Genomic DNA, 88841 nt, shown 5'->3' on the forward strand with positions numbered 1-88841 from the left:
CACGAGACGATTCGGGTCCGTCGTCGCCACGACGACTCTTGCCACCTTCTCGGCGATAAGCCTGTCGCAGCAAGGCGGCGTCCTGCCGTGATGGCTGCACGGCTCAAGCGTCACATAGGCTGTCGCGCCTTCGGCATCCTTGCCTGCCATATTAAGCGCATGGACTTCGGCATGCGCCTCACCTCTTTTAGATGCGCCCCCATGCCTAGAATGCGGCCGGTCTTTGACGACGACGCACCCCGACGACGGGGTTTGACGCCGGTTTGACCGGAAGCCCATTCGCCAACTGCAAGGCGAGACGCATGTAATACTCATCGTTTTAGCAGTTCCATGCTTCGCCTCCTTCCTTCTTATCGACTCTTCGGAAAACAACAAAAAGTCCCGCAAGCGCAAGACGCTAACGGGGACATGTAGGCACAGCGATAAAAAAGCCTCTACATTCGCGGCACGAACGGCATCGCTAACAGAACCGGAGTCTAGTCGTAAATCGACCGAACAGCCGAGTCCTGGGCGCAATCCGACGTTGTGAAAAAAAGAACAAATCAAAGCGTTCTACTTCTCGTCTAGGGTATGCGCCAAGATGCGTACGTGACGCGGCAAGGCCGCGCTGCGCTTCCTTCTCCCATCCAGACTGTCACTGTCGGTCCCGGAATTGCACCGGGTCCACCGCCGTCTCCGCGATTCGATCGAAGGAGACAGACGGGTCACGGACTGACGGCGGCACGCGAACGATTGTCGTCCGCGCCGCGCCGATCACCGCCGGGGGGAATTACACCCCGCCCGAAAGTAAGCTGCTAATTGAAAGTTAGTTTACCACCCGACGAGGAAAATTGCAATTCCGACCGTCGAATCAATGGGCCCAGAAAACGAGCGATTTCATGTCGCGTTCGGCGCCAAGCTCTAGCAGCGATTCCCTGTATCGGTCTCAAGCACGGGAGAACCGTTCCATTCGTCGATGACGATTTTGGCCTTTTTTTGCCTGCGAAGCATGACGTAGAGCACATTTTTCAATAATGCCGCTCCCGAGTCTTCGGCATTCTCCGCATCGTCGGCGGCTGCCCGAAAAAATCCTTTTTCCGTTATTTTCGATCCAGTAAAGCCATCGTCCCGCCGTACAAAACCAAATAGTTGCCTGGTTTTCTCGAATACTTTTCCTTGTGTGCGGAATGAGGCCAGTCGGCTGCCAATCCATAGGGATTCGCAGGATCGACCGAGCTCAAGACGGTAAGCGCCACCTGCCAAGTTCCGGCAGCGGCTGCCGCATCGAATCCGCCGATTCCTTCGTCGAGAATTGAAGGGACGCTTCTCCGCGCAAATAGGCGCCTCGGGTTAATGTCCCCCACTCCTCCAGCCTGATGAGAACGGGGTATATCGCATCCCATGAGAACGGAGTCAGCTTGACGAGCTCTTTATTGATCATGCCGAAGCTTTTCATAAGATGGCCCGCCCATTGAACGGCCGACCGGCCAAGTACGTCCTCTTGCTTTCCTCCACCGGATCCGGATGAACGGGGCTCGTCAAGCTCGCCGATCCAGTACCATCTTCCGAAGCCCGACCCGAATTTCGAGGAGCTCTTGCCGCCTTTGGCATGCAACGAGAGACGAAGAGGCGCGAATTGATCGTTGGACGCTCTTCCTTCCCATACGAGATCGAGCAAATCGGCCAGAACCTCGGAAGGAGGCTTGCCTTCTTCCCTGCTAAGCTTGGTGAGGAAGCTCGCTCCCTCTTCCTTCAGCTTGCGCAGCAAGCCCGGATGCTTGGTCGGAGTATCCGCCTTATGAATCGCTTGAATGAACGGAGCGAGCAGTTCCTTGGACTCCGCCAGGAAAAAGGCGACTTTCCCTTCCTTGTCGCCATCTTCCTTGCGACCGATCCAGATCACTTCTCCGGAACCGCACAGCAAGTCCAGATCCTCTTTGCGATAGGCGGATAAACGGGAAGGAAACAGAATCGTCTCCCACTGGGACAATGGTGCGAACAACCCCTGCAGCGCAGCGATAACCGTGCGCAGTCCGTCATAGCCTTGCTGCTGGCTGCCTTGCAGCGCGTGCTGCAACAGAGCGATATGGCCGCACCATCGTACCGGATCGACCGGCTCGGTCTGCCGCCGGGCTTGTCCGACGGAGAGCCGAATCAACCGCGATGCTACCTTCGAGCTCGTCCAGATGCGCTCTTGATCGTCGGCGGCGTGAGGCGATCTTTGCAGCCGATCCTGCGAAATCAGCTCGTTGGCTATCCGAGTGGCCTCGGCCAAGGTTAAGACCGGATAACGTTCGCACAGCTCAGGTTCGGTAAAAGAGAGACGATTGTCCGCGTAGCGGCCGACGATGAACGATACGGAGTCCGCCGAACTCGGAAAATGCTCGTAAAGCTCTCTTTCATCGGCGCAAATCCAGCGAAGCTCGCCATCTCCCGCAATATCGAGAGGAGTGAGGCGGCCTCGTTCATGCATAAGCTCCAGCCATTCCAGAGCGCCGGCTCCCGCCAGCTTGCTTATTTCGGCTGCGGTCATGTCGCCACGACCTTTCAGCAGCGGCACCAAATCTTCCGCGCGCTCAAGCGCCCTATCCGGCTCGGCGAGCCGGCGGCTTTCCTCGTCGACGATCGTCGACGGCACGGCGCTCCGGGCGGAGTCGGCCCCGAAAAGCTGCTGTGCCAGCTCCTTGCTGACGCTCATCAATTGAAGCTTGAGCGTTTCGTCGATGCCGTCTCCTCGTAAATCCGCATATTCACGTAATCCGCCAAAAATTTGGATGCGAACGGAGAAGGATGTCCGGTTTCCCGCACGACGACCTCTATCTCGCCGTCGCGAATGTTTTCCAGCACTCGCTTGAGACGATCGCAGTCCAAATATTCGTACAGACATACCTTCATCGCTTCCCGCAAATAGGGGAACCGTTCCGCGTACGGCATCGCGTCGCGCAGCAGCTCTTCGCTTCGAAGGCGCTGCTGCCAGAGAGGAGTTCGAGTAAAGCTGCGAGAAAGGAGCAGCGCCGTCTCGGCGATTCGTCGGAACGCGACCGCGAGAAACGGGGAACCTGCGATCGCCTCCGTCAGCAGACTCTCCACGTTCGAAGGCGTCACCTGGCTGATCGTCCGCAGCCACGACGCATCCCATTCCGGCAGCACGAATTCGATGCCGTCGTCCTTGGCGTTCCCATACATCCGGTACGGCAGCAGCTGCTCGAACTGGCGCTCGATCGCAAGCTGCCAAGCCCGATTGACCCGGCGGCCAAAATGATTCAGCACGATAACGTGCGTCTGGTTCGTCAAGTCCTTGTACGTCTCGATTACGATGCGACGGTCCGTCGGCAGCTCGCTGGCTTGACTCTGCGAACGGATCGTCCCGATGAGCAGATCCGCGGAGTCGGCGTCCATCCCGTACCGTTCCGCAAGAAAGCTCATGATCTCCTCTTCGACAGAGCGGGTATTATCCTCCGTCACCGAATGGCCGGACGCCAGCCGATCCGTCATTTCCCGTAAAAATGCGCCGATCCTTGCGCCCAATTCATAAGAACGCGATCCCGATTCATTGCGCCAAAAAGGAACCTCGCTGAACCGGTTCGCCGCTTCGCTGACGTAGACGCGGTCCTTTCGGATGTCGCGAATTATCCATGAGCTCGTCCCAAGCTGGAACACATCGCCAACCCGGCTCTCCTGAATAAACTCTTCGTCGAGCTCTCCGAGGTGGACTCGGCTGTCAAGATGATGTACCGGATAGCCGCCGCTTTGCGGAATCGTACCCGCGCCCACGATCGCAGCCATCGCGGAAGCGCCGCCTTTCCTGCGGACCGTCCCATCCTCTCGATCCCATTCGAGCAGCGGGCGCGCAAACGGATAAAAGCCGGACAGCACTTGCAGAAGCTCTTCCAGCCTTTCGCGAGGCAAGTCGAAATAGCTGTCGCTCCGCACAATCAGACCATACAGCTCGGCAAGGCTCCAATCGTTCATTGCCGCCATCGCCACGATTTGCTGGGAGAGCACGTCCATCGCCTGGCGAGGGACGCGTATTTCCTCGATATCCCGCGCGGCGATTTGCCGGCTTAGCACGGCGATTTCCGGCAAGTTTCCTTTTTGCCGCGACAAAATAACGCCTCGGCTCGTTTCCCCGACCGCGTGACCGGCGCGGCCGATTCGCTGAATGCCGGAAGCGGCCGAAATCGGGGAATCGATCTGAATGACGAGATCGACGTGTCCGACATCGATGCCGAGCTCCAGCGACGAGGTGGCGACAATGCAGCGCAGCTCTCCGGCTTTCAGCAGCCGTTCGACCTCCAGCCGTCTTTCCCGGGACATGCTGCCGTGATGGGTGCGGGACATCTCGTAGCCGACATGATCGTTCAGCCGCAAGCAAAGCCGCTCGCAAAGCCTGCGGCTGCCTACGAACAACAGAACGGAACGGCATCCCTCCATAAGCTCCACGATTCGGTCAAGCAGCGGGAGCCACACTTGCTCGCGGGACGATGCGACTCTGCTCGGGTCGGGCATCGTTACGGATACGCTCAGCGCCTTTTCCATCGCGCTCTCGACAACGGTTACCGCACGCGGAAAATAACCGAGCGGGTGTTCCGTGCCTCCCCGCTCGCCGGAAGGCTCCCAGCCTCCCAGAAATCGGGCGACTCGTTCCAAGGGCTTTTTGCGTCGCAGACACGCCGATTCTTTGAACAGGCCGCCTGCACACCCATTCGAGCCTCTCGAGCGACAGCGTGAGATGGGAGCCGCGCTTATCCGCAGCCATGTCGTGAATTTCATCGACGATTACATGCCGGACGGTGCCGAGCATGGCGCTCCCTTTTTGCGACGTCAGCAAAATATACAACGACTCGGGGGTCGTCACGAGCACGTCCGGCGGCCGCTTCAGCATCGAAGCGCGAGCGGCGGAGCTCGTGTCGCCCGTCCGCACGGCGCAGCGAACGCCCGGCCAAGGCCGGCCGCTTCTCGCCGCCCTGCCGTCCAGCTCTTCGGTAAAGCGGGCAACATGGTGGAGAATGTCGTTGTTTAGAGCTCTAAGAGGCGTAATATATAAAATTCGAACGCCCGGATGCCATCCTGCGGCAGCTCCCGCTTCATCGGACTTCTCCAGCTTCGCCCGTACAAGCTTGTCCAGACACGGAAGAAGCGCGGCGAGCGTCTTGCCCGACCCCGTCGGTGCGGCAATGAGCGTATGCCGTCCGTCCATGGCCGCACTCCAGGCTTGAAGCTGAACGTCCGTCGGTTCTCCGAACGATTCCGAGAACCATTCGCTTACAACGGGATGAAACGACAGGCTCTTCAACGTCGTCAAAGCACCGGCTCCCTCTCGTTTTGATGCCTAAAGCATACCACAACTTGACTTTTGCCCCAATCCGAGTAAAACGGTCTCTTTTTTTATCGTCAACTTACCGATAATCATATATGATAAAGAAAATATCCCTAACGCCGAAAGGTGGACTAATGACGAACTATGAACGAATCAACCGCCGTCCTCGTCAAGCGTAACAAATTGTTTGCCCGCATTTTGTGGGCGATGCTCGCGCTCGGCATCGCGTCCGACCTGATGATCGGAGCAAGCTTCAACATTATTATGACGTTGGCCGTCGTCGGAGCCGTCACCTGCGCGATCGCGACAATCATGGCGTACAAGGAAATCGGCAGCGGGTACGTCATGTACGTCGTGCCGACCATTATCTCGGTTGTCACCTTTCTGCTCATTAACGGAGACACCGATCCCGTTCCCGGCACTTATTTTCTCGTGTACATGAACCTCGCCGTCATGACGCTGTACATGAATTACCGTCCGATTCTCTTTTCAGGCTTGCAAGGCATACTCATCACCACGTATTTCTACTCCGATCCCTTTTTCCGCGAGCATGTGTTTCCCAGACAGGATCTCTCTTACTTGTACTTGTACCTCATTCTCGTCATCGCGGCGCTGTTCTTTTCCACCCGATTCGCCGAGCAATTGCAGCAAAGCGTGCTAAAGAACGAAAAGCTCGCGCTGCAAGCGAAAGAAAAGACCGAAGCGCTCCTGCACAACATCGGCGACTCCATCGGCACTCTCCAGGAAGTGAGCGGACGGCTGAAGAGCAACATGACCGGAACGGAAGCGATCTCCCGCGAAATGACGCAATCGTTCGGAGAAATCGCCGCCACGATCGAGAGCCAGACGTCGACGATCGAGAGCATCAACGATTCGATCCAATCGGTCGACGAGGTCGTAACGGACGTCTACGCAGGTTACGACAAGCTGCAGCATAAGGCGAACCGGACATCGGAGCTGACCGACTCGAGCAAATCGGACATGCATTCGCTGTCGGAAGAGATGAAGCGGATGGACGATATGATGGCCGGGACGGTTAAGCTCATGGGCGAATTAACCGAGCAAAATCGGCATATCGGCACCATCGTCTCCACGATCGGCGACATTTCCAATCAGACCAACCTGCTCGCTCTCAACGCCAGCATAGAAGCCGCGCGCGCAGGCGAGCACGGCAAAGGATTCGCGGTCGTATCCGGCGAAGTCCGGAAGCTGGCCGAGCATGCGAAGCAAGCGACCGAAGCGATTTCGCGCATTCTCGGCTCCATCAACGTCAAGGTCAAGGAGCTTGCCTTGCAGATCGATGCCGGGCAAGCGACCGTCTCCTCGGGAATCGGCATGACGCACCATCTGGCACGCACGCTTGCCGTCATCGGGGAAAACAACGTCATCGTCAGCGAGCAATCCGAATTCGTGCGCGCATCGGTCGACCGCCTGCGTTCGGAGTACGCGCACATCGCCGATGAAGTAATGATGATCGCCTCCCAGACGCGGCAGAACTTATCTTCCGTTGCCGAAGTAAGCGCCAGTCTTGGCAATCAGGACTCGCACATCCGCGACATCGTCGGCCATTACGAGAGGCTCGATCTGCTGATCGGCGAATTGAACAAGCTGCGCAAGGAAAGTGCATAACGAAGCTTGCCGGCTATACCCGCCGAAACCGAATCGCCGACCGCGCAAAAAAACCGTCAGGGCTTTAGGCAGCCCCGGCGGTTTTTTCTGCGAACAGGATTATTCTCATGAAATACGTGTCCTTTTTACAACTCATACCACTATCCCTTTCGTTCAGAAACGCACGAAAAAAGAAGCGAGATGGAGTTTCTGAGGCAAGGGGATAGTGGTACCGCGAAGAGAAATCCCCTATTAAATCGCAACCTTCTCCGTTTGTCCGAACTCATGCGACGGCACCAGCCAAGGATACCGCTCTTTGTTGCCATAGACATCGTGGACATGCAAAATAGCCGGAACGACGCGAGCCCCTTTGTAATATGGACGATCCTCCGAAACGCAGTCGATCGGAATGCGGAACGATACCTTGAGCGCACGATAGAACACCGGGTCGAGCAGAGATACGAAATAGCGTATGCCCTCCTGCTCCGCGAACAGCGTCATTGCGGTCAGCATTTTGCCGATGTGCTTTCCTCTATGCGCCTTCAAGATCGCCACCTTGTCGACTTCCATGACGGCGTCGGGTGATTCGCGTAACAAAATCGAAGCTTGAAAAGGAGCTACCTGATCAATCGAGGCGTAACCCGGAATATAGCGCTTGAACTCGACCGTTCCGACCGCCGTCTCATCGTCGAGAATGAGCAATCGATGCGATTCCTCGTTCGATGGTTCGAGCTCAAATCCTTTTTCGAGCCATGCCTCTTGCCAGATGCTGTCAAATTGAGATTGATCCTGCGGGCCAATCACCCTCTTGTACATTAAAAATCCCTCCCTTCGCATGATAGTCGGGACCGTTCGCCCCATTACTATCATACGAATGAAAGGGATTTTCCGAAAGTCATTGTCGAGCAATTGATTCTTAAGAATCACCTTGAAAGGGGATTCAATATACCTATATTCCTACCTCTATACTCGCATTTGTCGAACCGCACTAACAAAAACAGCTTCTAGAGGGGACGAGGTCATTGAATTACACCGTTTCCGATACTTTGATCGATTCGAATTTGTCGCCGCCTTTGAATTGGTCGACATGCTCCATACCGGAGACGACTTTGCCGAATACGGTATGAACGCCGTCCAGATGCGGCTGAGGCGCGTACACGATGTAAAACTGGCTGCCGCCCGTGTTTTTGCCGCGATGAGCCATGGCAAGCGCGCCGCGCTCATGCTTGTTCGGATTGATTTCGCAATCGATCTCGTAGCCGGGGCCTCCCGTGCCGTTGCCGTTCGGGCAACCGCCTTGCGCGACGAAGCCCGGAATGACGCGATGGAACGACAGGTTGTCGTAAAAACCGGTGTTGGCCAGCTTCTCGAAGTTGGCTACCGTGTTAGGAGCGTCTTTATCGAACAGCTCCACAACGACCTCGTTGCCGTTCGCTAATTTGATTACCGCTTGCTTGCTCATAGTTATCCCTCTTTCTTTGGCATATGTACGTGAAAAAGCGAGCACGCGTAAACATGCTCGCTTTCCAGTTTACTTCGAAACGGGTTCCTTACGCAAACGAGCGGGCAACAAGTCGTTGCCGACGATGTTGTCGTACGATTCGCGAGCTACGACCAGATCGGCCTGGCCATCCTTCACGAAGACGACAGCAGGGCGGCGGATCCGGTTGTAGTTGCTGGCCATTGCGTAATTGTATGCGCCGGTGCAGAACACGGCGAGCAGATCTCCGGACTCTACTTTAGGCAGATTCAAATCCCAGATCAGCATGTCGCCGCTTTCGCAGCATTTGCCGGCGACGGAGACGACTTCCTCGAGGGAATCGTTCGCACGGTTGGCGAGCACCGCTTCGTACTTCGATTCGTACAGCGCCGGGCGCGGGTTGTCGGTCATGCCGCCGTCAACGGCGATATATTTGCGCACGCCGGGAATGTCTTTGCTCGTGCCTACCGTGTACAAGGTCGTACCGGCGTCGCCTACGATGCTGCGGCCCGGCTCGATCCATACTTCCGGCAACGGGAAGTTCGCGTCGGCGCAGACGGACTTGACGGCGTCGGCGATGGCGTTCACGTAGACGCCCAGCGGAAGCGGCTTGTCGCCCTCAACGTAACGAATGCCGTAACCGCCGCCCAAGTTGAGGACGGTAAACGTGCGGCCGAGCTTCTCGCGGATTTCGACGGCGAAAGCGGCCACTTTTTCAACGGCCATGCGGAACCCTTCCACTTCGAAAATTTGCGAGCCGATATGGGAATGAACGCCGAGAATGTTCAAGTTCGCAAGACCGAGCGTCGTCTCGACGGCGCGGAACGCCGTGCCGTTGCCCAGGTCGAAGCCGAACTTGGAATCCTGTTGGCCGGTGGAGATGTAATCGTGCGTATGAGCCTCGACTCCCGGCGTGATGCGAAGCAGGACGTTAACGGTTTTGCCTTTGTCGGCGGCCAGCGCGTTCAGAAGGTGCAGCTCGTTGAAGTTGTCGACGACGAAGCAGCCGATGTTGGCGTCGAGCGCCATGTTGATTTCCTCCGGCGTCTTGTTGTTGCCGTGGAAGTGAATACGGTCGGCCGGGAAGCCGGCTTTCAGAGCCGTGTAAAGCTCGCCGTCGGAAACGACGTCAAGGCTCATGCCTTCCTCTTCGGCAACGCGGCACATCGCCATGACGCAGAATGCCTTGGAGGCGTAAGCGACCTGGAAGCGCAAGCCCGTCTGGCGGAATGCGCTCATGAATTCCTGAGCGCGTCCGCGAACGAGCGCCTCGTCGACGATATATAGAGGAGTTCCGAATTCCTTGGCGAGATCGGTAACGTCGCATCCTCCGATTTCCAAATGACCTTTAGCGTTAATTTTGCTTGTTCCATGCAAATACATTGGCTAGTTCCCCTTTTGCGCATTTTAGACTGAGTATAGCCGATATCGGCGCTCACGGAAATGGAGGAAATGCCAAAACTTTTGCATTCGTCGTCTTTTTAAGATCGATTTGGCTGCTTGTCGTCGATTTGCGGACGGTTAATGGATGGCCTCGATTTGTTGGTAGGCATCGGTTTGCGCAAGATGATGGACAGCAGCGCTTTTCCGTTAAAAGGAATGAAGGGCCACAAATACGGAGCGTTGAAGGAGCGCTCCAGAGCAAGGAACAGCACGATGAAAGTCGACCCGATGACAATGCCCGGCACCTGAAAAAACCACGCGGCCAGCAACAGAACGAGCCGAACGATCCGGTTGGCCAATCCAAGCTCATAGCTTGGCGTCGCGAACATTCCGATGGCCGATACGGACATGTACAGGATGACCTCGTTGACGAACAATCCCGTCTTGACGGCGATATCTCCGATCAAAATGGCGGACAGCAGCGTCATGGCCGTTACGAGCGGCGCAGGCGTGTGAACGGCGGCTAGCCGCAGCAGATCGACGCCGATTTCGGCGATCAGAAACTGTACGATCATCGGCAATTGGCCGGTTTTCTGCGCTCCGACGAACCAGAGCCAGGGCGGACGCAATTCCGGATTTTGCGCATATAGAAACCATATGGGCATGAGGAACATGGATGCCGCAATGCCTAGAAACCGAACCCAGCGCAAATAAGTTCCCATGAACGGATTTTGCCGATTTTCTTCCGCATGCTGTACCAAATCGAAATACGTCGTCGGAAGCAGAATCGCGCTGGGCGAAGTATCGACAATAACCGTAATGCTTCCATCCAGCAGCTGCGCCGCCACGACGTCCGGTCGTTCGGTATATCGGACGAGCGGGAACGGGCTCCATTGGCTCATTCCTTTGTGAACGGTCAGCTCCTCAAGCTGCTTGTCGGCAAGCGGTATGCCGTCCACTTGAATCGCCTTGATCTTGTCGCGGACGGATTCGACCAGCTTCGGATCGGCAATATCTTCGATGTAGCCGATCGTCACGTCGGTCTGGGTTCGCTCGCCTACCTTCATCATTTCGAACCGGACCTTCGGATCCCGAAGCCTTCTGCGAATGAGAGCTACGTTCATAAGCAGCGTCTCGACGAATCCGTCGCGGCTCCCTCGGACGACTTTCTCCAATGTCGGCTGATCCGGCATGCGCGCCGGATAAGTTTTGGCGTCGATCAGCAGCACGGCCGGCACCCCGTCGACATACAACGCCGTATTGCCCATCAGAACTTCGTCGATCATCTCTTTGAACGAAGAGGATCGCTTAATCTGAATCGCGGGAACGTATTCTTCGAAAAAAGCTTCAAGCGCATCGTGCGACAAGTTGTCCGGCTGCAAATAAGTAAGCCGCTTCAAAATTTCGGTCAGAGCGCTGTCTTTGGCGAAAACGCTAAAAAACAGTATCGCGGTGCGCCTCTCTCCGAACGTCATTTCCCGGACCTGCACATCGAAGCTGGCATCCAGACCAAGCGCGGGCTTCAGCCGCTTTTTCCATTCGTCGATTTCGTCGGGAATTTCGTCGCTTTCGCTGATCTTCGCAGACCGCTTCCGCTCCTCCCCCCGCTTCCCTTCGCCGGAAGAACGGAACTTCTCCTCGTCGTCGCCTTTGTCCAAGGACGATAAGAAATCGTCGCGTCGGTTCAAATCCATGCTGCCGTGTTCGGTCGTTTCCATGTTGTCCCTCCCAAGCTAGTGATGTACCCATAGCCAATCGAAAAGCGAGCCGACCACCTTCCCGAGCACCATTGCGACGAGCAGCGTGAACAAGTAAGGCTGCAGCTTCAGCCGCTTCGATACGATCGGAATGACGTTCAGCACTTCCGTCAACGCCGCGGCGAACATGCCGACGAACAAGCCGTGAAAGACAGCGGGAGCGAGCAGCACGAACGCCGGAAGAGCCGCTTTCCAATCGAACAAATCCGCCGAGCTCCAGAAGAGCGTCCCGAGCAGGATGCTCGATTCGAAGACGACGGATTTCCGGTAAGCTCTTGTAAGCTGCACGAGCCTCGGGATCAGGTCGAGCATGATGAGCAGCGCAATAAACGCGCTTCCGACCGTGAATCCCCCGGCAATACCGATGACGGCGAGCAATCCGCCCGACAACCACTCATGCACGAGGCTTGTTCGCCTCCTCTTCATGCTTTTTGCGGTATTCCTCGGTAATGACGTAATGATTGACGTTTTCCTGATACATGAACATTTCGACTTCAAGCGGATTAGGCTCGTCGTTCAGCCGCTTTCGCAGGAGACGGTTGAAAAAAAGCAGCATGCCGAGCCCGACGCCGAACGAATACGGAATTTGAAACAGCCACGGATGAACCGCCTTTTTTCCCGTAATGAGCTCCGCGATCCGCTGCTGCACGACTGCCATATCGACGTCGGCGTGAAAGTTCATGATTGCCATTCCCGAGCCGAAGAACAGCAAAACCCACGCCAGCGCCAGGAGCGCCAGACGGGGTTTGACTTCGTCGCCCGAAGGCGTAATTTCGAGCAGCACGTGGGGCTCCCCGAACACTTCGATCGTAATGCCAGGCTCCGCTTCGCGAATGGCCTTCACGACCTGCAGCATGTCGATTAGCAGCAAGCTGCCGTCCTTGCTTGCGATTTGATGAATGGGAAGTCCCTTGAGGCGTCGTTCCGCCGCTTCGTCCGTCACCAGCCTTGCAACGTCTCCGAGCGTGACGAGCGATTCGGGACGGGCGACGACTCTTCGGCGCAGACGAACGTAAACAACGGATGGCATCGGGCGAAGCTTGCCTCCCTCCGCGCGATTGGCCGCGCTGTGCGCTTTCCGGTTATTATGGGACGGAATGGGGTTGAATAGTCGGGGTTTGAGGAAAATGGCGGGAGGCTTCTGCCGAACGAGGCAAATTGCCGAAACCGATCCAAGCGAACGGAACGAAACGGGCCGCAAGCTCAACCGTCGCCCAGGACGCTCCGAGCATGACAAGCCAGCTGCCCAAATAGCGGAAATGGGACGGCCAGGAGATGCCGAAACCAGGCATGTACCGGTCGTAGAAGAGGAGGAAGAGCAAATGAATCAAGTAAATGCCGAAGGAGTACTGGCCGAGACGGTGGAGGGGCCTCGATACGAAGCCGGGCCAATATTTTTGAATAAAAAACGCAGCCTGAAACAGCGCCAAAGCGGCAAAGACGCACTGAAAATTCCACAATAGCTCGTACCATAACGAATCGTACCTCGTTCCGTATGAACGGGCATTGAAGTAGATCGTCACGTGAGCCATCGACAACATAAGCCAGACCGACCAAATGACCGACCATCCGATGCGATAGGCTCGAACTTTTCTTTTTTGATTATTGCGGTTCAAAAGCCCGTTCTTTATTTTCGGATAATAGATGCCCATCGCGGCCCCCAGCATGAAGAAGGAGAAATAGGACAAAGACCAGCTGCCCTTGTCAGGAACCTGCCATGCATACTTGTTCAGAAGCACGAACCCCCATTGGACGGCGAAGCCGAGCGGAACAAGCCACCTAGCGATAGCTTTCCAGCGCTGGACGGCCGCCAGCAGCAGAGGAAACAGCAGGTAGAATTGAATGCTGATGAATACAAAATAAAGGTGAGCGAACGCCTTCCCCGCAATGAGCTTCTGTCCGAACAATAGCAGGGACTCGCGCGAAAGGATGGGATGATGGCCGTATCTCTGGGTCAATAGAAAATAAACGGCTGAGAAAACGACGTACGGGATCATAATGTAAAGCAGCCTTTTCTTGTAAAAGCCCGCGATAAGCTTGATATCGATCGGACGGGAATAGTAGGAATAGAACAAGACAAAGCTGCTTAACAGAATGAACGTCGGCGTTCCGATTTTCATGAAAATGTTAATGAAATTGTAAAAATAGTAGTAGCCCGACTCCTTCATCGCTACCGTAGCGGAAGCGCTCGCATGAACGCTTAGCACACATATGATCGCCATAGCCCGCACAAGCTGAAGCTCCGGAATTTTCCCATTCTCGTCTTTCGGTATCGTTGCCATGGCCGCTCCTCTCTTCGTCTCTATTCTCCTTCGTTAACTCCATTATTTTCATACTGTGTTAACGGAGAATAAAAAAACATCCGCCATTATGTAAACAAACCCCCGGCCTATGAAAGGCAACGGAGGTTTGTCGAGGAACATCCTGCTATAGACCGCTATTGGGCGATCTGATCTTTAATATTTTGCAATATTTTTTTCTCCAGCCGGCTGACTTGCACTTGCGAAATTCCGAGACGGCCGGCGACCTCCGACTGCGTCTGATCCCGAAAGTAGCGCAAATAGACGATGAGCCGCTCGCGCTCGCTAAGCCCTTGGATCGCTTCGGTAAGCGCAAGCTTGTCGAACCACCGCTCCTGCGAATCGTCCGCGATTTGATCCATCAGCGTGATCGGATCGCCGTCGTTCTCGAAGACGGTCTCGTGGATGGAAGCCGGAGGCTTGTTCGCCTCTTGGGCGAAGACGATTTCCTCGGGTGTAACGCCGAGCTCCTCCGCCACTTCCCCAATCGTCGGCAGCCGGCCTAGCCGCTTCGATAGCTCGTCCTTTACCTTCCGTACCCGGTTAGCCATTTCCTTCAATGAACGGCTGACCTTGAGCGTCCCGTCGTCGCGCAAAAACCGCTGAATTTCCCCGATGATCATGGGAACCGCATAGGTGGAAAATTTGACATCGTAGGACAGATCGAATTTGTCGACCGACTTGAGCAAGCCGATGCAGCCGATCTGAAACAGATCGTCGCTGTCGTAGCCCCGGTTCGCGAACCGTCCGACGACGGACCAGACGAGCCGTATATTGCTGTTCACGAGCGAATCGCGCGCCGTCGTGTCTCCGGATTGGCTAAGCGCAATGAGCCGCTTCACCTCCGAATCGTCCAGAAAAGCGGGCGGCGACGTTCGTTTCCATTCCAGGTCCATTCCTTCAACCCCTGCCGCGAGGTAATTTTAGTTGAACAACGCTTTTTTGGACTCGATTCGCTTTTTCATCCGAAGACGCGTACCTCCGCCGGGCGCGCTGTCCACCTCGAATTCATCCATGAAATTTTCCATAATCGTAAAGCCCATGCCGGAACGCTCCAGCTCCGGACGCGATGTAAAGAGCGGCTGGCGCGCCAAGTCCAAATCCTCGATTCCGCGGCCTTGATCGGAAATCGACAGCGATACCGTATCCCCGTCGATTTCCGCTTCCAGCGTCACGACGCCGTTCGCGGAGCCGTCGTAGCCATGAATAATCGCGTTCGTCACCGCTTCGGAGACGACCGTCTTCATCTCGTCGAGCTGATCGAGCGTCGGATCGAGCTGAGAGACGAAGGAAGCGACGACGATACGGGCGAAGCTCTCGTTCTCCGAGCGCGCCGCGAAAGAAAGCTTCATGAAATTGGATCCGCTCACGAGACCACCTCCAGACTGGCGATTGCCGTTCGCTCCGTTTCGTAGAGAGACAAAATTTTGAACAAGCCCGACAGCTCGAACAGCCGTTTCACGCTCGCGTGCGCGTCGCAGACGACCATTTTGCCGCCGCGGCTCTTGACGAGCTTGTACCGCCCCAATATGACTCCAAGGCCCGAGCTGTCCATGAACTGAAGGTCCTTCAGGCTGAGGACGACGTGGTCGCATCTTCCTCTCAGAATCGCATCTTCCATCTTGAACCGGACGACATCCGCGGAGTGGTGATCCAATTCTCCTTTCAGACGAACGATCAATACATTCCGATGCTGCTCCAACTCGACTTGCAAGCTCATGCTACTTTCCCCCTCGTCGATCGCTCACGACTGCAGTTCGTCGTTCCCATGATTTCTACGGGCGACCGGAGCTTTCCTGCCCTCCGACAAAACTAGAAGCTAGACGATTGTCCCCGACAAAATACGGCAAACAGGCGGCGACGAGAATACGTCGGGCCGCCTGAAGATTGCGTTAATCGGCGAGGAACAGCTTGCCTGCCGATCTCTTGAACAGCTTCCACCAGCCCGCGCGCGCGACGTCCGCCGGAGCTTCGAGAGCGAATTCCGTCAGAACCTCGTTGCCGCGATATACGATCAGCTTGCCGATCGGCTGACCGGCCCGGATAGGCGCTTTCAGATCGGAAATCGCCAGCTCGTGGCGAATGCCCTTGCCCGCGTCTCCTTTGCGCAGCAGCACGCTGTAAGGATGCTTCGCGACGAGCTCCACCTTGTTCGTCTTGCCTTTTTCAACGTTAAGCGTGCCGATTGTTTCGCCTTTTTTGAAAATCGGCACATTCGTGAATTGCGAGAATGCATAATCGAACAAATGCGACACTTCCGCATTGCGCGTCTTCGTGTTCGGTTCGCCCATGACGACTGCGATCAAGCGCAGATTGTCGCGGCGGGCAGTCGCCGACAAACAAAATTTCGCTTCGCTAGTAAAGCCGGTCTTCAAGCCGTCCGCCCCGGTATAAAACCGGACGAGCTTGTTCGTGTTCACAAGCCAGAACGGCTTCGGGCTGTCCTTGCGCAAATAGTCCTGGTACAGCCCCGTATATTTGGTCGTTCGGTCGTACTTGAGCAGTTCTCGGGACATGATTGCGATATCCTTCGCAGAGGAGACGTGGCCTGCCGCCGGGAGTCCGTTGCAGTTCGCGAATTTCGTGTTCTTCATGCCTAGCTGCTCCGCCTTGGCGTTCATCATCTTGACGAACTCGTCCTCGCTTCCGGCCAGCTTCTCGGCGAGCGCGACCGAAGCATCGTTGCCCGAAGCCATCGCGACTCCCTTGAGCATATCGTCGACGGTCATTTCTTCGCCTGTCTCCAGAAAGATTTGCGAGCCTCCCATGGATGCCGCGTATTCGCTTGTCTGCACTTTATCCGTCAGCTTGAGGCGACCCTGGTCCAGCGCTTCCATGACGAGCAGCATCGTCATAATCTTCGTAATGCTGGCGGGCGGCAGCGCTTCGGTACTGTTCTTCTCGTAGATCACCGTTCCGCTGTCCGCGTCCATGAGAATCGCGGATCGGGCGTTGGCGGCCATATCGGTAGCCGGCTTGACCGATTTCTTCTCTTCGGCGGCCGTTGCGGCTGCCGGCATCCATACGAGCGCTGCGGCCATGGCCGCAGCGATGCAGCCTAGCGACAGCCTGCGGTAGTGCGATGTCATCGTCAAATCGTTCCCTCCAAAAAAAGCCGCTGCGCGGCACAATGGTTTCTTCTTCCGATCAGTGTGCCCTTATGAAAAACAAATTATTCCAGACTCCTAATCCGATGCATGACACCGTTCAGAAAATGGATAGTTTACCGCATTAATATTTTAGGTGGTAGAAAGTCTGTTTTTTGCGGCAAAGGAGAGTGATAGAGAAGCTTGCGAGGTTCATTGGCATTGCTGAAAAGCAGAAAAACGTTGATCGTCATTTGGTTCATGCTGGCGGCGGGAGCGGTGCTCGCACTGTATCCCCGCGCAAACGAAATCGCCCAGGATCGCCGGGAGCTGAAGCTGCTAGCCGAGTGGGCCGACACGGTCGGCAATCGGCCTCGCCCGATCCAACCGGCAGACGCTTCGACGGCGGCTTCCGCGAATGACAGCCGCCGTCTCGATCGGCCCGAATGGACCGTCGTCGACGGCTTGCAGCTCCTAGGCACCCTTCGCATCGACAAGATCGGACTGGAGGAGCCGATCGTCCGAGGCTCGGATGCCAAGGCGCTCAAGCGAGGAGCTGGCACAGTCGTCGAAGGCCCTTTGCCGGGAGAGCCGGGCAATTTCGTGCTCGCCGGCCACCGCAGCTTGACGTTCGGACGGCATTTCAATCGGCTGGCGGAGCTGAAGGCTGGCGACGAAATCGTCGTCGAGACGTCGGCGGGACCCGCCCGGTACAAGGTGTCAACCACGTCGATCGTCAGCCCTGACGACTTGACGGTGCTGGACAACGACGGCGCGACTTCCGAACTGACGCTTATTACGTGTCACCCCCGGAAAAATCCGACCCATCGTCTGATCGTGAAAGCAATTCTTGTGAATTCGATAGAGAAAGAGGAGAAACCATCTGTATGAAACTATTGAAATCATTGGGTATTGTTATCCTTAGCGTCGCCCTGCTATGGAATTTTTCATGGCTGCCAAAGCCGGTCGCTAATGCGGACGGCACGAACGGCGTTATCCTGGAGCCGTTCACCGTATCGAAAACGACGGTCAAAGCCGGCGAAGTGTTCACTTACCGGATCGCTTTCAGCTTTTCCGCCTTGCTGGACGGAGCGGATTTCACCAAGCTGAAGGTTGAGCTGACGCTGCCGGACGGGGTCGAATTCGACGATTATTTGGCATCCTCCGTCGTGGCCGGCTATACGAAGACCGGTCGGACTTACTCCTTTAACTTCAAGACGGGAGCGGATGCTCCGCGCTCGGGCAGCAGCTATACGATCGAGCTGAACGCTCATTTCCCGAATCACGATACTCCCAACAACACGACAACGACGCCAACCCATTTTGCTGTCGTCCAATATGACGGCGCTCCGGTAACGCTCGAAACGTCCAATGACGTAACGGTAACGTCGGAAGCGATAGCCAAGTGGGCGCTGACCAAAAAGCACGTGTCGCCGGAACCGACGCCAATGATCGGCGACAAGGTGCAATACGAGATTTTCTTCAACAACGAGCAATCGAGCGACACGCGCGGCGTCGTCGATATCGAGAACGTCGTTCTGACCGACGTTCTTCCCGCCGAAGCCGTATTTATATCTGCCAGTGCCGGAGGCGTTCATTCGGGCGAGCCGACCGGAGGCACGGTCACCTGGTCTCCCGGCAAGCTGAGCGACGATCAGCGTTATTACGTAACGGTCGCTTATCCGCTCGGCAGCGTGGTCGATCCGGATCACGACGAGGTAACCAACCTCGCGGCGGCGGTCTTCAATCCTCTAGGCACGGATCCAATCGCCGATAAAGTCTCTCTGGCTGCCGTCTACAAGCACGGCTTTACGACGCTCCCTCAGGATTTAGGACCCGGCGGCATGATGAACAAATGGGTTCACGAGCGGGAACGCGAAATATCGCCCGATCAGGATGTTCATTTTTATATTGGCGGACTTCGCAATCGCTCGAACGGAGAATTGACCGGCGCCAGCATCGTCGATATGACTCCGCCGGATTTAATCTTGAAATCGATTGACACGGCCAAGTTCGAGTACGAAGGACACTCCTACGAGGTTTATTACGAATCGGCTTCCGATCCCGGCAACTGGCAGCTGTGGGACGGCAACGTTTCCTCCGATACCTCCAAGCTGCTGGAAGTATCGGACTTGCCTGGAGGAACGGTGGTCTCGGGCGTCAAGTTCGTTTTTCCGGACCCTCTTCTTATCTCGTTCCGGCAATCTTCGAACTTTCAGCTTACTTACAAGCTGCGTCCCGACTTTCCCGACGCCATGTCCGGTCAAGTGCGAACGAACACGGCTACGTTGGAATATACGTTCGATGGAACGACCGTCTCCCACCCTTATACCGCCAACGTAAGGCTGTGGGGAATACGTCCGCTCGTGCGCATCGACAAAAGCGTCGTAAGCGATGGCCCCTATCAGCCGATGAAGGACAAAAACATCGTCGAATATGAGATTGCCGTCTCGAATTCCGACTACACGACGATGCCGTTCTACGATCCGATCGTCGTCGACGTTCTGCCGAAGGAGCTTGAATACGTCGATACGTCGTGGACGGTTTCTTCTAATACCGGATTTTCCGGCAATGACAAATTGATTATGGATCCGCCCGTCGTTCAAGGCGACGGCACGACGAAGCTGCTCTGGAAATTCAGCTCGCTGGCCACGCTCAACAAGAACGACAAGTTCGTCATTCGATTCAAAGCGAAGCTCAAGGATTACACGGCCCCAACCGCCGACAACCATGAGCTGGAGAACGTCGCCTACCTGACGACGAATAACGCGCTTAATCCGTACATCAACGATTATTATTTCGATCCGTTAATTGCGGACGCCGACGACTTGGACGGCGACGGTCAATTCAACGACAAGATGATCGATTCGAAAGCGTACGTGAAAGTCAACAAAGTCGCCCAGCTCGACTCGGTCAAGCAAGTTCGCGGCGAGTTGGACAACGACTGGCAAGTCGGCGATTTGGCCCATCTCGCCAACACGACCGAAGGCGGACGCGTCGATTATAAGCTGACTGTCAGGAACGGAAGCAACATTCCCGTCAAAAACATCTCGGTCGTGGACGTTCTGCCGCGCGTAGGCGATCAAGGCGTTCTCGTATCCGACGCGCGCCAATCGACCTGGAGCACGGTGCTGACGGCTCCGATTCCCGATGTTGCCGGCGTATATACGGTGTATTACAATACAGGCGCTTCCGTCAAGATGACGACGCCGGGCGGCTGGACCGCGACTCCTCCAGCCGATTTAACGACGGTTACGGCGATTAAATTTTTATTCGATGCCGCCTATCAATTGAGCCCCGGAGCCTCCTACGACATCATATGGACGATGATTGCTCCGGTAGGGACGGATCAAGACGAAATCGCCTGGAACTCCTTCGCGCATCAGGCGACGGAGATCGACGGAAGCTCGATCGCCGCCGCCGAGCCGCCAAAGGTCGGGGTGCACGTTCAAAACATTCCCGCGAACAAGGGCTCCTTGGGCAACTACGTCTGGGTAGATTTGGATAAGGACGGCACGCAAAACGAAGGCGCCGAATGGGGATTGAACGGAGTTAGAGCCGAGCTTTATGAGGCGGACGGCGTAACCCCGGTGCAAAAATTCGGAATTAACGTCTTCACGGTAACGGGTGATGACATCGACGGAAATCCGGGCTACTACATGTTCCCGAACCTTGATTTCCCGCACTCGTACAAGGTAAAGCTTATCGTACCGACCTCCTTGCCGAGCGGCTATACCGCCAATACCTTTACGGGATGGACGGACAAGAGCAAAGCCGGAAGCACGCCGATCAACGATTCCGACGTCGTTCCGGCAAGCGGGTTGACCGACGTCATCGCGCTTAACTCCCACACTCCCGACTTGAAGTGGGATGCCGGGCTGCTGCCCCCGCTGGGCTCTATCGGCGATTATGTCTGGCACGATGTCAACGGCAACGGACTGCAAAGCGACGATGCCGCAGACAAAGGCATTAACGGAGTGCAGGTCAAGCTGGAAAAAGAGATTGCCGGAAGCTGGGTTTACCAGACTACGCAGACGACTGCCGACAAGGGCGGAAATCCGGGCTATTACGAATTCGCCGGATTGTTGCCCGGCAAGTACAGAGTGTTGTTTCCCGACAAGCTTGCCGACGGCAAAATACTGACGAAGAAGCAGCAAGGCGGCAACGCGGCAATCGATTCGAATCCGTATAACAATACGAGCAGCTCCCATGGGTACACGGACGCGATCACGCTGCGTCTCGGCGAGATCGTCGATACGATCGACGCCGGTTACGCCGCTCCGGCCTCCATCGGCAATTACGCATGGAGCGACCTGAACGACAATGGCTTGCAGGATGCGGGAGAGCCGGGGATAGCTTCGGTCAAAGCAAGCTTGCTCGACTCCTCCAACAATCCGATAAAAAGAAACGGCATCAACTACGAATTGTCGACGGACGCGAGCGGCAGCTATTTGTTCGAAGATTTGCTGCCGGGAACGTATAAGGTCAAGTTCGACCTGCCGACCGGCGGCTATGCTTACGCCAGGCAGGATGCCGCCGGCGGAACGGATGCCGTAGACTCCGACGCGAGCAGAACGAACGGGCGCACCGGATCGTATACGCTGGCCGCAGGGGACTCCAATCTGACCGTCGACGCCGGCTACGTCAAGCTCGTTAAGCTGGGCGACTACGTCTGGATGGACAAGAACCGCAACGGCCAGCAGGATGCGGGCGAAAGCGGCGTCCCGAATGTCACGGTCAACCTTTATAACGACGAAGTATCTACGACGACAGCAGCGGCAACGACTGCGACGGATGCGAACGGCAACTACGAATTCGCGAATCTGGTACCCGGCAAATACTCGGTCGAATTCGTCAGACCGAACGGTTATCTCTTCACCTCGAAGGGCACTGTTCCCGCGGCGACGAACGATTCGAACGCCAACGTTCCCGCCGCTGCATCGACGGCTAAGGCGAAGACGGATCAAATTACTCTTTTGCCTGCCATCGACAACCTGAGCATCGACGCGGGATTAATCGAATTAGCTTCGGTCGGTGATTTCGTCTGGCACGATTCGAATGACAATGGCTTGCGAGATGTCGGAGAAACCGGAATTGCCGGAGCGACTGTCCAACTGCTCGACAGCGACGGCGACCCGGTAGCGGCAGACGCATACGGCCAGGCGATCTCTATCCTATCGACCGGCGCGGACGGCAAGTACTTGTTCGACCACTTGCTGCCCGGCGATTACCAGGTAAAATTCACGCTTCCGACCGGCTACTGGTTCGCCAAGCTTAACGAGGGCGCCGACGATTCGATCGACTCCGACGCCGTTAAGCAGCCCTCCGGCGATCCCGGCGATCCTGCCGAAGGCGTTGCGGCTGTCACATTGGCTGCAGGCGATCATAATATGACGGTTGACGCAGGCGCTTTATCGCTTGCGAGATTAGGCGATTTCGTCTGGCACGATAAGGATGGCAACGGTATTCAGAATGCCGGCGAATCCGGCGTTGCCAGCGTGAAAGTCGAGCTTTTGAAAGCCGACGGCACTCCGGTGACGATTGACGCTTACGGCAACGGGATTTCTCCCGTGCTGACGGCTGCGAACGGTTCGTATGCCTTCATCAATTTGCTGCCCGGCGATTACAAAGTGAAGTTCAGCGAGCTTCCGGCCGGTTACGTCTTTACGACATCAGGCCAAGGAACGTCCGCGACTGACTCCGATGCCAATCCGGCGGCCGGAGCGAATCTCGGCGTCACAAGCCCGGTCCATCTCGACTGGGGCGAGACGAACAATACGATTGATGCTGGTATCGTCAACCGGGCGGCGCTTGGAGATTTCGTCTGGTACGACAGCGACGGCGACGGCGTGCAGGATGCGGGAGAGCCCGGCATCGTGAACGTCAACATCAGTCTTTACAAGTCCAGCGACTTGACGACGGCTCTTGCATCCACACTGACGGGCGCGGACGGCAAATACTCGTTCACGAATTTGTGGCCGGGAGACTATATCGTGAAATTCTCGCTGCCTAGCGATTACTACATCTTCTCCCCTCGCCTCTCGGGAGGAAACGTAGCTCTCGACTCCGACGCCAATCCGGCTAGCGGAAATTCGGGAGTCGTCACGCTCCAGTCGGGCGACAACGACATCGGCGTCGACGCCGGTATCGTCGAGCTCGTCTCGATCGGCGATCTGCTGTGGGACGATACGGACGACGACGGCGTGCAGGACGCGGGAGAAATCGGCTACGGCGGAGTCAAGGTTCATTTGCTGAACGGGACGGGCACCCCCATCTTGAACGGCGGTGCAGCCGTTACAGCAACGACGGACGCGAACGGCAACTACTTGTTCGACAAGCTGAATCCGGGCAGCTATCAAGTTCGATTCGAGCTTCCGGCAGGGTATATGTTCGCGAAGAAAAATTCGGCTGGCGGAACGGCGGCGACCGATTCAGACGTCAACCCGGCGACGGGAACGACCGATACGCTTGTCCTTGCTCCCGGCGCGCATCGAATCGACGTTGACGCCGGTATCGTCAAGCTGGCTTCTCTGGGCGATCATGTATGGATGGATCGCAATCTGAACGGAATACAAGACGGCGGCGAGTCCGGAGTTGGCGGCGTTACCATACGCCTGCTCGACGCAGCGGGCAATCCGGTTCAATCCGGAGGCGCGGATGTCACAACGACGACTAACGGCGACGGCGACTATACGTTCGCCAATCTTGTACCTGCCGCCTACAAAGTAAAGTTCAACCTGCCTGCAGGCTATGTATTTACGCAGAAAGGCGCCGGAACTTCGGCGACCGATTCAGACGCCGATCCGACGACTGGCGCCAATCAAGGCGTCTCCAGCGCTGTCACGCTTGCCCCAGGCGACAATGACGCAAATACCGATGCAGGACTTATCAAGCTGGTCAATCTCGGCGATGTACTGTGGGTCGATACCGGTATTATCGGAGCGCAAGAAGGCGAAGCAACGAACGCGGCAGCCTCCGGCGTGCTTGTCAGTCTGTACGACGGCAGCGGCAGCCCTGTGCTTAGCGGCGGCATTCCGGTTACAACGACGACTGCGGCCGACGGCAGTTATTTGTTTACCGGCTTGTTCCCGGGAGCATACAAAGTGAAATTCGATCTTCCGTCCGGCTATCTATTCACCCGGAAACACGTAACCGGAGCCGGCATAACGACAGCATCCGATTCCGACGTTGACGCAAGCGGCTGGACGGACGCAGTTACGCTTACGGCCGGAGACGACAACTTGACGGTCGACGCGGGAATCGTGCTGCCGGCTGCCTTGGGCGATTACGTATGGAACGATTCGAACCAAAACGGCATTCAGGATGCGGGCGAGAGCGGCCGCAACGGAGTAAAGGTTGAGCTGTATGACGCGAACGGCGCTTTGCTGCAGACGGCTACGACTGCCGACAACGCAGGGGCTCCCGGCTACTATTCATTCGCGAACCTCCTTCCGGGAACGTACAAAGTGAAGTTCAAGGCACCTTCGGGCTATATGTTCACGGTGAAACGGGCTGGCGCGAACCAGGCGATCGATTCGGACGCCGGATACACAGGAGAATCCGATCCGGTCACGCTATCGCCCGGCGAGAACAACCTGAACATCGATGCGGGTGTCCATCTCGTTCCGCCGATTCCGCCCGCGACGCTCGGCAACTATGTGTGGATCGACTCCAATGCGGACGGCATCCAGGACAGCGGCGAAAAAGGACTTAACGGAGTTACCATCGAGCTGTACAACCGATTCGGGGCTCTCGTGCTAACGAAGACGACCGCTAACGACAAGGACGGCCGCCCCGGCTACTACTTGTTCGAATCCATCCAAGCGGACGATTATTCGGTGAAATTCATCCTGCCGTCGGGCTACGTCTTCTCGCCGTCGAAGAAAGGTGCCGACGGTGAAACAGATTCCGACGCCGGAGAGAACGGAGCAACCGGTACAATTACGCTTCAACCGGGACAAGTGAACTTGTCGGTCGACGCGGGACTGACTCCTCTCTCCTCCATCGGCAACTTTGTATGGATCGACGCCGACAATAACGGCAAGCAGGATGTCGGAGAGAAAGGCCAGAACGGCATCTCCGTTTCCCTTCTCGACGAATCGGGAGCGCGGATCGCATCCGTTCTGACTGACAACGACAGCAACGGACAACCTGGCTACTACGAATTCAAAAACTTGCTGCCGGGCAACTATCGGATCGAGTTCGAGCTGCCGATCGGCTACGTTTTCTCAAAGCTTAATGCAGCAGGCACGAATTCGGATAACGATTCGAACGCCGGCGAGAACGGGTTGACCGGACTCGTTACGCTTGCACCGGGCGCGCGCGACCTGACGATTGACGCCGGACTCGTGTTTGAGAAAGTCGAGCCGGTCGAGCCTCCGGTTAAAGAAGTCGACGGCAACAATGGTACCGGCGGCGGCAAGCCTGCCGGCTCCGGAGGCAGTAAGGGCGGCAACAGCGGCAGTAAAGGCAACGCTAACGGCGCAGCGACGGGCGGCCAATCCGAAGGGAAAGCCAATGTCGCAGGCGATTCGGACAGCAATGAAGGCAGAAGCAATGTCAAAGGCGTCGGAGACGGCAAATCGCTGCCGCAAACCGGCGAGGAAGCGCCGATTTATCCGTACTTCGGCTACGGCCTAATTCTGAGCGCGCTCGCGCTTCTCATCGCCCGCAAGAAAATCAAAGCTTAGCATGAAGCATAACCGCCACCCCTCAACCAACTAATGGGAACTGCCGAGACGATAAGGTCTCGGCAGTTTTTCGTTTGCGCCCCAGTACTTGTCTACTCCGTTCTTAGACGAATTCGACGGTTACCGATTCCCATCCATCCTCTCGCGCCGGCACATGCACTATTGTTTAAGTACCGCTGTCCCGTAGCTCGTGCTGCCTTACATTCCGTTCCGGACTCGACCCGTCCGTAACCTGGGGAATGCAGGGGGTAACAGTCTCTAGCGGGCTACTTGGTTCGGGGCGCTTCCATCAGCGCGGGTTAGCCTGCCCTGAGCGGGCTACTTGGCACGGGGCGCTCCCATCGGCGGAATAGCACGCTCTGAGCGGGCTACTTGGTACGGCGCGCCTCCCATCGGCGGAGTAGCCTGCTCTGAGCGGGCTACTTGGTACGGCGCACTTCCCATCGGCGAAATAGCCTGCTCTGAGCGGGCTATTTGGTCCGGGGCGCTACCATCGGCGCGGATTAGCCTGCTCTGAGCGGGCTACTTGGTTCGGGGCGCTTCCCATCGGCGGATTAGCCTGTTCTGGGCGGGCTACTTGGTTCGGGGCGCTTCCCATCGGCGGAATAGCACGCTCTGAGCGGGCTACTGGTACGGCGCGCGCCTCCCATCGGCGGATTAGCCTACTCTGAGCGGGCTACTTGGTTCGGGGCGCTTCCCATCGGCGAATTAGCCTGTTCTGGGCGGGCTACTTGGTTCGGGGCGCTTCCCATCGGCGAAATAGCCCGCTCTGAGCGGGCTACTTGGTTCGGGGCGCTTCCCATCGGCGGATTAGCCCGTTCTGAGCGGGCTACTTGGTACGGGGCGCTTCCCATCGGCGGAATAGCACGCTCTGAGCGGGCTACTCGGTACGGGGCGCTTCCCATCGGCGAAATAGCCCGCTCCGAGCGGGCTACTTGGCACGGGGCGCCTCCCATCGGCGGATTAGCCTACTCTGAGCGGGCTAATTGGTTCGGGGCGCTTCCCATCGGCGAATTAGCCTGTTCTGGGCGGGCTACTTGGTTCGGGGTGCTTCCCATCGGCGGAATAGCCCGCTCTGAGCGGGCTACTTGGTACGGCGCGCTTCCCATCGGCGGAATAGCACGCTCTGAGCGGGCTACTTGGTTCGGGGTGCTTCCCATCGATGGATTAGCCTGCTCCGAGCGGGCTACTTGGCACGGGGCGCCTCCCATCGGCGGATTAGCCTACTCTTAGCGGGCTACTTGGTTCGGGGCGCTTCCATCGGCGCGGATTAGCCTGTTCTGGGCGGGCTACTTGGTTCGGGGCGCTTCCATCGGCGCGGATTAGCCTGTTCTGAGCGGGCTACTTGGTCCGGCGCGCTTCCCATCGGCGGATTAGCCTGTTCTGGGCGGGCTACTTGGTTCGGGACGCTTCCCATCGGCGGAATAACACGCTCTGAGCGGGCTACTTGGTTCGGGGCGCTTCCCATCGGCGGAATAGCACGCTCTGAGCGGGCTACTTGGTTCGGGGCGCTTCCCATCGGCGAAATAGCCCGCTCTGAGCGGGCTACTTGGTACGGGGCGCTTCCCTTCGGCGGATTAGCCTACTCTTAGCGGGCTAAGTTACAAGATAAGGCCATAACAATCAGCCTGCGCTAATTGTTATGGCCTTATCATTAAGGTGCTGCGAGCGATTCGTCCATCGTCCATTCAAGAACGAATGCGCGAGTATATCTTTTTCGCTTCCTCCGAGGGCTCGGAATCGTATTCCGATCGCATCATGTCGGACAGAAGCTCGTATTGCCGCTGAGCCAGCGAATAGTGGCCTTCATTCGCATACAGTTCGATCAAAGCTTCGTAAATTTCCTCCGCGAACGGAAATTGCCGCTGCAATCTCTCGTACGTATCGGCCGCTTTTTTGCCGAAGCCTTGGCTTGTCCAGAAGCGGCCAAGCTGCACTGCCTGCCGATAGCACAAGCTTCGCAGACGTTGGCGCTCCCCTTCCGACCATACGTAATCGTGCTCATCCAAATAATCGCCCGGATAATAGTCGAGCTGCCACTGATAAGCATCAGCCGATTCGGCCGATAGTGCCGGAAGTTGGGCGATGGCCTCCTCCCATTCCAGCAGATCGACGGCGAGATCCTCGATTCTCAGCCAATACCCGTCCCCGCTGTTGAGCAGACGTATGCTGAGGCCGGCCGCATCGAACGTTTTGCGCAGCCTGTATATCGTCGTGTACATTTGCGTGAAGCCTTTTTTCTCGTCCGTATCGGGCCACAGTAATTCAAGCAGCGTTTCCTTCCGTACCGGCTGTCCGCGCTTGAAGACGAGATAAGCGAACAATTCGCGCGATTTGGCCGTTCGCCAAGGCAGCGGTTCTCCGTCCCGGCCGATGACGTTCATGCTCCCGGCGCAATGGACGATTACCCGCTCCGCTTTCGTATCTTCTTTGACTGCCCGGGATTCCTTATGAAGCCTGTTGTCTTCGAGCAGCCTCTGCACCGTTCGTTCCAGCCGAGAAGGCTGTACCGGCTTAAGCACGTAATCGAGGGCATTCAATTCGAACGCCTTGACTGCATATTCCTCGTAAGCGGTAACGAATACGATAACCATCGAATCGTCGATGTCTTGAAGCTTCTCCGCGACTTGAATGCCGTTCATGTCAGGCATGTCGATATCGATAAAAGCGACGTCAGGCCGCAGCTTCTCAGCGGCAACAATCGCGTCCGCCGGAAAAGAGAACGTGCCAAGTATGTTCATATCCTCGAACCGGTTTAACTGAAAAGCCAAGCTTCTAAGCGCCAAAGGCTCATCGTCGAGCAATATCGCATTCATCCCCGCACCTCCTTCACTCGCCATCCAGACGCGAAACCGACACCGTTTTTCGAATGAGAAAAGATACGGTTGTGCCTTGACCCGGACGGCTCATTATGCGCAACCCTTTACCGTAAATTTGTTTCAGCCTTCGATCTGCATTGCGCAGGCCGATTCCGGCGCCCGGCACCGGACGCCCCTCAAGCAATTGCTTGGCGGTATCCGGGTCCATGCCAACCCCATCGTCGAAAATCGCAATTTCGGCGCCTTCTTCTATACACGCAATTCGGATCCGCACCTCGCCGCCATGAGAGCGCCTCAATATGCCGTGCCTGACCGCATTCTCTACTAAGGGCTGGATCGTAAGGGGCGGTATGGACAACCTCAGATTGTCGTCAACCTCCCAACGGACGTGCAGCCTGTCCTGGAAACGCTCCTTCTCGATATACAGATAGGAACGCACAAGTTGAAGCTCTTGATCGAGAGGAACGAGCCGTTCGGAATTGCGGAAATCGAAGCTCGCCTTCAAATATCGGCCGAACGCATCTAGCAAGCTTCGCATCCGCGTCGTATCGAAATCTCCCAGAGCGGCAACCGAGTTCAGCGTGTTGAACAAAAAGTGCGGCTTGATCTGCGCTTGCAGCCACGCGGCTTCCATCCGCAGCCGATCCTGAACCGAATGCTTCAGCTCGGTCAACGCACGCACTCGCGAACGCAGCTCCTTTGCCTCCATCGGCTTCGTAATATGATCGTTCGCTCCGGACAAAAAGCCCGTCTGAACATCTTCCGGCCGGCTGCGCGCCGTCAACAGCAAAATCGGCAGCTCCGATACCGAAAATCTCTCCCGAATAATTCGAGTAAGCTCGTAACCGGACATTATCGGCATCATTACGTCGGCGATAATCAAATCCCATTCCCGCGAATCGAGGACGGCCAGCGCTTCCTTGCCGCTGCTGACCGTAGCGATCTCGCAGCCTTCCGCAGCGAGAATATTCGATAGAACGATTCGATTAACCGAATCGTCGTCTACGATCAAAATTTTCGGCCCGCTGCCGACGGCAGCGAACATAGGCTTCCATGCCGGATCGCGATGCTCTCCGTCAGCAGCCGCGAGCAGCTTCTGAGCGTCTTCCTCCGCGTCCGTCCGCCCCGTTCGAACGTGCGTATCCTCGTGCTCCAGCTGTTCGCCGGACAGCTCCAATGTGAAGAAAAAGGAGGAACCTTCGCCCACGACGGAATAAACGTTTATCGTCCCGCCGTGAAGCTCCACAAGCTGCTTGCAAATGCTTAGTCCGAGTCCGATGCCGTTGCCGACCGCCGTTAGTCCCGAGGCGACCTGCTCGTAAGGCTCGAATATTTTTTCCTGTTGCCCGTCCGTCATCCCGACGCCGGTATCCTCGACGAAAAAGGTCGCTTTACCGCCTTCCGAGAGCGCCCTGACGGTAATGACTCCTTCGTTCGTATACTTCACCGCGTTGTGCAGAAGATTGAACAAAATTTGAATAAGCCTGCTTTCGTCGGCCTTCACCATCGGGAACGTGCTCGGAATGCGATTTTCGAACCGGATCGGCTTGCCCTCTGTCATGAAACGGAGCATGTCAATGACGCCTGTAGCCACCGTCTGAACCTGCAGCGATTTCAAATGCAGCCGGATTCCTTGCTCCTTAAGCAGCGTCAAATCGAGCAAATCGTTCAGCATGAACGTCATTCGGCGGCCTACCGTCATAAGGAGCTCCAGCTTCTGAGCGTTCTTCTCCCCGATCACGCTTTGCTCGCTCTCCAAAACCGTCTGGGCGATATTAAGAATGCCGTGAAGCGGATTGCGCAGCTCATGAGAAACGTTCGCCAAAAAATCGTCTTTGCGCTTGTCTTCCATTTGCAGCTTCTCGGATAGCACGGCTGTTTGCGCAGCTGCTTGGATATAACGCCTGAACCAGAACGATGCGGCTGCGAGAAAAGCGACGAGCAAATCGACCGGGTAAAAGCCCGCTTCGAACCATCCGAAGCTCTTGACCAATCCTCCGATGCAGCTTAATTGGACGGCGAAAGCTCCGCACAATAAAAAGACGGCATTCTCCACTCCGGACAGCATCATTCGAATCGCAAGCGCAACAAAGAGCGATATGGACAGCAGTAAAATGCAAAACACACCGATTCCCGCCGACAGCGCGAAGGATTCCGACGAAAACAACAGCAACGTCGCTGCTACTGCGTTCACCGTCTGCATAATGCGGTACGCCCGCACAAACATGAATTCGGGAATGAGCTCCTTCGCAAACCTCAGGATGAAAAATCCGACCCCGACCAGGGACAGAAACTGAAGCTTGATCATCCATTCCCGGCTCACGCTAAACCAGTTTTGCAGCAATTTGTCGTCGTCGGTCAGCACCATAACCATAGCGCTGAACACGAGCAAACCGAACGAAAGCAGCACCCTCTGCCGCGTCCCGACCGTGTAAATGATCAAAGCGTACAGCGCATGCATCGCCAGCACGACGAACACCAGAAATTGCATGGCGATTGAAAAGCGCTCATCCTTCAAAATTGCGCTCTCCGTACCGAACTTGACGGTTTTCACAATGCCGCCGGACTGACTGTTGTCAAAATTGGCGGCTTGAATAACGATTTCGATTTCGCCGTTCACGGGCGAGAAAGTTGCGGAATACGTCGAGTTAACGGCTTTGTACTGCTGCTTCGTCTCGGCCGGCCGGCCTGAGCCTGCGGCAAAATGTCCGTTCACGTAAAGTCCGGACGAAGCCGCGATTCCCAGAATCCGTATCCCATATTGGCGCGCGTCGTCCCGGTCAACTAGAATCTTTAACCGGTAGGAGCCGTAGCCTAGATTCGATTTGCTGTTCGGCGACAAGGACGATCCCCAATTGCCCGGCACTTGAATAAAACCGTTGCCTTCGCCCGATTCGTAAGAGCGATCGGTTGTCTGCATGAGGAGACGGTTCGGATAAAACTCCCATTCGCCCTTCAACGATATCGTTTTGTTGCCGAAATTCCCCATTCCGCGCAAATCCAATTGACCTCGAACGGCGGAAGGATAGCCTGCCGGCGGCTGCTCAAAGACGATCCAGGCGACCCGAATACCGACAAGAACAATGAAAAAAACAGCTGCGTAAAGAAAAAGCGTTCGTGTTGACTTCATAGTGTATTTTTATTCGACATAAACCGTCAATTTCCTCTACCTCAGATCATCAGCAGCTCGCGAATATCGTCCTCGTCCATGGAAGCAAGCGTTTCCTCGCCCGGCTTGATGACCGCGTCGATCAAATTCCGTTTGCGCTCCTGCAGCTCGTACATCTTCTCCTCGATCGTCCCTTGCGTCACCATCCGGATCACTTGCACGACATTTTTTTGTCCGATCCGGTGCGCCCGGTCTGCCGCCTGCTGCTCGACGGCGGGATTCCACCATAAATCGAACAACACGACGGTGTCCGCCCCCGTCAAGTTAAGGCCGGTCCCCCCCGCCTTCAGCGAGATAAGGAACAAATCCTGCTCTCCCTCGTTAAACCGGGCGCAAAGCTCAACCCGCTCGCGGGCAGGAGTCTGGCCGTCCAAGTAGAAAAAGGGAACGTCCCTTTTCTCCAGCTCGCCGCGAATAATTCCGAGCATTTGGGTGAACTGGGAGAACACGAGCATCCGCTTGCCTGCGCTCCGGCACTCGTCGACGATTTCGAGCAATTGCTCCAGCTTGCCGGACTCGCCGTCGTAGTTCTCAAGAAACATCGCGGGATGACAGCACAGCTGCCTCAGACGAGTCATCCCCGCGAGAATGTGCATCCGGCTCTTGTGCAGTCCTTCCTCCCGAAGACGCCGGACGGTATCCTCCTGCAGCTTCGCCAAGTAAGCCAAATAAAGCTTTTTCTGCTCGGGAAGCAGCTCCGACGATTGAACCGTCTCGATCTTGTCCGGAAGCTCGGTCAGCACGTCGGATTTCAGCCTGCGCAAAATAAACGGTCCCGCCTTGCGGGCGACCTGCTCGGGCGTAAGCTCGTTGAAGCGCCGCTTGCTCCAGAACAGCTCCGGAAATACCGCGTCAAATATCGCCCACAGCTCTTCCAGCCTATTTTCGACCGGAGTTCCTGTAAGCGCGAATCTTATTTTCGCTTTCAGCTCCTGAACCGACTGCGCCGTTAGCGTGGAATGATTTTTGATCGCCTGCGCCTCGTCAAGAATGAGAACGCCGAACCGGCGGTCCGCATATTCCGACGCGTCCCGGCGAAGCAGCGGGTAGGACGTAATGAGCACATCGGTATCGGCCAGTTCCGCCAGCAGCCCTTCACGCGTAGACTTGTCGCCGGACATAACGGAGCTGCGTATGCCGGGCGCGAACTTTTTCAGCTCGTTCTGCCAGTTGTAGGTGAGCGAAGCCGGGCATACGATGAGGGCGGGAGTGCCGGCTTCACGGCTCGCTTCAAGCTCCGACAGGATGAAGGCAATTCCTTGAAGCGTCTTCCCGAGCCCCATGTCGTCCGCCAATATGCCGCCAAACCGATAGTTCGCCAACGTCTTCATCCACTGGAAGCCGAGCTTTTGATAATCCCGCATAATCGGATCGAGAGATTCGGGCACGTCGAATTGCAGCTGGTCCGGATGGCGAATATTCGCGAGAAATTCGCGGAACCGCTGTCCCAGCCTCAGCCCTTGCTGCCTTTCGTCCGCATCGAGGAAGGTCAAGCCGCGGGCGATGGAAAGCTGCAAATAGCGGTCCTTCACGTCGGACGCTTGAAGATTCATATCCGCCAGCAGCTGGCCTATGCGCGAGAACCCTTCATCCTCCAAAGATAGAAACCGTCCGTCCGACAGACGAAAATACGACTTCTTCTCGACGAGCGACTTCAGAACGTCGCGGATGTCGCCGTCATCAATGCCGTCCATATCGAAGCGAACTTCAAGCCAGTCGGTTCTCGAATCGAGATCGACCGTCATTTTCGGAGGGCGAACCGATTCCCGCATCATGCTCCGGGCTTCCGGCGTCGCGTATATTTCGGTCCAACGCTCCAATTGGGGCAACGTATGGAACAGAAAATGGTAAATATCTTCTTCGTCGTCCAGATGAAGCACTTTGCCGTTGTATTGAAACGGAATTTGCTCCATGAGCGACATGATCCGGTTCTCCTTGTCGCCGTCGCGCAGCAAAATGCGGTCGGCGCGTACGGGCTTGCCGTTCTTCGTGGCGAACGGGTCCAGCTTGACTTCTCCGTAAGCGTATTCGAGCGTCGCCCATAGCTGATCCCCGTTACGGTCCAAGTAGAGCTTGGCTTGAAGCGGCGACGTGACGATCCGATCGGACAGCTCCGGAGAAAAGTCGACCTCGCCGAGCTGCTTGAGTCCGGGCACGACACGCGACAGAAATAGCTCGAGATGCGCCGGAGAAATGAGCACATGATGCTCGTTGGAACGGAAAAACATGCTTTTCAGCTCACCGAGCTGCTTGACTGTCGAAGGATGGATGCGGTAAAGCGAGCTGCCGATCAGAACGCAAGAATACGTGTCCATAACGGTTACATGCTCCAATCCGGTGACGGACAGCTCATAGACGTCCGGAGTCGGATGGCCGAATCGAAATGAAAGCGGCACCTGCTCGTCCTTAAGCTCCAATGCTTCGTAGGTCATTTTGCCGTGGACGAATTTCGCTTTTGCCGCAATAAGCTTGGGAAGAAGCTTGCTCCATGCGTACGGGGGGATGAACAGCACCCTGTCCTCGTTAAGCGTTCGGGAATAAGAATAGGTCATATAGGCGTCGCGAAACGCCGTCTCGTTGCGGGCGATGTCCGACAGCAGCTCGATGACCTCCCGATCCTCTTCGGAAAAAGTCTGTGCCGACGGATCGAACGTGAACAATTTCGCCAGCTCCATCTGCGTCCCGTTGTCCCAATGACGGAGGAGGTCTTTTATTTTATTTATAATGTAAAGGCGTTTGACGCCCAGCTTCATCTCTACCGCGAACGACGTTTTGCGGCCAAGCTCCAGCGCGCTGCACGTGAACTCGACGGTCAAACGCTCCGGCTCGTCGAAGCGAATGTCGGAAACGTCTTCGTCGCCGCCGCTAACCGGCAGGGGACGATCGAATATCGAAATCAGATTGCGGGCGCGAAACAAGTGCTCGTTCGTAATGAACGGGCCGTCCGCCCGATCGGCCTGCCCGCGGTGCATGCCTTGAATATGGCAGAGAACGGCGGCGATATGCTTGCAGGCGGTTCCGCTCTCCGCGAAATCCGCGCATTCGCACGACATGTGGGTAACGTCTCCGTCGTCGAGCTCCAGGTGAACCTTGAATCTGGCTTCGGCTATGACGACGGCGTCGAACAGCCTGCTGTCCGGGTCCCGCTCCACGCGGGTTACGCGTTTTTGCTTGTAATAGGATTGGCCTCGCTTGAAAGCAAGGTCCCCGCACAACGACCGTATGGCGTCGAGCGTAAGCGGTTCGGTCATCGCATTTCCACCCTTTGCGCGCAAATAACAGATAACCTCCATTATACCATAACGGATCATAACAGCCGCTTTCCCGTCCGTTATGCTATGATATTCATACGTTCAAAAGTTCGAAAATGAAGGAGCCCTCATCTTTGAAACACGATATCCAGCAATTCAAAGCCGACTTCTTCAAAGCATTGGCGCATCCGATGAGAATTCGTATTCTCGAAGCGCTAAGCGAAGGAGACAAAAATGTAAACGAGCTGCAATCGATTGTTGGATCCGAAGGATCCGCCGTCTCGCAGCAGCTGGCCGTGCTGAGAAATAAAAACGTGGTATACGGCATTAAAGACGGAACCTCGGTCATCTATTCGTTGCGGGATCCATTGATTAAAGAATTATTGACCGTTGCCAAGCAAATATTCGATAACCACCTGGTAGATGCCATTTCTCTGCTGGAAACGATCCGAAACGAACCCTAGGAAGCGTTGACAGTTCCCCGATAACGGGAGTATTATTTCGTATATATTCAAATAATCAAATATATGAATAAAAGAAGGTCAAGCTGGATGAAGTGGACGGGAAGGTTCGAAGGATATACGCCTTCAGCGATTCGGAAAGATATGGTCTCCGGCCTAATCGTCGGCATTATCGCCATTCCTCTTGGAATGGCGTTCGCTATTGCCTCCGGTGTAAAGCCCGAGTATGGCATTTATACGACCATCATAGCCGGTATTCTTATCTCGATGTGCGGAGGCTCCAAATTCCAAATCGGCGGTCCCACTGGCGCCTTTATCCCCATCCTGCTTGCCATCGTCATTCAGTATGGATACGAGAATCTGTTGATTGCCGGTTTTATGGCCGGATTTCTCCTTATTCTGATGGGGATGTTAAAGGTTGGAACGCTGATCAAGTACATTCCCCGTCCGGTTACGATCGGTTTTACCTCAGGCATTTCCGTCATCATTTTTACCGGGCAAATCGGTAACTTCCTAGGTCTCCGCGATATCGAGAAGCATGAAAGCTTTTTGCTCAATATGAAAGAAATCGGGATGCGTCTGGCAACCGCGAACATCTACAGTATCGTGACGGGCGGCATATGCCTGGCGATTATCCTGTACGCGTCGAAACGGTGGCCGAAGGTGCCTGGAACGTTGGCCGGGCTCATCGTCTCCACTGTCGCTGCATCCTTGCTGTTCGATGGGCAAGTTGCAACGATCGGCTCATCCTTCGGCTCCATTTCGAGCTCTTTGCCCGGCTTTCATTTTCCGGAACTGACCTGGGATCGCATCCTTGCGCTTCTCCGACCCGCAGTCATAATCGCCTTGCTAGGCGGTATCGAATCGTTGCTGTCGGCTCTAGTGGCCGACGGAATGTCCGGAACCCGCCATAACAGCAACCGGGAACTCGTCGGTCAAGGCATCGCGAATGTAATTGCGCCATTATTCGGAGGAATACCGGCAACGGGCGCCATTGCGCGTACCGCTGCCAACATCAAAAGCGGCGCGGTATCCCCCTTATCCGGAATTGTTCATGGGATCGTCGTTTTATTGGTGCTCCTTCTGTTCGCTCCGCTCGCTTCCGATATTCCTCTTGCCAGTATGGCGCCCATCTTAATGGCGGTCGCATGGAACATGAGCGAACGAAAGCTGTTTATGCATATTCTCAACACAAAAACGGGCGATTCCGTCGTTCTTGTTCTGACCTTCGCGCTAACCGTTTTTACGAACTTGACCGTTGCGGTCGAAGCGGGACTCGTTCTGTCCGTCCTTTTATTCGTATGGCGCATGAGCCAAAGCGTAACCGTAGCGAAAGTGTTGCCCGACCGGAGTGCCAGACATGAGAAAGTTAAGTCCTATATGGTAACCGAAGGACGCGATTGCCCCCAAATCAGCATCTATACGATTGAAGGTTCGCTGTTTTTCGGCACGACGAATCGGTTTGAGCACGCGGTCCTCGATGCGATCCGGAAAAAACCGGGGATCTTGCTGCTGCGAATGTCGAAAGTACCGTTCATGGATGCGTCGGGAGAAGCCATTATGGCCAGCTTGGTCGAAGAGCTCGAAAAGTCCGGCGGACAAATTCTCCTCTCTGGAGTCCAACCTCAACCGCTAGACATTATGAAAAAAACCGGGTTGCTGGAAAAAATCGGAGAACGTTGGTTTTTCGAGCATACCGGAGATGCGATTCAATGCGCGATCGCTCATTTGGACGTTAACGCATGCCTAGGCTGCCAACGATTCGCTTTTCGTGAATGCGCCCATTTATCCGCTGTCAAAGATGGCGGCATTCCCCCTTTGCAAACACAGCTCCAAAAATAGAAAAGGCGTCCCCATTCAAGCTATTGCGAGCTTGAATGGGGACGCCTTATTTTTTGAATGAGATAGAACGGCTACAGCTGCGGAAGAAGAGCCAACACGAGCGAAATGAAGCGGTCTTTCACTTTCTCCGAAGTCTCCATCACTTCTTCGTGAGACAGCGGCTGGTCGAGAATGCCGGCGGCCATGTTGCTGATACAGGAGATGCCGATGACTTCAAGGCCGGAGTGGCGGGCGACGATGACTTCGGATACGGTCGACATGCCGACTGCGTCAATGCCAAGCGTGCGCAGCATGCGGATTTCGGCCGGCGTCTCGTAGTTCGGTCCGAGCAAGCCGACGTATACGCCTTCGCGCAATTCAAAGCCGAGCGAAGCCGCTGTCTCCTTCGCGATGGCGCGAAGACGCTTGCTGTACGCCTCCGACATATCGGGGAAGCGCACGCCCAGCGCGTTGTCGTTCGGGCCTACGAGAGGATTCCGTCCGGTCAGGTTGATGTGGTCGGAGATGACCATAAGATCGCCCGGCTCATAGCCGAGATTGACGCCGCCGGCCGCGTTCGTGACGAGCAGAGTGCCGACGCCGAGCGCCTTCATGACGCGAACCGGCAGCGCGGTCCGCTCGGGCTCGTAGCCTTCGTACATATGAAACCGGCCGCGCATGAGCGCTACGCTGCGTCCTTGCAGCTTGCCGAGCACGAGCTCCCCCGCGTGTCCTTCGACGGTCGATACCGGAAAATGCGGAATTTCTTCGTAAGGCAGCGTTACGGCATCTTCCAGCTCGTCGCCGATTACGCCCAGGCCGGAGCCGAGAATGAGTCCGATCTCCGGTTTCACTTTCGTTCGCGACGCGATGTACGCCGCCGCCTCGTCGATAATTGCTTTCGTAATGACAGCCATTAGTTACTCTCTCCCTGTAAGGTTAATTAGTTTAGTTGGTCCAAAAAGCTGCGGCCGTGCGTCCGGAAAGCCGCTCCGAAATTGTCCGCAATCGTCGCCGCCAGATCGGCGAATGTCGCTTTCGTGCCGATGTCGCCGGGCTCGCGAAAAGCCGGACTGTATAGAAGCAGCGGAACGTATTCGCGAGTATGGTCCGTTCCCGGATGGGTCGGATCGTTGCCGTGATCGGCCGTTACGACGAGCAGATCCCTTTCGCCGAGAGTGTCCATGAGCTTCGGCAGCGCTTGATCGAATTCGACGAGCGCCCCGGCATACCCTTCCGGATCGCGGCGGTGCCCGAACAGCGAGTCGAAATCGACGAGGTTCGTGAACAGGAAGCCGCGAAACGGCGTCTTCAGCGCCGCAATCGTCTCTTCTATGCCGTGGGCATTGCTCTTCGTCGGAACAGCCTTCGTAATGCCTTCCCCGCTGAAAATATCGTTGATTTTCCCGATGGCAACGACATCGAGCCCTTCGTTCTTCAGCTCGTTCATGACGGTAGGAAGCGGCGGCTTGACTGCGTAGTCGTGCCGGTTCGGCGTTCTCTTGAAGGAGCCGGGCTTGCCGACGAACGGGCGGGCAATTACCCGGCCGACCGACCATTCCTCCTTCATTGTCAGACGACGGGCGATGCGGCAGGCGTCGTACAGCTCCTCCAGCGGAATAATATCTTCGTTGGCTGCGATTTGAAACACGCTGTCGGCCGACGTGTAGACGATCCACGCACCGCTGTTCAACTGCTCTTCCCCGAGCTCGTCCAATATTTCCGTGCCGGAAGCGACCTTGTTCCCGATGACGGAACGTCCCGTCTCTTCTTCGAACGCGGCGATCAGTTCGGCCGGGAATCCGTTCTCGAACGTACGGAACGGCGTCTCGATGCGCAAGCCCATCAGCTCCCAGTGGCCGGTCATCGTATCTTTGCCTGCGGACACTTCCGCCATTTTGCCATAGTGCCCGATTGGCGCCGCTTCCGGCTCCCAAGAGCCGAGTTTTGCGATATTGGCGAGGCCGAGCCGCCGCATATTCGGGAGCTCGACAGCGGACACGCGCTCGACGATATGGCCGAGCGTGTGAGAGCCCGCGTCTCCGTAATCCGCCGCATCCGGAAGCTCGCCGATGCCGACGCTGTCGAGCACGATAACCGCTATTCGATCAAATGTCATGTCCATTCCCCTTTTTTGTCATGATCGCGCCCGCGGATGAGCCCGGTCGTATACGTCCTTTACCTTCAAGCCGGAAGGAGTCTGGTAAATTTGCGTCGACGCCGAAGCCGTATGGCCGAGCATTTCCTGCACCGCGCGCAAATCAGCGCCGTTCTCGACAAGATGAGCGGCGAACGAGTGGCGCAGCGTATGGGGAGTAATCTCCGCTCCAATTCCGGCGGCCCCGGCCGCTTTTTTGACCGTTTTCCAAAAGCCCTGACGCGTCATGCGCTCTCCGAAAACGTTCAAAAACAACGCTTGCTCCGGCTTGTCCTCTCTCGAAAGCTGAGGTCGGGCTTCGGCTGCGTACCGCTCGACCCATGATGCCGCATAAGAGCCGACGGGCACCATTCTCTCGCGCCCTCCGGGAGACGTGCAAGTGAGAAAGCCCATGTCCAGCCGGACGTGATCGATATTCAGAGCGATCAACTCGGATACGCGCAAGCCGGTCGCATACAGAAGCTCCAGCATCGCGCGATCGCGAAGCCCTTGCCGATTGGCCGGATCGATGCTTTCCAGCAGCCGATCCATCTCGGTCTGCTTCAGCGCGAGCGGAGCTTTTCGTTCCGGCTTCGGCGACTCGATCTGCAAGGTCGGGTCGTATTCGATCGCCCGTTCAATCGTCAAAAAGCGGAACCATTTCTTAAGCGATACGACGCGGCGGGCAATCGTAGCGGTCTTGCGCCCCTCCTGCTTCAGACGGCTCAAGTAGGCTTGAATATGGTTCGAACGAAGCTCTCTGACTTCCTTCACGCCTTGCTCTTCGGCATAAGCGATAAAATCGTTCAAATCCGAAACATAGCTCCGCACCGTAGCCGCCGAACGATTCCGCTCGTCCTCCAGCCGTTTCGAATACGCTTGAAGCCATTTTTTCATATCCGGTCGCGATCCTCTCCGTGCCGCCTCCAAGCCGCAACTCTACCTAATTCCACAGCAGCCCCGGAGATTCCTTCCCTCGGTTTCATTCTCCATACCAAAAAAACAATCGCAGCCGATCGCCCGGAGAACCGTTCAATTCTCCCGGCTCTCCCGTCATGAACACTTTGGCGGCGCGGCCTTGCGGCACTCTGTAAGGATCGGCCGGCTTCAGCCAAACTTGGAACCACCCAAGCAGCGAATGGAGCACAATCGTAAGTACGAGAAAAAGGAGCGTGAACTGCAGACGCTCCCACCATTTGCCCCGTTGCTCTTCCATCCTTCGTCTCCTCCGTCCTGTCCGGTTTGTACAACCGTATGAGACGAAGCCCGGAAAGATGCCTCAAAGCAAGCCGTCGAGAGGCGTATAAGGAAAGCCTACCGCTTCCGCCACCTGCCGATGGGTAACGGCTCCGCGATGGACGTTCACTCCGAGCCCGAGCATCGGGCTCGCCTCGACCGCTTTTCGAAAGCCGTTAGCCGCAAGCAGAAGCACAAAGTCAATCGTAACATTCGTAAGCGCAAGAGTGGAAGTGCGCGGAACCGCGCCCGGCATGTTGGCTACGGCGTAATGAATGACTCCGTGCTTCTCGTATACCGGATTTTCGTGCGTCGTGACCCGGTCGATCGTCTCGATCGAGCCGCCTTGGTCGATGGCGACGTCGACGATGACGGCGCCTTTCTTCATCGTCTTCACCATCTCTTCCGTGACGAGACGGGGAGCTCTCGCTCCGGGAACGAGGACGGCTCCGATGAGCAGATCGGCCTTCCTGACGGCGCTGGCGATATTGTGGGGATTGCTGGTAAGGGTCCGAAGCCTTCCTTGAAAAACGTCGTCGAGATAACGCATCCGATCCCCGTTTTTTTCAAGCACGACGACGTTAGCCCCGAGTCCGATCGCCATCTTGGCCGCGTTCGTTCCGACAATTCCCCCGCCGATAATAATGACGTCCGCCGGAGGTACGCCGGGGACGCCTCCGAGCAGGACGCCCCTGCCGCCATGGAACGCCTCCAAATATTTGGCGCCCTCCTGCACAGACATCCGGCCCGCCACCTCGCTCATCGGCGTCAGCAGCGGGAGCGTTCCGTTCGGAGCCTGCATCGTCTCATACGCGATCGCGGTCACCTGCCGCTCCGTCAGCGCTTTCGCTAACGGCACCGCAGCGGCCAAATGCAAATAAGTGAAAAGGAGCTGTCCGGCGCGAAAAAAACCGAACTCCTCCGGCAACGGTTCTTTTACTTTAACGATCAGCTCAGCTTTTTCCCATACGGCTTCCGGCCCGGCAACGAGCGTCGCGCCCGCTTGCGCGTACTCCTCGTCCGCGAAGCCGCTTCCGACGCCGGCTCCCTCCTGCACGATAACCTCATGTCCTTGCCGTGCAAGCATTCCGGCTCCGGCAGGCGTAAGGGCGACCCGGTATTCCTGTTTTTTGATTTCTTTAGGCAATCCCACGATCACGCTAACGTTCCCCTTTCCAGCCGTCGATCGGACAGCATCAGGCTTACGGTATCCCCCGGTTCGAAAAATATGTGCGCCTCCATGCCCGCATGCACCCTCTTACCCGGATACCCATACTTTACAACATAATAACGGGCGTTGACCCGCTCGCGCAAGGAGGAGAATACCCGTGAAACCGTTGGAGCATTTGCTGCGCGGCTCGTTCAGGCGAAAGCCTCGGAGCGGCAAGCCGCAAAGACGAATCGTCGTATTGCGCGGAACAGCGATTACCGCAAATGTTTGGCCGATCTCGCCAAAGCGGGCATCCGGCCGGTTCGAAAATCGGACGCTCTGCGGATGATTTGCTGCCATAGCAAGCGGAGCGGGCACTGGAAGCATTTGCGGCGGCATCCCGGAATCGCTTACGTCGAGAAGGACTCGCGCGTGAAGGCGCACGGGTTAAGATTGTGCGGTTCGAGTTCGGGCAGCGCAGCGATTGTCCGGAGAAAATTCGGAAAACGGCTGCCGACGAGGAAAGCCAAATACGCCGCCGTCGCGTCATGCCCGCCGAAAGCTCCGTGGAACGTATGCCGCGTCAAAAGTCCTCCCGTTTGGAGCGCTACCCGCGGCTCCGGCGTTCGAGTGGGCATTATCGATACGGGAATCGCGAAGCATCCGGATCTATCCATAGCGGGCGGCGTGAACACGATCGCACGAGGCCGCTCGTACGCCGACGACAACGGTCACGGCACGCACGTAGCGGGAATCGTAGCCGCGACGGGACGAGCGCGGCTGCTCGGCAACGCACCGGCCGTCCGGCTCTATGCGATCAAAGCGCTGGACAAAAACGGCGAAGGGTATATATCCGATATCGTGGAAGGAATCGAGTGGGGGTTGAAGCGTGGCATACGGGTCATGAATATGAGCTTCGGAATGACGGAAAACAATCGTTTGCTCCGGGATGCGATCAAGCGGGCAAGACGGCGCGGGACGATCATCTCCGCCTCGGCCGGAAATTCCGGCAAAGGAGCGGGCACGCTGGACGTTCCGGCACGCTACCCGGAGACGTTGGCCGTAGCTGCGCTTACGCGCAAAAACCGCGTCGCTTCCTTCTCCAGCCGCGGCCGCGGAATCGACTTGTCGGCGCCCGGCGTGTCCATCCTTTCGACATGGAAAAACGGGAAATACCGCCGCGAGTCGGGCACCTCGATGGCCACTCCCCATGTGACCGGCTGCGCCGCTCTTCTTCGCGCCGTTTCCCCCGCTATTACCGCAACAGTAGCAGGACGCTTGATGAAAGCGTCCGCGCGTCGTATTTCGGGAGGCTCCAGAGCCGTCGGCGCAGGACTTCTGCAAGCTTCTCCCGCCGTCCGGGCTCTGAGCAGGAACGGGTAACGTCTACAAGAAGCGATTCCGGTATTCCGTCGGGGTTACGCCGAACTGCTTTTTAAAGCTTTCGCGAAAATGATCCTGATCCGCATAGCCGATTCGGTCGCACACCTCGTACACTTTGGCGTAAGGCTCCTTCAGCAGCTCCGCCGCCTCGTCCATCCGCAGCCGGATCAGGCACGCATATACGGTCACGCCTGTCGCTTCCTTGAACAGCTGATTCAAATACTTTTCGCTCAGCCCAACGTTCGCCGCGACGTCCGCCAGCGAAAAGTCCCTTGAACGAAAGCCTGCGATCATCGTCGAGAGCGCCTGCTCGACAAGCTTGCTTTTCTTGACGTTGCCGCTTATAGCCAAATCGGGAAGCCGTTCGCTTAAGATGGGGAGCCGCTCGCGTACTTTTTGCTCTGCGGCGCGCAGCTCCTCCTGCTTCGAGCGCTCCCGCTTCAATTGCTCCGCGATCCGCCCGATCGTATGCTGAATTTCCTCGGGATCGATCGGCTTCAGAATATAATCGTGGACCTTAAGCCGAATCGCTTGACGCGCATGCTCGAATTCGTTCAAGCCCGACAAAATGACGCATTTGACGTTCGGGTACTTCTCGGTTACGGAAGCGATCAGCTCCAGACCGTTCGTCTTCGGCATTCCTATATCGGTAAGAAGGATATCGGGAACGTTCCGCTCCATGAGCTCCAACGCTTCCTCGCCGCTCTCCGCAGCTCCTGTCAAATCAACGCCGAGCGAAGGCCAATCGATCATCTTGCATAACGCCTCCCGCACCGTCGCTACGTCCTCGGCAATTAACAGCTTACACTTCTCCACCTGTATGCACCGCCTTCGTACCTTGCTCTGCGAATGGGTCTGCGACCGGCTTACGGAGAAGGAAGCACGGCCTCCGCGCGGGTTCCTTCCGGAACCTCCACGTACCGGAGGCCGTAGCCTTCGCCGCAATGCAGCCGAATTCTGCGATGAACGTTTAATGTGCCGTAGCCGCCGGATAAACCTGGTGACGAGGGGTCCGCATAGTCCTTCTCCGCTTCGAGCAGCCGCCGGTTAAGCTCGGCTGCATCCGCCCCGCCGCCGTTATCCTCCACGCACAAAATCAGCTTGCCGTCCTCCTCTCTGCACGAGAGACGAATGCGGCAGCGTTCCGTGCGATTCGCGAAGCCGTGCACGATGCAATTTTCCGCGAGCGGCTGCACAATCAAGTGAATAACCGGAGCGTCCGCCAAGGAAGGCGGGACTTCGATCGAATAAGCCAGATCGGCAAGCATCATCGTCTGTATGTCCAAATAAGCTGTCGCCTGACGGATTTCGTCCGCAAGAGGTATCCATGTTTTTCCTTTGTTCAAGCCGAATCGAAATACGTTGGCAAGCGATCGGACGAGCTTGCTCGTATCCCGATCGCCCGCCAGAATAGCTCTGCAATTGATCAAATCAAGCGAGTTATACAAAAAATGAGGGTTGATCTGGGATTGAAGAAGCTCCAGATGCAGCTGCTTCTTCGCGATTTCGTCCCGGTACGCCTTGACGGCGAGCTCCCGATTGACGACGAGCATCGAGGCAAATTGGCGATATAGCTCGTCGACTTCGCGGATTCCTCCGATCGGAGTCGGCAGAGGCTCCTTACCTTCCAGAACGTCGGGGCGCTGCATGGCTCCGACCAGTCGAATGACCGGAACCGTTACTTTGACGATAATTCGGCGGAGCAAGAACCCGGTGACGGCGACACCCAGAATGCCGATCAGGACGCCGACGAGCGAGATGAGCAGAGTATCGCTGCCGATATGGCTCGCCGGCATGAACGAGATCACCTTCCAGCCGTTGTCGAGCGTCTCGTACAGCTCGATGTGACGCTCACCGTTCACGGATACTTTGGCCGATCCGCGGCTGCCGTCCATTGCCCGGACGATGCTTGAACCGCTCAAATCCTCCAGGAACGGATACTTGTCGCTGTAGATAACCCGATCGGCTTCATCCAGCAATAGATGATACCCCTTCTCGATCGGCGCCATCGCCATAACGCCCTGAATAGCCGACATGTCGGCACCGACAAGGACGGTACCGATCTCGTGTCCGTCGCGAAAGCTCGTTTTACTCCGGGCTACGAAGACGGATGGCTTGACACCGGCTTGCTCCCCCCACCAAGCCGTCTGCTTTCCCCGGTCGTGAAGCTCCGAATACCACTCTGTTTGCCGCAGCCGATCGCTTTTGTAAAGGCCAGTCGCCGGATAATATTCGTCGGTAGCCACTTCGTACAAGCCGCTTGAAGGCTCCAGTGCGACAGCGATCACATAAGTCGTCTTCGTTCGGCCCGCCGGCCCGTATTCGTTAAGCAAGGAGACGAGCGACAAGTTTTCCAGATGGGATTGCAGCTCGAAAAAATCGCCGATCGCTTCGTAAGGCCGCTCATGTCCCGTATCGAGTAATTTTTCGAAGGAAGGGTTCGATAAAACGAATGCGGCGGTATTGTTCATCGTCGCCAGCTGATACCCGACGCTCCGATAGACGAACGTCAGCGACTGCTCCGCCATCCGGTAAGCGTGATCGTTCTGGGCGCGAATGAGAATGTAGCTGGAAACGGCGCTGAACAGTCCGATCACGCACAGTAGAAGGATGAACATCGGAATGCTCAGCTTGTAGAAAAGTCGACCCGGCTTCGCCAGCTTCCGCCGCAACGTTCTCCCCCGTTCCTCCGACACCTATTTTTTTCTATACAAATTCTCTAGAAACACTAAGTCTTCCTTCAACATGACGGCAAAGGCGGCATCGATTTTTTTGGCGGCGGCGAGCAGCTCGACTTGAAGGCGCAAGCTCTTCAAATTGTCGGCTCGGTTTTTTTCCGTTCGCTGGATAACGGCTGCTTGCGCCAGCAATAGTATCGTCACCGCATCGCCTTTGATCCATCCCTTCGCCGCCCCCATGCCGATGACGTCGTCCAGCAAGCCGAGCGAGATCGTAACGGTGAAGACGGCGGTCTGTACGGCTTCGTTGCCCGCCGCATCCTTGGCCCGCACCTCCAGCGTATGCGTTCCGATTCTGAGCGACAGCGGCGTAATCTTCACCGGCACGCTGATCGGCTTCCCGTCGATTGTCGCCTTCACTTGGCTGATTCCGCTCTGCAAATCGGTCGCCGCAACATTCACGAGCAGCGTCTGAGTTTGCGCGATCGAGCCTATCGGCGTTATAACGATTGCCGGAGGCGTTTCGTCCGGAAGCGCGAATGGGACGTCGACGAATGTGAACGTGTCGTAGAGACCCGGATTTTTGCTTTCTGCGATTCCCTTGGTCCAGCCGATATAATTTTGCCTGCCGTCCTGCAAATCGGAATCGGGCACGACCGCGTTGAAGCCAATCTCTCCGCCGAGGTGAAGCCGGCTTCCAAGCGCCTTCACGATGGAATCTCCCGGAATTTTCGCCTCGTAGTACGTCTTATGATGCGCTTCGTCCCGGACGATCCGATACGGGATCGCACTCGAAATATCGCCCGTGGCGTTCGGCGGTTGAGCCTGGAACACAAACCCGAGCTGCTGCCCGAAGTCGTTGAGCGCCAAGCCGAAGTCGATGTCGTCGTCGCGGTACGTTCCGCCCTTGTCGTTCAGCGGATCGATAGCGAATTGCACGGCGTCGTTTTTCCATATTCCGCTCGGAGGTTCGGCCGCTTTGTGGATGTCGTCGGTGACCTCCAGCGCGAAGTAAAGATTGCTTTCATCCCATTTGGCGTACATGACGGCATCGAGGTTATTCGGCTCATACACGCCGTTGGCATTGCGTTCGGCTCCGCGCATATGAATCGGGTACGCGTCGATCCAATCGCTCAAATCGCCGTCGATGGCAAGCGTCGGCTTCGCCTTCTGCACGATGAGAAAATCGAGCGGGACGGCCGCATCCCGGTAAATGACCCGGTTCGCTGCGGATTGATCGGTAACTTCCAGGCTTCCGACGTATTCATGGAACGGGCGGGTTCGTCCGTACGTCCATTTGAACGGAACGTCCACTGTCTGGCCATAGACGATGGAGTAAGCGTCACCTCCGGGAACGACGGGCTCCAGCGTCTGACCGTCCGGCCCTTTCAGGATGACTTTGCCCGACTTGGGAGCTTGCGACGTTCCCGTCAGCCTTACGTTCACGATGTCAAGCTCGCCCGGCGATTTCGCCACCGGCATCAGCCGCGCGCGAACGGCGCTCGTCGCATTCAGCTTGATCTTGATCAGATCGGAAGGAACGCCTCCGATCGCCAGATCGAGCTGCGCGTAGAAGATTCCCGGGCTCGCGTCGATAGGCGCCTGAAGCGCCAAGTTAACATCTTGAGCCGCCCCGGCTGCGAGCGTTACGGTGCGGGTCGCTTGCTCAGTTTGCGCCGCGCCCCACCCGGACGGAACAGCTAGATTCAGCGTGACCGTCTTCGTCTGGGAAGAACGGTTCGTCAACGATACGATTACCGGCAAAGAGCCGCCCGATTCAATCTCGCCGTTCACGGGCGAGGCGGACATCGTAACGTCGACCGGAATGACCGGCTCCGATTCGACGATAGCTTCAACGACTTGAGCGAGCTCCTTCGCCATGACGCCGTAACCGTACGCGTCGAAAGCGTAGCCTTCCGATGCAGATTTTGCCGCTATTTCGGCATATCGGTTAGCTCTCATCATCGCGGAGGTCGACACCGGCATCAAGCCGTTCGGGCCGATTTTGCCGTCGTAAGCGCTGCGCGCTTCGGCCACCGCGGAGCCATAGTCCGGAATGGCCGGCTGCGGCTGTCCTCCTTCCTGACGCTTCGCCTCAATCAGAGCCGTCGCGGCATATTCCGCATCGTTATACAGCGCCTCAAGAGCGACGTCGCCTTTAACCCGATCGACAGCGCCGTCGCGAATCAGATTGGCGACCCGGGTCATGAGCGCATACAAATCTTTCGCTCCTTGCTCGATGCCCGCCGAACGACCCGCCGGCTGCGCGGAGGACAACGCCGATGCCAGCGCGCCGTGAATCCGATTCAGCTCGCCGAGCGCGCCGTCGATGGCCGCGCCGTTGCCGCCCGTTCGCAAAGCTTCGAGCTTGGCTGCCGCTTCCGTTTTCTTCTTCGCCTGCAGCTGTCCGGCGGAAGCGAACGTCAGAGCCGCGCCGAACCCTTTGACAAACATCGGCGTGCCCGATACCGTCAGCGTCGCCTGACCGCCGCTGGCGGCAATCGAAGCTTCACGGCCGTACACATCGATAACCGTCACTTGCGCGGAATCGACCGGAAGCGCGATTGTCGATTTCGGCGCGCTTGCGACCAGCGCTCCTCCGTAGTTCACTTTTTTCCACAAAACGAGCACCGGCTCGTTCCCGTTCAGAAACAGATGGGCTTCCACCGACTCGTCTCCCGTCTGAAGCGTGCCGACGTAACGCGCCCGGTCCAGCGTCGTCATTAGCGTCTGAAGCGCCGGGTACGCAAGCTTCGGCCTTCCGTTGCCGTCCGTTATACCGAAATTGGTGTTGTAAAAATTCGCGTCGAAGCCCGAATCGCGCCAATTGAAATGCTCAAGCGCCCTCACCTGATCCGAGATCATATCGATCAGGAAGCCCCGCACTGCATAATCTCGCTGAACTTCCTGCGATACGGACGGGTAGCCGTTCGTCGCGGTCGGCCAGCCGGACTCGGTTACGTACAAATCCTTCCAGCCTCCGTAACCGTCTATGAGCTTGCGTACTCCTTCGTATTGCTTCTGAACGAAGCCGTCCGGCATGACGCCGTACGTATAGCGGTGGTAGGAGAACGCGTCCGCGTAATTGTAGGAACCGAGCTCCAGCTCGCCGGGCAAAATTTGCGTCACGCCCGACGTATGAGCGCCGGCGATGAGCACCGCGTTCAAATCCGTCTTCTTCATCGCGGAATATGCCGCTTTCTGCACTTGAACGAGCTCTTGCGGTATATAAGGATGGGTTTCCAGCTCCGGTTCGTTCGGCATTTCCCAATACCGGACTTTTCCTTCATAATGCTGAACCAGGTCGGCCATGAACGAACGAAGCGCCTCCAGGCCGCCTCGGTTATCGACGACTTCTCCGTTATCGTACACGCCGTTCGACTTAATGCCGAGAATCGGAATCGGATTGATCCCTCTCGACGCGAAAGCATCTATGATCGGGTCGTAGACCTCATAGTTGTAGATGCCCCCGTTCGTGTCGATTCCGGGCCACGCCAAGCCAAACCTGCCGTGCCGCACGCCCATCGTCCGCACGCTGTCGATCAAATCGTCCTTCGTCGCCAGATCGTAGTTGATATTGAAGCCGAACTTGCTTTCCATCGACAAGTCGGATGTTCGCGCCGCAGCCGCCTGCTTAATGACGGCTACCCGCAGCGTCTTCGTCTTGTCGTCCGCCTTGACGCCGTTAATGTACAGCTCCGACGTCACGTCGTACACTCCGAAGCCGGCGACGTTCGGCTCGAACAGAATCGCTTCGCTTCTTTTTTCATAAGCGGGAACCGTAAATTCTCGCTGCCCTGCCGCGACTTCTTCCTTGGCTCCGTCCGCGCGGGTGACCCGGTATGACACGCGGTACGTCTGCTCCGCGGCGCCCGCCTGAACGGATGCGGTCAAGCCGAGCGGTTCGCCCGATTCGTAAATGCCGACGAAATTGCCGTAGGGCTCCACGTTGTAAACATACGGAACGGTCACCGGAGTAATTTCGAAGTCGTCGATGAGCAGTTCCAGACCGTTCACCGTCGTAAATTGGAGAAAACCTTTGTCCGGGGCGTCTTCGGACGCGTCGTCGAATCGGATGACCGTCTGTCCGTCGATAGAGAGGGTGTGGGTAATTCCCGCTACCTCCACCTCGTAACGATGCCATTCTTCCGGAACGGATCTGTAATAGCTGCCGTTGTCTACGCCGCCCAGAGGGGTTCTTTTGAACATAATATATTTGGTATTGTGCGAGCCCCATTCCATCGTGTTGTAGAACGTATCCTTGTCCCGGTAGCTGAGCCGCCATACGTTGTACAGCTCGTGCGGGTCCGGGTTCGTCACCTTGTACTTGGCGCGGAAGGAAACTTTGAAATGGTCGATGTTCCGGTAGAGCGGATTGACGAATTTAGCCGTCCAATTGTTGCCGGTCGCGGCGCCAGCGAATCGAAGCACATGATTGCCGCCGTCGTCGTACACCGCAATGTTCGGCTGAATGCCGCGAAGAAACCAGTCGACGGGAAGCTGTCCTGCCGGCGTGCTCTCGAAATTGTCGAAAAATCGGTTGAACGGCTTCACCGCAATCGTCTGCTCGCCGCTCGCCGGGTATCGGCCGCTGTGTCCAGCCGAATCGGTCACCGTCAAATAATAGCCGATGGCGGAAGCCCTATTCGTGCCGGGGATGACGAACGAAAAAGCGCCGTCGGTCGAAGGCGGCAAATCGATCGTTCGGTAAGACTCCGTACCGTATCGGTAAGACACGACGGCGTTCACGGCAACTCCCGCAGCCGGTGCCGGAACGGTGAAAGCTCCTGGCGCATCGGTATTATAATAGGCCGAAGCGATCGGCGTATGCGTAATTTCAATCGGCGGCTCCTCGTGGAAAGGAGTGACGCGGACGTCGTCTACGCTCAAAACGGCGTTCTTCAAGCCGAAGCCGACCGTGCCCCGGGCATGGGTCGTCTCGGATTCCGTCTTTCCGATCGGCACTCCGTCGATGGCGATCCGGAATACCGCCCCGTCCGCGATCACTTCGTATTGATGCCAGCTCTGAAACGAGAATCCGGCTATTTTGTCGGAAATCGTATAGCCGTTGCCGATTCTCGTATCGACGCCGTTCACGTATTTTCCGAAGTAGACGAGATTTCCACCCTGCCGAAATTCGAAATAGTAGTGATTGACTCCGGTTTGCGTCGTGTCGTATCTGAAAAACACGCGAAAATATTTCGGCGCGCCCGCAGCGGCATCGGAATATTTGGCTTTGAATTCGAGCTTGTAATTATCGTTCGTGGCAGCATAACTTGTCCAAACGGCCGGTTTAACCCGCGAGGTTGGATAAGCTCCCGATGAAGACGTCAGCTTGCCTGCGGCAGACCCCGTATCCGCATCCTGCTCGACGCTCCATGCGGTGCCGTCCCAATGGCTTCCGGGCGCGGCGAAATCTTCGGCGAACAGCGGCACCGGTCCGTCGTCCGCCAAGGCGATCGACGGGTATGCGGGAACGAGACCGAAGACGAGCGCGATGACGAGAGCCCAGTAAACTCCCTTTTTTCGAGTCAACATTCATCTCCCCTTCTATCCGAACATGATCGAAAACCCAAAACGGCACCGGTTGAACCGTTGCCGCTTTGAGAATTATTCGATTGCTTGCTGCGGTTACTTGCCCATCTTCTTCTGATAGGATTGCTCCAGCTCCTGGAGGATCTGGTCTCCGCCCTGCGACTTCCATTTCGCAACGAACTCGTCGAACTTGTCGATGCTCGCACCCATAATAATTTGAGTAAAGTACGAATCTCTCATCGTATTCAGCTCGACCTGCTTGGCGATTTTCGTAGGCGAATCGAGATAGTTGGCTGCGTCCGTAATTTGATTCGGGTTGTTGATCGCCGTGTCGAGAGCCATGGAAGGACGAAGCGGGAGCGACTCGAGATAATGCGGCCAGCCCTTCAGCCCCGGAGCCCACGTATAGCGCTGCGTGCCGCGGAAATTGCCGTCCTTGTCGGTCTGGGTCGCCTGATCGATTGCGGTCGGAATCTGCTGCAGCTTGCCGCCTGTCAGCTCGTAATCGACGTTCTCGACGCCCCATACCGTCAGCATCTGATTGTCGATTTCCAAAGATTTATCGATAATGGCCAGCAGCTTTTTCGGGTCCTTCGTCTTCGCGCTGATGGCGAGAACCTGACCGAACGGCGCACCCTGCGGAGCAACCGCTTTGCCGTCCGCGCCCGTCAGCGATCCCGTCAACGACAAATATTTGTACGGCTCCGACGACTGATCCGGAAGCGTGCCGTCTTTGTCCAGCTTGCCGCTTTTCTTAAGCTCGAACGACTCGATTTGCGTGTCGTAATCTTTGGCGGTCGACCACCAGCCCATCCACGAAAACAGCTTGCCGGCGAACAGCTTGGCGCGGAACTGCTCCTCCTTGATTGTCGCGAATTCTTTGTCGATCAAATTTTCCGCATACATTTTTTGCAGGAACTTAAGCGCTTCCTTCATTCTCGGATCGATGTCGTAATTGCTGAACTTGCCGTCCTGCTGCGTGAAATAACCGGGAGTGACGCCGAAAGCTCCGAAAATATTATCGAACGAGTTCGTCGCGAACTTCACTTCTCCGGTTTTGGCGGTGTAGCCTCCGAGAGGAATGACGTCCTTCTTCATTTCCTTGATTTTTTTCAGCGCGTTGTAATAAGCGTCGAGAGTGGTCGGAACCGACTCGCCGACTTCCTTCAAATAATCGGAGCGCATAACGAGATTCCACCGGTAGCCGGAGCCGGGTCCTCCTTGGTAAGGAATGCCGTAAATCTTGCCGTTCACTTTGGCTTGCTCGAACACTTGCTGCGGCACTTCCTTCCAGATGTTCGGCGTATCCTTCTCGTTGATCAGCTCGGTCAGATCGACGAACGCGCCTTGAGGGGCGTACTTCTGGAAGTCGTCGGCGAAGTCGATTCGGACGATGTCGGGAATGTCGTTGCTCGACATTTTGAGATTCAGCTTCGTCTTGTATTGCTGGACGTCCACGATTTCGGGAACGAGCGTCACTCCCAGCTTCTCCTCGACCGCTTTCTTAATGGCGTCCTTCGCCGGATCGTACGGCTTGGAAATGTCCTGCGGGAGAAGAAGCTTGATCGAATACGGCTCCTCCGCCGGGGCAGCCGACGGCGTCGAGCTCGGGCTGGCAGGCGGGGAACCGGACGGCGTGACGATCGGCGATGCGCTGCCGTTCTCGTTCCCGTTGCCGTTATTGCTGCTGCATCCCGCCATCGCGAACATTCCGGCCAGAATGAGAGTTAACGCTCCTAGCAACCACGGTTTCTTTTGTTTTCCGTTCATGCGCTAAGGTGACCTCCTAATCGAAATTGTATATTTACCCCTCGGGGGATAAATCGATCGTTAACACCGCTTCCCGTTCAGCCTTTGACCGAACCGATGAGCATGCCCTGCTCGAAATATTTCTGGATGAACGGATACACGATCATCATCGGAAGCGCGACGATGACGATGGCGGCCATCTGAATGCCGACGGTCGGAGGCGGCGTCGTGCCGGCGGTTTCCAGCAGCTCGGGCGGCAGGCTGGAGTTCGCGACGATAGTTCGCAAGACGAGCTGCACCGGAGCCTTGTTCCAGTCGGTAATATAAAGCAGCGCATTGAAAAAATCGTTCCAGTAGACGACGAGATACAGCAAGCCGATTGATGCTATGACAGGAAGCGAAAGCGGCAGAACGATTTGCCACAGCACCCGGTATTCGGACGCGCCGTCGATGGCTGCCGATTCCCGCAAGCTCTCGGGGATGCCTTCGAAGAACGTCTTCATAATGATCATGTTGAATGCGCTGAACGCCATAACGAGAATGAGAACGTAATCGGTATTGAGCAGGCCTAGCTGCTTGACGGTAAGATAGGTGGGGATCAAGCCTCCCCGGAACAGCATCGTAAACACGAAAATTAGGATCAGAAATCGCCGGCCTGGCAGCTTCTTCTCCGCGAGGGCGTAAGCGGCCGTCGCCGTCAAAACAAGTGCGAGCAGAACGCCTCCAGCCGTGTTGCGCAAAGTGTTTCCGTAAGCCTGGTAAATAAGGGAGCCCTTCTTCAGCAAGAAGGAGTAATACTCCATGCTGATCGATTCGGGGAACAGGATCATTCCGTTTCTGTCGCTGAATATGTCGTAAGGAGTGAAGGAAACGACAACGACGTACCAAATCGGGGTTACGATCAAGAGGGTAAGGAGCGTCAGCATCGTGTAGTTGGCGGCTACGAATGTTTTCTCGCCGGGTGTCAATCGAATCAATTTGCTCTCCTCCGCCTTAAAAAATGCCGGAATCGTTTATTTTTTTGGCCAAATGATTGGCGGCGAGCACCATCGACAGACCGACGACGCCCTTCAGCAGATCGGCAGCGGCCGCCAGACTGAAGTTGAACTGCTCGATGCCGACCCGGTAAATATAAGTGTCGAGAATGTCGCCCACTTCGAAAACCGTCGGATTGTACAGGTTGATGATCTGATCGAGTCCGGCGCTCATGATATAGCCGATCCGCAAAATGAAAATGACGACGATCGTCGAAGTAATGCCCGGCAGTGTAATTCGCCACATCCGCTGAAACCGGGTCGCGCCGTCCATTATGGCCGCTTCGTATACCTCGGGATTCAAGCCCGCGATAGCCGCAATAAAAATGATGGCCGCCCACCCCATCTCCTTCATCGCGTCCGTGAAGACGACGATTGCGCGGAACAAAGACGGCTCGGTGAGGAAATATATGCTCTTTCCTCCGAAAAATTCGATCAACTGATTCACAATGCCCGTTTCGGGCGAAAGCAGCAGCGTAATGATGCCGCCGTAGACGACCCACGATACGAATCTCGGCAAGTAGACAGCCGTCTGCAGCGTTCTCTTGTACCAGGGCTTGCGAATTTCGTTCAGTGCAAGCGCTAGCAGAATCGGACAAACGAATCCGCTGATCATTTTGTACGCGTTGATGATGATCGTATTTTTTAGCGCATTGCGGAACATCTCGGATTCGAATAGCTGCCGAAAATATTTGAGTCCCGCCCATTCGCTGCCCGAAATGCCTTTGATGAAGTTATAGTCCAGGAATGCGACGCTAATGCCGTAAATCGGCAAATAGTCGAACAAAACTACCCATATGAAGGCGGGCAGCAAGAGCAGGTACAGCATCTTGTATCTCCAGATGCGCCTCAGCAGCCTCCTTCGCGCCAATCGTCTCGGTGATTCAATCGGGGCTCGTGCGATTTCGATTTCCATGGAAGTCCTCTCGCCTTTCGTTTCGTCGTTCGGACGGAAGATCGCCGACTTGTAAGGGGTTTCAATTCGACCTCTCCATCTTAGCTCAATCGCCGGACTCCCAAAACCGGAAGGAAGGAGGATATTACCGGGGAAAAATCGCATTCTGGCGGAGAACGATCATTAGTGCGCTTTAGCGGAGCGGTTTGCAGGGGGACGGCGGCGTGTGTAACCCGCTCTCGTTGGGCTACTGGTTCTCGCACTCATTCGTTTGGTGTGTGTAACCCGCTTTCGTTGGGCTACTGGTTCTCGCATCACTCGTTTGGCGTGCGTAACCCGCTCTCGTTGGGCTACTGGTTCTCGCACTCCTCGTTTGGTGTGTGTAACCCGCTCTCGTTGGGCTACTGGTTCTTGCGCTCACTCGTTTGGTGTGTGTAACCCGCTCTCGTTGGGCTACTGGTTCTCGCACTCACTCCTTTGGCGTGCGTAGCCCGCTCTCGTTGGGCTGCTGGTTCTCGCATCACTCGTTTGGCGTGCGTAACCCGCTCTCGTTGGGCTACTAGTTCTCGCATCACTCGTTTGGCGTGTGAAACCCGCTCTTGTTGGGCTACTGGTTCTCGCGCTCACTCGTTTGGTGTGTGTAACCCGCTTTCGTTGGGCTACTGGTTCTCTCACTCCTCGTTTGGTGTGTGTAACCCGCTCTCGTTGGGCTGCTGGTTCTCGCATCACTCGTTTGGCGTGTGTAACCCGCTCTCGTTGGGCTACTAGTTCTCGCATCACTCGTTTGGCGTGCGTAACCCGCTCTCGTTGGGCTACTGGTTCTTGCGCTCACTCGTTTGGCGTGTGTAACCCGCTCTCGTTGGGCTACTGGTTCTTGCGCTCACTCGTTTGGTGTGTGTAACCCGCTCTCGTTGGGCTACTGGTTCTCGCATCACTCGTTTGGCGTGCGTAACCCGCTCTCGTTGGGCTACTGGTTCTCGCACTCATTCGTGTGGCGTGTGTAACCCGCACTCGTTGGGCTACTGGTGTCGCGCGGTGCTTCGCTGCATGACGGCGGTCGGTTAACAAAAAAAACGCGACGGGATTGGCTCCCGCCGCGTTGCCGCGTTTCGTAAACTATAGCAGTTCCTTCACCTTCGGCTCCAGCGCTGCCGGAGTTACCGGCGATTCGAACCGTTCGACCACGTTTCCGTTCCGATCGACGAGAAACTTCGTGAAATTCCACTTGATTCCGTCTCCTTCGTAATAGTCCGGAAGCTTTTCCTTCAAGTAATCTCCCATCCCCTTGGCGGCCGGATCCGCTTGATCGAAGCCCTGGAAAGGAGCCTGCTCCGTCAAGAAACGGAACAGCGGATGAGCCTGTTCCCCTCTCACGTCGGTTTTGTCGAACAGAGGAAACGAGACGCCGTAATTCACGCTGCAAAATTGCTCGACCTCTTCGTTGGTGCCTGGCTCTTGCTCTCCGAACTGATTGCTCGGAAAGCCAAGCACCTCGAAGCCTTGGTCTTTATATTGTTCGTAGAGCTTCTGCAGCCCTTCGTATTGCTTCGTGTAGCCGCATTTGCTGGCCGTGTTGACGATCAGCAATACTTTTCCGCGATAGGCGGACAGATCGGACTGCTCGCCGCGCAGCGTTTTCGTTGGAATTTCATAAATATTAGACATTGGAATTCTCCTCTTTATCGTATTGGTGCTGCAATTTGTGAAGCAAATCCGTCGTTTGCCGAAGCGCTGCCAACGCTTCGTCGGAGCTCAGCCCCGAGTTGCAGAACAGCTTCTCGGGGATAGCCGCTGCGCTCTCCTTGAGCGCGGCTCCGGCTTCCGTCAGCTCGATCAGCACGATCCGCTCGTCGTTTTTGTCGCGAACCCGCGTAACGAATCCCATTTGCTCCAGCTTTTTCAACAGAGGGGTTAACGTGCCGGAATCCAGGTACAGCCTCGTCCCCAGCTCTTTGACGGAAACCCGGTCTTTCTCCCATAAGGCGAGCATGGTGATATATTGCGTATACGTTAGATTGATTTCCTTCAGCAACGGATAATAAAGCTTGTTGATTTCTCTCGAGCAAGCGTAAATCGCAAAGCAAATTTGGTTGTCCAGTCTCATCACGCGATCGCGCTCTAACTCGTCCAACATCAAACCTCCTTCTCTTATCGCAGTATAGGCTCGTCCGCTTACCGAAACGAATTCAATTGGATGCAATTGAATTGCCAAAAGTATAGCAAACGATTTCCCCGGAGTCAAAGCTTGACAAACCATTTTAATTATATAAAATTAAATTGCATACAATTTATTAATGAAATCGGGAGGAACATTATATGTCCATCTACGACATTGAAGTGAAAACGATCCGGGGAGCGGCCAAATCGCTGGACGAATACAAGGGCAACGTCATGCTGATCGTCAACACCGCGAGCAAATGCGGGTTTGCACCCCAATACAAAGGCTTGCAGCGCCTTCATGAGCAATACAGCGAACAAGGGCTTGTCGTTCTCGGCTTTCCGAGCAATCAGTTCGCCAATCAGGAGCTGGAGGACGAATCGGCGATCGAGCAGCACTGCGAAATCAATCACGGAGTCACATTCCCTCTGCACGGTATCGTGGACGTCCGCGGTCAGGAGGCTCACCCGCTGTTCCGTCATTTGACGAAAGCGGCTCCCGGCTTTCTCGGATCAAAGGCGATAAAGTGGAACTTCACGAAATTTCTCGTCGACCGATCCGGGCGCGTCGTCCGCCGCTTCTCCCCGACGGTTACGCCGGAAAAAATCGAAGCGCATATTAGGAAGCTGCTCTGACCTTTAAGACAGTACCGGGACGGTTCGGCGGTTTTTGCGCGAAGCTATGCAGTCGAGCGCTTCTTGCCGGCACGATTCGGCTGCGTTGCGCAACGAGGGTGAACGCAAAAGAGGCTTGCCTCGCAAGTCGCAGACTTGTGAGACAGCCTCTTTGAATCGTTCAGGACGTTGTCGAGCCCGGATTCGATTCGGCCGCGTTCTTGGCGTTGCACTTGGCGCAAATGCCTTGGAAATCGAGGCGATGATCCAGTACGGAAAAATTGTATTCCCGCTCCAGCTTCTCTTCCAGCGGAGTCAGCCAATCTTCCATAATTTCCGACATCGATCCGCATTGGACGCAGATGAGATGATGATGGTGGTGCTTGTTGTTGTCGGTTCGCAGATCGTATCGGGCTACACCGTCTCCGAAGTTCATCTTCTCGACGACATGCATCTCGCTAAGCAGCTCCAGGGTGCGATAGACGGTAGCGAGACCGATTTCCGGGGCTTTGTCTTTGACGAGCATGAACACGTCTTCCGCGCTTAAGTGGTCTTCTTCGTTCTCGAGCAGCACTCGAACCGTCGCTTCCCTCTGCGGGGTCAATTTGTAGCCCTGGGCCTGCAGCTGCTGTTTTACTTTATCAATGCGGGCTTCCACTTTCTTCCCCTCCGGTCGTCGGTACACTTATGTTTCATTATAGGGGGAGCCTATTCGTTAAGTCAAACCCTACTGCTAGAATCTAGCATTAATTACATTCGAAGCCTGTCAAACGACGGATGGAACGAGCCGTTCGAGCAGCAGCGGCGATACGTACGCTTCATAGAGCGACGCGCAAACGAGCATCAGCAGCATGAGGAAAGCGACGGCCGTATGCGCAAGAAATGGAGGAAGCAGCTGTCCTTTGCGTCTGAACAATCGTTCCCGAACGACAAAATAAGCGAATCTGGCCGCGGATACGCTTGCGATCAAGAGCGCCGGGACGACGAGCGCATTTTGCGGAGCGACGGTTGCCAGCGAGAAGATCAGCCCTTTCCACGCCCACTGCCTGACGAGCATGCCGACGGCGAAGCCGATAAGCACCCCTTTGAGAAAATCGAGCGCCAGAACGGCAGGCAGGCCGATGACGGACAAGCCTAGCAACCAAATGAGCCCGAGCCACTTCCCGTAAAAGAAAAACGAGTCCCAAAACGCAGCCGCATTATTCAGATCGTTCGGATGGCGAACATCGTTCATATAAGCCAGCAGCCGATCCGCAAGCTCTTGCTGCTGCTCGAAGGTGAGCGCATTGACGAGCAACGCTCCGAATACGGCGCCGACCGCGAACAGCACTCCGACGAATACATACAAATTCAAATTGTCCCTCGTCGATAAATTCCATATCCGGATGTTCATGAATCGCCCTCCCCTCGTCTATGTGTATGTTGGACAAGGGGGGCTTATGATTGGGCGAGTCTGCCGTACTTGCCGCCGCTGCCGGGAATGAACGCCAGCTTTCCTTCGCGGGCTCGCCAGATGAGCTCGGCGATTTTCTCGCCTGCAGCCGCTTCGAGCGCATGGCGGGGAACGCGATGCAAGATGTCCATTTCCGTTCCGACTTCGTCGTGGAGCTTCTCTTTCAATACGGGGCCGATTCCGGGAAAAAAGTTCAACGGAACCTGTTCGCGATAGAGGGGACGGGCAGTCGACTCTGGTGCGGTGCCACGGTCGGCGAGACGATCGATGCGGTCGGCGACGTTCGTATGATATTTCCCCAACTGGGGATGAAGACCGTAATTCGCGACGATTCGCCGGCCATCTTCGTTCCGCAGCGCTCGCGACAGCTCTTCAAAGGACGGCTCGGCAACGGCGATCTCGTTGCATTCGCGTCCGATCATGCCGGTCGAATGAGCGTCGGAGTTCGTCAGGAACGGATAGCGGTCCGTTTCCGAAATACGACTGGCCATATCGGTGTTGGAGCTGAGTCCAAGCTCGATAGCGGCGATGCCCTCCGGGTCCAGCCTGTCGGCCAGGCGGTCGGCCGAGCATCCGAGCAGCCCCCGGTGCGGCGTGAACACATGCGCAGGCACGAGAAGCCCGCCTCGGGCCAGCAGCTCCTCCTGCAGCTCGCGGGCGGTGACGCGAATGCGCTGCGAGCTTAACGTGACGTTTTTCATGCGCGGCCTCATCCATTCCGTCCACTCCTGCATAGCAGCCAGGTTCGGCAAATAACCGAGCAGATGGAACGGTCCGCCGCCTTCCTCGCGAATTTCCATTTCCGCTCCCAGGACGATGACCGTATCGCGATAGCGGATGCCGCCTCCGGCAACCTCCTCCATTTCGCCCGTATCCAGACAACGAAGAATGTCCTCCTGTACGGGAGGAGAATGAGCGTCGATGATGCCGATGAGCGAAATTCCTTTGCGGTCGGACGCTTCCTCGGCGATCGACCGGAACGTCAAATCCCGGCTTCCGCTAATTTTGATCGGATGGCCGTCCCCGCTTCGCCCGATATGAACGTGCAAATCGGCGAACAGCGGCTGGAGGGAATCGTTCGCGTTCGTTTTGTCCACGATACTCAGAACTCTCCCGTCAACGTTTTCAACCGCCAAGCCTGCACGGCCATAATCGTCTTCGCATCGTAAATTCGGCCGATCCTCACATATTCCAGCGCCTGCTCCAAGCTTAACGCCTCGCAAGTGAGAAACTCTTCCTCGTCCAGATTAACCTCGCCTTTTTCCAAATCGTCTGTGAAATAGAGATGGATGATTTCTTCCGCGAACCCGGGGAAGTCGAGAATGTCTGCAAATGCGTCAATGAACGCGCTTTGTAGCCAGTCTCCTCCTCCAACTCGCGTATCGCCGCCTCGTAAGGGTCTTCATCCTTTTCCAGCTTGCCGGCCGGAATTTCGACCTGCGCACGCTCCAACGGCTTGCGATATTGCTCCACGACGAGAAGCCGTCCCTCCAGCAGAGCCACGACCGCTACCGCTCCGGGATGCCGCACGATTTCCCGAGTAGCCGTCCCGCCGTCCGGAAGACGCACCGTATCGACCTGCAGCGAAATGATGCGCCCTTCGAAAATCGGTTGAGACGACAGCGTTTCTTCGTAAAAAGGATGTTTCATCCTAAATCCTCCTGTCATAGTTCGGCCTTGAGGCTCATAGGTAAAAGGTAAAGGCTTGTCCGCCTGATTGCAAGCGCGTGATGAGGCACCGCTTATGTCATAGTCGTCGAGTTCCCGGCGGAGTTGTGATGATTGGCGGCACATTTCAGGCTCGCAGTCGAGTTCTCGGCGGAATTGTGATGATTAGCGACACTACGTCTCTGGAACCCAGAGAGAGTCAGGTAGTCATGTGCCGGATGAACTATTGCCAAGGAGGAATGAAAACATGCTCAAAAAATACGCCGCAAGCCATAAGCTGCAATGGGTAGGAAAAGCGTGGGAAATCCGCCATGCCATTCGTCAGGAAATGAACCGCAAAGGCGGGAATGCCCGATTGGCCGACCTTTTGGCTCCCAAGGATGACCGAGCCGTCAAAATCTAAGCTTTGATCTGTCTCTGTCTGTCTATACTTCTCCCCAATACAGCTCGGTCTCGTAATCCAGCGACACTTGTCCGTTCAGTTGATTCCGATCGAACAATTCTCTGAGCTCCGAAATCATGGGCTCATAAGCCGGTTGACCGGGCAAAGGACTGTAGGAAGAGGACAGCAAGCGTCCCTTCAACGACTCGAAGCTCAGCTTCTGCCCGTTCTTGAACCGGACGAGCTGCGGACCGCCATGGCTGAAAAAAGCGGACAGCGTCTGCTGCGTGATGTTTTTATGACCGACTTTTTCGTAATCGGCGCCGAACTTGTGAAGCAGCCGGTCGAAGTCGGCCAAGAACGGATTTCCGGTCGTCACCCTTGAATTCCAGATCAGCACCGCCTTCCCTCCCGGCTTCAAAATCCGGCGGAACTCGGCTTGCGCGGCAGTACGATCGAACCAGTGGAACGATTGGGCGCAGACGATAAAATCAACGGCTCCATCAGGCAATCCCGTCGCTTCCGCGCTCCCTGCCGAAGCTCGAAAGCGCGGGTGGCCTCCCAGCTCCTTCTCCGCCGCCCCCTCATTCCTTCGTTCGGCTCGACCGCGATCACCTCGCTGCCTCTCTCCAGCAACAATTTCGTGAATATTCCGGTTCCCGCCCCGATATCCGCCACGATGGAATTGGAGCCCAAGCCTGCGGCATCGTACATATAATCGATCGCCGCCCCCGGGTAACTCGGACGGTACTGCACATAGTGATCAACCCGGTCGGTAAAGCGTTCTTTACTATTCATCGCCGTATTCCTCCCGCTCCATGAACTCCAACCGGTTTCCGAACGGGTCGTTCACAAAAAAGCGGCATAGTCCCTCGTCAGCTCTCATTTCATCAACGATCACCGTAACGCCGCAACGCTGCAAATGTTCACGCAGCTCGCCGATTCCGCGCACAATAAAAGCGGGATGCGCTTTCGTAGCCGGCATGAAATCCATCTGTACGCCGATATGCACCTGATGGGCGCCGCAGCGGAACCATACGCCTCCTCTTGCCTTCAAGCTATCAGGCTTCGGAAGCTCCGTCCATCCCAGGATGCCCGAGAAAAACGTCCTTGCATCCTCTTCCCGTCCTTCCGGCGCAGCTAATTGCACATGATCGATTCCCGCAAAATGAAATGACACCGTACACTTCCCTTTCTCCACCGTCCCAATCCTTCTGTTATAGCTCTCATTTTTCCGCCATGTTGTTTCGTTTAATGAAACCACGTTTCATTTTATTGTAGCCATTCATCGTTAGAAAATCCACCTTCTTCTCTCCTGCCGTTTTTCCTAACAGAGCTCTAACCAAATATAGATTGACTCGATATATATCGTATCGATATAATCAGGCGGTAATACATAATTTTCCAAAGCGGGAGGTTATCCTTATTGGTCGGCGCCGATGTCATCTTGGGACTGCTGCACAAACGTCCGTTTTCCGGATATGAAATTAAAAATTATTTCGAGACGTTGTTTTTTTACTTTTACGGCACCAGCTTCGGAACGATCTATCCGACCTTGAACAAGCTGGAGCGCCAAGGGTGCATTTCCAAGCAAAGCGTGCCTCAGGACAACCGTCCAAACAAGAACTTATACAGCCTTACCGACAAGGGACGGGAGCAATTCCGCGATTATATGGACAGCCCGGTCGAAGCGGACGTCTTCCGTTCGGATTTCATGATGCGATTGTTTTTCGGCTCGCTTGCAGGTCCGGAAAAGATTTTGGGTTGGATGACGGAGCGGCTGGAGCAGACGACCCAGACTCTCAAAAAGATGGAGGAGGATTACAACCTCTGGTCCCCGAGCATGAGCCCGTCCCAGCAAATTTGCATGCAATGGGGAATCGAGTCGCAACGAACTAGCATCCATAGCTTGCGAGACGGCATAGACAGGCTGCAAACGACAACGTTCAGCCGTGAAGGAGTGGAATAGAAAGTGGAAAAGAAAGCGCAAAAAACAGGATTAATCCTGCTCTCGATGGCATTAGGTCTGCTGATGTCGTCGCTCGACAACACAATCGTGTCGGCAAGCGTTAACAAAGTGCTCTCCGACATTGGCGGCGTGGAGCAGGTGACGTGGATTTTTACGGCTTACATGCTCGCCGCTACGAGCACGATGCTGATCTATGGTAAGCTGTCAGACATGTTCGGGCGCAAAAGGTTTTATTTGATCGGAATCGGCGTGTTTCTGTTGGGCTCGGCCTTGTGCGGCACCGCGCAGTCGATCGACCAGCTCATTTTTTACCGGGTCGTGCAAGGGATTGGGTCGGGAGCGATTTTTCCGATCTCGTTTTCCATCATCTTCACTATGTTCGCCGATCCGAAAAGCGCGGCCAAAGTATCGGGCATGTTCGGCGCCGTGTTCGGACTGTCGTCGGTGGCCGGCCCTCAGCTCGGCACGTGGATTTCCGATACGCTCGGCTGGCGCTGGTGCTTCTACGTGAACTTGCCGATCGGAATCGCGTCGTTCCTCGTTCTGCTCGTCGCTCTGCAGGAATCCCGCGCGGATCGAAAGCCGAAGATCGACTACCTCGGCGCCGTTCTGATCATCGTATCTACCGTCTCTCTCATGCTGGCCCTCGAATGGGGCGGCAACGGCAAATACGAATGGAGCTCGTGGCAGCTGATCGGACTGTTCGCTTTGGCTGCGGCTAGCGCCGTCCTCTTCGTTTTCGTCGAAAAACGAGCCGCGGAGCCGATGCTGCCGCTTACGATTTTCCGGAGCCGCATGGTGTCGGGGACGAGCTTCGTCGTGTTCTGCCAAGGAGCGATCATGTTCTCGGCCATCACTTACTTGCCTCTGCTCGCAACGTATGTGTTCGGAAAAGAAAACTCGAACGGCCTGCTTACTCCGATGATGGCGTCTCTTATTACCGGTGCGATTTTGTCGGGCTTTCTGCAATCGTTTTTCAAATTTCGCACTCTCATGTTCGCCAGCATGTCGCTCGGCATTGTCGCCGCGTTGCTGCTCATGAAAGTAAGCTACAGCAATCCGTATTGGGAAATCGTCTGCATTATGGTCTTGCTCGGACTCGGCGTTGTCGGGCCATTGATGAGCGTCTCGCAAAACTCGGTAGCCAGCAGCGTCGATCCTCGCTATATCGGCGTGTCCTCCTCCATCGTCGGTTTTTGGCGCAGCATCGGAGGCGTCGTTGGAGCGTCGATCATGGCCGTTATCGTCAACGGTTACATGAGAGAGTCGGTCAAGACGGCAGCGACGGAATTCCAACTTTCCGCGAACCCGAATCCGGCTCAAGATCCGCTCAACTACGAATCGGTGTTCCGTTTCAAAGACCATTTCGATCCGCAGCTTGTCACGTTCTACGGCCACGAGATGGGACACGCTATCAACAAAGGCTTTATTCTCGCCCTATGCGTCATGATCGCGGGAGCGATCGTCGCCCTGACCGTAGGTCCGATGAAATTGCAAAAAAAATCCGAAGGGGACGTCCCCTCGCCGGAAGCCGCGTCGCCATCCCATATGGTGTAACTGTAACGAGCGCTAGCGCCTACTGATCTGCTGCAGCACCCTAAGCCTGTCTGAAAGGGCTCGACTAGCTCATAGCTCGACAACCGCTCCGCTCTCATATGAGGATGCTGGAAAGCAGCTGCGAGCTCGGGGACACTTTTGGATGCTGGAAAGCAGCTCCGAGCTCGGGGACACTTTTGGATGCTCGATGGTACTTCGGACGGTCGCGGCTGCTCGATAGATCAGCATGAAAATTTACGTGTAAAACATGCATTTAATATCAGACCACTCGCTTGGAATGAGCCAAATACATGTATTACCGGCTAGGCCCCTTAATTCTGGAGTCAGCCCCACATAAAAAGGCGCACGCGTAGCCTAGTTCTGTTTATCATGCTTTTACACAGCTCTGTAAAATGGTGTGCGGTCTTCAAGCTGCATAACCCACTTCGAAAATTCTTCTGGTGGCATACGTTTTAAGCTTCCATGCATCCGCCGGTTGTTGTAGAAGTCCATGTACGTATCAAGTGCAGCGTACGCCTCTTCAAAGGTCATGAAGACTGCTTTGGAGAACAGGTTGTCTTCGAGCACGCTGTGAAAAGACTCGATATAGGCGTTCATGTTTGGTGTACGAGGTGGGATTCTCTCGTGCGTAATATCGAAGGCTTCGCATGTATCTCCAAATAGCGTACTGACGAATTGAGGCCCGTTGTCGGTGCGCACAATAGGGAATGGTCCTGTTTCGCCGACACGCTGGCGTAAGGCTGTCACTAGCGTCTGAACCACATGCTTCGCTTCACACACATGTCCTCTGTACTGGCCGACAGCTACCCGATCGAACACGTCAATAATGGTGGCTACGAAAAAGAATCGTTCCCGCCCAGCCACATAGCCATACTTAATATCCGCCTGCCACAGCTGGTTCGGGCCTGTGATCAGGTGGTTCCTTGCAAGTCTTCTTGGGTGCTTTACTTTCCGTTTTCGTTGCTCCTGCAAGATACCGATCTCTTGACAAAGCCGATGCGCTTTCTTCTTATTCAAGATCAGATCGCATTCGTTTCGTAAGCACTGTGCCAGCAACTTGTAGCCGTACACGTGCTCTTCGCCCTCTACGAGTTCAAGCAGCCATTCCCGAATCTGCTCATCGCTTACCCGTTCTCCCGTCGTCGTGAGGGAGAAACCGGGGAATGGGCGACCTCTGCCACGATCGGTGGACCGGTTGCCCGCATCTGTGTTTGGTGTATGGCTTCGTTTTTTACGCGCGTAGTAGGACGATTCTGCTACATCCAGAATGCGTAGGACCAGTGCTGTCTTTTCGCCCCGCTTAATAAACTGGTCGGCTACTTCGAATTTTTCAGATAAGCGGGGTTCTTCTTTTTTAGAAGCTCGTGGAGAATTTCATTTTCGAGTTCTTTTTCGCCAAGCTTCTTTAAGGCCAGGTTGTATTTCTCTTCGATTTCTTGGAGCCGTTTCAGCTCCTGGATTTGCTCGTCTGTGGAAGGGAGCTGGTCAGGCCCTACCTTATCGCCGTACTCTCTTACCCAGTTACGTATCGTTTCTGGATGGATTTCATATTTGCGACCTAATACCGCAATCTTTACACCGGATAGCGCTTCTCTGACAATCTGCATTCGTTTTTCCTCAAGCACTTTTCCTAATCGCATACTGTCCGCCTCCCCATATAAATAGTCTAATTCAATTGGGGGACAGGACTCCAGTTTAATTAGGGGGCCGTGGAGTTACGTACCGTTAATTGAGCCTCGATCAGCTCGATCCATACAAAACCGTCGAATTAACTGTAAGGTATGCAGGTAACATTAATCACACTTATTCAAGCGGCACATTACATGTACAAATTACAACTAAATCTCAACAACAAACCGCCAAAAGCCGCCGATCCCGACACATTTTTGAAAATTCATCCTCCCAAGCAGCCTCGATGACCCGACCTTCTCACTGAGGGAAAGGGATAATGGGACGTCCGCCGAAAAAGAAGAGCTGCCAGCCCCAGGGCCGACAGCTCTTCTTCTTTCTCCACACAAGCCAAGCGTTCAAATAGCGCTAGCCCCGCTTCACCGTCTCTGACACAATCGCCACCACGAGCTCGGTTACTTTGACGATGTCGTCGGCTTTGATCCGCTCGCTCGTCGTATGAATATCCTCGTAGCCGACGGCGAGGTTGACGGTCGGAATGCCGTTGCCGTTGAACATGTTCGCATCGCTGCCTCCGCCGGATTCGAACAGCTTCGGCGTGCAGCCGATAGCGGTAATGGCCGCTTTAGCGATTTCGACAACTTCGTCTCCGTCTCCGTATTGATAAGCCGGATAGATGACCTCGTTTACGAATTCGACCGTCGCCCCGTGCTCGCTTGCCGCACCCTCCACCGCTTCCCGCATCGCTTCCACTTGCTTGTCCATTTTTTCCTGCACCCGGCTGCGGGCTTCGGCGAAAATTTTAATTTGGTCGGTGACGATGTTGACTTCTCCGCCGCCTTCGAAGCGCCCGATGTTTGCCGTCGTCTCGTGATCGATCCGGCCGAGCTTCATGCGAGATACCGCTTTGGACGCAACTTGAATGGCGCTGATTCCGTCCTCCGGGTTAACGCCCGCGTGAGCGGCCTTGCCTTTGATCGTAATGTACATTCTGGCGTTCGTCGGAGCCGCGACCGCAATGTCGCCGATGCTGCCGTTCGAATCCAAAGCGTAGCCCAGCTTAGCCTTCAGGCGCGAGCCGTCCATGAATCTGGAACCGAGAAGTCCCGACTCTTCTCCAACCGTAATGACGAATTGGATCGGCCCGTGCGGGATGTTCCGCTCCTCAATAACACGAAGCGATTCGAACATAGCGGCCAGACCGGCTTTATCGTCCGCTCCGAGTATCGTCGTGCCGTCGCTGCGGATGTAGCCGTCCTCATGCAGAGTCGGCTTAATGCCATTACCCGGCGATACGGTGTCCATGTGGGAAGTGAACAGAATCGGAGTAACGCTCTCAAGGCCTGCGGAAGCCGGGAGCCATGCGAACAAGTTGCCCGCTCCATGCCCGATCTTGGGACCGACGTCGTCTTCGGTCACTTCGAGACCGCAGCTCTCGAATTTTTCGCGCAGCACCTTGCTAATGACTTGCTCATGCTTCGTTACGCTGTCGATTTGCACCAATTCCATAAATTCGGCGATTAGCCGTTCCTTTTGTACCATGCTCTTTCCTCCCGAGGGCGCTTTCGCTACAATAGACGATATAAACAAGCTTATTGGCGAAAGGAAGTTCACTCATGAATAATCGTTGGTTCAAAATTGTCGTCTACGTCATGCTGTTCGCTCTGCTTACGTCGACCATTCTTATGAGCGTAGGCTGGCTGTTCGAATAGCTTCATCCGACTCATAGCCGAATACCCGGCCGAAATGCGGGATGATCCGCCGTCCGATCTGCTCCACGTCCAGTTCAAGACCGGTCAAATCCTCTAAAGAAATGACGTCATACTCTTGAATTCCGCACGGGATGATGCCCTTGAAGCCGTCTTCCTTCACGCATCGCTTGACGTTCAAAGCGAAGCCGTGACTGGTGACGAAGCCTCTTCTCGTGCGGGCTTTGTTAAACTTGACTCCGATGGCGGCGATCTTTGCATCTCCTACCCAGACCCCGGTATATTCCGGCTTTCGTCCGCCGGATATTCCGAATTCCGCCAACAATCCGATAATAGCTTCTTCCAAATCCCTTAAGTATTTGTGCAGATCGAGACCGACCGCATCTAAGTATAGGAGCGGATACCCGACCAGCTGCCCGGGACCGTGATACGTAATATCTCCGCCTCGGTCGATTTCGAACAATGCGATTCCCCGTTTGTTCAATTCCTCCGGACTTAGCAGCAAATGCTCGGGATGACGATCCGATCCGATCGTGTAGGTCGGGGAATGCTCCAACAGAAGAAGCGAATCATCGCGTTCCTCCCGATCGATTTCTCGAACGAGCTTTTTTTGCAGGTCCCACGCTTCTCCGTAATCCATTCGGGACAGATAGGAGATATTCAGCGGCTTGCTCAACATCTCTCGCCTCCCTTGATCCAATTGATCGTACTTTTTCATTGTAGCGCACCGGCTACTGCCCCGCAAACGGTCATCGCCATTCATACGTCTGCAAAAAAGGGCGCCTGCTCCCTCGAATTTCGAGAAATAAGGCGCCTTCGCTATTTTTAGTACAGTTTCGTATCCGCGTCGTAGCTTTCGAGATTTTCCTTGATCCGTTGATGGAATTTGCCGCAAATGACGCCGTCCAAAATTCGATGGTCGAACGACAGGCAAAGGTTGACCATGGAACGAATCCCGATCATGTCGCCAATGACGACCGGACGTTTGACGATTGATTCGAACGTCAGAATCGCCGCTTGCGGGTAATTAATGATCGGGTAAGAGAGTACGGAGCCGAACGTTCCCGTGTTGTTGACGGTGAACGTCCCTCCTTGCAGGTCGCCGAGCTTAAGCTTCCCTTCCCGAGTCCTGCGAGCAAGGTCGTTGATCTCGTGCGCGAGACCGACGATGTTTTTCTGATCCGCGTGCCGAATGACCGGCGTCAGCACCGAGCCTTCCGTCCCGACCGCGAGCGAAAGATTGATATCACGCTTCACGATAATTTTATCGACGGCCCATACCGAGTTCATGATTGGGAATTCCTTAAGCGCGCCGACGACCGCCTTCAGCAAGAAAGGCATGTAAGTCAAATTGATGCCTTCTTCTCGTTTGAATTCGTCCTTCAGCTTCGTCCGAAGCTGTACGAGATTCGTCAAATCCACCTCAACCATCGTCCAGGCGTGCGGAATTTCATTGACGCTTTGCCTCATGTTCTTCGCAATCGTGTTGCGGATCGGCGTTACGTCGATGTAATACTCACGATCCGGCGAATTCGTTCCTTCGACCTCGATGGAAGGAAGGGGGGGCGGCGACGCGACAACGGCTGCCGAGGCAGCCGGCTGTGCAGGAGCAGCGGGGGCGGCGACGGGAAGCCCGTTCGCTGCCGCGTCCAGCACATCCTTCCGTGTAATGCGGCCGCCCATGCCGGAGCCCGGCAGTCGCGCCAAGTCGATGCCGTGCTCGGACGCCAAGCGTTGCACGGCAGGCGAGAAACGGCCTCTCATCGGAGCGTTCGGATCGAATGCGGGGGGCGGCGAAGCGGCAGTCCCCGGACGGACTGAAGCCGCGGCGGTTGAAGCGGCTGCTGTTGCGCTTAGCGCACCGGATGAGGCTGCGCCCGGCACGCTGGCGGCTGCTTCATTCGAAGCTCCGGCCCCTGCCGACGCGTCGGCGGAAGCTTCCGTCTCGACCAGAGCTATCGGCTTGCCGACTTCAATCGTCTCTCCGTTGCCCGCCAAAATTTTCACCAGAGTTCCTCTCACCGTAGAGGGCAGCTCCGCATTCACTTTATCGGTAATCAGCTCGCAGATCGGCTCGTACATGTCGACGGAATCGCCCGGCTGCTTGAGCCATTTGTCGATTGTTGCGGACACGAGCGACTCGGCTAGCTGAGGCATAATAATTTCTTGGATTACTTTCGCCATCTCCAGGTAATCTCCTTTCCCTCTCGATCCCGGTCTAGAATCGAGCCAGCTCCAGCATGGCCGCTTTCACTTTCTCTTTATTCAGAAGAAAATGCTTCTCGCCCGGCGGATTGATCGGCATAGCCGGAACGTCGGGGCCGCACAGTCGCCGAATCGGCGCATCCAGATCGTAGAGCAGCTCTTCGGCGATAATCGCAGCGACCTCCGCCCCGATTCCGCCGGTTTTGTTATCTTCATGGATAATAAGTACTTTGCCCGTCTTTGCCGCCGCTTCGAGAATGCCTTCACGGTCGAGCGGTTGAATCGTGCGCAAATCAAGGATGTGCGCCTCGACGCCTTCTTCCTCGGCCAGTTCTTGCGCCGCTTGCAAGGCGAAGTGAAGAGGCATGCTATAGCCGATAACCGTAATGTCGGTTCCTTCGCGCATGACGTTCGCTTTTCCGATCGGCACGATATAGTCGTCGTCCGGGACCTCGTCTACGATAGAGCGGTAGCACTTCTTGTTCTCGAAAAAAATGACCGGATCCGGGTCGCGAATCGCCGCTTTAAGCAATCCCTTCGCATCGTATGCGGTCGCCGGCGCGACGATCTTCAGTCCCGGCGTTCCGAAAAACACCGACTCCGGGCATTGGGAGTGGTACAATCCGCCAAAGACGCCTCCGCCAATCGGAGCGCGAATGACGATCGGACAGCTCCAATCGTTGTTCGAGCGATAACGGATTTTGGCCGCTTCGCTAATAATTTGGTTGGCCGCAGGAAACATAAAATCGGAATATTGCATTTCGGCGATCGGCTTCATTCCCGCCATAGCGGCCCCGATAGCGACACCCGCAATAGCCGATTCCGCAAGAGGAGCGTCGAGCGCGCGAAGCTCTCCGAACTGCAGCTGCAGCCCCTTGGTCGTACCGAATACGCCGCCCTTCAAGCCGACGTCTTCCCCGAGAAGGAACACATCCCCGTCCCGCTCCATTTCCTCTTTCATCGCAAGACGAATGGCGTCGATATACTCGATTTCCGGCATAATTAACGTACCTCCCCTTCGTCTTCCGCGTACACGTATCGGAAGGCATCGTCAAGCGCCTGAAACGGAGCCCGCTCGGCGTATTCCGTCGCTTCGTCAAGCTCCTTGCGGATTCGAACCTGAAGCTCGGCTTCCTTCTCCTCCGACCATAATCCCAAATCGATCAAATATTGCTTGAACGCCGGAATGGAGTCCTTCGCGCGATGCAAATCAACCTCTTCCTTCGTGCGATAAGCGAGATCGTTGTCCGATGTCGAATGCGCCGTGACGCGGTAGGTCATAATCTCGATCAGCGTCGGGCCTTCGCCCGCCGCAGCGCGTTCGCGCGCTTCCTTCACGACGCGGTATACCTCGAGCGAATCGTTGCCGTCCACACGAATGCCGGGGAAGCCGTACCCGAGCGCGCGGTCGCATATGCGGCCGGCCGTCTGCTTGGACGTATGCATGGAAATCGCGTACTGGTTGTTCTCGCATACGAAAATAACGGGGAGCTTATGTACCCCGCGAAATTGCAGCCTTCGTGAAAATCGCCCTGGTTGCTGGAGCCGTCTCCGAACGTGACGACGGCGACCGAAGGCTCTCCTCGCATCTTGGCAGCGAGAGCGAATCCGACCGCATGCGGCACCTGCGTCGTAACCGGGCTGGAGCCCGTCACGATGCGAAGCCGTTTCGAGCCGAAGTGGCCCGGCATTTGACGGCCGGCGCTGTTCGGATCCTCCGCCTTGGCGAACACGGACAGCATCAACTCCTTGACCGTCATCCCGACCGACAGCACGAAGCCGTAATCCCGGTAATACGGCAAAAACCAGTCCTTCTCCCGGTCCATCGCGAAGCCCAGGGCGACCTGCGAGGGCTCCTGGGTAATGCCGGAAATATGAAAGTTGACCTTGCCTGCCCTCTGCAGCAGCTGTCCCCGCTCGTCGTACCGGCGGGCAAGCATCATCGTCTCGTACATGAGGACAACCCGCTCGTCGGTCAAGCCGAGCTCGGCATGCCGCGATTGGTGTTGGACGTAGCCTGGCTTGTTCATGGGCGCGTCCCTCCCGTTAATGACATTTAGTATTATAACCTGGTCTTAATACTTGAGCTTAATACCTATTATACTCCGCCCGGAACGAAAAAGAAACGTCCAACCCAAAGCCTGCACAAGCTGCTTCGGATCGGCCGTCTTCTTGTTGTCAATGGCCCGCCAAGCCTTCCAGCGAGAGCATTGTTTCTTGCATGATTTCGGATAACGACGGGTGCGGATGAATCGTTCTCCCGATTTCCCATGGCACCGCGTCAAGCAGCTTGGCGAGCGTCGCTTCGGCAATCAGCTCGGTTGCGTGCACCCCGACCAAATGCACCCCGAGCAAATCTCCCGTAGCCGTATCGGCTACGACCTTGGCGAAACCGTCGGTCTCCCCGTGCACGAGCGCTTTGCCCAGAATGCGTAACGGGATTTTCGCCGTTTTCACTTGAAAGCCTTCCGCCTTGGCGCCATCCTCGGTCCAGCCGACCGACGCCGCCTCCGGGCGCGAATAGATGCAGCGCGGGATGTCCCTGTCCGCCGAGCGCGGCGACGGCTTGCCCAGCAAATGATCGACCGCGACGAACGCCTCGTGCATGGCGGCATGCGCCAGCTGTACGCCTCCGATACAGTCGCCGATGGCGTAAATATGCTTCTCGTTCGTCTGGAGCGTCGCCGTATTAACGGTAACAAAGCCGTTCGCGGATTTAATGTCGGTGTTCTCGAAGCCGAGCCCCTCGACGTTTCCTTGACGGCCGACGGACACGAGCATGCGCTCGGCCGTCAACGTCTCGATGCCTGACGAAGCTTCGACATCGACAGCGATTCCGCCGTCCGCCGTCCGGCAGGAAGACGCTTGCAGCTTCGCTCCGGTCAAAAGCTTCACGCCGCGTTTCTTGAGCGCCTTCGCAATCTCGGCGGACACATCTTTGTCTTCGCCGGGAAGGATTCGATCCGCCGTCTCGACGACCGTCACCTCCGTGCCGAAATCGCTAAGCATGGACGCCCATTCCACGCCGATCACGCCTCCGCCAACGATGACGATAGACGCTGGACGCGTCGTCCATTCGAGCGCATCGTCGCTGGTCGCAATTGTTTCGCCGTCGTACGGCAGCCCTTCCAGCTTCCGAGGACGCGAGCCCGTCGCGATGATGAGATTTTTCGGCACAACCGTTTCTTGCTCGCCGTCCTGCAGCTCAATCGCTATCGCACCGCTCCGAGGAGAAAATATCGAAGGCCCCGTTACCCGGCCGTTTCCATACACGACTTGAATTTTGTTCTGCTTCATAAGCGCCTGAACGCCGCGGTGCAATTGCTCGACGATTCCGCTCTTGCGGCCTAGCACCGCGCTCCAATCGACTCCGGGCACGCCTTCCGGAACGGTAATTCCGTAACTAGACGCTTCCTTGACAGTAGCGAATACTTCCGCGCTGCGGAGCAGCGACTTGGTCGGAATGCAGCCCCGGTGGAGGCATGTCCCGCCCAACTTGTCGCGTTCGATGATGGCGACGGTTTTTCCCGCTTGAGCCGCGCGAACGGCCGCCGTATAGCCCCCCGTCCGCCGCCGAGTATGGCGACGTCGACTTCGATTGGCATGTAAGTCCCCTCCGCTTCCGTCATTCTCCTGTCCCATGACAGGCTTGGCATTTTTCCATTGTACCTTTTTTTGCGATCGGGAACAAAGCCAAAGACGGTCTTCCTCCGGACGGCAAGAACGCTGAACGTGGACAGACCGCGCTTAAATCGGTATGATAGAAGGAATAGAAAGCGTTTAATTCCTTCATCCGCCCGTATCAGGATGGGAAAGTCTACGGCAAGGAGAGCTGTCCACGTGAAAATCATCATATCTCGCTTGATCGCTGTCTTGCTGCTTGTCATTCCCGGCATTGCGGCCGCCTACGGATTTCTGCTAATGAAAGATGCTATCTTCGATTATTTTGCCGATATGGGCAACGTCGATTTGCCCAACCCCGACTTTGCGTGGGCGACCTTTGTCATCGGATTCATCGTATTTTTGATCGGCGTCGGGTTTATCGGCGGATGGATTTTTTATCGCGATCGCAAGCATAATTATTTGTCTTCGCGCTTTCGTCCCAAGCGCCCAGACCCCCTCGGGCCGGCAGCGGCACCGAATAGGCTATCGCCGTCACAAAGAAAGCTCTCCGACGCCATGAAGGCCGGAGAGCTTTCCTTTGTTATTCGGCAAGGCTGCCTGCCTTAGACCTTTGCTTCCTGAGGAAGCGGAAGCTTGATCCTAAACACGGTTCTTCTGCTGTCGCTCTCCGCTTGAATCATCCCATCGTGCTTCTCCACCAAGCTTTTGACTATGGCGAGCCCGAGTCCGGAGCCCCCCGCATGCTCCGTCCGCGATTTGTCGATCCGGTAGAACCGATCGAACAAGTACGGCAAATCGCTGGGCGGAATCGGCTCTCCGTAGTTGACGACCTCAATAACGGCCATCCGGCTCTCTTTTCGAATATGAATGTCGACCTTTTTCCCATCCTTGCCGTATTGCATGGCATTGGCGAGCAAATTTTCAAACACGCGCACGAGCTTTTCCGGGTCTCCTTGAACGACTACCTCCGGCGAGGCCGAATGAACTTGTCCTTCCAGTCCCGCTTGCTCGAGCTGCAGCCGATAATGAACAACGAGCTGATTCATCATTTCCACGAGATTGAACGGAATCGCACGCAGGAAGATAACCCCGCTGTTCATTCGCGTATATTCGAACAAATCGTTGATGAGAGCGTTCAGCCTCTCCGCTTTGGCGTGAGCAATCTGGACGTAATGCCTCAGCTCCACTTCGTCGCGGTACCGGTCCTGATCGATCAGCCCGAGATAGCCGATAATCGAGGTAAGCGGCGTTCGCAAATCGTGTGATACGTTGGTGATGAGCTCATTTTTCGTTTGCTCCGCCCGGCGCTCGTCGTCGAGCGACCGTTTGAGCTTTTCCACCAGCATATTCGTATTTTCCGCCAGCACGCTCACTTCGTTTCGCTGCCGAACGGGCACCGAATCGTTGAAATTGCCGTTCGCGATATGCTCCACCGCTCTGTTCAAATGCTCGACGTATAGAAAGCGACGCCAATTCAGCAGCACCATATAGACAATGAAAAAAACGACGCTGCCCCCAACCAGAAGAACCGTCTCCCAAAGGTCGAGTAAATGCCGGTCAGCGTGTTCCGCAGCGTCCACCAGCCTCTCGTGAATCTCTCGATGAACACCAGAGCCAGCACGCAGCTAATAATGGACATCGCGGCGCTAAGGAAAATATGGAAAATAAGACGGCCGACCATGCGCCAAGCGATGTTAAGCGTCAATTTTGTAGCCGACCCCCCACACCGTCGAAATAAGCTTGCTGCCCGTCTCCTGCTCCAGCTTGTCCCTGAGCTTGCTTATATGGACCATGACCGTATTGTTCGATTCAAAATATTTTTCCTTCCACACCTGCTGAAAAATATCTTCGGCGCTAAACACCCGTCCCGGCTGTCCGGCGAGCAAGAAGAGAATGCCGAACTCGGTCGAAGTCAGATGGACCTGCCTGTCTTCGGAGTGAACGGTGTGCGTGACCCGGTTGATCGTCAGTCCTCCTATGCGGATAATTCCCTCTTCGTCCGTACCGGTCGTTCCCTGTGCGGAATATTGATAAGTGCGCCTCAACAGCGATTTGACGCGAGCGATCATCTCAAGCGGGTTGAACGGCTTGACGAGATAATCGTCCGCTCCAGTCATAAGGCCCAGTATTTTGTCCATGTCTTCGGCTTTGGCGCTAAGCATCAAAATCGGAATTTCAGCCGTCTCGCGAATTCGCCTGCAAGCCTCCATCCCGTCCATCCTCGGCATCATCACGTCGAGCACGATAAGGTGATACGTCTGGTCCGCCACCTTGCGGATCGCTTCCTCGCCATCGTGGGCGATATCCGTGTCGAAGCCTTCGTTTCTCAAATAGATAGCGATCAAATTCGCGATTTCCTTGTCGTCGTCTACGATCAGAATTCGTCTGCTCAATGAAAAGGGCACCCCTTGCCGTTATCTTTGCTCTCACTATACCCGATTGGCGATCCGTTTGTACGCCGCGCGCCGCTTTCTTAAGGGATTGTTAAGATCTGCGGCCGCTTGGAATCAGCCTAACCCCGACGTTCCCTGAATTCCGAAGGCGTGCATTGGTATACGGATCGGAAAAGCTTGCAAAAATAGCTGAAGTTGTCGAAACCGGAATCGATCGCCGCTTCCCCCACCGTCTTGTTAGAGTCGGCCAGCAGCTCCGCCGCAATGCGAATTCGCCGTTGATTCACGTATTCAACCGGCGTTTTGCGCATGAACGACTTGAATACCCGGGTAAAATGACCTTCGCTCATGCCGGCGACCGCCGCCAGCTCTTTGATGGTCAGCTTGCGCGCATAATGCTCGTCAATGAAGGAAAGAACCGCCTTCAATCGGTCCTGTGTCCGGGCATCGACCGGGGAAGCGAAATCGCGGCGGCTCCACTGCCCCTTGGAGACGTACTCCGCGAACAATCGGATAATGCCGGCCTTCATCCAAAGCGGCTTCGCCGGATCTTCGGAATGCTCGAGAGCGATCAGCTTCTCCACTTGATCGAAAAGCTCTTCGCCGAAACCCGTATGATGCGCGGCATGGGGAACGAGCGTTAGCTGCCCCCGCTTGAGAGGCTCGTAATATCGCATCGTCGCTCCGTCACCGGTTCCCATCAGCCAATCGAGGTCGAAGACGACCGCCGCATACGTACAGGCCGAGCCGCCCAGCGAATATCCCCCGTGCAGCTCGCCGCCGGGGATGAACAGCACTTCTCCTGCGCGAACCTCATAGGTCGACAGTCCGATTTGGAAGACGGCCTCGCCGCTTTCGACTGCCAAAAACTCGGCTTCCTCGTGCCAGTGATTTTCTAAAATCGGTTCCCCCGCCGCTTGCTCCATCCGGTAGACGGCCGCCGGAAACTCGGGACTGCCGTGCCTCCGGTTCTCTCGCAAATTGCGAATATCCATCATTCCACTCCAAATATCAGAATCATGCTAATAATAAGCATGATAATGCAAGAAAGACAACATATCAATCAGTATACTGTTATTGTATAGATCCATTTAATCAATCTCACACAAAGACGAGAGGATGATTTCCGAATGAAATTCAGCGACGGTTACTGGATGACCCGCGAAGGTTATCAAGTGCTGACCCCTTACGAAGTACACGATGTCGTCGTCGGAACGAACGGCATTACCGTATTCGCAACGCATCGCCACTTGGAAAATCGCGGCAACACGCTTAACGAGCCGCTTATGACGATGGAGTTCTCCTCCCCGATGAACGATATTATTCGGGCGAAATTTTATCATCACAAGGGACAACGCCGTCTTGGTCCTTCCTCTTTCCCGCTCCTGTCCGCGGGCAACTCGACAGTCCGAATCGAAAATAACGAAGACGCAGTCAGCCTGACAAGCGGCGATACGACCGTTACGATCACGAAGCGGCACCCGATTTCGATTACCTATTCCCACAAAGGACGCCGATTGACCGGAAGCGGAACGCGCGCAACGGGTTACATCAAAGCGGCCGACGGGAACCATCACTTCCGCGAGCAGCTCGGTCTAAGCGTCGGCGAGACGGTATACGGACTCGGCGAACGGTTCACCCCGTTCGTGAAAAACGGACAGGTCGTCGACATTTGGAACCAGGACGGCGGAACCGCATCGGAGCAATCGTACAAAAACATCCCTTTCTACGTAACGAACCGGGGCTACGGCGTATTCGTCAATCATCCGGAGCTTGTCTCGTTCGAGGTTGCTTCGGAAATCGTCTCCAAAACCCAATTCAGCGTGGCGGGCGAAATGCTCGAATACTATATTATCGGCGGAGATACGTTGAAGGACGTACTGGGCAACTATACGTCGTTGACGGGCAAGCCCGCCTTGCCTCCCGCATGGTCTTTCGGGCTGTGGCTGACGACGTCGTTCACGACGAATTACGACGAGGCGACCGTCACGAGCTTCGTGGACGGCATGGCCCAGCGCGATCTGCCTCTTGCCGTATTCCACTTCGACTGCTTCTGGATGAAGGAATACGAGTGGTGCAGCTTCGAATGGGACGAGCGGGTATTCCCCGATCCTCAAGGGATGCTGACGCGTCTCAAAGCGAAAGGGCTGCACATTTGCGTCTGGATCAACTCTTACATTGCGCAACGCTCCCCTTTGTTCGACGAGGCGATGGAGCTCGGCTACTTGCTGAAGCGTCCGGACGGCAGCGTCTGGCAGTGGGACATGTGGCAATATGGCATGGGACTGGTCGACTTCACGAATCCGGCCGCGTGCGAGTGGTTCAAAGGCAAGCTTTCCGCTCTGCTGGTCATGGGCGTAGACAGCTTCAAGACCGACTTCGGCGAGCGGATTCCGACGGACGTCGCCTATTATGACGGCTCCGATCCTCAGCAAATGCACAATTACTACACGTATTTGTTCAACAAAACGGTCTTCGAGCTTCTCGAGGAAAAACGCGGCAAAGGAGAAGCGGCTCTGTTCGCCCGCTCCGCGACGGCCGGCGGCCAGCAGTTCCCCGTCCACTGGGGCGGCGACTGCGAGGCGACTTACGAATCGATGGCGGAAAGCCTGCGCGGCGGATTGTCTCTCGGTCTTTCGGGCTTTAGCTTCTGGAGCCACGACATCGGCGGGTTCGAGCAAAGCTCGCCTCCGGATCTATACAAGCGTTGGGTCGCTTTCGGCCTTCTGTCCAGCCACAGCCGTCTGCATGGCAGCACCTCGTATCGCGTTCCTTGGCTGTATGACGAAGAAGCGGTCGACGTTCTCCGCCATTTCACCAAGCTTAAGCTGCGCCTGATGCCTTACTTGTTCGGACAATCGGTCCATTCGGCGAAAAACGGGCTTCCGGTCATGCGCGCCATGCTGCTCGAATTCGGCGACGACCCTACCTGCGACTACGTCGACCGCCAGTTCATGCTCGGCGATTCTATTCTCGTCGCACCGATCTTCAGCCCGGACGGCGAAGCCCGCTTCTACTTGCCAAAAGGCGCGTGGACGCACTATCTGTCGGGCGAGCAAGTGGAAGGCGGCGTCTGGTTGACAAATACCTACGACTACTTCAGCCTGCCTTTGTTCGTTCGCGAAAACTCGCTCATTCCGGTCGGCGCCGAAGACAGCCGCCCCGACTATGATTACGCGCAAGGAGTAACTCTGCAGCTGTTCTCTTTGCAAGACGGTGCAACCGCAACGGCAAGCATACCGACCGTCACGGGCGAAACGGCATTTACCGCAAGCGCGAGCCGCAGCGGATCGACGGTGACGATCGATACACAGGGAGCCGCGGACGGCTGGAGCGTCCTCCTTCGCGGCGTAACGTCGGCAACTTCCGTCCAAGGCGGAACGGCCGAAACCGGAGCCGAAGGCGTCCGCATCATTCCTTCCGCCGGAGCAAGCCGCTTGATCATCGCTCTCTAATCCATGTGTAAAAAAGCAATCCCTTCAAGTCCGTCATCGGACCGAATGGGATTGCTTTTTCACTATCCACTTAACCAGCCCTCTTCATCTTTCCGAGCCCACACTCCTCTCGACAAGAGGGCTCGTGCAGGACTTCTTTTCCGAACGCTGTCCCATTATCCCCTCGACTCAGTTTTGCCGCTCAACAAATCTCAATATTTTCCATGATATTCAGCGCCACGTTATACATTCCCTCATTCAGAAAGCTGTCCCATTATCCCTTCCGCTCAGATTCGTCATTATTCTGAGACAAAGGGATAATGGGACGTTTTTGCCAATTGCTCGTTCTTCCTGACGCGATGGGATAATGGCACCGTTAAATGAAAGTGTTAATCAACTCATTCATGAAGGGTCAGAAGGCTTTCGCCGCTTATTCGAGGCCGGGCATCGGGAATGGCCGCCGGATATCCGACGTGCAACACGGCGGCTATTCTCTCCCCGGCGTGGACGCCTACCGTCTCCCGGAAAGCCGGAGCGTGCAAATAGGGATTCGTTTTCCAGACGACGCCGAGCCCTCTTTCCCAAGCCGCCAGCTGAAAGTTCTGGATCCAGCAGCAGACTGCCGCGAAGTCCTCTTCTCTTTGTTTGGCACGCGGATCCTCCTTTGCAACGACGATCAAGTGAACAGGAATGTCCATGTAATAAGCCAGACGCCTGTCTCCGTTTTTTTCCTTCTCCTCCGCAGAGAAGGTAGCGACGACTGATTCGGCGAACGTCCGCCGAGCTTCACCCCGGTATTGGATGAAGCGCCATGGCTCCCGAAATCCGTGGTTGGGCGCCCAACAAGCGATATCGAGCAGCTTCGTTATCAATAATTGGGGTACGGGATCTTCCCTGAACTGCCGAACCGTGCGTCTGTCACGTATAAGCTGGGCTACCGGGTATTCGAGTTGGTCTTGATGCATGTCGGAGCATTTCACCTCGCTATCGTAGTGGTCGAATACGCTTTCTCTTGAAACGTTCGGCGATTATTGCGATTCCTTCGCCGCTTCTGGGAGCGTATCGGTCATCATGAGCAACTCATCGATGATCTCCTCTCTTCCGATCGGAGACCAGCTCATCTTGAACCAGTTCGGAATGAGAAGGACGTTACCGTTCTGGACCGCGCGCATCGAGCGCCAAGCGTGCGTGCCGCACATCCGGTCGTAGATCGTCTCGCTTCCGGCGCGAATATGGTTTTGGAAGACAAGCGCGTAATCCGTGTCTATCTGGGGCAGCCACTCCGGCTGCAGCTCTAGTCTCTTCGCGTTGGACTGCTCGGTTCTGCCGGGTTGAAGCCCCAGCTCCCCGAACAAAAGCTCGCTGAGCGGATGATCCGTCGCCCCTTGAATCCGGATGTTGTGGTTCGTAACTTGCAGGACGACGATCGATTTGCCGCCCATTCTGGCAGCCAATAGGCTTCTCGCAGCGGCAACTCGCATGGCCAAACGGTTAACCGCTTGCTCAGCCTCCTCGGAGCTGCCGAGAATTTCCGCCATTTTCCGGTAATTGTTCACCCAGCTTCGATCCGCCAGCAGGCTTGATACGGGAGCGATCCCTTGGAATCGATCCCGAAAGGAAAAATGATAGAAATCGCCGATGATTAAGTCCGGCTTCGCTCTTTCTAATTCCTCCCATTGGCTGGCGAAGACGAGCTCGTACTCTTTGACGGCCATTCCGGGATAGCGGAACAAATTTACCGAAGCGACCGGCTCAACGCCGAACGAGAGCAGACTATCGCGATATGGAAGGCTGGCGGCTACCGCCACCCTCAGCTTTTTTACTTTCCGGTAAAAAGTCGGCGGCACTCCGACATGCCGATGAAACATGCGGCTAAAATGGAATTCATCCTCGTATCCGACGGCCGACGATACGGTTTTTTATCGTGCACTTTTTTTGCGAGAGCAAGCTTTTGGCGCTGTCCATTCGAAGCTTCGTCAAATATTCGATCGGAGATTCTCCCGTCGTTTTTTTTGAAAAGGCGGGAAAATGAGCTTAACGTCAGATTCGCGATGTCGGCGACCGTTCCCATGTCGAGCTTGCTTCGGAAGTTGGCTTTCATATGAGCGATGGCAAGCTCGATGCCGGATTGAGCCGACTTCCGCTCGGCGCCTGCTTCGTACTCCTGCGCAATCCCGTTCAATAGCTCCTGGAATAGAAGCTGGAGCCGGCAGCCTTTGGACTGGCTGCCTGTTGCTTCGTAGAGCTGCCGAATCCAATTGAGAATTCGATCCGTTCCTCGGAGCCGGATCGAGCCTCTCGGGAGCGAGGAAGGGCGGGAAGCAAGAAGCGAAAGCCGCGTTCCCTTCCTTTCCGCAGCGGCCTTTCCTCCTGCAAAATACTCGAAAGCCAACAGGTACAGACCGACCGATTCCGAGCTTACCGACGCCTTGATCGCCTCTCCCCTCGGCAAATAATAGAGCCGCATCGGTCCGATCTCAGTCATCTCGTCCCCGATGAACAGCTTCCCGACGCCGTCCGTCACGAAACAGAGCATGTCCACCGGGAAGCGGTCGAACTTGAGCTCCTTTTTATTGATATAACGTCTTGCGCGTATCGAACTCAGAAAGGAGACTTCGTATATAGCCCGCCCCTTGCCCGCTGAATTTTTCATCCTTCACCCTCCCCCGTCATCGGACAGCCGCTCCGAATCTATATGGAATTCCTCTTGGAATACAGCAAATAAATGAAAAACGGCGCACCGACGCCAGCCGTAAAAACGCCCGCAGGCACGTCCAGCGGCTGGAACAACATCCTGCCCGCCAAATCGGCGAGAACGACGACGATGGCTCCAAGCAGCACAGATACCGGAAACATTTTTCCGAAGGACGGTCCCATCAGCTTGCGCGCCATGTGCGGGGCGATCAATCCGACAAAGGAGAGCCCTCCGGCTACCGAAACAGCGGAACCGGCCAATCCGACGCTGACGCACAGCAGCAGAAACCGGTTGAATTGCACTCGGCTGCCGCTGCCCGTGGCCGTCTCGTCGCCTAACTGGACGATGTCGATATGGCGGGCATACGCGAACGCCAACGGAAGAAGTATGACGGTCCAAGGCAATATCGTCAGCACGTTCTCCCAATTCGCCCCGTACACGGAGCCCGTTAGCCAGACGTACGCCTGATCGGCCTCGTTCCTCGGATTGAACAGCACCATCATCGTCGTTATGCCGGACAGTATCGCCGAAAGGCCGACACCGACCAGAACGAGCCTCAGCGGAGTCACCCCTCGCTTCCACGCCAACGAGTACAATGCAACTGTTACGATAGCCGCTCCCAGCATGGCCGCCACCGGGAGAAAGCGGATGCTGACCGTCCCTGCAAAGTAAGACAGGAAACAGACAGCCGCCGAGCTCGCTCCTCCCGTCACGCCCAGAACGTCCGGCGAAGCCATCGGATTGCGAATCATTCCTTGAAGCACCGCTCCGGAAGCGGCCAATGAAGCCCGGCAAGCAGCGCGACCAGGATGCGGGGCAGCCGCAAATTCCGAATGACCATTTCATGGTCCTCCGCGCCGATTCCGAGCAGGCCGCGAATCGCCTCCAAGGGAGACAGCGCCATCTTCCCGAGCGCCGCGCTGGCAACAACCGAAGCTGCGCACAGCAGCAGCATGACAACAGGAGCGGCGAACGGTTTTCTGATCACAATCTGGTCAGCTCCCTTCGGGCGATATAGACGAAGAACGGCCCGCCGAGAATCGCCGTCATGACTCCACTGGTATTTCTCCGGTTCGATCAGATACCGTGAAGCCAAATCGGCAGCGACGAGCAGCACAGCTCCGATCATCGCGCTGTAAGGAATTGCCCATCTGTGGTCTCGTCCGACGAGAAAACGAGCGGCATGAGGCGCAACGATGCCGATGAAGCCGATCGGTCCGGCCACGGACACGGAAGCGCCCGCCAATGCGACGACGATTAGAGCCGCCGCGACTTTGACGGCAGACGTCCGCTGTCCCAGCCCTTTGGCGAACGCTTCGCCCATCGCGATCACGTTCATGTCTTTGGCCAGCAAGCAAGACGCCAGCAAGCCGACTATCATATATGGCCATACGGATGCGAGCAATTCGATCGGTCTCCCGGCAATGGAGCCTGTCAGCCAGAACAAAACCGAATTGAGCCCTTGCTTGTTCATAACGAGCATTCCTTGGGTGAAGGAAGCGAACAACGCAGTAACTGCGGAGCCCGCCAAAATGATTTTGAGCGGCCCGTCCGCCTTTTCCGAGAGATCCGAGCGAATAGACGATGACGGCGCTCGCCGCCGCGCCCGCGAACGAAATCCACATTTGCGCCTGCATGGAGGACACCGAAAATACGAGGGATGCCGTCACGATGAAGAACGTCGCTCCAGCGTTAATGCCGAGCACTCCCGGAGAAGCGAGCGATTGCGGGTCAACGCCTGCATCAAAGCCCTGCCACGGCAAGGCTGGCGCCGACTGCGGCCGCCATCAGCGCCCGCGGCACGCGGGTCGTCCGAATAATAATTTCCGCTTGCGTCGTTCCGTCGTAATGAAAAATCGCGGCCCAGCCTTCTTGAAGCTCGTAATTCGCCGCTCCCAGCAACACGCTCGAGCCCATCGCCAGAAGAAGCAGGGCGAGGCATGCCGCCGCTCCTGAAGTTTTCAGCCTTACCGTACGCAGCTTCATGTCGTCCCCCGAAGAACGCACAAAAAAATGAGAGAACTCCTCATTTCTTCGTGCATTCGCGTTTCTAGATTTAAGCGAAACCAGTCCTAGCTCAGGTTAAAATACTGGAACACGTCTGCCAGCATCGCCTTCGCGGCGAGCGGGCCGGCGCCGAAATTCACATGATCGGGTCGACCTGGATCAGCTTCCCGTTTTTGACGGCATTCAGACTCTTTCCAGGAGGGTGAGACGTCCATGTCTATACAGTCGGAATGCTCTCTTGTCCGGAAGCTACGGTCGTTAAGTCGAAATGTAGGATCCGGCGTCGACCCGCCTCGCCGCGAAGGCGATGCTGGCAGACGTGTTCCAGTATTTTAACCTGAGCTAGGACTGGTTTCGCTTAAATCTAGAAACGCGAATGCACGAAGAAATGAGGAGTTCTCTCATTTTTTTGTGCGTTCTTCGGGGGACGACATGAAGCTGCGTACGGTAAGGCTGAAAACTTCAGGAGCGGCGGCATGCCTCGCCTGCTTCTTCTGGCGATGGCTCGAGCGTGTTGCTGGGAGCGGCGAATTACGAGCTTCAAAGAAGGCTGGGCGCGATTTTTCATTACGACGGAACGACGCAAGCGGAAATTATTATTCGGACGACCGCGTGCCGCGGGCGCTGATGGCGGCCGCAGTCGGCGCCAGCCTTGCCGTGGCAGGGGCTTTGATGCAGGCGTTGACCCGCAATCCGCTCGCTTCTCCGGGAGTGCTCGGCATTAACGCTGGAGCGACGTTCTTCATCGTGACGGCATCCCTCGTATTTTCGGTGTCCTCCATGCAGGCGCAAATGTGGATTTCGTTCGCGGGCGCGGCGGCGAGCGCCGTCATCGTCTATTCGCTCGGATCTCTCGGAAAAGGCGGGACGGGGCCGCTCAAATCATTTTGGCGGGCTCCGCAGTTACTGCGTTGTTCGCTTCCTTCACCCAAGGAATGCTCGTTATGAACAAGCAAGGGCTCAATTCGGTTTTGTTCTGGCTGACAGGCTCCATTGCCGGGAGACCGATCGAATTGCTCGCATCCGTATGGCATATATGATAGTCGGCTTGCTGGCGTCTTGCTTGCTGGCCAAAGACATGAACGTGATCGCGATGGGCGAAGCGTTCGCCAAAGGGCTGGGACAGCGGACGTCTGCCGTCAAAGTCGCGGCGGCTCTAATCGTCGTCGCATTGGCGGGCGCTTCCGTGTCCGTGGCCGGACCGATCGGCTTCATCGGCATCGTTGCGCCTCATGCCGCTCGTTTTCTCGTCGGACGAGACCACAGATGGGCAATTCCTTACAGCGCGATGATCGGAGCTGTGCTGCTCGTCGCTGCCGATTTGGCTTCACGGTATCTGATCGAACGGGAGGAAATACCAGTGGGAGTCATGACGGCGATTCTCGGCGGGCCGTTCTTCGTCTATATCGCCCGAAGGGAGCTGACCAGATTGTGATCAGAAAACCGTTCGCCGCTCCTGTTGTCATGCTGCTGCTGTGCGCAGCTTCGGTTGTTGCCAGCGCGGCGCTCGGGAAGATGGCGCTGTCTCCCTTGGAGGCGATTCGCGGCCTGCTCGGAATCGGCGCGGAGGACCATGAAATGGTCATTCGGAATTTGCGGCTGCCCCGCATCCTGGTCGCGCTGCTTGCCGGGGCTTCATTGGCCGCTTCCGGAGCGGTGCTTCAAGGAATGATTCGCAATCCGATGGCTTCGCCGGACGTTCTGGGCGTGACGGGAGGAGCGAGCTCGGCGGCTGTCTGTTTCCTGTCTTACTTTGCAGGGACGGTCAGCATCCGCTTTCTCCCGGTGCGGCCATGCTGGGAGCGGCTATCGTAACAGTTGCATTGTACTCGTTGGCGTGGAAGCGAGGGGTGACTCCGCTGAGGCTCGTTCTGGTCGGTGTCGGCCTTTCGGCGATACTGTCCGGCATAACGACGATGATGGTGCTGTTCAATCCGAGGAACGAGGCCGATCAGGCGTACGTCTGGCTAACGGGCTCCGTGTACGGGGCGAATTGGGAGAACGTGCTGACGATATTGCCTTGGACCGTCATACTTCTTCCGTTGGCGTTCGCGTATGCCCGCCATATCGACATCGTCCAGTTAGGCGACGAGACGGCCACGGGCAGCGGCAGCCGAGTGCAATTCAACCGGTTTCTGCTGCTGTGCGTCAGCGTCGGATTGGCCGGTTCCGCTGTTTCGGTAGCCGGAGGGCTCTCCTTGTCGGATTGATCGCCGCCGCACATGGCGCGCAAGCTGATGGGACGTCCTTCGGAAAAATGTTTCCGGTATCTGTGCTGCTTGGAGCCATCGTCGTCGTTCTCGCCGATTTGGCGGGCAGGATGTTGTTCCAGCCGCTGGACGTGCCTGCGGGCGTTTTTACGGCTGGCGTCGGTGCGCCGTTTTTCATTTATTTGCTGTATTCCAAGAGGAATTCCATATAGATTCGGAGCGGCTGTCCGATGACGGGGGAGGGTGGAAGGATGAAAAATTCAGCGGGCAAGGGGCGGGCTATATACGAAGTCTCCTTTCTGAGTTCGATACGCGCAAGACGTTATATCAATAAAAAGGAGCTCAAGTTCGACCGCTTCCCGGTGGACATGCTCTGTTTCGTGACGGACGGCGTCGGGAAGCTGTTCATCGGGGACGAGATGACTGAGATCGGACCGATGCGGCTCTATTATTTGCCGAGGGGAGAGGCGATCAAGGCGTCGGTAAGCTCGGAATCGGTCGGTCTGTACCTGTTGGCTTTCGAGTATTTTGCAGGAGGAAAGGCCGCTGCGGAAAGGAAGGGAACGCGGCTTTCGCTTCTTGCTTCCCGCCCTTCCTCGCTCCCGAGAGGCTCGATCCGGCTCCGAGGAACGGATCGAATTCTCAATTGGATTCGGCAGCTCTACGAAGCAACAGGCAGCCAGTCCAAAGGCTGCCGGCTCCAGCTTCTATTCCAGGAGCTATTGAACGGGATTGCGCAGGAGTACGAAGCAGGCGCCGAGCGGAAGTCGGCTCAATCCGGCATCGAGCTTGCCATCGCTCATATGAAAGCCAACTTCCGAAGCAAGCTCGACATGGGAACGGTCGCCGACATCGCGAATCTGACGTTAAGCTCATTTTCCGCCTTTTCAAAAAAACGACGGGAGAATCTCCGATCGAATATTTGACGAAGCTTCGAATGGACAGCGCCAAAAGCTTGCTCTCGCAAAAAAAGTGCACGATAAAAACCGTATCGTCGGCCGTCGGATACGAGGATGAATTCCATTTTAGCCGCATGTTTCATCGGCATGTCGGAGTGCCGCCGACTTTTTACCGGAAAGTAAAAAAGCTGAGGGTGGCGGTAGCCGCCAGCCTTCCATATCGCGATAGTCTGCTCTCGTTCGGCGTTGAGCCGGTCGCTTCGGTAAATTTTTCCGCTATCCCGGAATGGCCGTCAAAGAGTACGAGCTCGTCTTCGCCAGCCAATGGGAGGAATTAGAAAGAGCGAAGCCGGACTTAATCATCGGCGATTTCTATCATTTTTCCTTTCGGGATCGATTCCAAGGGATCGCTCCCGTATCAAGCCTGCTGGCGGATCGAAGCTGGGTGAACAATTACCGGAAAATGGCGGAAATTCTCGGCAGCTCCGAGGAGGCTGAGCAAGCGGTTAACCGTTTGGCCATGCGAGTTGCCGCTGCGAGAAGCCTATTGGCTGCCAGAATGGGCGGCAAATCGATCGTCGTCCTGCAAGTTACGAACCACAACATCCGGATTCAAGGGGCGACGGATCATCCGCTCAGCGAGCTTTTGTTCGGGGAGCTGGGGCTTCAACCCGGCAGAACCGAGCAGTCCAACGCGAAGAGACTAGAGCTGCAGCCGGAGTGGCTGCCCCAGATAGACACGGATTACGCGCTTGTCTTCCAAAACCATATTCGCGCCGGAAGCGAGACGATCTACGACCGGATGTGCGGCACGCACGCTTGGCGCTCGATGCGCGCGGTCCAGAACGGTAACGTCCTTCTCATTCCGAACTGGTTCAAGATGAGCTGGTCTCCGATCGGAAGAGAGGAGATCATCGATGAGTTGCTCATGATGACCGATACGCTCCCAGAAGCGGCGAAGGAATCGCAATAATCGCCGAACGTTTCAAGAGAAAGCGTATTCGACCACTACGATAGCGAGGTGAAATGCTCCGACATGCATCAAGACCAACTCGAATACCCGGTAGCCCAGCTTATACGTGACAGACGCACGGTTCGGCAGTTCAGGGAAGATCCCGTACCCCAATTATTGATAACGAAGCTGCTCGATATCGCTTGTTGGGCGCCCAACCACGGATTTCGGGAGCCATGGCGCTTCATCCAATACCGGGGTGAAGCTCGGCGGACGTTCGCCGAATCAGTCGTCGCTACCTTCTCTGCGGAGGAGAAGGAAAAAAACGGAGACAGGCGTCTGGCTTATTACATGGACATTCT

At 56.0% G+C, this 88841-nt stretch carries 68 protein-coding genes, 7 pseudogenes and 1 riboswitch; of the genes and pseudogenes, 20 read left to right on the forward strand and 55 right to left on the reverse strand.

What is annotated here, in order from left to right:
- The 4 genes from D3H35_RS05380 to D3H35_RS32095 form a co-directional block, all read right to left on the reverse strand.
- A partial coding sequence (locus tag D3H35_RS05380) for a deaminase (RefSeq protein WP_411675128.1) occupies window positions 1-315 on the reverse strand: 315 nt, incomplete at its 3' end.
- 295 nt (window positions 316-610) lie between these two features.
- Window positions 611-793, reverse strand: a riboswitch (FMN riboswitch).
- A 423-nt stretch (window positions 794-1216) separates the two neighbouring features.
- The gene (locus D3H35_RS32085) at window positions 1217-2677 is read right to left on the reverse strand and encodes an Lhr family helicase (protein ID WP_233567775.1); all 1461 of its coding nucleotides are present in this window, start codon (window positions 2675-2677) and stop codon (window positions 1217-1219) included.
- Window positions 2677-4518: a helicase-related protein gene (locus D3H35_RS32090; RefSeq protein WP_233567776.1), complete on the reverse strand. Its 1842-nt coding sequence runs from the start codon at window positions 4516-4518 to the stop codon at window positions 2677-2679. The genes D3H35_RS32085 and D3H35_RS32090 overlap by 1 nt, the downstream gene beginning before the upstream one ends.
- The gene (locus D3H35_RS32095) at window positions 4430-5284 is read right to left on the reverse strand and encodes a DEAD/DEAH box helicase (RefSeq protein WP_233567777.1); all 855 of its coding nucleotides are present in this window, start codon (window positions 5282-5284) and stop codon (window positions 4430-4432) included. Before D3H35_RS32095 ends, D3H35_RS32090 begins: the two co-directional genes overlap by 89 nt.
- Before the next feature lie 159 nt (window positions 5285-5443).
- Between D3H35_RS32095 and D3H35_RS05390 the strand changes: the two genes are divergently transcribed.
- The gene (locus D3H35_RS05390) at window positions 5444-6928 is read left to right on the forward strand and encodes a methyl-accepting chemotaxis protein (protein ID WP_119148113.1); all 1485 of its coding nucleotides are present in this window, start codon (window positions 5444-5446) and stop codon (window positions 6926-6928) included.
- Between the two features lie 231 nt (window positions 6929-7159).
- Here D3H35_RS05390 and D3H35_RS05395 read toward each other — a convergent pair whose 3' ends face one another.
- The 11 genes from D3H35_RS05395 to D3H35_RS05445 form a co-directional block, all read right to left on the reverse strand.
- Window positions 7160-7723, reverse strand: a complete 564-nt coding sequence (locus D3H35_RS05395) for a GNAT family N-acetyltransferase (RefSeq protein ID WP_158593961.1) — start codon at window positions 7721-7723, stop codon at window positions 7160-7162.
- A gap of 211 nt (window positions 7724-7934) precedes the next feature.
- A complete protein-coding gene (locus tag D3H35_RS05400; protein ID WP_119148115.1) occupies window positions 7935-8369 on the reverse strand; it encodes a peptidylprolyl isomerase in 435 nt (144 codons plus the stop codon).
- A gap of 69 nt (window positions 8370-8438) precedes the next feature.
- Window positions 8439-9770, reverse strand: a complete 1332-nt coding sequence (lysA, locus tag D3H35_RS05405) for a diaminopimelate decarboxylase (RefSeq protein WP_119148116.1) — start codon at window positions 9768-9770, stop codon at window positions 8439-8441.
- A 98-nt stretch (window positions 9771-9868) separates the two neighbouring features.
- The gene (locus tag D3H35_RS05410; RefSeq protein WP_119148117.1) at window positions 9869-11488 is read right to left on the reverse strand and encodes a spore germination protein; all 1620 of its coding nucleotides are present in this window, start codon (window positions 11486-11488) and stop codon (window positions 9869-9871) included.
- A gap of 15 nt (window positions 11489-11503) precedes the next feature.
- A complete protein-coding gene (locus tag D3H35_RS05415; RefSeq protein WP_233567778.1) occupies window positions 11504-11929 on the reverse strand; it encodes a stage V sporulation protein AB in 426 nt (141 codons plus the stop codon).
- Entirely contained in the window at window positions 11922-12557 is a 636-nt protein-coding gene (locus tag D3H35_RS05420; protein WP_119148119.1) for a stage V sporulation protein AA, read from the reverse strand. Before D3H35_RS05420 ends, D3H35_RS05415 begins: the two co-directional genes overlap by 8 nt.
- 55 nt (window positions 12558-12612) lie before the next feature.
- A complete protein-coding gene (locus tag D3H35_RS05425) occupies window positions 12613-13809 on the reverse strand; it encodes an acyltransferase (protein ID WP_119148120.1) in 1197 nt (398 codons plus the stop codon).
- Window positions 13810-13964: 155 nt separating this feature from the next.
- Window positions 13965-14723: an RNA polymerase sporulation sigma factor SigF gene (gene sigF, locus D3H35_RS05430; RefSeq protein WP_119148121.1), complete on the reverse strand. Its 759-nt coding sequence runs from the start codon at window positions 14721-14723 to the stop codon at window positions 13965-13967.
- Window positions 14724-14750: 27 nt separating this feature from the next.
- Window positions 14751-15179: an anti-sigma F factor gene (gene spoIIAB, locus D3H35_RS05435; RefSeq protein WP_119148166.1), complete on the reverse strand. Its 429-nt coding sequence runs from the start codon at window positions 15177-15179 to the stop codon at window positions 14751-14753.
- A gap of 14 nt (window positions 15180-15193) precedes the next feature.
- A complete protein-coding gene (gene spoIIAA, locus D3H35_RS05440) occupies window positions 15194-15547 on the reverse strand; it encodes an anti-sigma F factor antagonist (RefSeq protein WP_119148122.1) in 354 nt (117 codons plus the stop codon).
- A 172-nt stretch (window positions 15548-15719) separates the two neighbouring features.
- On the reverse strand, window positions 15720-16847 hold the full coding sequence (locus tag D3H35_RS05445; protein ID WP_233567783.1) for a D-alanyl-D-alanine carboxypeptidase family protein: 1128 nt from the start codon (window positions 16845-16847) through the stop codon (window positions 15720-15722).
- Window positions 16848-17135: 288 nt separating this feature from the next.
- Between D3H35_RS05445 and D3H35_RS05450 the strand changes: the two genes are divergently transcribed.
- Window positions 17136-17804, forward strand: a complete 669-nt coding sequence (locus tag D3H35_RS05450) for a class D sortase (protein ID WP_147355752.1) — start codon at window positions 17136-17138, stop codon at window positions 17802-17804.
- Complete coding sequence (locus D3H35_RS05455) at window positions 17801-25603, forward strand: SdrD B-like domain-containing protein (protein WP_119148124.1); 7803 nt, start codon at window positions 17801-17803, stop codon at window positions 25601-25603. Before D3H35_RS05450 ends, D3H35_RS05455 begins: the two co-directional genes overlap by 4 nt.
- 1688 nt (window positions 25604-27291) lie before the next feature.
- Here the strand turns inward: D3H35_RS05455 and D3H35_RS05460 are convergent.
- From D3H35_RS05460 to D3H35_RS05470, 3 genes are read right to left on the reverse strand one after another with little or no spacing between them, the layout of a single operon-like run.
- Complete coding sequence (locus D3H35_RS05460) at window positions 27292-28419, reverse strand: response regulator (protein WP_158593962.1); 1128 nt, start codon at window positions 28417-28419, stop codon at window positions 27292-27294.
- 13 nt (window positions 28420-28432) lie between these two features.
- Window positions 28433-31552: an ATP-binding protein gene (locus tag D3H35_RS05465; protein WP_119148126.1), complete on the reverse strand. Its 3120-nt coding sequence runs from the start codon at window positions 31550-31552 to the stop codon at window positions 28433-28435.
- A gap of 41 nt (window positions 31553-31593) precedes the next feature.
- Complete coding sequence (locus D3H35_RS05470; protein ID WP_119148127.1) at window positions 31594-34842, reverse strand: DEAD/DEAH box helicase; 3249 nt, start codon at window positions 34840-34842, stop codon at window positions 31594-31596.
- 134 nt (window positions 34843-34976) lie between these two features.
- On the opposite strand from D3H35_RS05470, the gene D3H35_RS05475 reads away from it, so the two are divergent.
- Together D3H35_RS05475 and D3H35_RS05480 are read left to right on the forward strand one after the other, a co-directional pair.
- Entirely contained in the window at window positions 34977-35306 is a 330-nt protein-coding gene (locus tag D3H35_RS05475) for an ArsR/SmtB family transcription factor (protein WP_119148128.1), read from the forward strand.
- An 87-nt stretch (window positions 35307-35393) separates the two neighbouring features.
- Complete coding sequence (locus D3H35_RS05480) at window positions 35394-37145, forward strand: SulP family inorganic anion transporter (RefSeq protein ID WP_119148129.1); 1752 nt, start codon at window positions 35394-35396, stop codon at window positions 37143-37145.
- Between the two features lie 71 nt (window positions 37146-37216).
- Here D3H35_RS05480 and D3H35_RS05485 read toward each other — a convergent pair whose 3' ends face one another.
- The 5 genes from D3H35_RS05485 to ald all read right to left on the reverse strand — a co-directional run bounded on the left by D3H35_RS05485 (window position 37217) and on the right by ald (window position 41656).
- Window positions 37217-38041, reverse strand: a complete 825-nt coding sequence (locus tag D3H35_RS05485) for a purine-nucleoside phosphorylase (protein WP_119148130.1) — start codon at window positions 38039-38041, stop codon at window positions 37217-37219.
- A gap of 26 nt (window positions 38042-38067) precedes the next feature.
- Window positions 38068-39243: a phosphopentomutase gene (locus D3H35_RS05490; RefSeq protein ID WP_119148131.1), complete on the reverse strand. Its 1176-nt coding sequence runs from the start codon at window positions 39241-39243 to the stop codon at window positions 38068-38070.
- Window positions 39244-39261: 18 nt separating this feature from the next.
- On the reverse strand, window positions 39262-40158 hold the full coding sequence (gene xerD, locus D3H35_RS05495; protein WP_119148132.1) for a site-specific tyrosine recombinase XerD: 897 nt from the start codon (window positions 40156-40158) through the stop codon (window positions 39262-39264).
- A gap of 85 nt (window positions 40159-40243) precedes the next feature.
- Window positions 40244-40477, reverse strand: a complete 234-nt coding sequence (locus D3H35_RS05500; protein WP_119148133.1) for a DUF4227 family protein — start codon at window positions 40475-40477, stop codon at window positions 40244-40246.
- Window positions 40478-40540: 63 nt separating this feature from the next.
- Window positions 40541-41656, reverse strand: a complete 1116-nt coding sequence (ald, locus tag D3H35_RS05505) for an alanine dehydrogenase (RefSeq protein ID WP_119148134.1) — start codon at window positions 41654-41656, stop codon at window positions 40541-40543.
- A gap of 138 nt (window positions 41657-41794) precedes the next feature.
- Between ald and D3H35_RS05510 the strand changes: the two genes are divergently transcribed.
- A complete protein-coding gene (locus D3H35_RS05510; protein ID WP_119148135.1) occupies window positions 41795-43030 on the forward strand; it encodes a S8 family peptidase in 1236 nt (411 codons plus the stop codon).
- A gap of 3 nt (window positions 43031-43033) precedes the next feature.
- On the opposite strand, the gene D3H35_RS05515 is transcribed toward D3H35_RS05510, so the two are convergent.
- The 8 genes from D3H35_RS05515 to D3H35_RS05550 form a co-directional block, all read right to left on the reverse strand.
- Window positions 43034-43846: a response regulator transcription factor gene (locus tag D3H35_RS05515; RefSeq protein ID WP_119148136.1), complete on the reverse strand. Its 813-nt coding sequence runs from the start codon at window positions 43844-43846 to the stop codon at window positions 43034-43036.
- Window positions 43847-43896: 50 nt separating this feature from the next.
- Entirely contained in the window at window positions 43897-45702 is a 1806-nt protein-coding gene (locus D3H35_RS05520) for a sensor histidine kinase (RefSeq protein ID WP_119148137.1), read from the reverse strand.
- Between the two features lie 24 nt (window positions 45703-45726).
- Entirely contained in the window at window positions 45727-51246 is a 5520-nt protein-coding gene (locus D3H35_RS05525) for a sugar-binding protein (protein ID WP_119148138.1), read from the reverse strand.
- 93 nt (window positions 51247-51339) lie between these two features.
- Window positions 51340-53013, reverse strand: a complete 1674-nt coding sequence (locus D3H35_RS05530; RefSeq protein WP_119148139.1) for a type 2 periplasmic-binding domain-containing protein — start codon at window positions 53011-53013, stop codon at window positions 51340-51342.
- A 77-nt stretch (window positions 53014-53090) separates the two neighbouring features.
- Window positions 53091-53969: a carbohydrate ABC transporter permease gene (locus tag D3H35_RS05535; protein ID WP_119148140.1), complete on the reverse strand. Its 879-nt coding sequence runs from the start codon at window positions 53967-53969 to the stop codon at window positions 53091-53093.
- A gap of 16 nt (window positions 53970-53985) precedes the next feature.
- Window positions 53986-54942 (reverse strand): ABC transporter permease, encoded by a 957-nt coding sequence (locus D3H35_RS05540; RefSeq protein WP_119148141.1) that lies wholly within the window; start codon window positions 54940-54942, stop codon window positions 53986-53988.
- Between the two features lie 1095 nt (window positions 54943-56037).
- Window positions 56038-56586: a glutathione peroxidase gene (locus D3H35_RS05545; protein ID WP_119148142.1), complete on the reverse strand. Its 549-nt coding sequence runs from the start codon at window positions 56584-56586 to the stop codon at window positions 56038-56040.
- Window positions 56579-57055 (reverse strand): MarR family winged helix-turn-helix transcriptional regulator, encoded by a 477-nt coding sequence (locus D3H35_RS05550; protein WP_199728471.1) that lies wholly within the window; start codon window positions 57053-57055, stop codon window positions 56579-56581. Before D3H35_RS05550 ends, D3H35_RS05545 begins: the two co-directional genes overlap by 8 nt.
- A 182-nt stretch (window positions 57056-57237) precedes the next feature.
- Here D3H35_RS05550 and D3H35_RS05555 point away from each other — a divergent pair, with 182 nt between their 5' ends.
- Entirely contained in the window at window positions 57238-57714 is a 477-nt protein-coding gene (locus D3H35_RS05555; RefSeq protein WP_119148143.1) for a glutathione peroxidase, read from the forward strand.
- A 160-nt stretch (window positions 57715-57874) separates the two neighbouring features.
- Here D3H35_RS05555 and fur read toward each other — a convergent pair whose 3' ends face one another.
- The 4 genes and pseudogenes from fur to D3H35_RS05575 all read right to left on the reverse strand — a co-directional run bounded on the left by fur (window position 57875) and on the right by D3H35_RS05575 (window position 60814).
- Window positions 57875-58351, reverse strand: a complete 477-nt coding sequence (gene fur / locus D3H35_RS05560; RefSeq protein ID WP_119148144.1) for a ferric iron uptake transcriptional regulator — start codon at window positions 58349-58351, stop codon at window positions 57875-57877.
- A 108-nt stretch (window positions 58352-58459) separates the two neighbouring features.
- Complete coding sequence (spoIIM, locus tag D3H35_RS05565) at window positions 58460-59086, reverse strand: stage II sporulation protein M (protein ID WP_119148145.1); 627 nt, start codon at window positions 59084-59086, stop codon at window positions 58460-58462.
- Between the two features lie 44 nt (window positions 59087-59130).
- A complete protein-coding gene (locus D3H35_RS05570; RefSeq protein ID WP_119148169.1) occupies window positions 59131-60252 on the reverse strand; it encodes an endonuclease Q family protein in 1122 nt (373 codons plus the stop codon).
- Window positions 60249-60814, reverse strand: a pseudogene (locus D3H35_RS05575) (NUDIX domain-containing protein). The gene D3H35_RS05570 and the pseudogene D3H35_RS05575 overlap by 4 nt, the downstream one beginning before the upstream one ends.
- A 247-nt stretch (window positions 60815-61061) precedes the next feature.
- On the opposite strand from D3H35_RS05575, the gene D3H35_RS05580 reads away from it, so the two are divergent.
- Entirely contained in the window at window positions 61062-61217 is a 156-nt protein-coding gene (locus tag D3H35_RS05580) for a Z-ring formation inhibitor MciZ (protein ID WP_119148146.1), read from the forward strand.
- Window positions 61218-61239: 22 nt separating this feature from the next.
- On the opposite strand, the gene D3H35_RS34005 is transcribed toward D3H35_RS05580, so the two are convergent.
- The 3 genes and pseudogenes from D3H35_RS34005 to D3H35_RS05590 all read right to left on the reverse strand — a co-directional run bounded on the left by D3H35_RS34005 (window position 61240) and on the right by D3H35_RS05590 (window position 62376).
- A complete protein-coding gene (locus tag D3H35_RS34005; RefSeq protein ID WP_411675129.1) occupies window positions 61240-61596 on the reverse strand; it encodes a hypothetical protein in 357 nt (118 codons plus the stop codon).
- Window positions 61597-61653: 57 nt separating this feature from the next.
- Window positions 61654-61994, reverse strand: a pseudogene (locus D3H35_RS34010) (class I SAM-dependent methyltransferase); the annotation flags it as partial.
- Window positions 61987-62376, reverse strand: coding sequence for a VOC family protein (locus tag D3H35_RS05590; protein WP_119148170.1), 390 nt, complete (start codon window positions 62374-62376; stop codon window positions 61987-61989). The pseudogene D3H35_RS34010 and the gene D3H35_RS05590, both read right to left, overlap by 8 nt.
- Window positions 62377-62622: 246 nt before the next feature.
- Between D3H35_RS05590 and D3H35_RS05595 the strand changes: the two genes are divergently transcribed.
- The gene (locus D3H35_RS05595; protein ID WP_119148147.1) at window positions 62623-63165 is read left to right on the forward strand and encodes a PadR family transcriptional regulator; all 543 of its coding nucleotides are present in this window, start codon (window positions 62623-62625) and stop codon (window positions 63163-63165) included.
- A 3-nt stretch (window positions 63166-63168) separates the two neighbouring features.
- The gene (locus D3H35_RS05600) at window positions 63169-64722 is read left to right on the forward strand and encodes an MDR family MFS transporter (protein ID WP_233567779.1); all 1554 of its coding nucleotides are present in this window, start codon (window positions 63169-63171) and stop codon (window positions 64720-64722) included.
- 375 nt (window positions 64723-65097) lie between these two features.
- Here the strand turns inward: D3H35_RS05600 and D3H35_RS05605 are convergent, their stop codons facing one another.
- The 3 genes from D3H35_RS05605 to D3H35_RS05615 all read right to left on the reverse strand — a co-directional run bounded on the left by D3H35_RS05605 (window position 65098) and on the right by D3H35_RS05615 (window position 67893).
- The gene (locus D3H35_RS05605) at window positions 65098-66027 is read right to left on the reverse strand and encodes an IS3 family transposase (protein WP_119148148.1); all 930 of its coding nucleotides are present in this window, start codon (window positions 66025-66027) and stop codon (window positions 65098-65100) included.
- 11 nt (window positions 66028-66038) lie between these two features.
- Window positions 66039-66362 (reverse strand): transposase, encoded by a 324-nt coding sequence (locus tag D3H35_RS05610; RefSeq protein ID WP_119148149.1) that lies wholly within the window; start codon window positions 66360-66362, stop codon window positions 66039-66041.
- A gap of 397 nt (window positions 66363-66759) precedes the next feature.
- Entirely contained in the window at window positions 66760-67893 is a 1134-nt protein-coding gene (locus D3H35_RS05615; protein WP_119148150.1) for a M20/M25/M40 family metallo-hydrolase, read from the reverse strand.
- A 74-nt stretch (window positions 67894-67967) separates the two neighbouring features.
- Between D3H35_RS05615 and prli42 the strand changes: the two genes are divergently transcribed.
- Window positions 67968-68063 (forward strand): stressosome-associated protein Prli42, encoded by a 96-nt coding sequence (gene prli42, locus D3H35_RS05620; protein WP_119148151.1) that lies wholly within the window; start codon window positions 67968-67970, stop codon window positions 68061-68063.
- On the opposite strand, the gene lipB is transcribed toward prli42, so the two are convergent.
- The 5 genes and pseudogenes from lipB to lpdA all read right to left on the reverse strand — a co-directional run bounded on the left by lipB (window position 68035) and on the right by lpdA (window position 73870).
- Window positions 68035-68739, reverse strand: coding sequence for a lipoyl(octanoyl) transferase LipB (lipB, locus tag D3H35_RS05625; protein WP_119148152.1), 705 nt, complete (start codon window positions 68737-68739; stop codon window positions 68035-68037). The two genes, prli42 and lipB, sit on opposite strands and share 29 nt — an antisense overlap.
- 146 nt (window positions 68740-68885) lie before the next feature.
- Complete coding sequence (locus D3H35_RS05630; protein ID WP_119148153.1) at window positions 68886-70244, reverse strand: dihydrolipoamide acetyltransferase family protein; 1359 nt, start codon at window positions 70242-70244, stop codon at window positions 68886-68888.
- A gap of 34 nt (window positions 70245-70278) precedes the next feature.
- Window positions 70279-71265, reverse strand: a complete 987-nt coding sequence (locus tag D3H35_RS05635) for an alpha-ketoacid dehydrogenase subunit beta (RefSeq protein ID WP_119148154.1) — start codon at window positions 71263-71265, stop codon at window positions 70279-70281.
- A gap of 2 nt (window positions 71266-71267) precedes the next feature.
- Window positions 71268-72295 (reverse strand): annotated as a pseudogene (locus tag D3H35_RS05640) (thiamine pyrophosphate-dependent dehydrogenase E1 component subunit alpha).
- Window positions 72296-72443: 148 nt separating this feature from the next.
- Window positions 72444-73870: pseudogene (gene lpdA, locus D3H35_RS05645) on the reverse strand (dihydrolipoyl dehydrogenase).
- A gap of 235 nt (window positions 73871-74105) precedes the next feature.
- On the opposite strand from lpdA, the gene D3H35_RS05650 reads away from it, so the two are divergent.
- Window positions 74106-74495, forward strand: coding sequence for a DUF2627 domain-containing protein (locus D3H35_RS05650; protein WP_119148155.1), 390 nt, complete (start codon window positions 74106-74108; stop codon window positions 74493-74495).
- On the opposite strand, the gene D3H35_RS05655 is transcribed toward D3H35_RS05650, so the two are convergent.
- The 3 genes from D3H35_RS05655 to D3H35_RS05665 all read right to left on the reverse strand — a co-directional run bounded on the left by D3H35_RS05655 (window position 74492) and on the right by D3H35_RS05665 (window position 77280).
- Window positions 74492-75469: a sensor histidine kinase gene (locus D3H35_RS05655; RefSeq protein WP_233567780.1), complete on the reverse strand. Its 978-nt coding sequence runs from the start codon at window positions 75467-75469 to the stop codon at window positions 74492-74494. The genes D3H35_RS05650 and D3H35_RS05655 overlap by 4 nt on opposite strands.
- 114 nt (window positions 75470-75583) lie before the next feature.
- Window positions 75584-76282, reverse strand: coding sequence for a response regulator transcription factor (locus tag D3H35_RS05660; RefSeq protein WP_119148156.1), 699 nt, complete (start codon window positions 76280-76282; stop codon window positions 75584-75586).
- 119 nt (window positions 76283-76401) lie between these two features.
- Window positions 76402-77280, reverse strand: a complete 879-nt coding sequence (locus tag D3H35_RS05665; protein WP_119148157.1) for an AraC family transcriptional regulator — start codon at window positions 77278-77280, stop codon at window positions 76402-76404.
- Window positions 77281-77412: 132 nt separating this feature from the next.
- Here D3H35_RS05665 and yicI point away from each other — a divergent pair, with 132 nt between their 5' ends.
- Window positions 77413-79737 (forward strand): alpha-xylosidase, encoded by a 2325-nt coding sequence (yicI, locus tag D3H35_RS05670; protein WP_119148158.1) that lies wholly within the window; start codon window positions 77413-77415, stop codon window positions 79735-79737.
- A 377-nt stretch (window positions 79738-80114) separates the two neighbouring features.
- Here yicI and D3H35_RS05675 read toward each other — a convergent pair whose 3' ends face one another.
- From D3H35_RS05675 to D3H35_RS34645, 6 genes and pseudogenes are all read right to left on the reverse strand, one after another.
- Entirely contained in the window at window positions 80115-80681 is a 567-nt protein-coding gene (locus D3H35_RS05675; RefSeq protein WP_119148159.1) for a nitroreductase family protein, read from the reverse strand.
- A 63-nt stretch (window positions 80682-80744) separates the two neighbouring features.
- Window positions 80745-81584, reverse strand: a complete 840-nt coding sequence (locus D3H35_RS05680; RefSeq protein ID WP_119148160.1) for an ABC transporter substrate-binding protein — start codon at window positions 81582-81584, stop codon at window positions 80745-80747.
- Complete coding sequence (locus tag D3H35_RS05685) at window positions 81536-82369, reverse strand: hypothetical protein (protein WP_119148161.1); 834 nt, start codon at window positions 82367-82369, stop codon at window positions 81536-81538. Before D3H35_RS05685 ends, D3H35_RS05680 begins: the two co-directional genes overlap by 49 nt.
- A 38-nt stretch (window positions 82370-82407) precedes the next feature.
- The gene (locus D3H35_RS05690) at window positions 82408-83175 is read right to left on the reverse strand and encodes a FecCD family ABC transporter permease (protein WP_158593963.1); all 768 of its coding nucleotides are present in this window, start codon (window positions 83173-83175) and stop codon (window positions 82408-82410) included.
- A complete protein-coding gene (locus tag D3H35_RS34640) occupies window positions 83160-83399 on the reverse strand; it encodes an iron chelate uptake ABC transporter family permease subunit (protein WP_119148163.1) in 240 nt (79 codons plus the stop codon). The genes D3H35_RS05690 and D3H35_RS34640 overlap by 16 nt, the downstream gene beginning before the upstream one ends.
- A pseudogene (locus tag D3H35_RS34645) lies at window positions 83396-84397 on the reverse strand (FecCD family ABC transporter permease). The gene D3H35_RS34640 and the pseudogene D3H35_RS34645 overlap by 4 nt, the downstream one beginning before the upstream one ends.
- 453 nt (window positions 84398-84850) lie before the next feature.
- On the opposite strand from D3H35_RS34645, the gene D3H35_RS33405 reads away from it, so the two are divergent.
- The 7 genes and pseudogenes from D3H35_RS33405 to D3H35_RS05725 form a co-directional block, all read left to right on the forward strand.
- Window positions 84851-85366, forward strand: a complete 516-nt coding sequence (locus tag D3H35_RS33405) for a FecCD family ABC transporter permease (protein WP_267901349.1) — start codon at window positions 84851-84853, stop codon at window positions 85364-85366.
- Window positions 85306-85853: pseudogene (locus tag D3H35_RS05705) on the forward strand (FecCD family ABC transporter permease). Before D3H35_RS33405 ends, D3H35_RS05705 begins: the two are co-directional and overlap by 61 nt.
- A gap of 80 nt (window positions 85854-85933) precedes the next feature.
- Window positions 85934-86840, forward strand: a pseudogene (locus tag D3H35_RS32100) (FecCD family ABC transporter permease).
- Between the two features lie 39 nt (window positions 86841-86879).
- A complete protein-coding gene (locus tag D3H35_RS32105) occupies window positions 86880-87554 on the forward strand; it encodes a hypothetical protein (protein ID WP_233567781.1) in 675 nt (224 codons plus the stop codon).
- Window positions 87555-87565: 11 nt separating this feature from the next.
- Window positions 87566-87865 carry a helix-turn-helix domain-containing protein gene (locus tag D3H35_RS32110; protein ID WP_233567782.1) on the forward strand — a complete coding sequence of 100 codons (300 nt, stop codon included), beginning with the start codon at window positions 87566-87568 and terminating at the stop codon, window positions 87863-87865.
- On the forward strand, window positions 87814-88500 hold the full coding sequence (locus D3H35_RS05720) for an ABC transporter substrate-binding protein (protein WP_119148165.1): 687 nt from the start codon (window positions 87814-87816) through the stop codon (window positions 88498-88500). The genes D3H35_RS32110 and D3H35_RS05720 overlap by 52 nt, the downstream gene beginning before the upstream one ends.
- 63 nt (window positions 88501-88563) lie before the next feature.
- Window positions 88564-88841: nitroreductase family protein (locus tag D3H35_RS05725; protein WP_199728475.1), on the forward strand; the 278-nt coding region annotated here is incomplete at its 3' end.

This window comes from Cohnella faecalis, assembly GCF_003570905.1.
GTDB classification, from domain to species: Bacteria; Bacillota; Bacilli; order Paenibacillales; family Paenibacillaceae; genus Cohnella; species Cohnella faecalis.

Coding starts and splice junctions, on each gene's coding strand:
- D3H35_RS05445 (WP_233567783.1), bottom strand. CDS start 16,847: ATGCCGGCAGCCGCAACGGCCGCCGAAGAGAAGAAATCGGTCAAGCCG.
- D3H35_RS05460 (WP_158593962.1), bottom strand. CDS start 28,419: ATGAATGCGATATTGCTCGACGATGAGCCTTTGGCGCTTAGAAGCTTG.
- D3H35_RS05550 (WP_199728471.1), bottom strand. CDS start 57,055: ATGTTGGACGAGTTAGAGCGCGATCGCGTGATGAGACTGGACAACCAA.
- D3H35_RS05400 (WP_119148115.1), bottom strand. CDS start 8,369: ATGAGCAAGCAAGCGGTAATCAAATTAGCGAACGGCAACGAGGTCGTT.
- D3H35_RS05470 (WP_119148127.1), bottom strand. CDS start 34,842: ATGACCGAACCGCTTACGCTCGACGCCATACGGTCGTTGTGCGGGGAC.
- spoIIAB (WP_119148166.1), bottom strand. CDS start 15,179: ATGAAGCTTTCTTTCGCGGCGCGCTCGGAGAACGAGAGCTTCGCCCGT.
- xerD (WP_119148132.1), bottom strand. CDS start 40,158: ATGAAAAAATGGCTTCAAGCGTATTCGAAACGGCTGGAGGACGAGCGG.
- D3H35_RS05485 (WP_119148130.1), bottom strand. CDS start 38,041: ATGGCTGTCATTACGAAAGCAATTATCGACGAGGCGGCGGCGTACATC.
- D3H35_RS05540 (WP_119148141.1), bottom strand. CDS start 54,942: ATGGAAATCGAAATCGCACGAGCCCCGATTGAATCACCGAGACGATTG.
- spoIIM (WP_119148145.1), bottom strand. CDS start 59,086: ATGAACATCCGGATATGGAATTTATCGACGAGGGACAATTTGAATTTG.
- D3H35_RS32110 (WP_233567782.1), top strand. CDS start 87,566: ATGGACAGCGCCAAAAGCTTGCTCTCGCAAAAAAAGTGCACGATAAAA.
- D3H35_RS05665 (WP_119148157.1), bottom strand. CDS start 77,280: ATGATGGATATTCGCAATTTGCGAGAGAACCGGAGGCACGGCAGTCCC.
- D3H35_RS32090 (WP_233567776.1), bottom strand. CDS start 4,518: ATGGAAAAGGCGCTGAGCGTATCCGTAACGATGCCCGACCCGAGCAGA.
- spoIIAA (WP_119148122.1), bottom strand. CDS start 15,547: ATGAGCTTGCAAGTCGAGTTGGAGCAGCATCGGAATGTATTGATCGTT.
- D3H35_RS05425 (WP_119148120.1), bottom strand. CDS start 13,809: ATGGCAACGATACCGAAAGACGAGAATGGGAAAATTCCGGAGCTTCAG.
- D3H35_RS05610 (WP_119148149.1), bottom strand. CDS start 66,362: ATGCGATTAGGAAAAGTGCTTGAGGAAAAACGAATGCAGATTGTCAGA.
- D3H35_RS05630 (WP_119148153.1), bottom strand. CDS start 70,244: ATGGCGAAAGTAATCCAAGAAATTATTATGCCTCAGCTAGCCGAGTCG.
- lipB (WP_119148152.1), bottom strand. CDS start 68,739: ATGTTGAGCAAGCCGCTGAATATCTCCTATCTGTCCCGAATGGATTAC.
- D3H35_RS05685 (WP_119148161.1), bottom strand. CDS start 82,369: ATGAAAAATTCAGCGGGCAAGGGGCGGGCTATATACGAAGTCTCCTTT.
- lysA (WP_119148116.1), bottom strand. CDS start 9,770: ATGTATTTGCATGGAACAAGCAAAATTAACGCTAAAGGTCATTTGGAA.
- D3H35_RS05615 (WP_119148150.1), bottom strand. CDS start 67,893: ATGGTACAAAAGGAACGGCTAATCGCCGAATTTATGGAATTGGTGCAA.
- D3H35_RS05490 (WP_119148131.1), bottom strand. CDS start 39,243: ATGACATTTGATCGAATAGCGGTTATCGTGCTCGACAGCGTCGGCATC.
- D3H35_RS05635 (WP_119148154.1), bottom strand. CDS start 71,265: ATGCCGGAAATCGAGTATATCGACGCCATTCGTCTTGCGATGAAAGAG.
- D3H35_RS05395 (WP_158593961.1), bottom strand. CDS start 7,723: ATGTACAAGAGGGTGATTGGCCCGCAGGATCAATCTCAATTTGACAGC.
- D3H35_RS05455 (WP_119148124.1), top strand. CDS start 17,801: ATGAAACTATTGAAATCATTGGGTATTGTTATCCTTAGCGTCGCCCTG.
- D3H35_RS05500 (WP_119148133.1), bottom strand. CDS start 40,477: ATGGAAGAGCAACGGGGCAAATGGTGGGAGCGTCTGCAGTTCACGCTC.
- D3H35_RS05390 (WP_119148113.1), top strand. CDS start 5,444: ATGAACGAATCAACCGCCGTCCTCGTCAAGCGTAACAAATTGTTTGCC.
- D3H35_RS05680 (WP_119148160.1), bottom strand. CDS start 81,584: ATGTTTCATCGGCATGTCGGAGTGCCGCCGACTTTTTACCGGAAAGTA.
- D3H35_RS05480 (WP_119148129.1), top strand. CDS start 35,394: ATGAAGTGGACGGGAAGGTTCGAAGGATATACGCCTTCAGCGATTCGG.
- yicI (WP_119148158.1), top strand. CDS start 77,413: ATGAAATTCAGCGACGGTTACTGGATGACCCGCGAAGGTTATCAAGTG.
- D3H35_RS05530 (WP_119148139.1), bottom strand. CDS start 53,013: ATGAACGGAAAACAAAAGAAACCGTGGTTGCTAGGAGCGTTAACTCTC.
- D3H35_RS05545 (WP_119148142.1), bottom strand. CDS start 56,586: ATGTCTAATATTTATGAAATTCCAACGAAAACGCTGCGCGGCGAGCAG.
- prli42 (WP_119148151.1), top strand. CDS start 67,968: ATGAATAATCGTTGGTTCAAAATTGTCGTCTACGTCATGCTGTTCGCT.
- D3H35_RS05410 (WP_119148117.1), bottom strand. CDS start 11,488: ATGGAAACGACCGAACACGGCAGCATGGATTTGAACCGACGCGACGAT.
- D3H35_RS33405 (WP_267901349.1), top strand. CDS start 84,851: ATGAAGCTGCGTACGGTAAGGCTGAAAACTTCAGGAGCGGCGGCATGC.
- D3H35_RS05675 (WP_119148159.1), bottom strand. CDS start 80,681: ATGCATCAAGACCAACTCGAATACCCGGTAGCCCAGCTTATACGTGAC.
- D3H35_RS05555 (WP_119148143.1), top strand. CDS start 57,238: ATGTCCATCTACGACATTGAAGTGAAAACGATCCGGGGAGCGGCCAAA.
- D3H35_RS05420 (WP_119148119.1), bottom strand. CDS start 12,557: ATGCCATCCGTTGTTTACGTTCGTCTGCGCCGAAGAGTCGTCGCCCGT.
- D3H35_RS32105 (WP_233567781.1), top strand. CDS start 86,880: ATGAAAAATTCAGCGGGCAAGGGGCGGGCTATATACGAAGTCTCCTTT.
- D3H35_RS05525 (WP_119148138.1), bottom strand. CDS start 51,246: ATGTTGACTCGAAAAAAGGGAGTTTACTGGGCTCTCGTCATCGCGCTC.
- D3H35_RS05465 (WP_119148126.1), bottom strand. CDS start 31,552: ATGAAGTCAACACGAACGCTTTTTCTTTACGCAGCTGTTTTTTTCATT.
- D3H35_RS32085 (WP_233567775.1), bottom strand. CDS start 2,677: ATGAGCGTCAGCAAGGAGCTGGCACAGCAGCTTTTCGGGGCCGACTCC.
- sigF (WP_119148121.1), bottom strand. CDS start 14,723: ATGGACCTGGAATGGAAACGAACGTCGCCGCCCGCTTTTCTGGACGAT.
- D3H35_RS05580 (WP_119148146.1), top strand. CDS start 61,062: ATGCTCAAAAAATACGCCGCAAGCCATAAGCTGCAATGGGTAGGAAAA.
- D3H35_RS05720 (WP_119148165.1), top strand. CDS start 87,814: ATGGCCGTCAAAGAGTACGAGCTCGTCTTCGCCAGCCAATGGGAGGAA.